The 115343-nt window shown below is 68.5% G+C and carries 95 protein-coding genes, 1 other RNA gene and 3 pseudogenes (2 of these 99 running past the window's edge); 36 read left to right on the top strand and 63 right to left on the bottom strand.

The features are described from left to right. Together PYR72_RS34245 and PYR72_RS34240 are read left to right on the top strand one after the other, a co-directional pair. A protein-coding gene (locus PYR72_RS34245) for a hypothetical protein (RefSeq protein WP_275458881.1) crosses the window boundary here: on the top strand, window positions 1-90 show its final stretch. It extends 144 nt beyond the left edge of the window; only the last 90 of its 234 coding nucleotides appear in the window; its start codon lies beyond the left edge, outside the window; it ends in the stop codon at window positions 88-90. Between the two features lie 684 nt (window positions 91-774). Continuing rightward, window positions 775-2142, top strand: coding sequence for a NucA/NucB deoxyribonuclease domain-containing protein (locus tag PYR72_RS34240; protein ID WP_275458880.1), 1368 nt, complete (start codon window positions 775-777; stop codon window positions 2140-2142). Between the two features lie 52 nt (window positions 2143-2194). Here the strand turns inward: PYR72_RS34240 and PYR72_RS34235 are convergent, their stop codons facing one another. The 3 genes and pseudogenes from PYR72_RS34235 to PYR72_RS34225 all read right to left on the bottom strand — a co-directional run. Next, window positions 2195-2653, bottom strand: a complete 459-nt coding sequence (locus PYR72_RS34235) for a hypothetical protein (protein ID WP_275458879.1) — start codon at window positions 2651-2653, stop codon at window positions 2195-2197. A gap of 288 nt (window positions 2654-2941) precedes the next feature. After that, window positions 2942-3337, bottom strand: a complete 396-nt coding sequence (locus PYR72_RS34230; protein ID WP_275458878.1) for a hypothetical protein — start codon at window positions 3335-3337, stop codon at window positions 2942-2944. A gap of 114 nt (window positions 3338-3451) precedes the next feature. Continuing rightward, window positions 3452-3751 (bottom strand): annotated as a pseudogene (locus PYR72_RS34225) (mobilization protein); the annotation flags it as partial. A 176-nt stretch (window positions 3752-3927) separates the two neighbouring features. Between PYR72_RS34225 and istA the strand changes: the two are divergent. Both istA and istB read left to right on the top strand, forming a co-directional pair. Next, entirely contained in the window at window positions 3928-5466 is a 1539-nt protein-coding gene (gene istA / locus PYR72_RS34220; RefSeq protein WP_275454083.1) for an IS21 family transposase, read from the top strand. Then, window positions 5466-6257: an IS21-like element helper ATPase IstB gene (gene istB, locus PYR72_RS34215; protein ID WP_137311230.1), complete on the top strand. Its 792-nt coding sequence runs from the start codon at window positions 5466-5468 to the stop codon at window positions 6255-6257. The genes istA and istB overlap by 1 nt, the downstream gene beginning before the upstream one ends. Here the strand turns inward: istB and PYR72_RS34210 are convergent. The 8 genes from PYR72_RS34210 to PYR72_RS34175 all read right to left on the bottom strand — a co-directional run bounded on the left by PYR72_RS34210 (window position 6250) and on the right by PYR72_RS34175 (window position 12576). Next, window positions 6250-7800: a mobilization protein gene (locus PYR72_RS34210; protein ID WP_275458877.1), complete on the bottom strand. Its 1551-nt coding sequence runs from the start codon at window positions 7798-7800 to the stop codon at window positions 6250-6252. The genes istB and PYR72_RS34210 overlap by 8 nt on opposite strands. After that, window positions 7800-8258: a plasmid mobilization relaxosome protein MobC gene (mobC, locus tag PYR72_RS34205; protein ID WP_275458876.1), complete on the bottom strand. Its 459-nt coding sequence runs from the start codon at window positions 8256-8258 to the stop codon at window positions 7800-7802. The genes PYR72_RS34210 and mobC overlap by 1 nt, the downstream gene beginning before the upstream one ends. 203 nt (window positions 8259-8461) lie before the next feature. Next, the gene (locus tag PYR72_RS34200; protein WP_275458875.1) at window positions 8462-8686 is read right to left on the bottom strand and encodes a hypothetical protein; all 225 of its coding nucleotides are present in this window, start codon (window positions 8684-8686) and stop codon (window positions 8462-8464) included. 102 nt (window positions 8687-8788) lie between these two features. Continuing rightward, window positions 8789-9856 carry a DUF2637 domain-containing protein gene (locus PYR72_RS34195; RefSeq protein ID WP_275458874.1) on the bottom strand — a complete coding sequence of 356 codons (1068 nt, stop codon included), beginning with the start codon at window positions 9854-9856 and terminating at the stop codon, window positions 8789-8791. Beyond that, window positions 9853-10419, bottom strand: a complete 567-nt coding sequence (locus PYR72_RS34190) for a WhiB family transcriptional regulator (protein WP_275458873.1) — start codon at window positions 10417-10419, stop codon at window positions 9853-9855. The genes PYR72_RS34195 and PYR72_RS34190 overlap by 4 nt, the downstream gene beginning before the upstream one ends. A gap of 117 nt (window positions 10420-10536) precedes the next feature. Continuing rightward, window positions 10537-11244, bottom strand: a complete 708-nt coding sequence (locus PYR72_RS34185) for an ATP-binding protein (RefSeq protein ID WP_275458872.1) — start codon at window positions 11242-11244, stop codon at window positions 10537-10539. Beyond that, window positions 11244-12254 (bottom strand): hypothetical protein, encoded by a 1011-nt coding sequence (locus PYR72_RS34180; protein ID WP_275458871.1) that lies wholly within the window; start codon window positions 12252-12254, stop codon window positions 11244-11246. The genes PYR72_RS34185 and PYR72_RS34180 overlap by 1 nt, the downstream gene beginning before the upstream one ends. A gap of 1 nt (window position 12255) precedes the next feature. Further along, window positions 12256-12576 carry a transcriptional regulator gene (locus tag PYR72_RS34175; RefSeq protein WP_275458870.1) on the bottom strand — a complete coding sequence of 107 codons (321 nt, stop codon included), beginning with the start codon at window positions 12574-12576 and terminating at the stop codon, window positions 12256-12258. Between the two features lie 413 nt (window positions 12577-12989). Here PYR72_RS34175 and PYR72_RS34170 point away from each other — a divergent pair, with 413 nt between their 5' ends. Beyond that, window positions 12990-13889, top strand: coding sequence for a helix-turn-helix transcriptional regulator (locus tag PYR72_RS34170; RefSeq protein WP_275458869.1), 900 nt, complete (start codon window positions 12990-12992; stop codon window positions 13887-13889). Between the two features lie 42 nt (window positions 13890-13931). Here the strand turns inward: PYR72_RS34170 and PYR72_RS34165 are convergent, their stop codons facing one another. The 3 genes from PYR72_RS34165 to PYR72_RS34155 are packed head-to-tail and all read right to left on the bottom strand — an operon-like array spanning window position 13932 to window position 16808. Further along, the gene (locus tag PYR72_RS34165; protein WP_275458868.1) at window positions 13932-15128 is read right to left on the bottom strand and encodes an amidohydrolase family protein; all 1197 of its coding nucleotides are present in this window, start codon (window positions 15126-15128) and stop codon (window positions 13932-13934) included. Between the two features lie 27 nt (window positions 15129-15155). Beyond that, window positions 15156-16271 (bottom strand): MAB_1171c family putative transporter, encoded by a 1116-nt coding sequence (locus PYR72_RS34160; protein WP_275458867.1) that lies wholly within the window; start codon window positions 16269-16271, stop codon window positions 15156-15158. A 3-nt stretch (window positions 16272-16274) separates the two neighbouring features. Continuing rightward, a complete protein-coding gene (locus PYR72_RS34155) occupies window positions 16275-16808 on the bottom strand; it encodes a hypothetical protein (RefSeq protein ID WP_275458866.1) in 534 nt (177 codons plus the stop codon). 798 nt (window positions 16809-17606) lie between these two features. On the opposite strand from PYR72_RS34155, the gene PYR72_RS34150 reads away from it, so the two are divergent. Then, complete coding sequence (locus tag PYR72_RS34150; protein WP_275458865.1) at window positions 17607-18440, top strand: hypothetical protein; 834 nt, start codon at window positions 17607-17609, stop codon at window positions 18438-18440. An 83-nt stretch (window positions 18441-18523) separates the two neighbouring features. On the opposite strand, the gene PYR72_RS34145 is transcribed toward PYR72_RS34150, so the two are convergent. The 4 genes from PYR72_RS34145 to PYR72_RS34130 form a co-directional block, all read right to left on the bottom strand. After that, window positions 18524-19801 carry an MFS transporter gene (locus tag PYR72_RS34145; RefSeq protein WP_275458864.1) on the bottom strand — a complete coding sequence of 426 codons (1278 nt, stop codon included), beginning with the start codon at window positions 19799-19801 and terminating at the stop codon, window positions 18524-18526. Between the two features lie 17 nt (window positions 19802-19818). Next, window positions 19819-20922, bottom strand: coding sequence for a Gfo/Idh/MocA family oxidoreductase (locus PYR72_RS34140; protein ID WP_275458863.1), 1104 nt, complete (start codon window positions 20920-20922; stop codon window positions 19819-19821). Window positions 20923-21045: 123 nt separating this feature from the next. Continuing rightward, a complete protein-coding gene (locus PYR72_RS34135) occupies window positions 21046-22131 on the bottom strand; it encodes a glycosyltransferase (RefSeq protein ID WP_275458862.1) in 1086 nt (361 codons plus the stop codon). 46 nt (window positions 22132-22177) lie between these two features. Beyond that, window positions 22178-23134, bottom strand: a complete 957-nt coding sequence (locus PYR72_RS34130; protein WP_275458861.1) for an SDR family NAD(P)-dependent oxidoreductase — start codon at window positions 23132-23134, stop codon at window positions 22178-22180. Window positions 23135-24643: 1509 nt separating this feature from the next. Between PYR72_RS34130 and PYR72_RS34125 the strand changes: the two genes are divergently transcribed. Then, a complete protein-coding gene (locus PYR72_RS34125; RefSeq protein WP_343245548.1) occupies window positions 24644-25570 on the top strand; it encodes a glycosyltransferase in 927 nt (308 codons plus the stop codon). Between the two features lie 22 nt (window positions 25571-25592). Here PYR72_RS34125 and PYR72_RS34120 read toward each other — a convergent pair whose 3' ends face one another. From PYR72_RS34120 to PYR72_RS34105, 4 genes are all read right to left on the bottom strand, one after another. Next, entirely contained in the window at window positions 25593-26126 is a 534-nt protein-coding gene (locus tag PYR72_RS34120; protein ID WP_275460597.1) for a transposase, read from the bottom strand. After that, entirely contained in the window at window positions 26123-26662 is a 540-nt protein-coding gene (locus tag PYR72_RS34115; protein WP_275458860.1) for a winged helix-turn-helix domain-containing protein, read from the bottom strand. The genes PYR72_RS34120 and PYR72_RS34115 overlap by 4 nt, the downstream gene beginning before the upstream one ends. A gap of 220 nt (window positions 26663-26882) precedes the next feature. Continuing rightward, on the bottom strand, window positions 26883-28259 hold the full coding sequence (locus tag PYR72_RS34110; RefSeq protein WP_275453335.1) for an IS1380 family transposase: 1377 nt from the start codon (window positions 28257-28259) through the stop codon (window positions 26883-26885). Between the two features lie 142 nt (window positions 28260-28401). After that, entirely contained in the window at window positions 28402-29151 is a 750-nt protein-coding gene (locus PYR72_RS34105; protein ID WP_275453271.1) for a transposase, read from the bottom strand. Between the two features lie 143 nt (window positions 29152-29294). On the opposite strand from PYR72_RS34105, the pseudogene PYR72_RS34100 reads away from it, so the two are divergent. After that, a pseudogene (locus PYR72_RS34100) lies at window positions 29295-29671 on the top strand (transposase); the annotation flags it as partial. Window positions 29672-29872: 201 nt separating this feature from the next. On the opposite strand, the gene PYR72_RS34095 reads toward PYR72_RS34100, so the two are convergent. The 15 genes and pseudogenes from PYR72_RS34095 to PYR72_RS34025 all read right to left on the bottom strand — a co-directional run bounded on the left by PYR72_RS34095 (window position 29873) and on the right by PYR72_RS34025 (window position 47561). After that, window positions 29873-31843 (bottom strand): ABC transporter ATP-binding protein, encoded by a 1971-nt coding sequence (locus PYR72_RS34095; RefSeq protein ID WP_275458859.1) that lies wholly within the window; start codon window positions 31841-31843, stop codon window positions 29873-29875. Between the two features lie 201 nt (window positions 31844-32044). Continuing rightward, a complete protein-coding gene (locus tag PYR72_RS34090; RefSeq protein ID WP_275458858.1) occupies window positions 32045-33091 on the bottom strand; it encodes a phosphotransferase in 1047 nt (348 codons plus the stop codon). A gap of 172 nt (window positions 33092-33263) precedes the next feature. Continuing rightward, complete coding sequence (locus PYR72_RS34085; RefSeq protein ID WP_275458857.1) at window positions 33264-34148, bottom strand: aminoglycoside phosphotransferase family protein; 885 nt, start codon at window positions 34146-34148, stop codon at window positions 33264-33266. A gap of 133 nt (window positions 34149-34281) precedes the next feature. After that, entirely contained in the window at window positions 34282-34779 is a 498-nt protein-coding gene (locus tag PYR72_RS34080; protein WP_275458856.1) for a LuxR C-terminal-related transcriptional regulator, read from the bottom strand. Between the two features lie 32 nt (window positions 34780-34811). Next, entirely contained in the window at window positions 34812-36212 is a 1401-nt protein-coding gene (locus tag PYR72_RS34075; protein WP_275458855.1) for a glutamine synthetase family protein, read from the bottom strand. A gap of 134 nt (window positions 36213-36346) precedes the next feature. Further along, a pseudogene (gene ltrA / locus PYR72_RS34070) lies at window positions 36347-38072 on the bottom strand (group II intron reverse transcriptase/maturase). Between the two features lie 675 nt (window positions 38073-38747). Further along, entirely contained in the window at window positions 38748-40277 is a 1530-nt protein-coding gene (locus PYR72_RS34065) for an amino acid permease (RefSeq protein ID WP_275458854.1), read from the bottom strand. 76 nt (window positions 40278-40353) lie between these two features. Then, window positions 40354-41358 carry a hypothetical protein gene (locus PYR72_RS34060; protein ID WP_275458853.1) on the bottom strand — a complete coding sequence of 335 codons (1005 nt, stop codon included), beginning with the start codon at window positions 41356-41358 and terminating at the stop codon, window positions 40354-40356. A 212-nt stretch (window positions 41359-41570) separates the two neighbouring features. After that, window positions 41571-41765 (bottom strand): hypothetical protein, encoded by a 195-nt coding sequence (locus PYR72_RS34055; RefSeq protein WP_275458852.1) that lies wholly within the window; start codon window positions 41763-41765, stop codon window positions 41571-41573. Further along, on the bottom strand, window positions 41765-42205 hold the full coding sequence (locus tag PYR72_RS34050; RefSeq protein WP_275458851.1) for a hypothetical protein: 441 nt from the start codon (window positions 42203-42205) through the stop codon (window positions 41765-41767). The genes PYR72_RS34055 and PYR72_RS34050 overlap by 1 nt, the downstream gene beginning before the upstream one ends. Before the next feature lie 109 nt (window positions 42206-42314). Continuing rightward, window positions 42315-43553 (bottom strand): helix-turn-helix transcriptional regulator, encoded by a 1239-nt coding sequence (locus tag PYR72_RS34045; protein ID WP_275458850.1) that lies wholly within the window; start codon window positions 43551-43553, stop codon window positions 42315-42317. A 413-nt stretch (window positions 43554-43966) separates the two neighbouring features. Continuing rightward, a complete protein-coding gene (locus PYR72_RS34040; protein ID WP_275458849.1) occupies window positions 43967-44431 on the bottom strand; it encodes a GNAT family N-acetyltransferase in 465 nt (154 codons plus the stop codon). A gap of 166 nt (window positions 44432-44597) precedes the next feature. After that, window positions 44598-45065 carry a PPC domain-containing DNA-binding protein gene (locus PYR72_RS34035; protein WP_275458848.1) on the bottom strand — a complete coding sequence of 156 codons (468 nt, stop codon included), beginning with the start codon at window positions 45063-45065 and terminating at the stop codon, window positions 44598-44600. Between the two features lie 33 nt (window positions 45066-45098). Continuing rightward, the gene (locus tag PYR72_RS34030; protein WP_275458847.1) at window positions 45099-46097 is read right to left on the bottom strand and encodes an asparaginase; all 999 of its coding nucleotides are present in this window, start codon (window positions 46095-46097) and stop codon (window positions 45099-45101) included. Window positions 46098-46160: 63 nt separating this feature from the next. Beyond that, entirely contained in the window at window positions 46161-47561 is a 1401-nt protein-coding gene (locus PYR72_RS34025; RefSeq protein ID WP_275458846.1) for a helix-turn-helix transcriptional regulator, read from the bottom strand. 611 nt (window positions 47562-48172) lie between these two features. Between PYR72_RS34025 and PYR72_RS34020 the strand changes: the two genes are divergently transcribed. The 12 genes from PYR72_RS34020 to PYR72_RS33960 all read left to right on the top strand — a co-directional run bounded on the left by PYR72_RS34020 (window position 48173) and on the right by PYR72_RS33960 (window position 59987). Next, window positions 48173-48589, top strand: coding sequence for a hypothetical protein (locus PYR72_RS34020; protein WP_275458845.1), 417 nt, complete (start codon window positions 48173-48175; stop codon window positions 48587-48589). 613 nt (window positions 48590-49202) lie between these two features. After that, complete coding sequence (locus PYR72_RS34010) at window positions 49203-50054, top strand: hypothetical protein (RefSeq protein ID WP_275458843.1); 852 nt, start codon at window positions 49203-49205, stop codon at window positions 50052-50054. After that, window positions 50051-50575, top strand: a complete 525-nt coding sequence (locus PYR72_RS34005) for a GNAT family N-acetyltransferase (RefSeq protein ID WP_343245547.1) — start codon at window positions 50051-50053, stop codon at window positions 50573-50575. The genes PYR72_RS34010 and PYR72_RS34005 overlap by 4 nt, the downstream gene beginning before the upstream one ends. A gap of 599 nt (window positions 50576-51174) precedes the next feature. After that, on the top strand, window positions 51175-52179 hold the full coding sequence (locus PYR72_RS34000; protein ID WP_275458842.1) for an NAD-dependent epimerase/dehydratase family protein: 1005 nt from the start codon (window positions 51175-51177) through the stop codon (window positions 52177-52179). 17 nt (window positions 52180-52196) lie between these two features. After that, the gene (locus PYR72_RS33995; RefSeq protein WP_275458841.1) at window positions 52197-52889 is read left to right on the top strand and encodes a phytanoyl-CoA dioxygenase family protein; all 693 of its coding nucleotides are present in this window, start codon (window positions 52197-52199) and stop codon (window positions 52887-52889) included. Then, window positions 52886-53929, top strand: a complete 1044-nt coding sequence (locus PYR72_RS33990; RefSeq protein WP_275458840.1) for a glycosyltransferase family 2 protein — start codon at window positions 52886-52888, stop codon at window positions 53927-53929. Before PYR72_RS33995 ends, PYR72_RS33990 begins: the two co-directional genes overlap by 4 nt. After that, the gene (locus PYR72_RS33985; protein WP_275458839.1) at window positions 53926-54981 is read left to right on the top strand and encodes a glycosyltransferase; all 1056 of its coding nucleotides are present in this window, start codon (window positions 53926-53928) and stop codon (window positions 54979-54981) included. Before PYR72_RS33990 ends, PYR72_RS33985 begins: the two co-directional genes overlap by 4 nt. A 17-nt stretch (window positions 54982-54998) precedes the next feature. Further along, window positions 54999-56210 carry a polysaccharide pyruvyl transferase family protein gene (locus PYR72_RS33980; protein ID WP_275458838.1) on the top strand — a complete coding sequence of 404 codons (1212 nt, stop codon included), beginning with the start codon at window positions 54999-55001 and terminating at the stop codon, window positions 56208-56210. A gap of 108 nt (window positions 56211-56318) precedes the next feature. Next, complete coding sequence (locus tag PYR72_RS33975; protein WP_275458837.1) at window positions 56319-57341, top strand: NAD-dependent epimerase/dehydratase family protein; 1023 nt, start codon at window positions 56319-56321, stop codon at window positions 57339-57341. Next, on the top strand, window positions 57338-58093 hold the full coding sequence (locus PYR72_RS33970) for an HAD family hydrolase (protein ID WP_275458836.1): 756 nt from the start codon (window positions 57338-57340) through the stop codon (window positions 58091-58093). The genes PYR72_RS33975 and PYR72_RS33970 overlap by 4 nt, the downstream gene beginning before the upstream one ends. Further along, entirely contained in the window at window positions 58090-58989 is a 900-nt protein-coding gene (locus PYR72_RS33965; protein WP_275458835.1) for a glycosyltransferase family 2 protein, read from the top strand. Before PYR72_RS33970 ends, PYR72_RS33965 begins: the two co-directional genes overlap by 4 nt. Further along, complete coding sequence (locus PYR72_RS33960) at window positions 58986-59987, top strand: glycosyltransferase (protein ID WP_275458834.1); 1002 nt, start codon at window positions 58986-58988, stop codon at window positions 59985-59987. Before PYR72_RS33965 ends, PYR72_RS33960 begins: the two co-directional genes overlap by 4 nt. 10 nt (window positions 59988-59997) lie before the next feature. Here PYR72_RS33960 and PYR72_RS33955 read toward each other — a convergent pair whose 3' ends face one another. The 8 genes from PYR72_RS33955 to PYR72_RS33920 form a co-directional block, all read right to left on the bottom strand. After that, window positions 59998-60828, bottom strand: coding sequence for an RNA methyltransferase (locus PYR72_RS33955; RefSeq protein WP_239760576.1), 831 nt, complete (start codon window positions 60826-60828; stop codon window positions 59998-60000). Between the two features lie 296 nt (window positions 60829-61124). After that, window positions 61125-61691: an ATP-binding protein gene (locus tag PYR72_RS33950; protein WP_275458833.1), complete on the bottom strand. Its 567-nt coding sequence runs from the start codon at window positions 61689-61691 to the stop codon at window positions 61125-61127. 395 nt (window positions 61692-62086) lie between these two features. Then, on the bottom strand, window positions 62087-62263 hold the full coding sequence (locus tag PYR72_RS33945) for a hypothetical protein (protein ID WP_275458832.1): 177 nt from the start codon (window positions 62261-62263) through the stop codon (window positions 62087-62089). 119 nt (window positions 62264-62382) lie between these two features. Next, window positions 62383-64536, bottom strand: coding sequence for a UvrD-helicase domain-containing protein (locus tag PYR72_RS33940; protein ID WP_275458831.1), 2154 nt, complete (start codon window positions 64534-64536; stop codon window positions 62383-62385). Further along, complete coding sequence (locus PYR72_RS33935; protein ID WP_275458830.1) at window positions 64536-71144, bottom strand: DEAD/DEAH box helicase; 6609 nt, start codon at window positions 71142-71144, stop codon at window positions 64536-64538. Before PYR72_RS33935 ends, PYR72_RS33940 begins: the two co-directional genes overlap by 1 nt. Before the next feature lie 9 nt (window positions 71145-71153). Then, window positions 71154-76082, bottom strand: a complete 4929-nt coding sequence (locus PYR72_RS33930; RefSeq protein ID WP_275458829.1) for a type II restriction endonuclease subunit M — start codon at window positions 76080-76082, stop codon at window positions 71154-71156. After that, complete coding sequence (locus tag PYR72_RS33925; protein ID WP_275458828.1) at window positions 76079-79018, bottom strand: DEAD/DEAH box helicase; 2940 nt, start codon at window positions 79016-79018, stop codon at window positions 76079-76081. Before PYR72_RS33925 ends, PYR72_RS33930 begins: the two co-directional genes overlap by 4 nt. Window positions 79019-79081: 63 nt before the next feature. Then, window positions 79082-80149 carry a serine/threonine protein kinase gene (locus PYR72_RS33920; RefSeq protein WP_275458827.1) on the bottom strand — a complete coding sequence of 356 codons (1068 nt, stop codon included), beginning with the start codon at window positions 80147-80149 and terminating at the stop codon, window positions 79082-79084. 831 nt (window positions 80150-80980) lie between these two features. Between PYR72_RS33920 and PYR72_RS33915 the strand changes: the two genes are divergently transcribed. Continuing rightward, window positions 80981-81802 (top strand): hypothetical protein, encoded by an 822-nt coding sequence (locus tag PYR72_RS33915; RefSeq protein ID WP_275458826.1) that lies wholly within the window; start codon window positions 80981-80983, stop codon window positions 81800-81802. 249 nt (window positions 81803-82051) lie between these two features. On the opposite strand, the gene rnpB is transcribed toward PYR72_RS33915, so the two are convergent. After that, window positions 82052-82461, bottom strand: an RNA gene (gene rnpB, locus PYR72_RS33910) — RNase P RNA component class A. Between the two features lie 8 nt (window positions 82462-82469). Here rnpB and PYR72_RS33905 point away from each other — a divergent pair. Next, the gene (locus PYR72_RS33905) at window positions 82470-82640 is read left to right on the top strand and encodes a hypothetical protein (protein WP_275458825.1); all 171 of its coding nucleotides are present in this window, start codon (window positions 82470-82472) and stop codon (window positions 82638-82640) included. Between the two features lie 746 nt (window positions 82641-83386). Here the strand turns inward: PYR72_RS33905 and PYR72_RS33900 are convergent. Beyond that, on the bottom strand, window positions 83387-84211 hold the full coding sequence (locus PYR72_RS33900) for an AraC family transcriptional regulator (RefSeq protein WP_275458824.1): 825 nt from the start codon (window positions 84209-84211) through the stop codon (window positions 83387-83389). Window positions 84212-84355: 144 nt separating this feature from the next. Between PYR72_RS33900 and PYR72_RS33895 the strand changes: the two genes are divergently transcribed. Beyond that, window positions 84356-85171, top strand: coding sequence for a MerR family transcriptional regulator (locus PYR72_RS33895; protein WP_275458823.1), 816 nt, complete (start codon window positions 84356-84358; stop codon window positions 85169-85171). Then, window positions 85168-85833: a hypothetical protein gene (locus tag PYR72_RS33890; protein WP_275458822.1), complete on the top strand. Its 666-nt coding sequence runs from the start codon at window positions 85168-85170 to the stop codon at window positions 85831-85833. The genes PYR72_RS33895 and PYR72_RS33890 overlap by 4 nt, the downstream gene beginning before the upstream one ends. On the opposite strand, the gene PYR72_RS33885 is transcribed toward PYR72_RS33890, so the two are convergent. Continuing rightward, window positions 85784-87343: an RNB domain-containing ribonuclease gene (locus tag PYR72_RS33885; RefSeq protein ID WP_275458821.1), complete on the bottom strand. Its 1560-nt coding sequence runs from the start codon at window positions 87341-87343 to the stop codon at window positions 85784-85786. The two genes, PYR72_RS33890 and PYR72_RS33885, sit on opposite strands and share 50 nt — an antisense overlap. Before the next feature lie 175 nt (window positions 87344-87518). Here PYR72_RS33885 and yaaA point away from each other — a divergent pair, with 175 nt between their 5' ends. Further along, window positions 87519-88301, top strand: coding sequence for a peroxide stress protein YaaA (gene yaaA / locus PYR72_RS33880; RefSeq protein WP_275458820.1), 783 nt, complete (start codon window positions 87519-87521; stop codon window positions 88299-88301). 76 nt (window positions 88302-88377) lie between these two features. Continuing rightward, window positions 88378-89112 (top strand): bifunctional 4-hydroxy-2-oxoglutarate aldolase/2-dehydro-3-deoxy-phosphogluconate aldolase, encoded by a 735-nt coding sequence (gene eda / locus PYR72_RS33875; RefSeq protein WP_275458819.1) that lies wholly within the window; start codon window positions 88378-88380, stop codon window positions 89110-89112. On the opposite strand, the gene PYR72_RS33870 is transcribed toward eda, so the two are convergent. Genes PYR72_RS33870 through PYR72_RS33860 form a run of 3 tightly spaced genes read right to left on the bottom strand, consistent with a single transcriptional unit; the run spans window position 89098 to window position 92315 of the window. After that, on the bottom strand, window positions 89098-90666 hold the full coding sequence (locus PYR72_RS33870) for a bifunctional RNase H/acid phosphatase (RefSeq protein WP_275458818.1): 1569 nt from the start codon (window positions 90664-90666) through the stop codon (window positions 89098-89100). The genes eda and PYR72_RS33870 overlap by 15 nt on opposite strands. A 21-nt stretch (window positions 90667-90687) precedes the next feature. Continuing rightward, on the bottom strand, window positions 90688-91431 hold the full coding sequence (locus tag PYR72_RS33865; RefSeq protein ID WP_343245566.1) for a C4-type zinc ribbon domain-containing protein: 744 nt from the start codon (window positions 91429-91431) through the stop codon (window positions 90688-90690). Beyond that, complete coding sequence (locus PYR72_RS33860) at window positions 91428-92315, bottom strand: Nif3-like dinuclear metal center hexameric protein (protein WP_275458816.1); 888 nt, start codon at window positions 92313-92315, stop codon at window positions 91428-91430. Before PYR72_RS33860 ends, PYR72_RS33865 begins: the two co-directional genes overlap by 4 nt. Before the next feature lie 243 nt (window positions 92316-92558). Here PYR72_RS33860 and PYR72_RS33855 point away from each other — a divergent pair, with 243 nt between their 5' ends. Together PYR72_RS33855 and PYR72_RS33850 are read left to right on the top strand one after the other, a co-directional pair. Next, entirely contained in the window at window positions 92559-94244 is a 1686-nt protein-coding gene (locus PYR72_RS33855) for a hypothetical protein (RefSeq protein ID WP_275458815.1), read from the top strand. 131 nt (window positions 94245-94375) lie between these two features. After that, entirely contained in the window at window positions 94376-94540 is a 165-nt protein-coding gene (locus PYR72_RS33850) for a hypothetical protein (RefSeq protein WP_162934606.1), read from the top strand. Between the two features lie 125 nt (window positions 94541-94665). Here the strand turns inward: PYR72_RS33850 and PYR72_RS33845 are convergent, their stop codons facing one another. The 3 genes from PYR72_RS33845 to PYR72_RS33835 are packed head-to-tail and all read right to left on the bottom strand — an operon-like array spanning window position 94666 to window position 97691. Beyond that, window positions 94666-95670, bottom strand: a complete 1005-nt coding sequence (locus PYR72_RS33845) for a 3-oxoacyl-ACP reductase (protein ID WP_275458814.1) — start codon at window positions 95668-95670, stop codon at window positions 94666-94668. Window positions 95671-95705: 35 nt separating this feature from the next. After that, the gene (locus tag PYR72_RS33840; RefSeq protein ID WP_275458813.1) at window positions 95706-96782 is read right to left on the bottom strand and encodes a Zn-dependent alcohol dehydrogenase; all 1077 of its coding nucleotides are present in this window, start codon (window positions 96780-96782) and stop codon (window positions 95706-95708) included. Window positions 96783-96830: 48 nt separating this feature from the next. Then, window positions 96831-97691, bottom strand: a complete 861-nt coding sequence (locus tag PYR72_RS33835) for a MaoC/PaaZ C-terminal domain-containing protein (RefSeq protein WP_275458812.1) — start codon at window positions 97689-97691, stop codon at window positions 96831-96833. A gap of 475 nt (window positions 97692-98166) precedes the next feature. Between PYR72_RS33835 and PYR72_RS33830 the strand changes: the two genes are divergently transcribed. Then, on the top strand, window positions 98167-98799 hold the full coding sequence (locus PYR72_RS33830) for a response regulator transcription factor (RefSeq protein ID WP_275460595.1): 633 nt from the start codon (window positions 98167-98169) through the stop codon (window positions 98797-98799). A 145-nt stretch (window positions 98800-98944) separates the two neighbouring features. On the opposite strand, the gene PYR72_RS33825 is transcribed toward PYR72_RS33830, so the two are convergent. Both PYR72_RS33825 and PYR72_RS33820 read right to left on the bottom strand, forming a co-directional pair. Next, window positions 98945-99892, bottom strand: coding sequence for a hypothetical protein (locus tag PYR72_RS33825; RefSeq protein WP_275458811.1), 948 nt, complete (start codon window positions 99890-99892; stop codon window positions 98945-98947). Continuing rightward, a complete protein-coding gene (locus PYR72_RS33820; protein WP_275458810.1) occupies window positions 99889-100437 on the bottom strand; it encodes a SigE family RNA polymerase sigma factor in 549 nt (182 codons plus the stop codon). The genes PYR72_RS33825 and PYR72_RS33820 overlap by 4 nt, the downstream gene beginning before the upstream one ends. Before the next feature lie 272 nt (window positions 100438-100709). Here PYR72_RS33820 and PYR72_RS33815 point away from each other — a divergent pair, with 272 nt between their 5' ends. Next, window positions 100710-102221 carry an MFS transporter gene (locus tag PYR72_RS33815; RefSeq protein ID WP_275458809.1) on the top strand — a complete coding sequence of 504 codons (1512 nt, stop codon included), beginning with the start codon at window positions 100710-100712 and terminating at the stop codon, window positions 102219-102221. 227 nt (window positions 102222-102448) lie between these two features. Then, a complete protein-coding gene (locus tag PYR72_RS33810) occupies window positions 102449-103123 on the top strand; it encodes a class I SAM-dependent methyltransferase (RefSeq protein ID WP_275458808.1) in 675 nt (224 codons plus the stop codon). Between the two features lie 31 nt (window positions 103124-103154). On the opposite strand, the gene PYR72_RS33805 is transcribed toward PYR72_RS33810, so the two are convergent. Continuing rightward, window positions 103155-105377, bottom strand: coding sequence for a restriction endonuclease (locus PYR72_RS33805; protein ID WP_275458807.1), 2223 nt, complete (start codon window positions 105375-105377; stop codon window positions 103155-103157). 182 nt (window positions 105378-105559) lie between these two features. On the opposite strand from PYR72_RS33805, the gene PYR72_RS33800 reads away from it, so the two are divergent. From PYR72_RS33800 to PYR72_RS33780, 4 genes are all read left to right on the top strand, one after another. Beyond that, window positions 105560-106564, top strand: coding sequence for an N-acetylmuramoyl-L-alanine amidase (locus tag PYR72_RS33800; RefSeq protein ID WP_275458806.1), 1005 nt, complete (start codon window positions 105560-105562; stop codon window positions 106562-106564). Window positions 106565-106946: 382 nt separating this feature from the next. Next, window positions 106947-107783 (top strand): DUF5336 domain-containing protein, encoded by an 837-nt coding sequence (locus PYR72_RS33790; RefSeq protein ID WP_275458805.1) that lies wholly within the window; start codon window positions 106947-106949, stop codon window positions 107781-107783. Between the two features lie 115 nt (window positions 107784-107898). Next, window positions 107899-108909: an LLM class F420-dependent oxidoreductase gene (locus PYR72_RS33785; RefSeq protein ID WP_275458804.1), complete on the top strand. Its 1011-nt coding sequence runs from the start codon at window positions 107899-107901 to the stop codon at window positions 108907-108909. A gap of 45 nt (window positions 108910-108954) precedes the next feature. Next, on the top strand, window positions 108955-109242 hold the full coding sequence (locus PYR72_RS33780; protein ID WP_037725301.1) for a hypothetical protein: 288 nt from the start codon (window positions 108955-108957) through the stop codon (window positions 109240-109242). Window positions 109243-109317: 75 nt separating this feature from the next. Here PYR72_RS33780 and PYR72_RS33775 read toward each other — a convergent pair whose 3' ends face one another. Genes PYR72_RS33775 through PYR72_RS33765 form a run of 3 tightly spaced genes read right to left on the bottom strand, consistent with a single transcriptional unit; the run spans window position 109318 to window position 112621 of the window. Further along, window positions 109318-110397: a prenyltransferase gene (locus tag PYR72_RS33775; RefSeq protein ID WP_275458803.1), complete on the bottom strand. Its 1080-nt coding sequence runs from the start codon at window positions 110395-110397 to the stop codon at window positions 109318-109320. Next, window positions 110394-111161 carry a class I SAM-dependent methyltransferase gene (locus PYR72_RS33770; protein WP_275458802.1) on the bottom strand — a complete coding sequence of 256 codons (768 nt, stop codon included), beginning with the start codon at window positions 111159-111161 and terminating at the stop codon, window positions 110394-110396. The genes PYR72_RS33775 and PYR72_RS33770 overlap by 4 nt, the downstream gene beginning before the upstream one ends. Continuing rightward, window positions 111155-112621: a glycosyltransferase family 4 protein gene (locus PYR72_RS33765; RefSeq protein WP_275458801.1), complete on the bottom strand. Its 1467-nt coding sequence runs from the start codon at window positions 112619-112621 to the stop codon at window positions 111155-111157. The genes PYR72_RS33770 and PYR72_RS33765 overlap by 7 nt, the downstream gene beginning before the upstream one ends. A gap of 243 nt (window positions 112622-112864) precedes the next feature. Here PYR72_RS33765 and PYR72_RS33760 point away from each other — a divergent pair, with 243 nt between their 5' ends. Next, window positions 112865-113503 (top strand): TetR family transcriptional regulator, encoded by a 639-nt coding sequence (locus tag PYR72_RS33760; RefSeq protein ID WP_275458800.1) that lies wholly within the window; start codon window positions 112865-112867, stop codon window positions 113501-113503. 364 nt (window positions 113504-113867) lie between these two features. Here PYR72_RS33760 and PYR72_RS33755 read toward each other — a convergent pair whose 3' ends face one another. The 3 genes in view from PYR72_RS33755 to PYR72_RS33745 are tightly spaced (at most 54 nt apart) and all read right to left on the bottom strand, a layout consistent with a single transcriptional unit that may run on beyond the window. Then, window positions 113868-114734 (bottom strand): tetratricopeptide repeat protein, encoded by an 867-nt coding sequence (locus PYR72_RS33755; protein WP_275458799.1) that lies wholly within the window; start codon window positions 114732-114734, stop codon window positions 113868-113870. A gap of 54 nt (window positions 114735-114788) precedes the next feature. Further along, on the bottom strand, window positions 114789-115022 hold the full coding sequence (locus PYR72_RS33750; RefSeq protein WP_275458798.1) for a ferredoxin: 234 nt from the start codon (window positions 115020-115022) through the stop codon (window positions 114789-114791). Window positions 115023-115028: 6 nt separating this feature from the next. Further along, on the bottom strand, window positions 115029-115343 hold the end of the coding sequence (locus PYR72_RS33745) for an aldehyde dehydrogenase (RefSeq protein WP_275458797.1). The gene runs 1185 nt beyond the window's last position; the window shows 315 of its 1500 coding nt (coding positions 1186-1500); the start codon falls outside the window, past its right edge; it ends in the stop codon at window positions 115029-115031.

The following is a 115343-nucleotide window of genomic DNA, read 5'->3' as shown; positions in this document are numbered from 1 at the left end:
GGCTGGTACGAGGGCCATGTCCAGGGCGAGGACGAGTGCCCCGGCTGCGGCTTCCGGGGCGGGCTGCCCAAGCACGGCAACCGCGGCTGACTACCCGCGTGCCCAGTAGCTCCACCAGCATCTCGGGAGCAACCCGGCATTGAGGGTGCGAAATCACTGCCACCGGTGGGGCGGCTGTCCCAGCAAGAGGCGGCCCAGGCGCGGCGGATGGCGCTACCGATGGTGATGACGACATCCGCGAGGTCGAAGAAGGCGTTGACGGCGCTGGGGCGCAGTTCATGACAACGTCTCAACCGGTTGACGGCGTTCTACCAGGCATGGGCCGCTCCGCGAGGCGGCCTTGGGCGGCCTGGACGAGGGCCTTCTCTCCCTTGTGCGTGATCTGACCCCGTAGTCCGCGTGGTCGTTGGTGTTGCGGATCCGGCCCGAGCCGTTGCCGGGCGAAGGTCGTCCAGCAGGGACGTACAGCGGCGGGTCGTTGCAGTCGGCTCCGGCCAGGACCGGGCACAGCGGGATTCCGTAACCGTCCATCGTACCCGCGCGAGGGTGCCCGCTCCCGAAGATGCGGGCTGCTGCTTGCGGCCCGTGTTCCGTCAGCCACGCCACGGTGCGCAGTTGCCTCAAATCGCCTTGATTAGCGCGTGTGTTCGATGAGAGTGTGGCGCTCCCGGGTGGGCCTGAGCCCCTGGGGACTGTCGTCATCCATTGCTGCGCGCCGGACGAGTCTCCGTGCCGACTGTTCCACGGGGGTGTTGCGGTGTGCGGCCTCATCAGGTGAACGGGGACTATGAAGTGACGTTTCGTCGAACCTTTTCCGTCACTGCGGCGATCGGTGTTCTGGCGGCTGCTGTTCTGCCGGTGGCGTCACCGGCTGCCGCCGCGTCGCACAGCAGAGAAATGCACACGAGTGTCCTGCCGGTGGGAACGCGGCTTCCCTCGCTGTCCGATCTCCAGCGGGCGGGGGGTAGAGACCTGCTCGTCAAGGAGCGTGCAGCGTTCACTGGTTCCGAGCATGCGCCGGAGGTTGTCGGTCCGGCGGCCACGTACGGCCGCGTCAGCAACCAGCGCTCCGCGGTGGCGGATCCACCGGTGACCTATCCCGAGCCCGCCCGCACGATGACGCCACAGGAATGCATCAAGGGATTGGGCACGGACAAGAAGTTCTTCTTCAAGTCGCGTTTCGCCTCCTGCTCCGGCGCGGTGTTCTTCACCGTGTGGTCGCAGAACGGCCGCCCCGTGGGCGAGACTCAGTTCGTCTACCTGTCGGTCGGGACGATAGCGAAGGACAGCCGCGACGTACGCATCACCCAGTACTTCACCAAGATGCAGAAGACCGGTGCCGTGCCGACGTCGGCCATGATGATCAAGCCGTCGGTGAAAATACCCCAGGTGTGGCCGAAGACCGCGAAGGTCACCCAGACCGGTACCGTGCCCGGGGCTCGGAGCTTCGATGTCATCGCCGCTCAGCAGCCCGCAGGATTCACGCGCGTCCTGAAGGCCGCCCCAGGACAGGGGTCCAAGCCCGCCGACGCCGTCGCCTCCGTCTTCGAAGCGTCGGCTGTGATCACCCCGCCTCCCGGCTACACGGCGGCAGGCGAACTGAGCGGAACGCTGTTCTTCCTGCCGCCACGGTGGGACAAAGCCTCGTATCTCCCCAAGTCCGCACAGGGCGGTGCGGTTTTCACCTATCTCGTCCCGCTGGTCTACAGCACCAAGGCAGGCTCTCCGGAGAAGGCGGTCGCCGACCACATAAAGACCGCGTTCACCAAACCGGGCAGCACGAAGCCGACCAAGGCCGGCAAGAAGGTGCCGGGGTCGAGCGCGCAGTCTCCTCTGCACCGGCTCTACCACGACAACGCACGACGCAAGAAGAACCGATCGACCGCGGTGAGCGCGTGCAAGAAGGCGTTCGGCAAGGACTACGCCAAGGGCGGGAAGGAGTGCGACGAGTACCCCTTCGCCACCACCTACGAGGGCTGCGCCCAGAACACGTACGAGCCTTCCGCGCCGAAGAACAACTTCTCAGTCCGGCCCCTGGCGAAGAAGGACAACGGTAACGCCGGCAACCTTCTCGGCCAGTTCATGACGCTCAACCGCATACTCGACGGCGACGACGACGGCTTCTACGTCACCATCAAGTAGCGGAGCGAGTGCCAGACAAGGCCCTGGGGGCGTACGCCCCCAGGGCCGGTTCTCATGCCGACCGGGGCCAGAACTGCACGAGGTAGCGCTCGACGCCCTCGGCGATCCCTTCCTCCTCGATCACGCGAACCACCTCGTCGCGGCCGGAGCAGTAGACCCGCACATGCCAGTCCCGATCGGAAGCCCCCAGTTCGATCACATCCTCGATCGGGCCGTACGCCACCGCCCACACCTGCAGGGTGCCCGTCGCGGACCGCACAGTGGTCTCGGCCTGTCGGTCCCACACGCGACTTGTGTCAACGGGCGGTTCACCGTCCCAGACCTGGGCCGTCATCGCTGGCGTGTGAGTATGACCAGCACTCTCGATATCGACCCGCCCAGGGTGAGCGGTCAAGAACACGCCGTCGTCCATGACGCGACCACCTGGATACGCAACCTGGGCAGACTCCTCGTCCTGGAGGCACATCCCGTGGAAATCCACCTCGGGTTCGAGTTCCTGTTCCTTCACCATCCGGGGCCCGGACATAGCACTCCTATGCATCCGTAGTCAGGCACTCACACCGGCTGATGCCGCGCCTCGTACTGGTCCTTCCGCGTGACAGCGTGCAGTGAACACCGGCTACCGGCGAACCCGGCGCGTACCTGATCGAGCTCTCTACAGACGGGGAGTACAGGTAGCACATGCCGATCCGCTGCGCTGCTGCCCTTTCAGCACGTCCTGTCGGGCTCGCTGGCGGAGGGCCGACAGCATGGTGCGAAGGCAGCGTTCCGCCGTTGATGTGGGGAGCCCAGCGCTGCTCTACTCCAGGTAGGTGCCGGCGAAAGCACCGTCGAAACCGAGTGCGATCAGGCCCTGCTCGACGCTGGGGTAGGTCGTCCCGTCCGGGATGGCGACCATGGCGTCGAAGTCGGCGCGGCTGATCTCCCCTTCGAGCCACTGGTTGCCGCAGCGGCAGCGGACCCAGACATTGCGGCCGTGGTTGATGAGCAGCCAGTCGCGCCGGGCCCGGCAGGCCGAACACAGCACGGGGATGCCGCGCAGGGACAGCTCCGGCGAGTGGCTGAGGCAGCGCGTCGCGCCGGGTCCGCTGGGCGGCTGTGTCTCGTACTGGAGTTGCAGCAGGGGATCACTTCCGGCGGGGGCGGCGGGCAGGACGGGGGCCGTCTCTACGTGGTGGTCGGTCGTTCTGAGCACGAGCGTCGTCTCCCGGTCGAGGGCCTTCTCTTCATCCGTAACAGCCGGTGGAGCGGGTTGTCCAGGTGTTTCGCGCAGTCCGGCAGGACGGTGGCGGGCCTGCCGGACTGCTGGTCAGCGGCGCGGCGGGCGGCTGTGCGGGTCCGGTGCGGCGGGCCCCGGCGAGGCCGGGGGCGCGGTCCGGACGCTGGCCGGGTTGGCGGGAGGCGTGGCGCGACCGGTGCTGGCCTGCGGGCGTGGAGTCGCTTCGCCCGGGTGTGCGGGGAGCTGGGCGAGGCGGCGCAGTCGCCAGACCAGGACGTCGTTCACGTCTTCGGCCGTGTCGAGTTCGCGCATGGCGATGGCCTCCTTCAGGAGGGCTTTCGGGTCGTGGCCTGTCTGCTCGGCCTGAGCCAGGGTGGCGGCCAGGGCGTCGTTCTTCGTGCTCGTGCCGGGTCGGGTGCGGTTCTCGGGCAGGACTGACGGCGGCCATGACAAGCTCCCCATAGGCGGTCATTTACCGCCCCACTGATGGCCACGGGATTCCCCACGTACGGCCAGATATCTCCCCGCTCGCATTGGACGCATCCCGCTCAGCGAGGCTCGGGCGGGTGAAGAACAGCAGGGAGATCATGGAGATCCTTGAGGCGTACGACCTCACGGGCAGTTACCGCGCTGCGGCCGAACTGACCGGCGTCGACCACCACACGGTGGCCCGCTATGTGAAGATGCGGGCCGCCGGCCAGCACCCGGACCAGCGCCGTCACCGGGCCCGCGCGATCGACGACTATCTGCCGAAGATCGAGGAACTGGTGGTCCGCTCGCACGGCAAGATCCGCGCGGACGTGGTGCACAAGAGGATCGTCGCGATGGGCTTCACCGGCGGGGAACGCACCACCCGCCGCACCGTTGCCGAGGCGAAAGCCCAGTTCAGGGCTGGTCGGCGGCGGGTCTATCGACCGTGGGTGACCGAGCCGGGGCTGTGGATTCAGTACGACTTCGGCGACGGACCGACCATCGCCGGCCGCAAGACCATTTTGTGGTGCGCCTGGCTGGCCTGGTCCCGCTTCCGCATCGTGATCCCGATCTGGGACAAGACGCTGCCGACGGTCACCTCGTGTCTGGACGCGACGTTCCGCCGGATCGGCGGGGTGCCGGCCTACGTCCTGACGGACAACGAGAAGACGGTCACCACCGACCACGTTGCCGGGATCGCCGTCCGCAACCCGGAGATCGTCGAGGTCGCCCGGCACTACGGCACGACCATACGCACCTGCCTGCCCGCGGACCCAGAGACGAAGGGCGGTTCCGAGGCGACGGTCCGGATCGCGAAGGCCGACCTGGTGCCGAAGGACGTCAACCTGCGCGACCACTACAAGACCTTCGGCGAGCTGGAGGCGGCCTGCCGCGCGTTCTGCGACGAGGTCAACTCCCGCACCCACCGGGCGACTCGGCGCAAGCCCATCGAGCGGCTCGCCGAGGAACGACAGCGGCTGCACCCACTGCCGAGGAGGCCGTTCACCGCCGCGTTCGGCACCACCCGGCGGGTGAACTGGGAGTCCACTATCTCGGTCGAAGGGGTCCGCTACTCGGTTCCGCACGAACTGATCGACAACCGGGTCTGGGCCCGGTTCCACGGCGACGAGCTGATCGTCACCGCGGTCGGCGAGGACGGCTCGGCCCTCGAGGCCGCCCGCCACCGCCGCGGGCAGCCGGGCACCCCGGTCCTGGACGACGCCCACTACCCGCCGCGGGAGAACAAGGACAACGACCGCACCCCGAAGGCCACTTCGGCTGAGGAGGCTGCCTTCCTCCAGCTCGGTCCCGGGGCCGCGTCCTGGCTGGTTGAAGCCGGGGCCAGCGGGGTCCGCCGCATCAAGGCGAAGATGGCCGAGGCCGTCGCCCTGTCCAAGCTCTACTCGGTGGCCGAGGTCGACCGAGCCCTGGGCACCGCCGCGGTCACCGGCCGGTTCGCGGACAAGGACCTGCTGTCCATCGTCGACTACCAGGCCACCCGCGAGCACACCGAACCCGTCCGCCGCAGCGAGGAACACTCCCTGCAGCCTGGCACCTCCGCCTGGTCCTCTTTCGGCCTGCCCGCCCAGCCCGCCTCCGACGTCTCCGAGCACGACGAAAGCGATCCCGCCTGATGGCCACCCCACTTCGCACCGTTCCCGGCACCAACGGCGACCCGCTCGCCGAGGCCATCGAGCTGACCCGGCGGCTCAAACTCCCGCACCTGCGTCGGGTATTGGCCGACCTGATCCCCACCGCCAAGGCCCAACGCTGGGACCCGGCCGAGGTCGTCCGCGTCCTGCTGGCCGAGGAGGCCGCCGGCCGCGACCGGGCCAACCTCCACACCCGCCGCAAGCGGGCCGGCTTCCCCACCGGCAAGACCTTCGGCGACTGGGACGAGACCAAGTCCGCCATCCCCCGCCCCACCCAGGACGCCCTCAAGTCCCTGGAATGGATCGGCCGGCGGGAGAACTTCTGCATCTGCGGGCCCTCCGGCACCGGCAAGAGCCACTTCACCGAGGCCCTCGGCCAGACCGCCATCGAGGCCGGGCTGACCGTCTCCTGGTTCACCATCGAGGACCTCGGAGCCCTGGTCCGTCGGCACCGCGCGGACGACTCGATCGCCCGAGCCCTCGCGAAGATCATCCGCTCGGACCTGATCATCGTCGACGACATCGGCCTCCTGCCGGTCTCGCCGGACGCTGCCGAAGGCTTCTACCGCCTGGTCGATGCCGCCTACGAACGCCGGTCGGTCGCCGTCAGCAGCAACCTTCACCCCTCCGGATTCGACGAGATCATGCCCAAGACCCTGGCCACCGCGACGGTCGACCGGCTCATGCACCACGCTCACATCGTCGTCACTCAGGGTGACAGTTACCGGCTCACCCAGGCCACCAGCGGACAGGGGGTGAAGCCCTTCAGCTGACCCGACCGACCCGAGGGCGGGGAATTATCTGGCCGCCACCGGGGACATCTCGATGGCCGCCAGCGGGGCGAACTTCTGGCCGCCTACGGGGAGAACGAAATGGCCGTTGACACAGGACGGTGCGGATGGTGGTCTCGTAGGCGCGGCGCTGGGCTTCCGGCAAGGCTCGTCCCTGGTCGCGCAGGGCCTGCATGGGTGCGGCTGCGGCCTGGCGGTAGGCGGCGCGAAGGTGCTCGGCGGCCTGTCGGGAGGCTTCGGCCTGCTGGGCGTGACCGCGTGCGGAGTGCCAGCGTGCTGCGGCCAGCGCCACCAGGACGAGGGTGGAGACGAGCATGGCGGTGGTGCCGCCGTCTTCTCCTCGGCCCAGCGCGCCTCCGGCCTGGATGATGCCCCGGGCCGCCGAGCGGATCGCCCGGGTGTCGGCGCGTTCGGCTCGGACGTGGCTGCGGGTGGCGCGTTCGAAGGAGCGGGCGGCGGCGCCGAGTTCGGCGCGGGTGGCGGCCGGGGAGGTCTGGGCGACGGCGTCCAGGAGTTCGCCGACTCCGACGAGTTGGGCTGCGGCTTCGTCGTCGTCGCTGTCCAGGAGGATCGCGGCGCGCTCGGCGATCCCGGTGGCGGTGCGTCGCCCCCGTGCGGGCGGCGACCAGTCCGAGCGGACGCTGTCGGCTTCCGGCAGCGGGCCCGTCTCGGGGGTTCCGTCGGCAAGGCGGCGCTGGATCCTGGGATAGGAGAGGTCGGGGGCCAGGGTCGAGCCCGCGAACCAGACCGGCTCGCGGTCGCGGTTGCGGTCCCCGGGCAGCGCGACCGTGTAGCCGAGGACGTCACCGGAGGGGGCGTGCCGGAGCTTGACGCGCAGGCCCGCCTCGCGAAGGCGGGTGAAGAACTCGGCCTCGCTGGCAGCTCCGGCGACGGCCTGACGGACGGCTTCGCGCAGCGTCTCGCGCGGTGTCTCGGGTCGGCCGACCCGCTCGGCTTTGAAGCGCTCGGCGCTGGTGGGCGTCTTGGCTCCGGTGCCGTCGCCGGGCCTGAGCCGACGCAGGCCCATCTCCTGTTCGATGCGACGGCATTCGGCCTGGGCCTTCTTGAAGTCGTAGTTCATCCTCGGGCGGCGCAGGTCGCCTCGGACCATGGTGGCGAGGATGTGGATGTGGTCGTCGGCGTGGCGTACCGCGACCCAGCGGCAGCCGTCGGGATCGCCCTTGGGGGCGAGGTTGACGGCGTGGACCAGGCGGCGGGCGACGGTGTTCCACTCGTCGTCGGTCAGGGTCCGGTCTCCGGGGTCGGTACGGACCGAGCAGTGCCAGACGTGCTGGGCCGGGGCCTTGTCGCCGGCCTGTTTGACCCGCAGGTCCAGGGCGGCGGCGAGCCGGGCCAGGGTGACCTTGGGATCGGGGTCGGGGCTCGTGTCGCGACCGGGGTCGGGGGCGAAGCCGTCCCAACTGCCGACGAGGTGGGGGTCGGTGTGCTCGTCGCGCTTGCCGGGGCCGTACAGGTAGACGAGCAAGCCGTGGGTGCGCGAGCCGCGTCGGATCTTGGGGACCATCAGAGGCGCTTCTTCACCAGGGTGTCGGCCGCGTCGTCCACGCGGGTCAGGAGGCGGTTCACGGTCGTCAGGGCGCGGTCGAGTTCGCCGGGGAGGGGCTGTCCTCCGGCGTTGTAGACGAAGGCGATCTGGTTGATGTTGTTGCCGACACGGGAGATGGCGGTGCGCAAGGCGGCCAGCTCGTCGATGACGGTGTCGAGCTGTTCGTTGGTGTGCACGGTGGTCGAACCGCGGGCGACGGCGAGGCCTGCGGCGGCGAGGAAGCGGGCGACGGTGACGGCGCGCTGCTTGGCGGCGGCAGTGATCTCGGTCTTCTCGGTGTCGGACAGGCGGGTGGTCGTCTTGTGGGTGCGCTGGCTCGGGTTGCGGGTGCGGCGGCGTGGCTTGCGGTCGGGGAACGCGGGTTGGCTCAGGCTCTGCTGCTCGCGCGGGGCGCGGTCGTCTGCTTCTCCTTCCACGACTGGCGCCCCCTGGTGCCGGGAGTCCGGCTGGTCACCGTGCGCCCTCGCTCGGGGACCAGCCGGACTTCCCCCGCTCCCCTGGGCGGGGGCAAGTGCGTACGACGGGCCGTAGGACCGTCGTATGCGACAACTTGCTCCGCCTGGAGCCGAGTTGGGGTCACGCCGCGGTCCGGACGTGGTGGCCGCCGTGTCGTTGGCGGTCACCGGCCCGTCTCCGCGTCCTGCTGGTGGATGTCGCGGACGATGTCCTCGATCCAGTCCATGGCCAGGACCGGGTGGTGCAGAGTCCAGGGGTGGCTGTGTCGGCACCGTTGCACGGTCCAGGTGCTGTCGGGACCGGATTCGGCGCGGTGGAGGTGGCCGCGCTGGTGCAGGACGGTCAGCCAGGTGTCCACCTCGGCGGGTGTCGCGGGTTTCGTGCGCATGGCGGTGCTCTCCGGTTCACGGGAGGACGTCGTGGGGCGGGCTGTCCGGGGCGTGTGACCGGCCGAGGTGCCCGGCTCGGTCACCGCCCCATGGGTGTGCGGTCAGTTCCGGGGGGTGGTGACCGACTGGCCGTGCTGCTGACGCAGCTGGACCATCAGGGCGGTCAGCGTGTCGCTGGAGAGCGGGATCTGCTGACCGCGGATCGCCTGGGCGACCACCTTGCGGGTCAGTTTGTCCTCGGCCCTGACCGCTGACCGGGCGATCTCCAGCAGCTCCTCGGTGTCCGGGTCAGGTCGCCGGCCACCGGTTGCCCGGGGAGTGCCGTCGGTGACCGGTGGCGGAGTGACCGGCCGGTCAGTCGCCGACGGGAGGTTGTCCGGGTGGCCGTTGACCGGCTCGGTGACGGTCTGTCGGTCACTGACCGCCGAGGTGATGTCCGGCTGTCCACCCAGGTCAGCAGCCTTGGGCTCCTGGCCACGCTGGCTGCTGACCGGGCTGCCGCTGTCCGCCGGGGCGCTGTCCCCGGCCAGTGTCCGGGCATCCGAGGTCTGCTTGTCCAGGGACGGGCGGCGCCGGTCGGTCAAGGCGGTGGCCGGCTGTCCGCCGCTGACCTGACCGACCGGCGGTTGCTGGCGGCCGGCCCGGTCAGTCCGAGTGACCGCGATGCGCCCGGACTGACCGGGGTGACCGGCCTGAGCGAGGTCATCGCGGTCACTTCGGTCACTGGCCTTGACCGGCCCTCGGGAGATGAGGATGTACAGGTGCACCGCTCCGGCCAGGGCTAGCGGGGCGATGGTGGACAGCACCGCGACCACCGTGTCTCCGAGCCGCAGCCCGGTGGCCGAGGTGTTCTCTTCGTTGAGCCTGACCGCGTGCAGCGCGTTGGCCCAGATGCTGGCGGCGGTGGCCGTGCCGAAGAGGGTCCAGACGTAGAGCCGGGCGCGCAGCGGTGCGTCGCGCAGGACCAGCAGAGCGCGGATGCCGTACGCGATGAACCCGTCGATCACCAGGGGGAAGAGGTAGGTCAGCAGCCCCCGGACGTGGATGGCGACGGCCATCTGCTGCAGGGCGTCGTACGACAGGGCGCATCCCGCACCACCGAGGGCGATGACGACCGCGCGGTCCCACCCGGTGACATGCGCCGTGCTCGGCGCGCTCGCGATGCTCACGCCGCCGTCCCGAAGTCCTCGCGGCCCAGCTGCTTGCCGTCGGTCTCAGGGGGAGGGGTGTTCTGCGTCGTCTGCTCCAGGTCTCGGTTGCGCAGGGCTCGGCGGGTTTCGCGGTACAGCTTCTGGGCGTGCTCCTCGCTGATCTTCAGGAGCCAGGCCAGGCGCTGTTCGGTGAGGCCGTGGCGGTAGGCGGCACGCACGACCGCGCGGCGCTCGGCCTTGGTGAGGTGGACGTCGCGCCCGGCGACGGTGGCGTTGACCCGGCTGTAGTCGAGGCGGCTGGCGATGTTCTCGTGCAGCGGCTCGCGCTCCTCCTCGGTCATCCCGCCCCGTATGCCGTGGGTGTCGCCGCCTTCCAGGGCGGCGTCCAGGCAGGTGCGGCGGACCGGGCACTGGCCACACAGCGACTTCGCTGCGGCGATCTTGGCGGTCTCGTCGGGCTCGGGGAAGAACATGTCGGGGTCCACCGGGTTGTACTCGGTGCTCTGGCAGACGGCCTGGTCCTGCCAGGTGTGGTCACCGAGCGACCGGTGGCGGGCAGGGCTGATCGTCGTGGTGGTCATGCGGGTTGCTCCGATCGCTCTCCGCGCGCAGGGGCGTCGGCGGAGGGGTGCGCTGGGTCGGGAGGTGCATGGGGCGGCGCGCTGGAGGCGCGGCCCGGCGGTACGGCCGGCGGTGGGTCAGGCGGCGGGGTGGTGGCGTCTGCGGTCGACCGGCTCGAACTCGACCCGGGTGGTCATCTGCGCGAGTCGGGAGGTGACCCGGTCGCCGAGGTAGGCCCGGAGGTCCTTGATCGCCAGGTTGGTGGTGATCAGCGTCGGGAGCATGTGGTTGTACCGGCGGTTGATCAGCCGGTACGTCACTTCCTCGACCCACTCGGACGCCTTGGCCGCGCCGAGGTCGTCGATGATCAGCAGCGGGCACCGGCTGACGGCCGCCAGCTCCCGCTCGCTGTCGGCTCCTGGGCGGGGGCGAAGGTCCGCGTACAGGTCGGCGGCGGTGGTCGCGCGCCAGCGCACGCCCACACCGGTCTGCACCAGCCGTCGGACCGCGCCGTACGCCTGGTGGGTCTTGCCCGCGCCGACCACCCCGGCCATCAGCAGACTCGGGCCGGTGGTGACCTGCCGCCGGGCTCCCAGGCTGGGCGCGACGGCCTGCTGGGCGACGTCCCGGACCCAGTCCAGGACCTGCGGATGGTCGGCGACCGCGCCCTGGTAGCGCGGGGGCATCGCGGCCAGCAGGGCATCCAGCGGGCAGAAGGACTCGGGCTCGTCGACCAGAGCGGCGACGGCTGCCGGGTCGATGTTGCGGGCGGCCAGGATCCGGGCCATCCGGTCCAGGGTGCCTGCGCCGCCGAGAGTCTGCGGGTCGCGGGTACGGGTGCGCATCACAGCTCCTCGGCGTAGGCGGCGGCAGCGTCGACCGGGTTGGTCCACGCCTGGTGAGCGGGCACGTTAGGCCGGTTTCCCGGCCGCGCCAAACCGGCCGCTCGTGCGTTCATGGCGTCGTTGACCAGGCTCGGCAGGCGGCTGGGGTGGCCCTGGATCTCCGCGAAGCGCTTCAGTCCGGCGCGGACGTGCTCCGGGGCGATCCCCTCGCCGAGGAGCTTCTTGGCGATGCGGCCGAGGTGTCCGATCACGTCGCTGGGCGGACGCTCGTCGCACGCGGCGACGTACTCGCCGATCAGGTCGTTGACCGAGACGGTGGTGGCGGGCGCTGTGCGCCCCGTAGGGAATGAAGATCCAGGATCCAAGATCCTTGATCCAGGCGCCGAGCCCTCTCCGAGGCTTCGGGGAGGCTTCGGGGAGCCCTCGGCGAATGCCTCCCGACCTGCGGTTTTCCTGTCACCGCGATCAGGGGCGCCGACGAGGCCGACCGCGGGGTCCTGCCGGGCGGCCGGGGCCCCGCTTCGGGGCGTGGGAGGCGTCGAAACGGGTGGATCGAGGGTTCGGGGAGCGTTCGGCGAAGTCTCGGCGAGTCCTCGGGTAGGGGTGGGCGACGCTTCGGGGTGTCGGGTGCAGGTCCCCTTGCAGGGACCGCACCGGGCTGCCGCGTGGTGCTGCGGGCAGGAGGGCAGTCGGGACTGGCTGGCCTTGTCGATCTTCTGGTGCTCGGACCAGGTCACGACATGGAGGTAGCGGCGGCCGTCGCAGCCGGTGTACCGGCAGAGCAGGCCGGCGTTGGCAAGCTGCTGGAGGTCGTCCTCGACGTGGACCGACGTGTGCTCGGCGCGCAGGGGCCAGAGCAGCCCCGCGATGATCGCGGCGTTGTCCCGATGGCGACCGTGGTCGTCGGCCTGGGTGAGGAGGCCGAAGAACGTCCGCTCCGCCTCGACGCTCACCTCGGCGAGCGACTCGGAGAAGAACGCCTCCGGCTTGATGGTCCGGATCCGTGCCATGTCAGCGGCCCCGACCGACGAGGGCGCTGCGGGTGAGGGTCGCGGTGGTGAGGTCGAAGGTGTGAGGGCGGGTCCAGTTCACGTCCGGCCAGACCCGCATGATCCAGCGTGCCGCGACCCTGGCGGTCGTCCGGCTCAGCTCGACCGTTGCCCCACCCGCGTCCTTGGCGACGGTGTGCGGGTGGGGCCACGTCTGCGCGGGGTCGGTGAGGCTGACGCGGATGGTGGCCACCCCGGGGATCATGTCGGCGAGCTGGGCCGCGAGGCGCTGCTGGCGGGCCGTGTCCGGGCATGCCCGGGTTTCGCTCGGCAGGGCGAGCATGTGATACTCCGTTGTTCGTAGGAGTGCGGTGCGGCGGTTCTCGTGCAAAAGCCCCGCTGCCCGCGAGATGTGAATCGGCGCCTTCGGGGTGCCGGCCCGGCGTCCAGGAGTTGGTAGCTCCCGGGCGCCGGGGCAGTTTTCCGGGCTTACCCTGCCCGGTCGATCTGCCCGTCTCGAATACGTGCCTCCTTCTGGCCGTCGCTCCCCAGGCGGGCTGCCCGGCGAGCGACGACGAACATATGCGCAGGTCGCGCCAAGATCCAGTCCTATCCAGAGGCGCCACAGAGAGGCCGAAGGCAAAGATCGAGCAGGGGTGCGGAGGACCCCGTCTTTCGCTAGGCTGAAGCTATTCCGACTCAACGAAAAAGTCAACGCATCGACGTTCCTTCGGTTTGACGAAAAACGAGGTTGAGATGTCTGCTCGCCACTTCGACCGACATCGTGTGCGCACGGTGCGGCGAGCTGCCGAGATCTCGCAGGCCGAGGTGGCTGCGGCCCTCGGCGTGGCCGACTCGACGGTCGCCGGCTGGGAATCCGGGGACGCGGTCCCCGACGCGGAGAAGCTGCCCGCGCTGGCCCGCGTCCTCAACCGAGGGCTGGACGGGCTCTTTCCGCGTACCGGACTGCCTGATCTGACGGACCTGCGGTGCGATGCCAGCTACTACCAGTACGAAACGGCATCTCTGATCGGAACCAAGAGCGCCGGTCCGGTGGCGGGAGCCGAACGCGGGGAGCGGCGACTCAAGGACAAGTACGTCCCGGCCCTGGCGGCGGCGTACCAGGTGAGCGAGGAAGAGCTGCGGCGGGCAGAGGACCGTTCGATCGCCAAGGCCCAGGAGACACAAGCCCGCCAGTCCGCCGAGGATGGTGGCACCGTCCCGGTCTCCTCGGGGCCACCCGGCACGCTGGGCGAGAAGATCACTCTGATCCTGGAGCGCTCGTACCCCGGGCAGCAGGGGCCGCCGACGGACCCGGAGATCGCCGACGCCGTCAATGCTCATGCCGGGTCGAAGGTCATCACCGGGGAGGGCGTCCGGGATCTCCGGACCGGCGTCGCGGAAACGGCTTCGCCTGTCGTTCTTGAGGGCCTGGCCGCCTTCTTCGGCGTGTCCCCGATGTACTTCCAGCCGGACGATGCCGTGGCCCGTCAGGTCTACGAGGGCCTCCGGCTCCTGTCAGCGTCGAGGAGCGGGGCCGTGGGCAGGGTCAGGGGTCGAGGGACGGGCTCCCAGGGATTGCCGGCGAACGTCATGGAATTCGTCAACGACCTGGTCACGGAGCTGGAGCAGAGAGAACCGGAGGCGAACGAGTAGCACCCTGTCCGGGACTCCGAAGAGCCCCGGACGCGTTGTCACCTACGGCTGTGCGGTCGTCTCGCGCGGCTCGTGCCGCCGCCCTGCGGCCACCACCGTCCGGATCGCCTTCAACGCAGCGAGATCTTCAAGGGGATCTCCGTCGACCACCAGCAGGTCCGCCCGGAACCCGGGAGCGATTCGCCCCGTCGTATCACCGAGCCCCAGCGCGTCGGCCGCGTCGGCGGTCGCCATATCGAGGATCTTGCTGTTCGGCAGACCCAGGTGCGCGTAGAACGACAGGGCAGGCACCAGTCCGTCGAACCCCGTGCGCTGGACTCCGGCGTCGGTTCCGGCGATGAGCTTGGCTCCGGCCTCCGCCATCTGCCGCACGAGGTCGAACATGGCAGCCGCCCGCTCCTCGCCGAAGAAGCGGGGGAGCATCTGCCAGTGAGGGCTGACGGCAGGGCAGACGGCGATCCCCCGGTCGATGATCTGCTTCAGGACGTCCTGACGAAGGTCGAAGCCGTCGTTCGTCATCCACGTGCAGTGCTCGATCGTGTCGACACCTGCTGCCACGGCCGCGACGATGCCGTCCGTGCCGTGCGCATGGGCTGCCACCGGCACTCCGGCCTGATGGGCCTCGTCCACCAGGGCCTGGAGTTCCTCCAGGGTGAACTGGCTCTGCCAGCTCTTCGGCCCGTCCTTGGTCAGGCCGCCTCCGGTGACCATCGCCTTGATCACCCCGGCGCCCGCCGAGATGTTGTACCGCACGAGGTCACGGACCTCAGCCACACCGGAAACCTCACCTCCGAGGAAGTGGCAGTGCCCGCCGGGAGGCGTCGCGGGCGTACCCGCGGACACGATCCGCGGGCCCAGCCTGCCACCACGGGCGATCTCCTCGTCCAAGCGCAGGGCAAGGCCGTCACGGTCTCCCAGGTCACGGACCGTCGTCACACCGCTGCGCAGGAGCTGCTCCGCGCGAAGCCGCATGTCACTCAGCAGGGTCTCGTCGCTGGACGCCTGGAGCACGGCCACGGGGTCCGCGCCTCCGTCGAACGCGAGGTGGACGTGGGCGTCGATGAGACCGGGCACGATCGTTCCCGTGGGGAACGCGAGCCGCTCCACATCCGTGCCGACCCGCTCCGCGAGCTGCGAGCGTGGTCCCACCGCCGTGATCGAGTCTCCCTCGACGAGGATGGCGCCGTCGTCCAGGTACTTCCCGGATCCGACAAGAACCCGTCCTGCGGTGATCAGCATCTGGTCTCTCCTTGATCTTCGGTGCGGTCAGGCAGACAAGCGCAGCGCGTCCGACACGGCAATCAGCTGACGAACGTCCGCTTCTCGGTTGTCCTCCTCGGGCACTGCCAGCCGTACCGCCGGACGGGGGACGAGCGTGCCCTTCCCCATCGTGTCCACAGCGCGCCGAAGGCGGTCCGCCAATACGGCCGGAGGGAGAGCGAGCACTTCGATGTCCTCCGACGCGTCGACCAGGTGCGGGCTGACATCGACCAGTCCGTCACGGCACTCCACTATCCGTCGGTGGTAGCGACGGTGCACACCGCGCGCCCGCCACCGGTCCCACAGCCCGGACGAAGCGGGCCGCAGCACGTTCTCGGGGTACGCCTCGGCGAGCAGCTGCCACAGCGGAGCCAGCCGACGGTGGTTACGGCGACGCCGCAGCCAGAGCCGCGCCGAAGTGACCCTCGCGCGGGCCCCCGGGTAGGTGACGCCCACGAAGAAGAGCAGGATGGACACCACGAGCAGGAACGCGACACCTGCCATGAGCGGCTGTGGCACGGTCCCGCCGCTCCACCGGATGGCGACGAAGACCGCTCGGACCGCGCAGGCCACCGCCATCGCACTGAGGCCGACGGCGGCCATCCACAGGCCCGTGGCGTGCGGTCGCCGTGACATTCGGGCATAGCGTCGGGTCCAGCGGCCGGCAGCACCGAGGGCGTACATGAGGTACAGGCCGGCGCCGCCGTAGAAGAAGGCGATCTGGGGAATCGTCATGTCCGCCGTGCTGAAGGAACCGGCGAACACGTCGTGCGGGACCGACAGCGCGGCGACCGTGATCGCCAATGCCACGGCCGTCACGAGGAGGGCTTCCCGTCTGGCGCGGAGCCGACCGGCCTGCCCGTCGGCCGAGTACAGGTAGAAGCACATCAGGAAGTAGACCGTCAGCAGGAGCAGCACGTTCTGTATCAGCTTCGCGGTGCCGTGTCCGGCCACGGTGTCGACTCCCGAGGCGCCGCCGGGCATGGCCAGCGGATACGACAGCGCGGCGCTCAGCAGGCACAACGTGACGGAACGAAGCGGCGCGTCATGAGGCGCTCGGGACCACTGGTACAGCTTCCAGACGACCGCGACCGCGAGGCCCAGGAGGATCACTTCGGTCACGGGTCAGAGCCACCCTCGCCGGTCGCCCAGCGCCGCCTGAACCCGTCGGACCGAGGGGTCCTCAGAGAGCGGGGTGACGTGGTCGAGCACCGACGACCACTCCAGGACGATCGTGGCCGCGAGTTCGACGGCGCACTCTTCCCCGTCGTCGTACGAGCACCGGCGGGCCACACGCCGGATCAGGGCGGGATCAAGCACCGGGATCATCGTGGCCCAGCCTTCGACGAAGTCGTCCGGAGCTTCCTGCTCCTCCTCGACCGGCTCGTCCTCGGCCACGATGATGTGGAACACCTCGTGCAGGATGATGTGGTCCTGATGCAGAGGAGTCGTTTCCTGCTGGTAGAGGACCACGTCCATCTGTGGTGTGTCGACCCACAGCCCCGATGGTCCGGGTTTCTCCAGCGGGAAGGGCCGCAGGACGATCGGGCGTCCACGCCTCTCGCCGAGTGCACGACAGAGTTCCTTCACGTCCAGCGGCGGCTGGATACCGAGGCTCTGGAGCTCGCGCCGTAGTCGGCGGTGCAGGTCTCGCTCCACCGTTCGCTTCTGAGCCGTGCGCCACCGCCCCAACCGCCGGCGGCTCGCTCCGCCCAGCGCGGACAACTTGGGCTGAGCCGCATCGCGGTCACTTCTTCCAGGCCACATCGGTGATCCCTCCGTACCAGCCGCGGATGGCTCCGAGACAGAGCCGAGCGACGGCCGCGCCCGTTTCGACGATGTCCAGTCCCCGCCACACCGACGCAACCGAAGTGATCACGGGCATCGAGAGCAGTTCGTCATGCCGCGAACGCCCCGAACCGTGGACCACACGGGTGCGCACACCCCAGACCCACCTGCTACCGAACGTCGCTGGCGTGAACGATCGATGACAGATCGCAAAGCACCTGCGGCGGGCTTTGGGAACTGCATCGGAGGCTACGCGAAGCCCACATGAGGACCTGGCCGAAAGCGACCCATGGAGCCGCACCAACAACGACCCAACAAATCACACCAAATTGACTCACCTGGCCGTAGATCATGCTTTTGAGCTGGCAATTCACGTACGCGACGCGTCCACGCCAAGCGGACCGGGAAGCATCACCTTCGTTATCAATCCGAGATGTTTTTACCGTTCCCAAATCGCGTAACTAGCCTCATACAGCATCGAAATACCCAGCTCGCACGACAGACAACAGCTGTGGCCATGCCCACTTTCAGCCAGTCGGTGCGTGATTCGCCGCTGGGATCATGAGACGTCAGCCTCTACGACACCACGCTAGGTCAATAGCATAAGCTGTCCTGCCACTTTGCGTTTACACAACAACGTACGAATTCCTCATTAGGGGGCGCAGATAAATGGACGAAATCAATCGGTCCAACCTTACGCGCATTGCAGTGAACCCAGAGGTCCCAGATGAGACACGTCTAGCAATCCGTAACCTGTCACCAGAGGAACTAATGACACTGTCTGTCACCGCGAAGCGGCCTGCCGCCTGTTCCACATTCCTCAAAGAAGCAAAGGGGAATTCTCAAACGTATGTACGGTTTGGGGTGCTGGGCCTACTCGTCGGGATTGCAAGCTGGGTCATTAATTCAATCTCGAGCATTTCCGATGCAGCGACCTCCGTTCTTATTGGTATCTCTTTTGGCCTCGGTGTTGGCACTAATTTGATACTCGCCGTATCCGATCTCCGCAGAACCCTCAGAAGGCTTCGTCCGATTTCGTTGCTGCAGTCTCACCGGGACGACTTCATCCTCCCGGCCCCACTAACATCGGCCGCAGTAAAACTTGTTGGGAATATGCAGCATGCGACGGACTCCATCCGGGGGGAGCTGGGCAGTGCACTAAGTGACACAACCGCTCGAAGCATTTCTAAAAAGGAATGGGAAATTGCGAGCCTGCTTGCTGCGTACAGCGGGGTCGTAACGAAGGGATACTGCCATAACCCGACCATGAGTGGCGAAATTAAAGAAGTCGATGAGGCACTTCAATACATTGCGCACCAAGTCGCGCAACTTGAGCTTTTCGTTGAATATTTGGAGCGCCGTATCGACTCGCACGGAAAGGGCAAAGGCCCCGAAAAGGACTCCATCGCCGATGCCTTCGATAATTTCAACACCAGCTGGGCGCAAGCTGAAGATATTCATCGCTTTCACGCAAAACTCTTGAAGTCTGCCGACTTATGCTGATCCGAAGCAGTAGCTGCTGGCCCGTTGATCTCTGTCCTTCAACTGGGCCGATGACGCCACAGAGATGGCGCCGACACTGTCGACTACAGGGTGTCCGCGCGGCGTAGTCCGCGGATCGGCCGTATGGTCAACAAAGCGATGCACACGACAAGCACCATGGCACCGCTTATCACCAGCATCGTGCGGGTACCGACGAGAGCGGCTGCCGGTCCCGCCAGTGTTTGACCGACAGGCACCATGATGATCGCGCCGGCTGCCTCAAATGCCTTGGTGCGGCCGAGGACGGGCCGAGGGACGTGCGTTTGTACGCTCGTCTCCCACATCACGCTCCAACAGCCCACACCCGCGCCGGAGAGCACGGCTCCCGCAGAAATCACCTCGGCGGGGAGTTGCAGGCCCACAGCCGTAGGAAAGCAGACGAGGCCGAGCATCGCGACGGATCCGACCAGCAGTGGCCGCGTGGGCCGGATTCGCATCGCTATCAAGGCACCCAGCGCGGTACCGCCGCCAAGAGCCGCGTTGATAAAGCCGTATGTCCGCGCGTCGTACGCTGAGATCAGCTCGCTGGATGTAAGAGGAATAAGGGGGCCCCACACCGTCAGCATAAGGACCATCCAGAGAACGATAGTTGCCCACATCCACGGCCGTGCCCGGAACTCCCTCCACCCCTCGACGAGAGCGATGCGATATGCGCTGGTCGTAAAAGTCTCGTGACGCCCCCGCACCGGCAGACGCAGCAGCAGCAGGCAGACCGCGCTGATGATGTAGGTGCACGCCTGGGCGGTGAAAACCAGAGCGGCCGAGGCGACCGCAACTAGTACGCCTGCCACTGCTGGTCCCGCGAGGAGGGCGAGCGACTCGGCTGTGCGTATGGCGCCGTTCGCAGCTTGGACATCTTCCGCCACGGCTGGCACGGTGCGCGCCACGCCCGGCTCAAATAGCCCGGCCGCGATGCCACTGAGAGCCATGACTGCGGCGAGTTGCCATAGCACCAAGTGCCCGCTGAAGAACATAACCGCCACTGCTGCCTGAGTAGCGGTAGTCACGACATTGGCGCTGGTCATCAGCAGCCGGTTATCAAAGCGGTCAGAAAGGACACCGGCGAAGATAATGAATCCGGCGAAGCAGACGAAGTGTGCAGCCAGCATTAGGCCCACCTCACTCGCCCCCATGCCTTGCTGAAGTAATCCTGCAGAGAGCGCGACGGGTAGCATCGCCTCGCCTAACTTGCCGGCGCCCCTAGCCACAAAGAAAAGCAGAAAGTTGCGGGAGCGCAGTCCACGGTCTGTGGAAGGCTCTGAGGGATTGTCGCTGTGACTGGCAGGAACGAGGGGTGAGCGATCTGCGGGCTGTTGGGACATGTGCATCTTCTTAGATGTCAGGAGTTCTCCTTGTTCCCGCCCGGCGCCGAACCATCGGTCATCGTGAAGTCACTATCGAGAACCAGCGGTGCGCTGGCATCCAGGAACTCGCTGGCGTACCGCTGCCCGATCGCCTTCCGCCAGCGATCCTGCACGGTGAGGTTGCCGAGCGTGTCATGCCACGACATCTGAGGTGCCTGCCGGAAAGAGATGTGTGCCGCGACGGCATCCGCCTCGGCAGCATAGACATACGCTGGTGGGGCCTCAATCTCCTGGGGCACTTTGCCAATCTGGTGTAGGACGAAACAGATGGGCTTACCGTCGCCGCCGAACCATGGATCGGGCACGTCGATCCAGCCCTTGCTGCCTGCGATACGGACACGCTTCTCGTCGGCCAGCCGTACGCCGGTCGTGAGATGGGCGGTGATCCCGTCCTCAAAGGTGAGGGTGGAGAGGGCCCACTCGTCGACACCGGTCTCGCCGATATGTCCCGCTGCGGTCAACTCCACAGGTTCGGTGAACGGCTTCCCGGTCGCGGCCCCTGCCAGCAGGCGAGCCATGGAAACGGGATAGCCGCCGACGTCGAGGATACCGCCGCCGGCCTGGTCATTGGCGTAGATCCGGCTGTTCGGGTTGAATGCGGCCGCGAAGGCGGCGGCCGCCTGGATGTGGTGGACCCTCCCGACCACTCCCTCGCAGACGAGCTTGACCAATAGATCAGTCTGCGGAAGGCAGCGATACATGTACGCCTCCATCAAGAAGACGTCATGCCGCCTTGCAGTCTCGATTGCTGCAGCACCCTGTGCCCTGTTGATCGCGAGCGGTTTCTCGCACAGCACGTGCTTGCCCGACTCAGCCGCGCGCATCACCCACCGCGCGTGTTGTGGGTGAGGAGTTGCAATGTAGACGGCGTCGACGCCTTCATCGGCAAGTAGTTCTTCGTAGGAACCATGGTGATGTGGGACGCCGAATCGCTGGGCGAACGCTTGCGCGGAGGCCGCGCTGCGGCTTCCGACGGCGGCGAGCATCCCAGTCCGGGAGAAGGGTAACTGTTGGGCGAACTTGGAAGCGATGTTGCCCGTTCCTATGATGCCCCATCTGAGCCTGGTGCTGTCCTGCACTGATAGAAACCTCACGATGGATTAGTTGACCTGGGTAGGCTCCTTGGCACGCCAGGGCCCGCTCTGCAGTAATTATCTCAGGCACAACTCAGTTAGAAGTAAATGCGGCCTACCTCACACCAATTACCGCCCAAGGAATTTCTCCCATACGTGTATTGCATTCTCCACCTGGAAGATCTGCGCGTGTTCCATGGCTGCGGAACCCATTCGCTCTCTCATCTCTGTATCACGCATGACAAGCCGAAGCGCCTGCCCAAAGCCCTCTATGTCATCAGGCTCGGCAAGGAAACCAGTGATGCCATCTTTGACGATGGATCGCACTCCACCAGAAACATTGAACGCAACGGAAGGGAGCCCGCATAGTGCTGCTTCTGCCAGCACCATCCCGAACCCTTCATGTTCGCTGGACAGAGCGAATATCTCCGCATTTCGATATTCGCTTTCCATTTCGGAAAACTGTTTCCTTCCAGCGAATTCGACGCGCCCTTCCAAACCTCGATCAGCTGCATGCTGTCGAAGGGCAGCTTCTTCGCTGCCGTCACCAACGAAGCGAAGTTTCCAGCCTGCAACCCCTGCGATTGAAAAGCTGTCGATCAATCGATCAAATCGCTTGATCGGCGCAAGGCGACCTGCAGTAAGAACAGTTCGTTCTAGCCTCGGTCTGTGCGATGTGTGCCCCGCCTCAATGTTTACTGGATTGGGAAGCCAAATTGCGTTCCGCACACCACATTCTTGGAAGCGTTGAACATCTTCCTCGCTGGAGAAGCTGAAAGCCTCATACTTAGAGAAGTTTTCGAGCACGTACTTGCGGTCATCCTGCGCTCGTGAACCCTCGTCAGTCGCGTCGCTCACCGAATACTCGTATGAAGGATGAAACTGAGCAAGGAGCCGGAAGTTTCGTGTATCAATATCTTCCATCCAGCGTGCAGACCGGATGCACTCAGTAACAATCCATCCATCTCCGATATCACGCAGAATCCGCTCCAACTCTTCCTGCGCAGTTTCATGAGCAGATCGGTTCACAGTTGGATCGATCGGGGCATTTAGTCCAATCTTGCGCGATCCTCGTTGCTGCGGGGAATCGAATACACCGACCTGCCAGACATCGTGCCCTCGCGCCGATAATCCTGCGGAAAGATTGAAAATCACCTTCTCGATTCCGCCGAGCACGCTAAGCCAATCTCCGACAATAACTACCCGCACCGACATCTCCCCTTCTTATTGCGCGATGTTCCATATCAGCAATTCTGAGGCTTCAGTATGCTTCGCCGCAGGCGTCTTCTTTAGACAGCGGCTCCACCTCTACCCGGATGATATCCGAATCTATCCTGCCTAGAACAGAATCTCCCTCCCCCCAGAGCTGCTCATGAAGCTTCTCGCCGGGCCGAAGGCCGATATATTCGATGGGTACATCGTTTTCAGACTCCTTGATCATACGGCGAGCTAAATCGTCAATTCTGATCGGGGCTCCCATATCCAGAACTAGCGTTTCTCCAGACCTTCCCTGTGAGGCGGCGTAAAGCGCTAGGTCAACTGCTTCCTCGATGGTCATTAGGTACCTTGTCACATCTGGATGAGTGACAGTTACAGGGCCTCCATTGGCAATCTGCTCCGCGAACGTATGCAACACGGAGGCACGGCTCCACATTACATTACCAAATCGGATACTCAGATATCTTTTTTTATTGGATCGCCCGTAATGGGCTGTCATCCTCTCTGCGAGTCGCTTTGTCTTCCCTAGTACCGTGACTGGATTCGCGGCCTTGTCGGTAGAAATGTTAACGAATGTCTGAACTATCTCGCTTGCGCAGACTTCGAGCAAGTTACTTGTGCCAATGACATTAACCCGGAATGCCTCATCCGGATGTTCTTCAAGGATCGGAACCTGCTTCAATGCTGCAGCATGGATTACAGTATCTGGCGCATATTTCTTGATCTTTTGCCTGAGATTTTCCATGTCACATATGTCGGCGACACATGATTGCAGATCTATCTGACGATTCCTTGTAGATCGGGTTATTTCGGTAATTACTTCGTGCAGCCTTGAATCATCCCGATCAAGTGCCACTAAAGCATGCGGATTAAGCTCCATGATTGCCCGGCATATCTCAGATCCGATGGACCCGCCCGCTCCCGTTACTAATACACGTCGTCCATTGATCATCCTCCCGATAGAGGCCGCATTTGCCTGTGAGTTCCTCTTCATGTCCATGTCGCTTCGCGGTCGAAATGTACGCAGAGCCTGAGTCCTCATTGCGTTTCTCCTCGCAATTTTCGCCGCTCCGCCGCCGTTGCAGCGGATCCAGCAGTTTCGCATCGGCCAACAGTGTTGAGACCGTGGTTTTTGCCGTGTTTTTCGATGGCTACTGCGTAGCCATCGGATCAATTGGGTTACTTACCAGCGGATGGTATGAAGCCCATTCTCGAACGGATTAGTCGCCACGTGCAGCGTGGTTCTATACGGCGAAATGGGGTTTCGCCGAACTTTCGCCTCAGCACAGGTCAACCCCTGCATCGGCACGACGAACTGCTCGACTGGGCGCCGGCAGCTGTAGTGCTGTGGTGCGCTACCTAAACCTGAGGATCAGTGGGTGACAAGCTTTCGCATCTCTATCGCGCCAGCCGCTGAGAGTCACCAAACGGTCTGAGGGCCATGATGTGATCGAGAAGCAGGATGGGTCACGCGTGTTCGAGATCACGTTTAATGATCAACAAGGAGTGGAGAGCCTCCACGATAAGAGAAAAACCGCTGGTCCTCAGGGTCAGCCGTTGCGGGCAGTAGGTTACGATGCCGGCCGCTTCGACAGTTTGGCACCAGAAGAGTTGACTGAAAACTACCGCAACCGAGGTGATCATCCAGTCAGATTCTCGGGAGTGTCCCAATAAAACTCTGCAGCGGGTGATGAATTTGACCGACTCGCTGCGGGGTGCATCTGTAGCTAAATTGAACTATAGCGGACACGTTGGATCCTGTAATGAAAGAACCCTCTTTACTCCTCCCCTGCCACTTCGTGACAGTCCCCCCTTGACCATGGTCAGGATCACTCGTTATGTTGAGAATGCAGAAAAAGAGAGTTGGTCGATGCGTATCCTTCCCTCAGGATCGAGTGGCTAGCAGCGGTACGTTCGCAGCCTCCCTCTCTGTTTTTATATGCAGGATTACGGGATTGAGCGCAGCGCGGTGCCTTGGCCTGTTCAAGTCATCTTCGCGATATTATCCTGACTGCGATCACTCAAAGGAAGGGCAGCGTTGATTCTTTATGCCTACCTCTCCCCAGCCAGACCATTTCAGCAAGTCCGGGACATTCACGCCGCGTGAGTCGGTAGAAAATCCGCATGTAACCGCGCTCGCGCAAACATGTGGAGGGGGAGAAGGCGGGCAGTGCAAGATAAAGGCCGCCTGCTACGGGATTGGGGCGATCTTTCCGGTGGTCATTCTCGATGCGGCCAGTCGGTGGTGCCCGCAAGTTGGCGTTGGCCTTCCACGGCAACAGTCGCAAAATGGACACTGCATGCTCGTTCTTCGCTGGACCGGCCCGGATGGCGAGGAAGACGCTGCCTTGACCCTGCTCATGCAAGCCGCAGCCCGCGTTCCACACATGCCAGCTACAGAAGCTGAACTCGTAGCTTACCAAAGGTCATTACCACTCGGCGTTTATGTAATCGCCTTACCTGCCGAATGCATCCTTGGGCCCTGGACCCTTGACGGAGCAGCGAGTTGATGCCTCCTGTCCCGGCTCATGGCATACCCCACGCGTCCGTTCTCGTCTCTGTCTTGGCGTTTCTGCACCGTCTTGAGGCTCTGAGATGTCTATTTCGAGCAGCTAGGCAGCTAGCACTAGGTGATCTCAAAAGGCCCCTGTCCCAAGTCAACCTCCGCGAGGGAGTTCCTGCTGTGCCTACTCTGAATGCCGAAGTCGCCATCATCACACCGACCCGTTTACTTTCTGAGCGCCGACTATTCCTAGTAGAGCTGTATGAGAGCCTTTGCAATCAGGATGTTTCATGGGAGTGGATCTTGTCTCTGGATGGTGTTCACTTATCCGGGCTGCCAGCCGAGCTGAGCGGTGATCCACGAGTCAAGGTAGTCACTATCCCTAGAGAGGTTGGAGCTGGTGCCGCGCGAAATTTCGCATTGAACGAGGTCTCCGCAAAATGGTGTACCACGGCGGACGACGACGATCTGCTTCCCGAAGCGTCGCTATCGGCCCGACTCGCACATGCTTGCACCTACAATCTGGGGTGGACCGCTGGCTGGTCGGCTGACTTACATCCCGATGGATCGACCACCACATGGCGCTGCCCGACTCCGCCGGGGTTCCACGCCCCAGGCGACGTCTGGTGTTATTGGGAATCTCCAGATGCAACCATCCCGATCGGTCCGACCACGCTACTCGCACGCACAAATCTCATTCGCGGCAGCGGTGGTTATGCAGCACTACCACAAGGCGAGGACTATGCCTACCTCGTCGGCATTACGGGCACTGCCCACGGTGCGCTGATTCCTACCGTTGTATACCATTACAGAAAACATCCCGAGCAGATGACGGCTCACCCTAGCTATCCAATATTGGAGTCTCGTGCTAGGCGATTCGCGTACAGTCAGGGTAAGCACCTGGCGGCAAAATATGGTGCACTGCAGGCATAGTACTGAGTTTGAACTCGTGAAGTTACGGCGGGGAAAGGGCCAGGCCGGTCTCTGTGAGGCAGCCGTCGATCAGGTGGGGGCGGTATTGGATCTTCTTGAGGCCGCGCTTGATGACGCGGGTGAGGTGGTCGAGGTTGGCCGCGGCGAGGTTGGCGAGCACGCCGCGGTTGAGCAGGGACCAGATGCCCTCGGCCGGGTTCAGGTCCGGTGCGTAGGAGGGCAGCTGGAACACGGTCAGCCAGTCGGTAGCGTCGATGAACTGCTGCATCTCGGTGCACGGGTGCCGGTTGAGGTTGTCCCAGATCAGGATGAGCGGGGCGCCGAGCTGGGCGTGTGCCAGGACGAGGAAGTCGCGGTAGTCCTGCCAGGTGAAGCTGGCCTGCTCGCCCTTGCGGCGGCGGTAGATGCGTAAGCGGTACAGCAGCCGCGAGCGGTAGCCGGTCCGGTAGCAGACCAGACCAGCCACCGAGACGCGTCCGGCGCCCCGCCCGCCGGGCACCCGGACCGTCGGGGTGTGACCACGCCGGGACCAGGTGCGGGCCTTCGGGGGCCTCATCGTCCGGCCGCACTCGTCCTCGAAGCAGACCCAGGCGTCCAGGTCCGCCGCCCTCTTTCCACCTGCGGCCACACCTCCTTCTTCCACACTTCAACGGCCCCGTCGTCCCGCTCGATCGCCCTGTGGGTGGGGATCTGGCACGACCAGCCGTTGCGTCGCAGCAGTTTCCACACTCCTGGCACGGTGTAGCCGATGTGGAACATCCGCCCGATCAGCGTCTTGATCCTCGTCAGCGTCCACCGCTGGTCGGCGAAGCCGTGCGCCAGTGGACCCCGCTCCAGGGCCGCCTCCAGCCGGGCGAACTGCGCCGGACTCAGCAGCGGCCGCGAGGCCGGCCCCTTCGAGCGCAGTCCGGCGACGCCCCGACGGTCGTAGGCTCGCCGCCACCGGTTCACCGACATCCGCGTCACCCGCAGTTCCCGTGCAACCTGCACGTCCGTGCGGCCCTCCTCGAACAACTCCGCGGCTGCCATGCGCACCCGCTCACGCCGCTCCCGGTCCGCAGCAGTCAGACCGCCACCTTGTGCGTACCGCATGAGACCGGCATAGCGGCACCGACGGCCAACGTCACCACCCCGTGGAACACCACGAGTTAACCTCGATCTTTCGTGACGGTCCGCTGACGTAGTCGGTGGACCGTTCCGCTTTCTGGGGCTCATGGCGGGCAGGCCGAGGGCCCGAGTTTCGTCTCGGGTGGACGCCGGGTTCCACTGCTCCGGTGGACTGGTTCCCTCGTAGGGGCGGGAAGGTTGCTGGTCAGCCGGGGTTCGACAAGAGTGCAAGGTGTTCGAGTGCGGTGGTGACCTCACCGGTCCAGGGCCAGTGGCGGGCGAGGCGGAGAACGCGGCGCCGGCCGGTGGTGACGAGTTGCCCGGCTGCGGAGAACAGGCGGAATCGCAGACGGCGGGGTTCCCAGAGGCGGGTCTGGCCTGTCAGGGCGAGCATGGGCATCCAGGCCAGCAGGTCGAGGGCGAGCTGGACGATCTCCAGCCACACCTTGTTCTGCGCGGTGTCGTGCAGGGGCAGGTTGCGCATGCCGGTCGCGCGGGCGGCCCGGATCCGGTCTTCGGCCCGGGCCCGCAGGCGGTGACGGAGCTCAAGCTGGGCGATCGGGCGGTCGGCGGTGTTGGTGGCAAAGCACGTGACCCGCATGCCATCCGCGTCGGTGATCCTCAACTGGGCTCCGGGATGCGGCCGTTCCTTGCGGACGATCAGCCGCATGCCCTTCGGCCAGCCCTCAAGGATGTCGCCGGTGAGTTCGGCGACCCATGCTCCGTCGCGGACCTCGCCGTCGGTCTCGATGGCCGGAGTCCAGGCCGATGCCGGGATCTTCAGAACGTGCTGGTGGATGGTTTCGTTGATCACCATGCCAACGGAGTAGGACAGCCAGCGCCCGCGTTGGGCGAGCCAGGCCACGAACTCGTGGGTGCCGCCCGCGGAGTCGCAGCGGATGAGGGTCTGCCGTCCGCGCCGGTACTTCTTGGGCAGTTGAGCGAGGGCGAGGCGAGTGGTGGTGATGTGGTCGGCGGCGGTGTTCGAGCCCGCGTTCCCAGGACGAAGGAGAGCGGCGACGGGTTCGCCGGTCCCGCCCGGCCCGTGGTCGACGAAGGCCATCAGCGGGTGGTGGCCGTAGGTCTTCTTCCAGGTCGGGGCGGCATCCTGCTTGTCGGAGTGGGAGACGACCAGGACTCCGTCCAGGTCCACGATCACCTGCCCACCGGTGTCCGGTGCCCGGCTGCCGGCCAACGACCAGGCGCGGGCCCGGACTTCGTGCCGGGCGGTGCGGATGGCGTTCAGCGCCTTCTCGTCCGCGGTGGCGAGGGTGTCGATCAGGCGGGAGACCGTGGGGTCGGAGGCGACCGGTCCGAACACGGCCGGCTCGGCCCGCAGCATCGCGATGTCGGCGAGGCAGTCGCCGCCGAGCGCGACCGCCAGCGCAAGGTCTACGAGTATCTTGCCCGGGTCGTGGACGGCCCGCGGTTTCCGCCAGGGGGCGAGTGCTGCGGATATGGCCTGGTCGAGGCCGGTCTTGCGGACGGTTTCGACCAGCAGCACTGAACCGGCCTGCGAGACCACGGCCCGGCCGTCGTCCCGGACAAGGACATGGGGATAGGACCCGATAGGCTGCTTCACCTGGAAAGTGCCTCCGACAGGGGCGGGAACAAGGACCTCAGCAATCCTCATTCTCGCTGGTCAGAGGCACTTTCTGCTTGCCTGATCACCTGCCGGACAGCCCGCTTCGTGAAAGCGCGAGGTTAAAGATCAGTGAGCGTTTTCAGCGTTGACTCTCCAGGGTGAGGACAGCTTTGGCCATGACGGTCATGCGGTTGGGGCTGATCCGGGACCTGCGGAAGATCTGCCAGGACTTCAGCCGTGCCATGCCGCGTTCGACTGGTGCTCTGGCCGCGGCCAGAGCCCGGTTGACGGTGCGCTGGGTGAGGGAGAGCTCACCACCCGGTGGCCGTTTGAGTCCGGTGGTGACCCAGGGGCCGGCGCCTTGGTAGGCGCGGTCGGCGAGGATCGGGACGCCCTGGCGTTCGCAGATCCGGATGATGCGGTGGGTGCGTGCTGCGGTCAGGTCGTGGGTGCGGCCCGGCAGCGCGGGCGAGATCCACATGACCTCACCGGCGGGGTCGGTGACGACCTGGACGTTCACGCCGTGCCGGCGGTGCTTGGCCGAATAGTCGGCTCGGCTGTCGCCGACGCGGTCGCACTCGGCGAGGGTCCCGTCCAGCAGGACGAACTCCGGATCGTGCTCGCGCAGAGTCTTGAGCAGGCCCGGGGCCCGTTCGGCGAGCAGGCCGGTCACGCCGGTGACATATGCGTGGGCCGTGCCGACGGATATCCCGAAGCCGGACGCGAGCCGGGTAAGGGTGTCGTGGCGGCGTAGGTACACCAGAGCGACGAGCGCCCGCTGGTGCGGCGGGAGTTTGCACCGTCGGTCACCCTCACGGGTGACGATGAGCATCGTGACCCACTCGACGAGGGCATGCGGGAGGTCGAGTGCGGCAGGATAGGAAACCAACAGGGCTCCTGTGCCGATGGGTTGAGACTTCGAACACCTCCCCCAACGGCACGGGGGCTTTGTGCGTTGCGGCCCTCACCTCGACCTCACCGGCGTCACCCGATCAGTGGCCACGCTGAAAATGCTCAGTAATGCAGGGGCGTGATGAACTGGCCGGATGAGGTCTGGTGCCGCCGGTGCTGGTGGCCGACGCCGGCTACGGACAGAACGCCGACTTCCGCGACGGACTGGAACATCGCAGCATCGCTACGTGGTGGCGATCCGCTCGGACGTGACCGTCCACCCCCAGGATGCGGAGCCCACGGCCCCCACCTGGTCCGGCAACGGCCGCAAACCCCAGCCCCGCTACCGCGACAGGCCGACCCCGGTGGCCGCGCTGGCGGCCGGCCACGGACGGCAGGCGCTCAACGAGGTGACCTGGCGGGAAGGCTCCCGCGGACCCATGCGCTCACACTTCCTGGCACTGCGGGTACGGCCGGCCGGCATCAAATCCCGCCGCCTGGCCCAGGCCGCCGCCACGGCACTTCACGTACCGAGGCATCCTCGTACCGGATCGATGCCGCTGGAACCCAGCGTGTACGGCGGGCACTGCCCGCACTCCGTACTGTCATACTCTGGACGGTACGGAGCCCTGGCGTGTGCCTTCCCGATAGTCCGCAAGAGACCGAGAACGACGGCTACAGGCTGTAGCGATTGCGCATCAAGCGCTGGATTTGCGCATTCATTGCGCATTCTCAGCCGACATTGCGCACCGACTCGCGGAACTTACAGGGGCGGGTACGCGCCCTGTGCGCTCGTTCTGCAGATCCCACAGTTCACGGAACAAGCCGTCCTGTTGAGCCAGCAGCTCCTCCGGGGTGCCGTGCTGGATGACCCGGCCCTTGTCCAAAACGACGATGCGGTCGGCGATGGTCACATTGGTGAGCCTGTGCGTGACCAGGACGACGGCCCGGTCGGCGGCGAGCCGGCGCAGCCCGGTGAAGATGCGGTGCTCGGCCCTTGGGTCGAGGGCAGCGGTCGGTTCGTCTAGGACGAGCAGTCCGGCCGGCCGATGGAAGGCGCGGGCGAGCGCGATCCTCTGCCACTGTCCGCCGGACAGTTCCTGCCCACCCCACCATTCCTTGGCCAGCAGGGTGTTCAGCCCGCTGCGCAGCCCGTCGATGACCTCGTCGGCGCCTGCGGCATGCGCCGCCGCGAGCACTGCGGTGTCCCCTTCCTCGGTGGCCTGACCGAGGGTGATGTTTTCCCGAGCTGACAGAGGCCAGCACGCGTAGGACTGCGGAACGACGGCGACACGCTCCCAGGTGGCATGCGCGTCCAGGTCCCTGGTGTCGACTCCGTCCCAGGACACGGCTCCTTCATCGGGCAGGTACAGAGCCGAAAGGATCTTGCTGAGGGTAGTCTTGCCGGAGCCGTTCTCGCCCACCAGCGCGACGACTTCGCCGCGCCGGACCTCCAGGGAGACGTCGTCGAGGGCGGGACGGTCGGCGCTCGGGTACTGGAAGGTGATGTTCTCGGCGCGTACGACGGTGGGGGCGGTCGGCGCTTGAGAGCCGCGGTCGATGCGATGCCCGCCGGCTTCGTCGATGAAGTCCGCCCAGTCGTCCAAGTACATTCCGGTGCGGAAGAGTTGGGCCCCGTAGCCGACGATCCCGTCCAGTCCCGCGCTGACGCGGCCCAGTGCGAGGAAGGCGGTGCCGACGGCGGCGACCGAGATCTGCCCGGCGAACACCAGCAGCGCCAGGGCCACCCACACCACCGCGTGGGCGAGTCCTCCCGCGACCCCGCCCAGCAGGGAGATCCTGGCCGAGCGCCAGGTGGCCTGGTCGGTGGTCCTGTCGATCCGCGCCCCGGCCGTGCGGTACTTGTCGAGCAGGAACGGCGCCATGGTGCCGGAGCGGACCTGGTCGGCGGTCTGCTTGTCGACCATGTACCAGCGCAGCATGCCTAGCAGCCGCCGGTCCTTCGTCGTGGCGAGCGAGGCGATGTAGCTGATGCGCGCCGCCCGCACGCTGGCCACGCCCTTCGGCAAGGCCGCCAGGAGGAGCAGAGGCAGAAGGATCGGGTGCACGGCGGTCAGGACAAACGCCGAGGCGATCAGCGACGCCGATGCGGCAAGGATGTACTGGGCTTCGGTGAGGAGGTCCCTGGAGACCTCCACTCCCCTGTCGGCCGCATCCCAGCGGTCGTTGTATCCGGGGTTGTCGTACGCGGCGAGTTCCGCCTTGGTCGCCGCGTCGAGGAGCTCGAGTTCGGCCTCCCGGGCGATACGCGGGGCCAGCCGGGCCGACAGCGCGGTGGAGGCGATGCCCAGCAGGGCGCGCAGACCGATGGCCCCCGACAGGACAGCAAGGGAAGGTACGGCGGAGCGGAGCTGGTCGCCGCTGATGTCCTGCGAGGCGATCAGCGGCTTGATCACCCCGGTGGTGGCCATCAGCCCGAACGCTTCCAGCACCCCCGAGAGGAGCTGCACGACCAGCAGGGCGATGACCGCGGCGCGGTCGACCTGCCAGCCCAGTGCGAGGGACCGGCGGATCAGTTGGGGCAGTCGCCGGGCCATCGCACGGGTCGTGATCGCGTTGGCGGCCTCGATACGGCGGTCGCCGGGGATGACGAACTTCAGTTCCTCATCCGAGACCTCCGCCTCGCCGGTCGGCGCGGTTGTCGCGGTGGGCTTCGGGATGGTTGTCATCGGCTCCAGCCCTCCGCCGACACGCGGTGCCCGGCCAGGGAGGTCGTACGGAATCCCACCGGATCACGCTGTTCGCGGATGAGTACGAGGTGCGGACCGATCACGGTTTGATACGCCAAGACGTCCCCCTGTGTGCCGTTCGTGGTTGAGGCTGTCGCTCGTCAGTCGTTTCGTTCAGCGCGGTCGGAAGGTGCTGGATGGTCACGACGTGCCTCCGCTCGCCTCAAGGCCGTTGAGCTCGTCTTCGAGGCCCTCAAGGTCACTGAGCAGGCGGCGGATGGCGATCTGCCGCTCGCGCCAGTGCCGTTGAAGATCCGCCTCCGCCTCCCCCGGCAGGTCGTACTCGGCGGTGGTGGCTCCGTAGAAGCTGAACAGCATGTACAGCAGCGCGATCCGGGCGCATGCCCGCACCTCCCGCGTCGGGAGGCTGGGGTGCTCCGAGCGGTAGGCCCTGGCCATCGCCAGGGCGCAAGCGGCCCAATCAGTGCTGGTGGCGACGGTGCGCGGGTCGAACGCCGCCCGCCCCAACTCCCAGGCCGGCATCGCGCTGGCGCAGCGGAAGTCGATGACGCCGGTGACTACGTCGGCGAGGGTGATCAGGTTGGTGCGGCTGAGATCCGCATGCAGCGCCTGTTCCGCCAGGGTCTCGGGCAGACGTTCCCGCAGCAGGTGGACGTGGGCCCGCAGGTCCTCACGCCGCTGGTCGAGGTCGACGCGTAGCTGGTCGAGACGGTCGTGACCTTGGCTCGTGGCTCTGGCCAGCACAACGTCGCATTTCGCTACGGCGTCCTCGACAGGCTCGGTCCGCCAGCGGGTCTGCTGCACGCGCTTCGGCAGCGGATACGCGGCTAGCGCACGGTGCATGCGTCCCATGACGACGCCGATGTGCTCGGCGAGGGGGACCGTCATCGCCGAGGGGTTCACCCGTCCGGGAGCCTCGTCGACCACGGCCCACGCACTGCCTCCCGCGATGGTGACCAGATTGTCGTTGGCGTCGGGCCACACCCGCGGAACGGGGAGCTTCGCGGCCCGGCAGTATTCCGACATGTCCCACGCGTTGCGCGCCTCGTCCAGGTCGGCCATCGACGGGTACTGCTTGACGTACAGCCGTAGCCCGTCGTCCGTCAGGACTCGCCGGTTGATGGTGTCCGTGCCCATGTGCACCGGTTCGACGATGTCGGCGACCAGCCCGTACCGGTCTTCCAGCACGTCAGCGGTCAACGTCTCGCCCCAGGCTGCTTCGTCCATACAGATCACCGACCTTCGCGTGCGGAGGGACGGCATGCCGTGGGGTGGGTGAAGGCGTTGTCCTCCGTGAGGGCTCCCCTGTCGACAATGGGGGTGTTGGTGACGGTCAGTTCGAAGGCATCGCGACGAACGCCGAACCGGTGCGGAGCCGCAGAGGTTCGAGCGAAGACGTTCACGTACGCCACCCGCCCCACACCCTCTTGCCGGTCTCCAGGCGCAGGTTCTCCAGCATGATGTGCGCCTCGTCGACCAGGCCGACGTCGCGGTGCTTGATCCCCCAGTTCAGCGAGTCCAGAGCATCCAGTGCCCCGTACGCCCGGCATGCGACAAGTTCCTCCGTGGTGAGGGGTCGGCCGTATCCGTGGTGGAAGGCGGCGTTGAGGTCGGGGCGGTGGCACAGGATCCGGTAGCGCAGCCGGCTGAGGTCCCGGTAGGCGGCGGACCGAAGCTCGGCCCGCTCGAAGTCGATGACCCGCAGCCGCTGCTCGGTCTCGTCCCACATCCAGTTCTTGGGCATGTAGTCGCCGTGCTGGGAGACCTGGGGCAGGCTCGGAGGAGCTTCCTCGGCGAGCGTGCGCACCATCGCGAGGTCGTGCTCCGGCGCGTACGCCGCCGTACGGTCCAGCAGTTGGGCGACCGCCTCGCCCCACGCCTCCTCCGTCGCTGTCGGCGTCGGCTCGTCGGCTGCCGCGGTGTGGAACCGGGCGAGCAGTTCGCCGGCCTGCTCGTAGGCCGCCCGTTCCTGTTCGGCCGGCAGGCGCAGCGTGTCGAGACCTCGTCCGGGCACGGCGGTGATCAGGACGGTGCGCGTCTGCGTGTCTGCGGCGACCAGCTCGGGTGCACGGCCGGCGTCCATGGCCACGGTCCACTTCTGGTACGCGGTCACCTCACGGTGGTGGAGCTTCGGGCCCGCGTGGACCTTCCCGAACCACCTCTCGCCGTCAGGCCCGTTGATTTCCCAGACGGAAGGCCGGATGTCGCCGGGCCTGGGGTGCTCGGTGACCACCGTGTACGTGTCGGTCACCGACTCCACCAGGTGGTGGAGTGCGCTGGGCATGTCGGTCACGGTGCGCCCTTCCGCTCGCCGAGCCCTCCGACCTCGCCACAATGGGTGATGGACCGGATGCGCTCAGTGTCCTGTTGTGGGTGGGTAGCTTGCCAGGGGGCACTGACAGTGCGGTCTGAGCTGGTCATCTGGGGGTGGGAACGCGGAGGACGGTCCCGGAGGCCATCTCGGTCAGGGACTCGTCGAGCACTTCCCAGCGCCAGCCGAGCGTCACGAGGTGCGGGTCGTTCTCGGCTTTCACGCGCTCCCGCAGGGCCCTGACCCGGGCCAGCGCGCTGTCACGGCTGATGCGGGCCCGGTCCGCGAACTCCTGTGACGTCGTACCGATTGCGACCATCCGCCATGTCTCGATCTCCGTTTCCGAGAATGCCTCCGAGGAGGCGGCCGTCTCGGGACGCTGGAGTTGCCCGGTGACGAAGCAGGCGTGGACGACGGCGGCCCGGCCTCTCACACCGAGCTTCTGTCCGCAGTGCTTCAGCTGCACGTTGATCGTGCCAACGGTGATGGACAGCTCGGAGGCGATCGCGTGGGTGCTCTCGCCCTCCGCGACCTTCTGGGCGATCCGAAGCTGTGCGGGTGTCAGCGGAAGCGTCGCGGGCGGGCGGGTCGGGCGGGCACTCACGGTTGCGCGGCCTTTCTGTGGGGCGGGGCGTGTCAGGCGCGAGCCAGCCATCGCTGCCGCTCGGTGTCGGTGACGAGGCACTCGTCGTGGGCGAGTTCCAGGCGGGCGAGATGGGCGTAGTGCTCGATCACCCCGGCGCCGAAGGCTTCCCGCGCGAAGACGCTGTTCTGGAAGGCGGTCAGAGCCGGTCCGAGGGTGGGCGGCACAGGGATTCCGCCTGCCCGGTAGGCGTTGCCGGTCGCTTCGGGAGCAAGGGCGAGCTTCCGCTCGAGACCGTGGTCAATGGCCGCCAGCACCGCCGACAGCGCCAGGTACGGGTTGGCGTCCGCGCCCGGCACACGGATCTCCAGGTGCAGCCCTTCACCGCGGCCGACGACGCGGACCGCGCAGGTGCGGTTGTCGCGGCCCCAGGTGAACGTGGTCGGCGCGAACGAGCCGGTCGTGAACCGCTTGTAGGAGTTGACGTTGGGCGCGTAGAACGGGCCCAACTCGGGCAGGCCGGCGAGCAGACCCGCGATGGCGTGCTGACCGATCTGGGACAGTCCGTACTCGCTGCCGGGCTCGTTGAGTTGGCTGATGGCCTTCGACCACAGCGAGACGTGCAGGTGCAGGCCGTTGGCTCGGTCGGTTTCCGGGGCCGCCATGAACGTGGGTGCCAGACCGGCGCGCAGACCCAGGGTGCGCACGGCGTGCTTGAAGAGTGGGTGCCGGTCGCAGGCGGTGAGCGCGCCACCGTACGGGAAGGTCACCTCGACCTGGCCAGGACCGGCCTCGGTCTTGATCGCTTCAACGGGCATCCCCGCGCCGGCGAGCGCCCGCTGAAGACGGCGCAGGAACCGGTCGGATACGGGGTCGTGATCGAGGGCGTAGTCCAGGTTCCCTGTCGTCAACGGCCGCAGGCCCTGGTAGTTGGCCTGTTCCGCGTCCTCGTACGTGCCCCTGTAGAGGACGAACTCGGTCTCGATCCCCGCCTTGGGGTGCAGGCCGTGCCGCGACAGCCGGGTCAGCTGCTGGTGGAGGATCTGGCGGGGCGCGATGTCGATCGGCGTTCCGTCGTGGTGGACGGCATCGCCGAGTACGACAACGGTGCGCGGCAGCCACGGCACGACGCTCAGAGTCGACAGGGCCGGTTGAACGGACAGGTCCTGGTAGCCGGTCTCCCACGAGGTCAGGGCGAAACCGTCCGCCGGGCTCATGTCGATGTCGGTGGCCAGGACGTAGGCGCACACCTCGGCACCGTGATGCGCGACGCGCTTGAGGAAGTGGTCCGCGTCGTAACGCTTCCCCTTCAGCCTCCCCTGCAGATCGGGGACGGCGAGCAGCACCGTGTCGATGGCGCCCGCCTTGACGAGGTTCCGCAGGTCGGACAGGGAGAATGCCTTCTCGGAGCGCCCGCCCTGCTCGGGGACGGACGCGGCAGCCAAGCGTGCCACGGTGCCGTTGCCGCTCGTGGTTCTCGTCAGTCGGGTAGCCGGAGCGCGTTTCCGCGCCCCGGCCCCCTCAGAACCGGACGTGCGGCTGTTCACCGCATCCGGCTCAAGCGGGCCCTGATGGCTACGTGAACTGGTCATGCTTGCGTGGCCTTCCTGTTATCGCCTGCGTGATGCTGGCGGTGGCATTCGGCGTGTACGAGGCGGAGGTTGGTTCTTTCATCCGAGCCGCCGTCCCGCCGATACATGAAGTGGTGCTTGTGCAGTGGCTTCATGGATGCCGAGAACCATGCAGCCCATTCACGCGGGCTGTCTGGTTCGTATTCGGCACCGGAGATCAAGGGCTGTTTACACAGCGGGCAGATCCCCTTCTGGCGGGCAGCCAGCGTGATCGACGTGCGGTCGATCGTTGCCGGGATATTCTTCTTTCGGCGGCTGGCCCAGTAGTCGGTCAGCGTCGGGTCGTCGACGGAGTTTCCTCCCTTGACGAGCACGTGCCGTTCGATCCGGGTCCAGTTGAACTTGTAGAGATAGGCACCAGAAACGCGGCTGCCAAATACCCAGTTGTCCATCCTGGTTGAATTGAACCGCCCGAAGTACCTCGCAACAGTCCAGTACCTGGGCTTCCTCGGGTGGCTGTGTTTCGCCCACTTGTAAGTGAGCAGCCACACATAGTCGTCCAAGGCGCTGAATATATCCTTGGACACCACCGTCCGGTAGTAGGTGGCCCATCCGCGGATGATCGGCCTGAGCTTGCGGATAACCGCGTCCGCGTTTGCTCCTCTCAGGGCAAGCATCTCATCTCGGAGCCTCTTCCGGATCCTCTTGACGGCATCCTTGCTCGGTTTGATGAGCAGTTTCCCGCTGTAGGAGCGCACGTTGAACCCGAGAAAGTCAAACCCTTCTTCGAGATGAACGACCTGAGTCTTCTCCTCATTGAAGAACAGCCCTCTCGGCTCCAGCCAGTTCGTCAATCTCTCTTTGGCTTGGTGTGCTTCCGCCTCGCTGTGACAGAGCACAACGAAGTCATCTGCGTACCGAACAAGCACCGGTGCGTCTCTGCGGCTCCAGGGCGTGGCGCCTTCGAGACAACCGACAGCCGTACTCATCCCGTGGAGGGCGATGTTGAGAAGCAGAGGGCTGATGACCCCACCTTGCGGGGTTCCCTCGCTTGTAGGCGAGAAGCGACCGCTGTCCATGACGCCGGCCCTTGAGCCAGCCACGAACCATGTCCTTTGCAGGAAAGGTTCCGATGACCGACAGCAGGTGGTCATGGTTGATGCGGTCGAAGGCCGCTGACAGGTCGGCGTCGAGGGCCCATCGCCTGCGCCCTCCGCTTTTTGCCACCAGATAGATCGTTTGGATGGCGTCCTGACAGCCCCGGCCGGGACGGAAGCCGTAACTCCGCGCCTCGAACCGGGCTTCCCACTCTGGTTCCAGAGCATTCTTCACCCGGGCCTGATGAGCCCGGTCCCGAATGACCGGGATTCCAATCGGGCGCTGCTTCCCGTTGCTCTTCGGGATGTACACCCGCCGGACTGGATGAGCCTTCACGCTGCTGGCGCCGGCAAGTAACTCCGATACCAACATTCCTCGCTCCTGCGGAGTGAGGGCAGTATGTCGGTCCACCCCGGGCGTCCGGCGGCCTGGGCTCAATTGGGTCACGCGCTTCACACTTACGAATGTGTTGGCGCGTGATCTCAGCATGAGCTTCTGCAAGTTACGGACCCTTTTCAGGTCCCCGTTCCGCGTAGCCGCGAAGATCCTCTGGCGCAGTCGTCGTACCGATGCTTCCGCTGGAGCCCAATCGATGTTGTTCCAGACGTTCGCATGGTCCACAGGTCCGTTCGCGTCGGTAGACATCGTGGCCTCAATTGTGCTCATCTCCGCCTCCCCTTAGCGTCTAACTTGCCCTGTGGTTCCGATTCTTGTGACAGGTCATCTTGCGGGCCTACCTGATCCGCGTGGGCTCCCTTTCGGGCCGGGATCGTTTCCCGTATCCGGCGAGTTATGCGAGGAGTTGAGGGGGCTCCCTGATTTCCTCTGGGCTTTCGCCCTACCGGCATTCGCTTCTCGGATCATCCTGTCCCGCTGGGGAGTTGAGCCATCGTTACCTCCGGCCTACCGGACGACGTCCGGACCCAAACGGGGTTTCCACGTTCCACTCCTTGAGATACGGCTGGGGTGGGCGCCCTCTTAATCCCGGGATCTGCGGTGTCCGCTTCCCTGTATCTGAGCTCAGGGGTCGCTTTGCGCTTTCCAGCGCCAGATCCTAAAGGTCGCCGATTCCGCCATCTGCGACCGCGAGGTAACGAGACATCATCAAGGGTTCACTTGCGTTCGCCCGTCCAGCCTTCCCCTGACCTGTGGCGTCCCGATGGCCGGGACCCCCTTGGGCTTTCCGCTCGGCTTCGCACCCCACCGTTACCGGTGACGCACGCGAACGTGGGGACGGACCTGGACACTGGTCCGGGATGATGCGCTGCGTTGCCTTTCCTCGCGCATCACCCACTCAGCGGGAGCGACTTCGTGTCGCACTCAGACGACCTCGTCTTCGTACGTGGCCGCCGAGCGGTCGAAGTTCTGGGCCGGCACTTCGTACGAGCTGCCCTGCTTCCGCCACCACGCCCAGGCCAGCGCGAGGACGACGAGCAGAGCGATCGGCGCGTAGTTGAAGGTCTCCACGGACACCAGGCCGCCGTCGGCGGGGCGCGTCTGCGGCAGACAGAACAGCACCGTCACGAACACCACCCAGAGAACGGCGATCGTGCCGACGGCCACGCCCCAGCTGCCGAGGTTCCAGGGGCCGGGCCGGAAGCGATCCCGGTTCTTGATGCGCAGGTAGATCGGGATCGCGTAGGCCGGGGTGATACCGACCACGTTGATACTGGTGATCGCCGCATACGCGACCGGGCTGTACAGGCTCGGCAGGGCCAGCACGGCTGCGCACACGACTGCCAGCAGCACGGCCATGCGCGGAGTGCCAGTACGGCGGTCGACCTGCCGCCACAGGTGCGAGCCCGGCAGCGCCCCGTCACGCGAGAACGCGAACACCATCCGACTGGCCGCGGCGGTCTCGGCGTTGCCACAGCACAACTGCGCGATGATCACCACCAGAAGCAGCGCCTTCGCCCCCGCCACACCCAGGGCATCCAGGAAAATCTGCGCCGGCGGCACCCCCGTCGCCGTGCCAAGGGTGCCCGCGTAGTCCTGGATCGCGAACGTGAGCCCAGCCAGCAGGACGAACCCGGCCAGCCACGACCAGCCGATCGCGTGGATGATCCCGCGAGATGCGGACACCTGGGCGTCAGTGGTCTCCTCCGACAGGTGCGCGGAGGCGTCGTAACCACAGAACGTGTACTGGGCCAGCAACAGACCGAGCACCGCCGCGTAGAGGGGGCTCCAGCCGGTGTTGTTGACGAACTCGCCGAACACGAAGTCCGAGGACTGGTGGTGGGAGGGGACGATCGCCAGAGCGCCGACGATCACCGTGACGCCGCCGAGGTGCCACCAGACGCTGATGCTGTTGAGGATGCTGACCAGCCGGACCCCGAACAGGTTCAGGGCGAGGTGTAGGGCGAGGATGCACAGGAAGATCACCATGATCTTGCCCGGCGTCGGCACGAATCCCCACTGCAGGTTGAACAGGGCGCCCGTGAACAGCGCGGCCCCGTAGTCGATGCCGGCGATCGCGCCGAGCAGGCCCAGCAGGTTCAGCCAGCCCGTGTACCAGCCCCACTTCCGCCCGCCGAGCTGCTCTGCCTGGTAGTACAGGGCCCCGGAGGTCGGATAGGCGGAGGTCACCTCGGCGAGGGCGGCGCCGATGAACATCACCATCGCCCCGACGACGAGCCAGCCCCACAGCATCACCGACGGGCCGCCGGTGTTCAGGCCGAAGCCGTACAGGGTCATACAGCCGGACAGGACGCTGATGACGCTGAAGGAGATCGCGAAGTTCCCGAACGGCCCCATGCGCCGGGTCAGCACGGGCTCGTAGCCGAGCTCCCGCAGGTATGCGTCATCGGGCTTCCGGGACAACGCGCGGTGGTTCGGACTCAAGCGAGACACAGGTCAGCCTCCAAGTTCAGAGAGAAACAAATGGGCAGGTTCATGCCAATGCGGCTTCATGGGAAACGGAATCCGGTTACGGGTGCGGCCCGGCGCGCGGCCCACGGGTACGGGCGTAGGAAAGGGACTCGGCGCGCGCTCGAAGGAGCAGCGCCTCACCCGGGTCTGGCCCTACGGCCCCTTCATGCACCGACGCCCACGGCTCGCGGGCCGCGTACGGGCCCATCGCCTCGAACACCTCGGCGGCTTCCAGATACTGGTGGCCGGCCCACAACGCGTAGGCAAGAAGGCTCAGGTCAGCCACTGAGCGCTGCTCGCCGTGCGTCTTGTGGAACCAGTCGTGGAAGGCGGTCAGCGTGTAGTCGAGCGTCGACTCCTGCGCCCACTGCCGCCGCCACAGCGGATCGGCGCGCGATCGCCGTCGCTGCTCGATCTGCGCGTACGCGGGGAGAAGCAGCAGAGACGATCCGACAGGCCGTTGCGAGGCGACGGACCGACCGAAGTCGAAGACCGCGGCCAGAGAGGCGCCCGGCGGGCCATCCAGGGAGAGCATGAACTGCAGCACCCGGTGGTAGGCCTCACGGTTGTACGGATCACGCCGGTTGACCTCGTACAACAGCCCCCACGGACCGCTGGGCAGCATCGGCTCGCCGGGGTTCACCCGGTGTTCCTGGCGCTGCTGCCGCGTGTCGATCTGCGCCAGAGCCAGGAGGCACACCCACGGCACGGGATCATGCGGCGCGCGACGAGCCGCCAGCAGCGCATCACGCCGAGCCCTGAACTCGAACTCCAGCGTCTGTGGATGCCGTTGTTTGTGCGCGCGCAACGCCCGCTCGACAGCCACGCGGGCACCCATCAACTGCGCGTCATAGCTGCCAGGCTCTTCGCCGAGCCACACGCCCACCACGTCCGACCGGGCGGCTGCCACCGCCAGCAGCTGGGTGCGTGACGTTCGCAGTGCCCAATGCGTGGCCGTACCCAGCAGCAGTTGCCGCGCCGTTCTCCAGCGGCCGGCCTGCAACTCAACCAGGGCCACGCCCAGGTCGTCGTCGTGGCCGGCGGGGTGATACACGAGGCGCATCAGAGTCCCTGCCCACGAACAGAGCGGTGGCGGAACGCGAGATCGAGGCTGCCCGTCGAATGTGTTCGAACCGTGCGAGGTGGCGTCGTGCTCTCTGGGTTGGACGTCGATGTCATCGAAGGCCTCAGGCAGGTTGGGGGGAATGGGTCCGCGCAGGGGGTGGCGTGCACCCACGCCTGGAGGCGGAAGGAGGGGTGACCGAGCCGGGCAGCCTAGAAACGAATCTGGCCGATCATGTCCGCGATGCTGGTCATGAATCGGTTGATGCTCGGGGCCATGGAGGTGCTCGCCAGGAAGAACCCGAAGAGCACGCAGACGATCGCGGGTCCGGGCTTCACCGACTTCCCGCGAATCAGAACGACCACGAGGATGCCGAGCACCAGGACGAGAGAGATGCTCAGAGCCATCAGAGGGCCGCTTCCTCCGCGGACCCCCGTCGCTCCCTACGAGCCTGGCTCAGCGCGCGGCGCAGAGCATCGGCCCGGGTCAGCGATCGCGGGGCTTGGGGGAAGACGTGCCAGTGCATCCCGGGAGGCGTCGTGCTCTCGGCGGACGGCACGACGACGTGGCACTTCTGCCCCAGCGCAACGGTCCCCGGCTCCTCCCAGCGGGCCGCGGTGCCCACCGGAACCAGGAAGTACAGCCGGGGCTCCGGACCCTCGTGATCCAGGATCACCGGGCCGACCGGCTCGCTACCCTCGCCGAGGATCTCGATCGCGCGCCGGCCCACGGCCTCCACGGCGCGTACGGCATCCCACCACTCGCCGGCCGAGCACAGCTCCGGCTCCTCGCCGATGGGCATCCAGCGCGGCGGGACCGCGCGAGCTGCGGGATTGTCGTCGGACATGGAAAAGGCCTCCTCACCACTGGGTGTGAGGAGACCATTCCATTCAGCAAGCTATTGTGCGCGGACAGACTGTCCGTGGGGTTCGCTCACCAAAGCCCTTGACACAAGCTCAGGTTGTGCTAAGTCCCGTCCAACTGCCGAACGCAGACAGCTCGTTGGAAGGATGGGAGTCCATCCTGAGCAGCGCCGCAGTCGTCTCACGGACGGACGGGTGGAACCGCGTGTGGTTCGGCGCGACCTTCCGCGCACGCTTGAGATCCGCGAAGGCACCGGGCCGATCGCCCACGGCGAGCTTCGCGGAGGCCACGTCGATGAAGTGGTGGCTCGACCGTTCGCCGACGGTCGTACTGGGCGGCGCCCACTCGCCGCCGGAAACCGGAGACCACTCGGTGAGGCGGGCGAGGGCCTGCTCGGTGTCACCCATGTCGATCATCGCGTGCACCTCGTGGATGCGGATGTTCGTCGGGCCGAACGACATCTCGTAGGCCAGGGAGTCTCGGTTGCCTGCCATGCCCGCGACCTGCTCCGCCTCCCGGAGGTAGTCGTCAGCGCGATCGGAGTTGTTCTCACGGGCTTCGAGAACGGCCAGCTTCAACAGCAGCGCGCCGTCGACGGCAAGCGCGTCCTGCGTGAAGGAGCGTTCCGGCTGGAACCGCTCCAGCTCGGTTCGCAGCGCGAGGAGCTTGCGACGTGCCGGCGAGTACGCGCCCTGGCGGAGCATCGCTCCCGCGACGAGGTATCCGGCCGTGAACTGCATCAGGGGGTCGCCGGAGCGGTCGGCGGCCCAACGGACGCGTTCCAGCGCCGTGTTCGACAGGTCGTGATGACCCATCTTGTGGGCCAGGGAGTTCACGGCACGATAGGCGCGCGCCAGGTGCCAGAACGCCTTGCTCTGGTCGCCGTTGCCGCCGCCAAGGGCTACGTGCGTCAACTCGGTGATGATCGGCGGCAGCAGGGGGCCCATCGGCGCGTAGCGGGCGTCACGGCGCAGGGCCGCCACCTGGTCGACTTCCGAGGCGAGCACGGGAAGCGCACGGGGTGCGATCTCCAGGTCGTCAGGGCTGTCGTAGCAGAGCAGGAGGCGGCGAAGTTCAGGGATGACGGCGTGGACGCCGTCTTCGGCTTCCGGCTCACCGTAGTAGGGCTGGCCGGTCAGGACCTCGGGGCCGAAGCGCAGCGCCTTCGCGAGTGCCAGCACCAGCGACGGTGAAGCCTTCCGCGCACCGGACTCCAACTTCTGCACGTAGCTCGGGGAGACTGCGACCTTCTGTGCCAGTTGAGCGGCAGACAGCTTCCGTGTCCTGCGTGCTGTACGGAGACGATCTCCCAGCGTCAGGTTTTCACTCATCGGTGGATCTGTCCCTTCGCGATGGAGCACTCGCCTCAGGGTACGGAAAACGCCCTAACGCGCGCCCCTAGTCACCAAGTGTTAACGGAGCTGACAGCGGGGCGGCTAAGGAGGAAGCCCCTTGGTATCGCGTCCGAGACACCCAACACGGTTTAGAAAACTTCGCAAAAACGGCAAGGTGGGGTGAAATGGTCCAGATTTGAGGGTCATTGCGTCTCGGTCGTCAAGAGCTTGGGGAACAACTACTTACGGACAGATTGTCCGCGCTTCTCTTCGACTGCCGCGATCGACAAGCCGCATCCGTTACGGATAGTGCTCACGTACTTCGCGTGACGGGACTACTGAATGTGTTGCCTCATGTCTTTGGCCGACCGTCCTCTGAACCCTGGACGCCAGGGACAACATCGCGTGAATCAGGTGACGGCCCGGCGATAGATCTGCCGGGAACCGCCTTCCGGCCCTGGACCGACAGCCTCGGCAGGGGTGAAGCCGAGTCGCTCGTAGAAGACACGCGCGCCGCTGACGAAAGCGCCGGGGTGTTCTGCGCCGAAAGTGACGACCTCAATGGTGCCCGAACCCTGCACCCACCTACGCATCGCGTCCGACATCAGTGCACGACCGACACCCTTCTCTCGTGCCTGCTCCGAGACGACAAGCCAGTGAACTCTGTAGGTCGATGCCTTCGCTCCGAACAGCAGCCCGCCGAGGAGATCCGGCCCCGAGGAAACAGCGACGAGCGCCGTGGACCGACGCATGCGCTTGCGCACAGCGTCATGGAAGCCGACTTCCTCGACCATCGGATCGAACCAATGCTCAACCTGGGCCGCCAGGCCAAGGAAGCCAGGGAAGTCTTCATCTCCCGCGAGTCTGACGATCATCCGAGCAGTCTGACAGGAACGAGGCGAACGGTGCATGATGCGGCACCAGATGCTGGCAGGTCACGCCCTTCTACGGCAGCCGACTCCGCACCGAGCTCGACCTCGGCGAGTCCATGCGTGTGCTCGCCGTCGTCCGTGATCACGACCTTGTCTATCCACGAGGGCATCACTCCGGAGCGCCGAAAGTGAGTAGTGGCACGTCGTACAGTTCAGGGTTTCGAGGCCGGGTCATGGACGGTGAGATCACTTCAACGACGAGGAGCTCGCTGAGGAACTGGACCTTGGCGCTCAGGAGGTGACTGGTACGGCCGTCGGCCGACTGTGCCTTCAGCCCGGCGGAGACGTGGATGTGCGGCAGGATGCCTCCCGTCTCCGGATCGTGGGCGATTGTCCCAGCACCGAAGGCTTCGACGTTGGTGACGTACGTCTTGGCCCAGACCGGGGCGTCCGGGTCTTCGAGTTTCTCGCAGGCGCCGACGATCTCGGCTTCGGCGAACGCACCGATGAACGAGGGAATGTAGCCCTGCCGCACTCCTTGGTCACGGCAGAACGCGGAGAGCGCGTCGAAGAAGTCCTCGCCGTGGTCGAAGGTGACGCCGAACGTCCGGCCGGTGGTCAGTTCATGGGCACGCATGCGGGTCCTCTCGGGCGTGGCTGACGTGCGGAATCAGCGCGCGAAAACGGCGAACTTCTCAGCGATGCTCTCGCGGGCCACGTCCTGGGCAAGCAAGGCCTGGAGCAGGAGGCGGGCCTGGTACGGGCCGAGGTCGCCGGCCGGGATGAGCCCCCGGCTGATCAAGTCCTTCTCCGACCCCGGGAATCCGTATGTTCCGGTCAGGACCGGGCCGTTGCCGATGCGCGAGGCGAGGACCACGGGAATGCGTACGGCGAGCCGTTCGAGACTCTCGACGAGTCGCTGTGGGACGTGTCCCACGCCGAAGGCGGCGACGACGAGCCCGTCGCACTGGCCGGACCAGGCTTCGAGCAGCGTGCCGTCGTCACCGAGGCTGACCGTGTAAAGGCCCACGCGTGTGTCACGGACGGCCGCTGCCAGGGGAACGAATCGTTCGGGCAGCGGGGAGGCCAGCCGTACCCGGTCCTCCGCGATCCGGCCGACGGGTCCGGCGCCGGGTGACGCGAAGGCGGCAGGGCTGGTGGTGTGGGCCTTGCGGACATGCCGTGCCGCGTGGATCTCGTCATTCAGGACGACCAGCACCCCGGCTCCGCGCAGCTGCGGGTCGGCTGCCGCGACAACGGCCGCGTACAGGTTGGCCGGTCCGTCAGGGCCGGCCATGGTGGGGTTGCGCATGGCGCCGGTAACGACGACCGGCTGGTTGTGACCGTGGCGGAGGTCGAGGAAGAACGCCGTCTCCTCAATGGTGTCGGTGCCCTGTGTGATCACGATCCCGTCGACGTCGCCGCCGTCGAGGACCTTGTCGATCTCGGTACCGAGCTCCGTGAGGTCGTCGAAGGTGAGCGAGGCACCGGGCACCCGGCGAAAGTCGTGCACACGTAGGTCAATGCCGTGACCATCCAGGCCGGGGACAGCCGCCAGAAGGTCATGGGCGGAGAGAGCCGGCACGACTCCCCCGGTCGCGGGGTCTGTGGTCATGGCGATGGTGCCGCCGAGAGAGTAGACAGCCACCGTTCGTTTCACGCCTGCCATCGCCCCAACTTCCGATCCACGCAGCCTGGTTGGATCTCGTCCTCGGAGATCTTTCCGTGCAGGCTATCGGGTCGCTCCCACAGGGTCACCGGCCTCGGACCGCAACTCGGCCGCCACGTACGCGCAGGCCCGGTCCAAGGCATCAAGGCTGAGATGGCGGCTTCGTGGCCGGGCGAGGCCGGTGGTTCCCACAGCGACAAGCTGCCCGCAGCGGTGAGTCAACCACTCCCGGTCAAGGCCGAGATAGTCCGAAGTCGCCGCCAGGCGCTCCCCGGAGGTCGATCCCATGGTGACGCTATGTGCTCGGGCGTGGCCCGTGATGCCCGCGAAGGCCCGCAGGGAACGGGCCCCGGAAGTCAGAGCGGTCTGGGGCGCGGATTCAGCGCGTACCCAGGTCGCTATGGCAGCCCGGTGACCAGGAACGAGCGCGAAGCCCTCCGTCTGCTGGAGGTCCGCCTCGTCGGTCACCCAGGTCGTGATGCCGTACGACTCCATCAGCGCGATCGCGAGGAACAGCAACACGCGCTCGTACATGGGCGAGGCGGCGACCTCTTGGTGGGGAACGCAGAAAGCTCGCCCGACACCGTCGTGTGCTCGTGCGGGAGCCATCAGCTCAAGGTAGCGGTGCTTGTGCTCGAAGAGCAGCCAGGTCGCGGCTTCCTCCCCTCGCTGTTCGCGGGTCCAGAAGACCGGATCGCCGGCCAGCTCGTCGCGCTGGTCGAGGATGAACCGGGCGCATGCCCGCGAGCCGACGAGCATCTGGGAACCGTCGGTGAGGCCGTCGAGAGTGACCGACTGACGGCCTCCCGACAAGTCCTGTGACGGAAGGTCCAGTTCTCCGTAAAGCGCAGCGTCGTCGCCAAGGATGGCGGAGTCGAACCCTGCCGCAGCCCAGAGGATCCCCAAGGTGAAGTCGTCGAACTCGTAGGCCATGGGAATGGCGAAGTGGCTTCCGGCTTCGTCACGGACGCCCCCGCGCGCGTCCGTGACGAAGTACCGCTGTGTCCCGTCTCCGCTGTGGTGCACGGCGAGCAGGGCCCTGAGCGGCATCCGACTCCATGCCTCGGCCTCCCCGCTCGACGCGAGAAGCAGAGCGTCGCCCTGTAAGGAGGCAACTGGCCCTGTCAGCGTGGGAAGCGCCGTAGGCGGCAGGTTCCGCCCGGCGGGCAGCAGGAGTTGCCCGTGTCCGTCAGGAAGCGTGAGGTGGTTGCCCAGGCTGTCCGCCATCGGCGACGGCCGGTCGACGTCGGGTAACGGTCCCAGGAGGCCGTCAGGCACCCCAAGGGCCTCGCTCCACTGTGCGAGCTGGCGACGGTCACGGATCTTCTTCCGGCCGCGCTCCAGCCGGCTCACTTCGGCTTGGTCGATGTTGACGAGCCGGGCGACCGCTGCCTGTGAGAGGCCGGTGTGTTGCCGGAAGAGCCGCACGACCACCCCGAGATCCCAGGCACGGATCGCTGCCACGACTGCGGGTTCCGCCCAGAACTCACGTCCGACTCGGGGTACTGCACCGCCCCTCTGGCAGGGCCCACACCGCGGTCCTACGTTGAATCGGCTGAGCGTCGCACGGCACGTCGAACAGTGCCGCTCCACCCCGCGAGCCATCCCGGTCTCACCCCTAGGTGATCAGGCGTATCCCCCAGCTGCCGAACTTTTCACAGGACTACTTTGCCGCGTCGGCCGATCACCCAAACACCGCAGCGGAAGCTCGGTAGCAAGGTGGCCGATCCCTTGAAAGCCCATCTTCGGGTTCCTGAACGGGCCCTCAACTGCACGCCGAATGCGCGCAGTTGGTTCGCCGCTCATAGCACAGCATGCTGATCCGTCAACTCTCCTCGCTCCGGAAACCTGCGGACAACCTGTCCGCTCACGATGTGTGCGAACTGGAAGGGTCTCCACCACGAGATGCCGGTCATCCGAGAGCCCCAGACCTGACCGGTCGGCGCAGCCGCGCGGGGCCCGTCGAGTTTCCGCGACCAACTGCCCGGCGGGCGCCAACCGGCCTCGGGAGTCAGTCCCGAGGGATTCCCGGTACTCGTTCCAAGATCGCTTCCGCCAGATGAGAGGAGTTCAGCGTGACCGCTGTCCAGACCCCCGAGAGGACCGAGCTGGGCAAGTTCTTCCAGGTCTCGGTCCGGCAGTTCGACGCTGGCCAGGTCGCCCCCGAGATGTTCTCGGCCGCCATCGACGCCGAGTGGCACCAGCTCCTGGACAAGCCCGAGTACGCGGAGTTCTGCGCGCAGAGCGCCGGCCGGCTGATCAACCACGTGGAGAACACCGGCTACGGCCGGATCTCCTGGGTCGACGCCTACGTGGAGACGTTCGGCCCGCTGCCCGAGGTGTGGTTCACCGGCGCGGACGGGCTGCTCGACCAGCGAGCCATGGCGCGCTACCGCGAGACCGGCGAGGTGTGGGCGGAGTGGGACTGCAGCCCCATCCCGGGCGACGGCGGCGACGTCGCACCGAAGATCTCGGCACTCGCGGCCGGATGACGACCGGCCCTCTGACCGGAGCGTCCTGGTCCCGTGCCAGGGCGCTCCGCCTGGTCGAGGCACGTACCACGGCTCCGCGGACCGTGGATATCACGGGCTACATCGACCGTGTGTCCGCGCACTGCCCCTACCTCGTGCCTTCCCTTCGACACGGTCTGACGGCCTGGACGGTGTACGAGATCGCAAGCAGCGATCCCGAGTCCGTGGAAGCTGGTCTGTTCCATGCGGGAGTGCAGGCCGCGGAGTGGGTTCGTCCACTCGCGTCTCGCCCGAGAGGCGCTCTCGTCTGTGAGAACGTCGTCATCCTGGGGGACGTCCAAGGAGTCGAACACCGTGAGTTGATGGCGTGGCCGCACTGGGCACTGAAGAACCTGTACGGCCCTGTGGGTGTCATGTTCGGGAAGTTCCAGGGAGGCGAGCAGCGGCTCGACAGATCAAGCCGCCCGATCCCGCCTCCCCCGTGTTCGTTCCTCCCTGTTCGCCCCGCCGTGAGAGCCCGCGACCCTCAGTTCCTGAAGGACACCCCTGATCTCGCGGATGCCCTCTCGGTCGCGGTAGACGATGGGAGCGATGTCCTTGAGCGAATCCCACACGATTGGCAGGCGGTAAAGGCATGGTCGCGTTCCCTCCCTGTCCCCCCGAAGCCCTCGCAGCCGCAGAAGCCGCCTGCGGCGGCACTGTCGACCTGAAGGAGCTGACCAACCGGCGTGGCTCCGCGGTCTGGAAGGCCGCCGGCCCCGAGGGCACGGTCGCGGTGAAAATCGGATACGACGACGGTGTGGCCGCCACTCTGCGAGAGGCAACCACCCTGGTGGCCATGGGCGTTGCCGAATACGAGGCGGTCTCCGGTTCGTACGACGGCGGCTCGTGGCTCGTCACACCCTGGTTCACCGGCCCCTCCACCTGGGCGGTCTTCACCCCCGCTCGCGAGGGCGCTGGCGGACGTGAGGCCGCTCTCCGAGGTGGCGCTGACCTGTGCCGGTCGGTCGCCGACCTGCACGCCTCTGGATGGATCCACGCCGACCTCCAGCCTTCCCACGGCATCCACACCCCGGCGGGCGTCCGCCTGATCGACTTCGCCTGGTCCTGGCGTGAGGGCGAGGAGCCGGTCAGCGGCTTCAGCGGTGGCATCGTGCATCTCATGGCGCCGGAACTCGCTGCCGCCGTCGCACGCGGAGACGGTCCGGTGACACCGACGCGCGCCAGCGACACGTACGCCCTCGCTGGTGTCCTGTGGACGTGCGCCTCGGGAGGCTGGCCGCTCGACTACAGGGCCGCGGGTATCGACCGGAAGGCCGCGGGCCCCGACGGGGTTCGAGACGCGATCGCCACTGGCCGTCTGCCGTTCGCACCGGCAGTGTGGCCCGAGCTCCAGGACGCCCTCCGGCCCGCGCTGGCTGCCGTACCCGAGGACAGGCCCACGGCCGGTGAGCTGGCGGAGCTTCTGCTCAAGGTCGAGCCGTGATCTCGCTCCGCGAGGTGACCCTGACCGACGCACCAGCGGTCCGCCGCATCTACAGCGCCGCTTCCGTGAGGTACCTGCCGCGAGCGCCCCTGACCGCTGAGAGCGCTGCCGCTTGGGTGACCGATCGCATCGCCGAGAGTCGTGCGACGCCGCGGATGCTGTACTGCTTCGGCATCGATCACGCTGACGACCTGGTCGGCGTGATCAAGCTGCGCCGCGCCCGTACCTCGGCGGCGCTCAGCTACATCCTTCGAGACGACGCATGGGGTCACGGGTACGCCACCACGGCGGTGGCGCTCGTGCTCGACTTCGCCTCCGCCACGCTCGGCCTGGCCTCCGTTGACGCCAAGCACCACCCCGACAACCACGCTTCCGGGTGGGTGCTGATCAAGTCCGGATTCACCCGCACCGGCCGCTCCGCGGAGGCCATCACGTACATGAGGAACCTCGCCCCGGGGGCCAGGAGCACGGTCCGCACGCGCGAACGGTTGTCGGACGGGGCGACGGCAGCACGCTCATAAACACTCATAAGCAGGAGGGCTGTTCACCGTCATTGTGGAGTGCGGGCCGACCGCGCGTGCTCCGCATCTCGCGGTGGCTCCCCATGGAGGTGAAGCCGTGCGTAGGCAAGGGACCACGTCTGGCAAGGGCCGGATGATGACCTTGACACTCAACACCAGGCAGTCCACACGGACGCCTCGGCTCCGGTGCTCTCTGGCGGCCGAACCGGTCGCTGCCGGCGTGGCACGCCGCATCGTCCACCGCTGCTTCAGCGGCTGGCCGGGACCGGATGCCGTCAAGGACGACGGCCTGGTCACAGGCCGAACTCGTCGCCGACGCCGATAGAACCACGGGGGACTCCGGCGCGACGGGGTGAAGCCTGGTAGGCCGATGACGATGTCGTCGTCGAAGTGATTGACCAGGCTGTCGCCGACCCCCGCTGAGGGACACCGGCGAAATCTCCGAGGCCGACCGAAGCCTGCTCCTGGTCGCGCTCACCGGGCACTGCGGCTGCACGCCGGCCCTGCCGAACGCCGCTGAGCTCGTCGCACTTCTCGCCACACGTGCTGTGTGGCACAGCCATGCCAACTTTCGTTCACATTGTGAGGAATGAGGCGCTATGAGTATCTCTTTACGGAGGCACGGCCCGGATTCGAACCGGGCCCCCTTCCGCCGCGTGGTCGTCACCGGCGGCTGTGGGTTCGTCGGTTCACACCTGTGCGATCTGCTGCTCGACAGCGGTGTCGAGGTGGTGTGCGTGGACAACCTCCTTACGGGCACGGAGGACAACGTCGTACACCGTCAGCTGGACGACCGGTTCGAGTTGATGGTCCACGACGTCACCGACCCGATCCCGATACCCGGGGAAGTCGATCTCGTACTCCATCTCGCCTCGCCGGCCTCTCCGCAGGACTACCTGCGTCTGCCGGTCCAGACGCTTCAGGCCGGTTCCCTGGGAACCTTCAGCGCCCTGGAGTTGGCCAGAGAGAAGAAGGCCCGCTTCGTGCTCGCCTCCACCTCCGAGGTGTACGGCGACCCTCTGGAGCACCCTCAGCGGGAGTCCTACTGGGGCAACGTGAACCCGGTGGGGCCACGCAGCGTGTACGACGAGGCCAAGAGGTTCGCGGAGGCGGCGACCACCGCCTACCGCACCGAGCACGGTGTCGACACCGCGATCGTGCGGATCTTCAACACGTTCGGGCCGCGGATGCGCGCGGAGGACGGGCGGGCGGTACCGACCTTCATCCGCCAGGCGCTGGTGGGCGAGCCACTGACCGTCACCGGCGACGGCTCGCAGACGCGGTCCCTTTGCTACGTCGGCGACACGGTCCGGGGCATCCTCGCCGTCGCCGGGGGCAGCCACCCCGGCCCCGTCAACCTGGGCAATCCCACCGAGACCACGGTCTTGGAACTCGCACACCTGGTGCGTGAACTGACTGGCTCCGCCGCGCCTGTCGAGTTCGTCGACCGCCCGGTCGACGACCCGGAGCGCCGCAGACCCGACATCGCCCTCGCCTGGGAGCAGTTCGGCTGGAAGCCGGAGGCCGATCCCCGCAAGGGTCTGAGCACCACCATCGACTGGTTCGCCGCGCAGCTCAACGACACCGCAGTGAGGGAACGATGACGCGACACGCACCACGAATGACGGAATCCGCCGAGGCCCTGTCGCACAGGCAGCAGCTCGGCGACGGGTTCCTCGAGGACTTCCGCGCGGACGGCTACGCGGTCTTATCCCAGAAGATCGCGGGAGAGTCCCTCGAAGCCCTCCGCACGGAGGCTGATGCCCTGATCCGGCGCTTCACCCAGGACGGGTTCCGATCGGACGACTACTGGCACTTCACACCCGCAGGCACAGACGCGCCCGTTCTCTACCGCATCCACAACCTGGAGAACCAGGGCTCCCCGGCGGCAACACGCCTCTACGCCGACGACAGCCCTCTGCACCCGATGGCCGGTGCCATCCTCGGCGGGCCCGTGCGCGCCACCGCCTGCGCCATGATCGTCAAACTGCCGGGAGTGGCCGCCCCGGTGCCCTGGCATCGCGACAGGACCGATGTTGCTCCGCACACCGTGTGCAACCTGAGCGTCTTCCTCGACGACTCCGACGTGGGCAACGGATGCCTTGAGTTCGTGCCGGGCTCCCACCTGACGGCCGACGCAGAAGAGGCCGAGGCGCTCCGGGCGCGGGGCCCGGTCCGCGCTCTCCCGCTCTCGGCCGGTGACGTCGCCGTACACGACGTACGCATCGCCCACGCCTCGCGCCGCAACACCTCTCCGAGGATCCGCCGCAGCATCGTCATCGAGTTCGCCCCCACCGACCGGGAGCTGCCGTGACCATCCCCAACCCCACGGCTGAGAGTCCCAGGGTGCGGGTGGCCACCATCACGGTGGGCACCAACGAGGTCCGCTGGCTGGAGCCTTGCTTCGCCACGCTCCTGGACAGCGACGTCCCCGGGATCGACCTGACGGTCTGGTACGTCGACAACGACTCCCACGACGGCAGCACGGCCTTCGTCCAGGGCCGTTTTCCCGAGGCGCGAGTCATCCAGAACGAGAGCAACGTCGGCTTCGCCCGCGCCAACAACATCGGGATGCGCGCGGCCCTCGCCGAGGGCGCCGACTACGTCTTCCTCGTCAACCCGGACACCAAGACCCCGAAGTCGCTGGTGCGCGACCTGGCCGAGTTCATGGAGACCTGGACCGGCTACGGCGTGGTCGGCCCCATGCAGTACGAGTACGACGAGTCGGGCAGCACCGCTCTGGGTGCGTACAACGACTGGTCGAAGTCCGCTCTGCGCTGGGGCGAGCAGCACGCCTTCGCCGGCGACTGGCCGAACCACCCCTCGCCGGCCAGCCCACCCGAAGGCCGAGCCCCGAACACCCTGGAGCACGCGTACGTCCAGGGCTCCGCCTTCTTCGTACGTGCCGCGCTGCTGCGCACCGTCGGCCTCCTCGACGAGGTCTTCCACACGTACTACGAGGAGACCGACCTGTGCCGCCGCGCCCGCTGGGCCGGATGGCGCGTCGCGCTCCTGCTCGACGTCGGCATACAGCACTTCGGCGGTGGAGGAACCGCGGGCAGCAGCTACCGGCGCGTCCAGATGCGCCGCAACCGCTACTACTACCTCCTCACCGACATCGACTGGCGCCCGCTGCCGATGCTGCGACTGGCGTCCCGGTGGCTGAGGGACGATCTGCGCGGACGTGGCGTGGGCGGGGTGACCACCTGGTGGCGTGGGACAGGGGAGACCGCGAAAGCCGTGTGCTGGCTCGTGCGCCGCGCACCTCTGATCCGGGCCCGGCGACGTGCCCACCGCCGGCTCGGCTCGCCGACGGGCAGCCACGCTCAACCGCAGGCAAGGGGTGTGCGATGACCAGACCCCGGATTCTGTTCGCCGGCGTCTTCCACTGGAACGCGGGCTCCAGCCACATGATCGCCGAGTACGCCCGGGTCGCCTCGGCATCCGGATGCGAGGTCGGCGTCTCAAGCCAACTGTCGCGCCTGGACGGCACGGTGAACGGTCACCTGCCGCTCGTGGACGACATCAGCTGGGCCACCCACCTGGTCCTCGTCTTCGAGAGCAGGCAGTTCCTCTCGACCCGGCAGCGCGAACTCTGCGAGGCCGTGCCGAGGCAGCGGCGCATCATCGTCGATCCCGACGGTCACTGGGGCCCATACGTCACCGCCGGCGCGGACGACAACGCGGGTGCGGACACCACCGAGTCCTGGCACAAGCTGTATGCCGACCTCAGCGATCTGATCCTGCAGCCGCGCTTGAACGAATGCCTTCCCGACGGGGCCGAGTTCTTCAGCTACTTCGGAATGCCGGACATCCACCGGCTCGCCAGCGACCTCCCGCGCCCGGGGGCACTGCCGTACGAGCTGCAGTACGTCGGCGCGAACTGGTGGCGCTGGAGCGAGATGACCAGCCTCATCCGGGCCGCAGCCGCCGCCCAGCCGCCGATCCGACGCATCCGCGTGTGCGGACGCTGGTGGGCCGGCGCCCCGCACCCCGACCACCCGACCGCCACCGCCAACGTGTCCGGCTGGATGCGGGATCACGGTGTCGAGGTGGCGCCACCCGTTCCGTTCGGTCACGTGGTCTCCACCATGTCCCAGGCGGCGATCACGCCGGTGCTGGCTCGTCCGCTGCTCGCGCGGATGGAGCTGCTGACCCCCCGCATGTTCGAAACCCTCGCCTCGGGCAGCATCCCCGCGCTCTGGCCGGACCTGGGCTACCTGTCCGCACTCTACGGCGACGACGTGGAGCTGTTCCTGCTCGGCGACGATCCGGCCGACAGCCTCGCCCGGATGATCCGTGAGCCGATCTGGTACCGCGAGCGGCTGGCGACCATCCAGCGCCGAGTACACGAACGCTTCAACTACCGCACGGTTCTGGCCAAACTCATCCGGTTCACCCGATGATCCCTGAGAGGTCTGCTGTGTCCAACGTCCTGATCACCGGCATCACCAGCTGTGAGAGTCGCGGCGTCGAGGCCCTGGCCCGCTCCGTCATCGAGCAGCTGAACACCGAAGGCCCCGGGGGAGGCGACAACGTCACCGTCCTCACCCAGACCCCGGTGCTCGACGCGGAATCCCTCGCCCCCACCGGCGCCCGTTGCGTGGCCGACCCGTTCGTCGTCTCCCGGTCCTGGCAGCAGATGCGCCCCCAGGAGAGCCCCGCCGAACTGGCCGAACGCCGCGAACAGCTCCTCGCCCAAACCGATCTGGTCATCGCCACCGGGGGCGACCTGCACACCTCGGACTACGGGGTCTCCACGCCGTACCTCCGTGCCCTCACCGCGGCGCAACAGCGGGACATCCCGACGGCCATGATCGGCCAGTCCGTCGGCCCCTTTGACGACCCGGCCGATGCCGAGGCGTGGCTCGCGGTCGCCGCCCGGTGCGCTCTCCTCACCGTCCGGGAGAGCGTCTCCCTCGACTACGTCGTGGGCAAGCTCGGCCTTCCCGAACACCGTGTGCGACTGTCTTCCGACCCCGCCTTCCTTCTGCCAGCCGCTACCGGCGAGCGAATAGCGGCCGTGCTCGGGCCTCTGGGGCTCGCCCCCGAAGACCCCTATCTCTGCCTCGCCCCCAGCCAGGGCATCACCCGCTTCAGCACCCTGGAGGAGTCCCAGCACGCGGCAGCACTGACGCGACTGGCCACCTCCCTCGTCCGCACCCGGAAGATGCCGGTCGTCCTCGTGCCGCACTGCCACGACTCCCGCCCGCACAACGACGACCGGATCCTCGCCGCCCGTATCGCCGAAGCCGCCGGCCTGCCCGAGGTCATGGCGCTGCCGGGCGCGCTGACGGCATCCGACTACAAGGGCGTGCTGTCACAGGCCGAGCTCGTGATCTCCGAGCGCCTGCATGCCGCGATCGGCGCACTGTCCGGCGGCGCCCCCGCGATCGCGATCGGCCACTCACACAAGTTCAACGGGGTGCTCGCCGAAACCTACGGCGGCACGGTCGACGTTGTCCGCATCCACGCGGACGTCCGCGCTTTCGCCCAGGACACCACCGTCATCGACCGGCTCGTCAACGACACCGACGCGACCGCGCTGCGCACCACCCTGCGTCAGCGGCTCCCGCTGATCACGGACCGCGCCCGCAGCGACTTCGCTCAGATCAACAGGCTCCTCGGAGCCTGAACCACCAGTCGCACAGGCGGTCCGCCTGCCCGCACCGCATCGCGCACGACCCGCTGCGGCCCAGTCCAGGGCCGCGGCGGGACCCACTCACGCCAAGGGAGACACGCCATGTCCACACATCTGGTGACCGGCGGCGCCGGCTTCATCGGGTCCCACCTTGCCGCGTCCTTGATCGAGCGCGGCGACGACGTCGTCGTCCTGGACAACCTCGACGGCGGCAAGACCGAGAACGTGCCCGACGGCGCGACCCTCGTCGTCGGCTCGGTCGCCGACCAGGCCACGGTCGCCGAACTCTTCGCCTCGTACCGCTTCGACGGTGTCTACCACCTGGCCGCCTTCGCCGCCGAAGGCATCAGCCACGCCGTCAAGCACCACAACTACTCCGTCAACCTGCTCGGCAGCATCAACCTGATCAACGCCTCGCTGGCCGCCAAGGTCAGGTTCTTCGGCTTCGCCTCGTCGGTCGCCGTGTACGGCCACGGACACGTCCCCATGCGCGAGGACGAACGGCCCGTCCCCGCCGACAGCTACGGCAACGCGAAACTCGCCGTGGAGCGCGAACTCGCCGTCACCATGCAGATGCAGGGCCTGCCGTACTTCGCCCTGCGCATGCACAACGTCTACGGCGAGCGGCAGAACATGGGCGACCCGTACCGCAACGCCGTCGCCATCTTCCTCAACCAGATCATGCGCGGCGAGCCGATCAGCGTGTACGGAGACGGCAGCCAGATCCGCGCCTTCACCTACGCCCCGGACATCGTCGGCACCATCCTCGCCGCAGCCGACCAGCCGGCCGCCTGGGGCCAGGTCTTCAACGTCGGCTCGTCGCATACCAGCACCGTGCTGGACATGGCGCACGCAGTGCGCACCGCCATGGGCGTACCCGACCACCCGATCAAGCACCTGGCGGCCCGCGACGAGGTCCACGCCGCGTACACCGACAACAGCCTCGCCCGTAAAACGTTCGGTGACTGGGCCGACACCCCACTCGCCGAAGGTCTGCGGCGCACCGCGGCCTGGGCCCGTGAACACGGCCCCGTGGAACCCGCAACCTCCCTCAGCATCGAGAACGACACCGCGGACAAGCCCGAGTGGTTCACCTGGGCCGCCGGACGGGCGGCGACGTCATGACGCGTCGCACCCTGGCCGTCGACGTCGGCGGCGTCCTCTACTACGACGAGCCCTTCGACCTCGCCTGGCTCCAAGGCGTCTGGGAGCTCGCGCGCGAGGACGATCCCACCCTCACCATGGACGCCTTCCTCCAGGCCGTGCGCGGCTTCTACCAGGACCGCGCGCCCGGATCACCCCCGCCCAGCCTGTTCCCGCCCAACGGCACGAAGAGTTGGCAGGGTGTCCGCGAGCGCTGGACCTCGCTGGTCCAGCCCGTTCCCGGAGCCGTCGACGCCCTCAGCCACCTCGCCGAGGAGTACGAGGTGTGCATCGTCGCCAACCAGCCCCCGGAATGCCTCGCCGCCCTGCACGTTCTCGGAATCGAGCAGCAACTCCAACTCGTCGCGCTCGACTCCCTCGTCGGCTACGCCAAACCCGACCCCCGCCTCTTCAAGTGGGCCATGGACCGGCTGAGCTGGAAGTCGGAACACACCGTGGTCGTCGGCGACCGGCCCGACCACGACGCCGCTCCGGCACTCGCTCTCGGCTGCTCGGCAGCGATCGTCCACGTCGACAGCGGCTGGAGCGCGCCTGCTGGGGTTGCTCCCGAGATCGTGACCGCATACCGGGAGCTGAAGATCCAACGCGTCCACACAACCGAGGGAAGCACGAGGCACTGGGCCATCGGCTCCCTCGGAGACCTGGCCGATGTGCTGCGGACCATCAGCCACGAAGAGCACAGCCCAAGCCCCCGCCAGGAGGTGCGCCCATGACCCTCGGCGCCGACTTACCTCTCACCATCGTCATCTGCAGCAACCGCCCCGACAGCCTGCCGGAAGCCGTCGCCCGCACGGCCGCGACCACGGGCCCCAGGGACTGCATCCTCGTCATCGCGGACATGCCCGCCCAGCACCTGCCCGCGCTGCCCACAGACGCCTCGCCGCCTCCGTCCCGCATCCGCGTCATCTGCAACGAGGGGAACCAGGGGCTCGCGCGCAGCCGCAACAAGGCCATGAAGGAGGCCACGACGCAGCACGTCGTCTTCCTCGACGACGACATCGTCCCCACCGCCGAGGCACTGACCCGGATACGCGAGGCCCTGACCGCCGGCGCACACGTCACCGGTACGAGGATCACCGCCCACCTTCAAGGGCACCGCCGCCCGTGGTTCCTCACCTCGGGACAACTGCACTACCTCGGCTCCCACGCGCCGGCCCAGCCGGCGTCGATCTGGGGCGGCAGTTTCGCCATCGACGTCGAGCACGCCCGCTTGCTGGGAGTCGCCTTCGACGAGCGCCTCGGCCGGATCGGCGGCTCCCTCATCTCCGCCGAGGACACCACCTTCGTACGGGAGATGACCGCGCGCTGTGCCACCGCGACGATCCTGCACGACGCCGAGGTGCGACACCTGATCCCCGCCCACCGGCTGACCCTGTCCTACCTGCTGCGCCGCGCCTTCTGGCAGGGCCGCAGCGAAGCACGGCGTAACGACGCGCGGCGAGGCATCGCCAAGGAATGGAACCGCAACCGCTCGGGAGACGGCGCCCGTCCGGTGCGGGCCGCCCTCGCCCTGCTCTACACCGCCAGCGTTCTTCTCGGAGTGTGCCGGGAGGCCGTCCCACGGAGCCGGACCAGCGCCGCCGACGCCGAAACCAGGAGCGACCGATGAAGGTAGCCATGGTCATCCCGCCGTACCGCTACGGCGCCGACCCCAGTCAGTGGATCACTGTGCCGCCCCAGGGCTACGGCGGCATCCAGTGGGTCGTCGCCACGCTCATGGACGGACTGCTGGAGGCCGGGTGCGAGATCCTCCTCCTCGGAGCTCCAGGAAGCCCGGTCCAGGACGGCATCACGGTCTCCGACGCAGTGGAGACGGCCGAGATCCACGCCGCCGTCGAAGCCTTCGGCCCGGACATCGTCCACGACCACTCGAACACCGCCGCACTGCCGGCCGACACCCCCAGGCCAACGGTGAGCACACATCACCTCAACGGCGTGCCGGAGCTCCAGACCAACGGCATCTACCTCTCCCGCGCACAACGCACTGCCGCAGGGTCCGTCTCCGCCCCGGTGATCCGGCTACCGGTCAACCCCGCACGCTGTCAGTTCCAGGAGGCGAAGGACGACTATCTCCTCTTCCTCGGCCGGGTCTCCGCGCACAAGGGCGTGCGCGAGGCAGCGGCGTTCGCGCACGCCGCCGGCGTGCCGCTGACGGTCGCCGGACCGGCATGGGAGAAGGACTACCTGGACGCGGTGCTGGCCGACTTCCCGCACACCATCCGCTATGTGGGCGAGGTCGGCGGCAGCGCCCGTACCCGACTGATCGCACGCGCCCGAGCGCAGCTCGTGCTGTCCCAGCCGTGGGGAGGACCGTTCGGCGGACGATGGATCGAGCCCGGCGCCACCGTGGTCTCGGAGGCCGCCGCCAGCGGCACCCCGGTGATCGCCACGGACAACGGATGCCTGCCAGAGATCGTCCCCGGCGTCGGTACGGTGCTGCCGACCGGGCGGGAGATCACACCCGGCGACGCGAAGGCGGTGCTGGCCTCCCTTCCCACGGCCCAGGCCGTGCGCGAAACAGCGGTGGACCGATGGGGCCACCACACCATCGCCCGCCAGTACCTGGCGGTCTACAAGAGAGCGGTCAGCGGCGAGGTCTGGACGTGACCTCGGAAGGTCACGCCGTGCGCTGCTTCGCCAGACGCTGACGGCGCGCTTCGTAGAGAACGACGGAGGCGGCGTTCGACGCGTTCAGGGAGCTGGCCGAGCCTGTCATCGGAATGCTGATCACGTGGTCGCAGCTCTCTCGCCAGGCCGCGCTGAGGCCCGCGGTCTCGTTGCCGATGAGCAGCAGGACCGGTTGGGTCAGATCGAATTCCGAGACCTCGGCATCGCCGTCCTCGTCCGTGCCGACGACGGCGACCGGCCGCCCCTGAGCGCGCTCCTTCTCCAGCCACTCCATGACCTCGTGGTGCGACTGGCTCCGCACCACGGGCACGGCGAAGAACGATCCCGTGGAGGCACGGACCGACTTGGGGTCGTACGGGTCCGCGGCGTGCCCCGTCACGATGAGCCCGCTCGCGCCGAAGGCATCGGCTGACCGCACGATGCTTCCGATGTTGCCGGGCTGCGTCGGCCGGTCGAAGACCAGACCGAGGAAGTCGTCGCGAACCTTGATCCGCGACAGGCTGTCCGGCGCCATCTCGACCACCGCCAGGACCTCCGCAGCCCCGTCGGCCTTCTCGCTGAGCTCGGCGAGCAACTGCGGCGCCATCGCGACGCGCTCGGCGCCGACACCGCGCAGTAGATCCTCGGCCCATCGGGAGAGCGGGCGGCTGGCGTCGTAGAGCAGGGACCGAACGGTCCAGCCGTGCTCCACGGCCATCGTGATCGGCCGCACGCCCTGAACGAGGAACTCCTTGGCACGCCCTCGCTTGGTGCGGTTGTTGAGCAGCGTCTGCAGCTGCTGGAAACGGGCATTGCGGGTCGTGATCCGCTGCACTGCCACCCGTCCTCCAAGCCAAAGATGATCATTGCGAACCCAGTCGTCCCAGGAGGAACACACACCGGGCACCCAGCAGGTTACACGGGCTGGATCGTGACCGTACGTGTCCGCCCGTTAGGCAGCTGCTTCGGCCTCGGGCGGCAGCGCACACGAGATCGCCTTCTTGGTAACGGCTACGGCCTCGCCAGGTATGGACAGCTGATTTCCACCCACTCCGCCACTTGGTGACGGCGAGGCGCGCTCAGCCTGCATCAGGATCGGAGCGGGCCGCAGCGGGCCGGCCGTTTCAGATCACAGCGTCAGGCAACGTGATGCCGCTTCTCAACACTTGCTGTGCCGAACGACGACCGCGAGTCGGCTGACGAGCTGCTGCGGGCATGACGCTCAGTCCGTCGCACGACAGCGTCACTCGTGTGCAGCGAAGGCGGCCTATCCGTACTGCCACTCCTCGCGCTCTCGGCCGAAGGCTCCGGTGCGATCTCAAACCATGTCGTCTTGCCCGTCGCTTCCGGTCGCGTCCCCCAGGCGTCAGCCAAGGCGTTCACAAGCAGCAGGCCCCGACCACTCTCATCGTCCGGCCCAGCTTCAACGACACTCGGCAAACAGGGCTCAGCATCCGTGACTTCGACACGGAGCCGCTCATCAGTCCGCGTCACAGCGACGTCGCACGGAGACTCCGAGTGCAGGACTGCGTTGGCGATCACCTCGCTCGCCAGCAGCTCGACGTTCGCCAGCGTCTGATCCGACAGGTGAAGGCCCAAGGCCTGGGACAATGCGACGACTTGGCGGCGTGCCACGGGAACAGCGTCGACAGCCACCGCAACCGTGAATCCGTACTTCGTACGTTCGGGATCGCGACGCGCCATGACGACAACCTCACCTTGGTAGCGGCCTTAGTAAACAGAAGCCTTCCAGCCGTCGAGAGTTGTGTGAGGACAGTCTGTCCGTAGCCTGCCATGCAAGATGCCTTGACGCTTCGGCGAATTGTGATACCGCACCCGCCTCCATCGAGTGGCTAGGCAATACCCGTCGAGTGAACCGTACCCCGTCACACCTCTTATCAGACCGCTTCCTTGGCGATCGCTAATCGCTCGGCCCCCGATGCTCCCAAGGCCTCTTGAGACGACTGCGGAGATGGTCGTCACCGTCGCCGACGCCCAATTAGCGGGTCGAGGAAACACAGACGGAAGGGGAAGCGCAATGGGCGCGCCCCCTTCCAGAGCCTTCCGCCGGGGCGCCCGGCGATTCAGCGCCCTTGGGTCTAGGAATTCTGTCGTGTCCCCGGCGTGAACCCCGGTTCGGTCAGCAGTGAGATTTCATGCCCTCCATCACCCGACACCAGCGAGTCGCTCTCCCAGTGCAACTCAACGTCGCCCAGGCCCTTGTTCCGGATGAGCCAGTCGTAGTTCCTCAGCGCGGTGATCGTCTCGTCGGTCATAAGACCGAGGCTACTGAACTGGGCATTCATCCGCTGGCGTTCACCTGGAACGGGCCCCGGCACCGCTGGAAGAGGTCGACCCCGATCGGGTGATCTCGAGACCACCCACCGGGTCGCTCTCACGCGGCACCAGAAGACTTCAGGAACTGACTGACCTCCCCGGACCAAGTGATCGACAGCTGCTCGCGGGCTCGGGTCGCGGAGACGAAGAGCAGTGACTGCTCGCGGCGCAGGTCTGCGGCGTACTGAAGTCGGTCTTCGGCCTCCGGCGTGAGTGCGGTGGGCAACGGCATGTGCTGGGCGCCGGCTCCGACGATGGCGACGACTCGGTATTCGAGTCCCTTGATCCGGTGCATGGTCATGACCTGCACGCCCTCGTCGGGATCGGGGACACGGGAGTCCTCGACCTTCACGGCGTCGAGTTTGACGTCGCGCAGGGCTTGGAGGGCCGCGTCTGCCAGCGCGTGGGTCCGGGCCACGACCGCGATCTCGTGGAGCTTGATGCGCTCCCGTTGCCACCCGTCGACGCGCTGCGCCAGCGCGGTCATCTCCTCGGCCGCGGTGCGGTAGCCCTGAGTCTCGGGGCTGGCCCCCGACAGAACGGAGCGGTAGCCGCGCAGATTCTCCCTGTTCCCGTCGAGGTCGTCGAACTCGACCTTCCCGAGCAGGTTCAGGGAAGCCACGAGGATCTGCCGGGTGGTCCGATAGTTGAGGGTCAGCCGCTTGGAACGACCGCGGATGTTGATGCCGTGGGCGCTGAGGGACGTACGGTTGTCGTAGATCCTCTGGTGCGCGTCACCGACGATGAACAGATCGTCGTTGTCTTCGGGGACCAGGGCACGCAGCAACTTCCAGTGAGCGGCATGCAGATCCTGTGCCTCGTCCACGACAATGTGCCGGTACGGCCGCTCCTCGTCGGACCAGCCGGAGGCGATCCGGGCCGCCTGGGCGGCGAGCTGGATGACTCCCGCAGCCTTCTCGCGGTCGAGTCTGCGCTCGAACTCCTCGATGAGGGACCAGACTTGGGCGCGCTCAGGACGGTTGAGGCGTCGGCCACGGCCCGCGCGCTTGGCGACGAAGTACTCATCGCGGCTGCGGATGTCCTGGGCGAGGACGACCTGCTTCCACTCGGCGTCGAGGAAGCGACCGTCGAAGTGGTGTCCGGGCTGTTCCTGAGCGAGTTCGATCCAGCGGTTCAGTATCTCGCTGTCCTTGAGCCTGCTCGGCGCCTCCGGTCCGAAGGTCTCCTTCACGGTGCCGTAGGCGACCTTGTCGATGTTGCGGACGTCGACCTTGGCCAGCAGCTGGGCGCCGCCGAGCTCCTTGAGCTGGGACTTGAGCAGGTTGGCGAGGTTGGTGGTGAAGGTGGTCAGCAAGATGGCCTGGCCGGGCGGCAGGCGATCGGCGAGGGCCTTGACGCGGTGCAGGGCCACCACGGTTTTCCCGGTGCCGGGGCCTCCGGTGACGCGTGCGGGGCCCCTGTACGGGGTCTTCCGCTCGGCCAGGGCGCGCTGAGCGGGGTGGAGGAAGATCCGCCAGGCGGAGAGCGGTTCGGTCAGGATGCGTCCGAACTCGGCGATATCGCCCGTGACCACGAAGGCTTCCTTGGTGGCGGGACGCTCGATGGCAGCTTCGTAATCCTCAGTGTCGATCTCGTCCTCGGTGGCCGCGAGGGAGCTGACCTGCGCCCAGACGTCCTCGACGGACATGCCGTCGGCAAGGCACAGGATGACGTCGCGGGCCAGTTTCGGGAGTGTCTCGACGATTCCCAGGACGGCATCCTCGCTGTGGATCTCGCGGAGCGCCGGGACGATGGAGGAGTGGACGCCGAGGCGTTCGAAGTCGGCGTCCGAGACGCCAGCGAAGAGCGATGGCTTCTTCGTGTCCGCCGTGCCGGCCGCGTTCTTCGGCTGCCCGCTCAACGTGCCGTACAGGCTGCCCAGGTTGATCAGTTCGATGCCGCCGGTGACCTTGTTGATGTCGAAGAGGATGTTCGCGGCGAAGTCGTAAGCATCGTCGTGCGGCAGGACGGCGACCAGGTAGTAGACGCGGTCGGCGTAGTGCATGAGCACGGCGCGGTAGTTGTCGGTGACGCGAGCGGTGCGGACCCTCTTGTCCTTGGCGCCCTTCGGGGGCTTGAGATTGAGGCCGTTGGAGTCCGGGTCGCGCTGCATCTTCATGATGAACTGCAGCACCAGCGGTTGGACGGAGCCGTCCAGCGCGTCATAGGACTTTCCGAAGACGTCCGCCATGATCACCTTGGCGCCGGACATCAGTTCCCCTCCAACTTCTTGATGAGTTCAGGCACGTTCACCGTGTCGGCCTGGGCCACGTACCAGCCCTCACGCTCGAATGCGGCGTCTCGTTCCTCGTCGGCGTCGATGAAGATCGCCACCTTCTCGTCTTCCCAGGCCAGTTCGGCCAGCAACGCCTGGTCTCCGTACTCGAAGCCGACCTCGGGCACGTCGATGCGGCCCCCGCGGGCTTCCTCGACGAGTGCGAGCAGTACGTCCTCGACCTTGCTCGAAGCCCATTCGAGGGCCTCGCCCCACCTGGGCGGTAGCGGTTGCGGGGCCCCGCCCTCCGTGGGCAGCGCGCTGGTCAGCAGGGCCACGGTGTGCGGATCCACCTGATCGCTGGTGGAGACCGCGACCTGGTGGAAAGAGCAGGGCAGTTCGTCGCTGGCGCTGAACTGGAGGAACTGCAGGAGGTTGGACCAGCGCAGCCAGTCCGCCCAGCGGTTCCTGTGGTCCTCATCCGCGACGGCGTCCGTGCGGTCGTCGAGCACGGCCAGAACGGACCAGGCCCGCATGCCCGGCTGCCCGGTTCGCGGCTCGGGTCGGCGGTCCAGCAGGCCGGTGATCCGCGCCTGCCCAGGGGTGCGGGCGTCGAAGGCGACCGCCTCGGTGGCCTGAGGTGCTGCGGGCAGGGCTGCGCCGCGCAGAATGTCGGGGAGGGCTCGTCCGATCTCCTCGCGATCCACGGGCTGCGGACGTGCCATCGCTCCGAAGCCGCCGAGCAGGCCGGCTGCCCGCCGCGCCCATTTGGCCCGGTCGGGGTCGGCGAGGAACTCCAGCAGGGTCTCCACCGGATTGCGCAGGACGGGGTCGAGGGTGTCGTCGGGCCGGGCCTCGCAGACCAGGCTCTGGTGTATCTGCCGGGCGAGCCCCAACGCCCCCTCCGAGTGCAGGAATGGCGCGGATGTGCGGACCTTCTGTCCCTGAACCGCACATCCGACCGCCGTTGCCCATGCTTTGACGTCGTCCCAGGTCAGCTGCCAGACCAGGATGCCTTCGGCTCTCAGGGCCGCCCGCTTGGCCGCGTCGTCGGCGATGCGGTTGACACGTTCGCTGGCGTGGAAGGCGAAACCGTCGAGGAAGACAGCGACGCGCTCGGTGGGGCCGTCGGTGCGTTCCAGGAGGAAGTCGGGTTCACTGGGCACGGCGGTGCTAATCCGCACGTGGTCCTGCATGCGCCAGCGCGTCGAGGTGCTGTCGCAGGTGAAGCGCAGTTCGTGCTCGATGCCGCGCTGGCCGGCCTTGGCGGTGACCGATCCGTCCTCCTCTTCGCGGCGGCCCCAGGTCACCAGTGTGCGAACGAACCGGTCCTCCAACTCGCTCTCGACGAGCTGATCGATGCGGACACCGGAGAGCGTGTCGACCTTCTCGACGTCCCAGTCCTTGAGGATCTCGTCCAGGAGTTCCTTCGCGATGCGCAGCGAGACGTGCGGAAGCTCGCTGCTGGTGACGTGGGGCAGCAGACAGCGGTGGCAGGGGGTGCGCTGGTCCTCCTTTTGGCAGGGGCACTCCCGAAGGGCCGTTTGAGCGAGACTCAAGACGCGGTGCAGCACCTCGGCGTCCGCGAGGTGTTCGAGGTATCCGGTGCCGCCCGGCATGGAGTCGTGCAGGACAAGGAAGCGCCTGCGCAGTTCCTGGCTGTCGCCGGGCATGCTGTCGGTGACCACGCGGATGTGGTCGGGGGCTCCACCGAAGTGCTTGGTGATGCCCAGGAGCAGGGCAGCCTTGAAGGAGACGAGGCGCTCGGCGAGATCCATCGTGGAGACGGGCAGCAGGATGCGCAGGGCCTGTGTGGTGAGCTCATGAGCCAGGAGCAGCTTCTCCGTCGGCTCGTGGATCACGCCGTCGTCGCGGTGGGAGCACCAGTAGGCGTGGCGGGTGCCGACGCGTTGAGCCGAGGGGTCCCATGCCTGCGGGTGCACGCCGCGGACCGCCCCGCACTCCAGGCAGGTGTCGAAACCGGGAGCCTGGATCTCGTCGCCGCGGATCACATGGGTCGAGCCGGGAGCGGACGACGCCCCCAGGTTGATGGTGCGAATGGTGGCCACCCGAGCGAACTCGACCCCGAAGGGCGGAACCTTCTCCTCCTCCTTCTTGCTGATGCGGCGCCAGGCCCGCAGCCCCTGCGGCTGGTCCTTGTCGATGTCGACCAAGGCGATCACATCGAACTGCCTCCGCTCCCTCTCGTCCCTCTCGTCGGTCAGACGCGCGTCCTCGCGCCGCTCACGTGCCACCACCCGCTCGGGCACCAGCACCTTGTGGACGGCTCCCGGGTCCGCGATCTGCGGGGCTTTGCACCGTGGGCAGGCGGTGATGTCGAGACCGGTCTCCTCGGTGGCCACGAATCCGCACTCGGGGCAGAACCTCCACAGGGCGTACGGGTCCTCGCCGCCGCCGACGCCGGTGCCGAGGTCCACGCCGTTGACGATGAACTTGTAGCCGTCGGTGTGGAAGATGTTGCCGGGCGCCAGTTCGGTCAGCGCGAGGCGTGAGCCGCGCCCGTAGTCGGTAGCGCTCTCGTCGAACTCACCGTCGCTGTTGCGCCACCACAAGGTGGCGTCCAGCACGGTCGCGTCGTCGTGGAGGGTGTAGTTGGGCAGGAGGCCCAGCCGCACCAGGGCGTTGATCGAGTTCTCCGAGACGAGGTCGTCCCGGCGTTTGCGGACGGTGCGCTGTTCGGCGAAGAGCTGACGCCGCTGCTTGTCTCGTTCCGGGTCTCCCGAGACGGACGCCAGGGCGTCGAAGGTCCTGCCGATCTGCCGCATCCTCGCGCGTAGCGCCGCTACTCGCTTGTTCCATGCGCTCGCCGCGGCCCCGACTGTCTCCTCCAGCTCCTGTTCAGCGAATGCCTGCACGCCCTGACGGGCTTCCTCGCTCATCGCGGGGAAGAGTTTGATGAACGCGGAGGACAACTGGGCGTGGCGGGAGGTCGCGACGTCGAGGAAGCGGCGGAGCCATCCGTCCTCGGCCAGCCCCGGCCCGAAGAGCTCGCCGATACGCGGTGGCATGGGGCGCTCGGGAATCGCCGTGCCTTCCCACAGGGTGCGATCGGCGGCGCGGTCGAAGAGGAAGGCCAGGTACTGGCGGCGCAGGATCTCGGAGGCGTCCAGGTAACAGTCCGGCGGAATGATCCGGCCGGCCAGCATGTGCTCCGGAGCGTGCAGGTAGTAGTGATTACGGTTGCCTCGCGGGACGAAGGTCACTGCCAGGGAGTTGCCCGTACTGCGTCCCGCTCGGCCGATCCGCTGCGCGTAGTTGGCAGGCCCGGGCGGCATCGAGGCCAGCACCACGGCCGACAGGTCGCCGATGTCGATGCCGAGTTCGAGAGTGGGCGTGCAGGTGAGCACGTTCGGGTCGAACGCCGAGGTCCGGTTCTTGAAGGCGGCCTCGACCTGCTCGCGCCGTTCTCGGCTCAGCGCGCCTGTGTGTTCGGCGGTCAGCACATCGCCTGGCCGGTCGACGGTGTACAAGTGCCGGTAGTAGTCGTCCGTGTAGTCGCGGTCGTCCTCGACGAAACGGCCCGAGCAGCGGAACCGCAGGCACGCGGTGCCCAGCCATTGCTCACGCCGTCCGGGCGGCACGGTCTGCCGCCAGGTGCAGGTGTTGCAGCGCACACCGCAGGCGTTGGCGCCGTTCTCGTCGGGTGAGGCGTCGTCGTCGATGCGGTAGACGAGGACGTTGCGGGGCTTGAGGCCGTAGACGAGCGCACCGCCCTCGGCGTGATAGGTGGCGAGTATGTCGTGCTGGGCAAGCAGCTTCATGGCCAGCTCAGTCACCGCGCGCGCCTCGCGCCGGTCGCAGCCGAGTGTGCGGTGGCCCCAGTCCGCGAACCAGGTGTTGTCCCGGGTGAGGGAGTCGAAGCCGGTGGTGCGGATGCCGCCGGACATAGGGAACGCTGGTGCGGCGAGGCCGCGTGGGAAGGCCGGCATGCCAGTGGGCCGACCGCCCCAGATCGGCCAGCGCCGCGCTCCGGCCTGGCGGATGTACTCCTGCAGCCAGGGGTGGAACAGCGCTCCGCGCAATCGCAGCCGTTCGGCCAGGCCCCGCAGGAAGACCTCGTACGCCGTGTCTTCGGTCGGCAAGGAGATTTGTCCGGGGAGACGCTGATGCCGGTCCCTCAGCTCCGCACACAGCTGCGGCAGTTCCTTGAGCTCGACCTCGACAGCCGCCGTACGGGTCAACTCCAAGGTGCGGCCCAGACGGGAGCGCAGGCCGAACTCCAGCAGGGTCTGGAAGACGAGGCGGCTGTGGAGCATCTCCGCGCCGGCGTCGTTGAAGCCGTTCGACTCATCCAGCAGGGTCTGGATGTCGGGGTTCTCTCGCAGGTCGGGGGGAACGATCGAGGCGAGTTCCTCGCGCTTTCCACCACCGGCGGCCATGACAACGGCCTCTGCCGCATCGGCCGCGAGATGATGCACCGCGATCGGCTGTCCAGGAGTGAGGTGCTTGGCGAGGAGACCTCGAAGGGTGAAGCCGAAGCTGCGATTGGCGATGAACGCGGCCCTGTGGGTGGCATCCTGCACCGCGTCCGTGAACACCAACAGCTTCCGCTCGCTCTTCGCGAGTCCTCGCTCCGAGAACATCTGCGTGGTCGCCACTGATGCGAGGGTGGCCGTGCCGGCGCCGAGGAAACGCATGCCGTCGCCCAGCCCGCATGAGGGGCACTCGTCATCGCTGTCGGCGGGCAGCGGCCCCTGCGGGGTGACGACCGCGACGGTGTCCCGCGCCGGGTTGGTCGACAACCGTTCGTTCTCCGCGTGCAGGTGCAGCACCGGGTACTCGTCCGGCCGGGCCCGCAGCATCCAGCGCACGGGCCGCCTCTTCTGCGCGGCGGCCTTGTAGATCTCCAGCGTGTTCGTCTTGAGCTGCTGCCACTCCAGTTCGGTGGACAGCGCGGCCCAGCCCGACCGCCCGCAGTGACGGCAGTAGACCGCCGGAAGGTGACGCCGGTACGGCGGCCCCACGGGGCGACGCGACGCGTCCTCCCGATCGCCGATTTCACCGGCGCTGTCGACCTCCGTCGGCTGGTAGATGGCGAGGTTGGCCGGGTTCGGGCGTGAGTCACCCGTCGGGCCGTCGTCGTCGTACCAGCGGAAGTGCGGCTCGGCGGTCGCCGCCCGAATGACGCGCCGCACCTCGCGCACCCACAGCTGCGCCTCAACGCGCAGGAATGGACCGGGCTTTCCCGTGACGGGATGCGGAGTGCGAGCGTGCGAGATTAGCGCGAGGATCCGCGCGAAGGCGAGTTCCAGAACGCCCGGGTCGCTTCGGGCCGCTTCGTCCCACACTGGACCGCCCCCGCGCTGCGCGAACTCCCGAGCAATCTCCGGCACGGTCACCGGTGTGTTGCCGGCAACGTCGAGAATCGCCTTGACCAGGATGTGGTGCTTCAGCTTGTCCCCGACCTGCAGAGGATCGGTGATCGGCTCGCCGAGCATGAGCCGCGCGAGCTCCACGAGAGCGGAATCATCGTCCAGCGGATCAGGCAACGCGGCCAAGGCGTCGGGAGCCGGGCTGGGAAGCAGGAAGTCCGGTTCATCCACCACTTCCTTGGGCAGCAGCCGGTCCTCACCGACGAGCGCGGCATCCGGGAAGGGTGTGCCGAAGACCTTCTCCGCGAACTCCAGCAGCAGTTCACGGTCCGACCGCTCGGGTCCCTCCGCGACCGGCCCGTCGGGCACGCTCCCGCCCAGCGTCGCCGACGTCGCCACCGGCGTGATGTCACCGAGCGGACGCCCCTCACGCGCCGCCCCGGTCGCCGCCCCGAGGCGGCGCAGCAGCATGGCCACGTCGGTGCCCTGGGCACCGTCGTAGGTATGGAACTCATCGAGGACGACGTACGCCAAGGAATCGGACTGCCACAGCGGAACATCCGGAATCCGCTGCAGCAGCAGGTCCAGCATCTTGTAGTTCGTGAGCAGGATGTCCGGTGGGTCGGCCCGGATTGCGTCGCGGTCGGTGATCAGCTTCTTGACCGTCGGGTCCCCGGCCAGGGACGTCGATCCGGTGTCACGGCCGTACGAGCCGGGCTTGTCCTCGTCTTCATCCGAGGCCGATCGGGCCCCGGAGGCACCGCCGATGTAGATGCCGGCCGTGACATCCTTCAGGTCTTCCTCGGTGGTGAGGAAGTCGTCGATACGACGTGCCTGGTCGTCGGCCAGGGCGTTCATCGGGTACAGCAGCAGGGCTTTCACGCCCCGCTGTCCTGCGGCCCGAGCCCGCGCGCAGTGGTCCAGGATCGGCACCAGGAACGACTCGGTCTTACCCGACCCGGTACCCGTGGTGACGATGGTGGGCTCCGGGTGCCTCCCTCCCTTCGACGACAGCCGTTGCCAGGCAGCAGCCTGGTGGGTGTAGGGCGTGAACTCGTCCGGGTGCCAGTCGAGTGCCGCCTTCCAGCCCTTCTTGGCCTCGCGGAACGGCGTCCGGACACGTAGATAAGGCCCACGGAACAGCCGGCTCTCCGGGCGCTCCAGGAATGCGTCAAGCTCCTCGCGCACGTCGTCGTCAGCGAGGGCGAAGCTCGTCGTCAGGTAAGTGGCCAGGGCTCGACGCAGGTCCTCGGCAACCAGAGAGGGCAGCATGACGACGACTTACCTGCTTTCTACCAAGACGTCGGAAGGAGCCTGTTCGGCTTCGGCCCCGCCGAGGAGGTTTCCGTGATCCCCGTGCTCGGAGGCATACGCGGCGTAGTCGCCGTACTCGCCAGCCAGCAGCCGGGCCATGAAGTCCGCGTGGGCCCGCGTCATCTCAGCCTCGCGGTCCGGCTTCACCCAGCCCTCGGGCATCTCGGGGGTCGGATCGCCGACGCGGGCGGCCTTCACCCACGCCTTGACGAAGGTGGCCTCCTCGGGAGTCTGCCGGATACCGACGTTGTGGGTCGCCGCACCAATCTTGTGCCCGTCCGCGGCGAAGAACATCTCCCACTCGTATTTGCGCAGCACCGCGAACTGCGACCGGTACATGGCACAGAGCTGCTCAGCGGTCAGGCCAAGCATCACTGCCACGATCGCGTCGATCTCGACTAGCGCCATGCGACGGTCGTACTCGGTGCGCAGCGGCGTCGCCATGGACCACTCGGGTGCTACGGCCTGGAGCTTCGGGCGGGGCGATTCCGGGTCCGTCCAGCGGTCCGAGAGCCAGGCAGGCTCGAACAGCTCCCACAGGGGGGCGTAATCGCGGGTCAAACAGTTGAGGCGGAGCGTGCGGAGGAGGAGAGGGGTGGTCAGGGGGTGTTTGAGAGGCAAAGGGAAGCTCCGGGCCAGCTCGATGTTGACCTTTGAAGCCCCAGAGACCTTGACGAGGTAGTCAAATGGCAGCGACGCCCACAGGCCCGCGATGATCCCCGTGCCTCTGTCGGTGCCGCATGCGAGCGTGTGGACGGTGTGCACATGCGTCGGCCCAGGGGGAACGAGGGCGGCGTTCAGAGAGCGCTCGGTATTCGAAGTAACCATGTTGCGCCATGCGAGCCGGAAGTACGCCGAAGACGGAACTCCGTCCCAGGATCGAACCTCCGTGGCAAATTCGCCCGGCGGACAAGCACGCGCATAATTGGTCCTGGGGATTACCGCTTCAGGTAGCTCTACGAGATCCCACGCGGAATAGTCTTTGTTCGACTTACAACCAGGGTTTGGCTGCTTCGCGAACGGTGTCGCAACCGAAAAATGGGGACCTTGCAGAATCACCTCGTCCCACGACTCCGGGACTTCCGTTCTCCACGTGATGACCCCCTCCTGCTTGGCTCCCTTTTCGTCAAGCTCCCGAGACCACCAGTGCTTACGCGGCCCAAGACGCTCCGGGAACCCGGCGAAGACCCTCAGCGCCGCGTTGTCGGCAGAGTTCACGGGACGCAGAACACGGGCCTCGACAGCGGGAGTTCCCGGAGCATCAATCAGCGCGCCCCAGTCGGTCAAGACGCTCTCGTCAACCTCCACGATACGACCGCGATGCGGACGCATATCCCAACCGCCCTCCGGGAACTGGATTCCCGGCAGATCCCCCTTGCCCGCGTGAGAGAAGGACCCGTCAACTGCCGAGGGATGAACCGCTCGCGCGATCTGCACAAACCTGACTTCACGCGGGGCGCCGTAGACGCTGACGCCGAAGTTCTTGTTGTTATCAACATCTTCGAACAGGAGAATGTTATTCCCGTATTGGAAGTGGCGACGCAGTCGGGCATAGGTCTCGGCTCGGAATTTTCCTCCCTTCGGGACAGAGAAGTGATTCTCCTCGTGGATCAGAGCAGCAGATCCTCGCGGATGCAAGTTCCTCCACGCACGTTCAATGAAGTTCACGTATAGGTTCGTCTGCAGCCCGGAGAGTACGGGATGTTCAATTGACGAACCGAGTTGTTCGTCGGCCCCAGCCCACGAAGCTACATCCGACAGGTAGTTCCTTCGAGTCGCACCGCTCGCTAGAACCGCTTCTCTACGCGCTTCCTTCTTTTCCTCTGACACTTGCTTCTCAAGACCGAACCAGGCGTCGTACTCCGCCAGGGCCAGATCGTCATCCCATTCGAACCTGAGCCAAGGCGGGTTCCCGACCTGCAGCTCGAACCCGCCCCTCTCGAAGACATGGGCGAACTCCAGCTCCCAGTGGAAGAACCCTTCCCGCCGAGCAATCGCGTCGACCTCGCTGAGCCAAGGGAAACGAAGCGCCACAGTGGGCATGTCTGCACACTGACTCATGACACGGTCGAAGTCGTCATCCAGTGCAAGCTGCTCGAAGTCTCCGATGTCGGCGAACAGGCCAAGCTTGTCCTCCAAACCGGCAGCGACCCCTCGCTTACGTGCAGCGTCCTTCGACACCGCTTTCGCTTTCGCCTTCGCCGGAGGCACCCCGAGAACGGCCTCACAGAACTCCAGCCACTCCTCGAAGGTCGGCGGTTCCGGGGTATTCGGCTGTCCCACTGGCCAGAACCAGAGCGCACACCAGGCGTCCATCACCAACTTCAGCCGTCCACGCGGGGCGCCCGGCTGTTGAAGAGCCTGCTCGACCTGCTCGCGTGAGACCGCGCCCGAAGATCGGGGCAGAGGCCGTTCCTCATCGACTTCCCAGACGTCGATGTCCCGGCGGACCTCAGCCTCCGATACAACGAGCCGGCGCTTGGTCAGCTCCCACAGCCTCTCGGCGCGCGTCGCGAGTGCCAGCAACCGCTTCGCCTGCGTCGCAGACGGAGTGGACGCCACCTTCTTGCGCCACTCCACAAGCCTGTCCCGCTCCTCCCGCACAAGCTCCTTCGCCTGCTTGGCATCCGCGACCGCACCCCAGCCTTTCGCTGGAAGCAGGAAGTGGTGGATCTCCTCGCCGGCGCGAATGGCATTGTCCTCGGCGCCCTCCCGGAGAGGCCGGTCGGTCGGCACCGTGGTAAGCCATGCCTTCCGTTTCAACGCCTCCTTCCCGTACACCGCACGTCGGGCGCCGATGAGGGAGTTCCCGCGCCTCAGGTGCAGACCGAACCACGGAGCCTTCAGGCCCTCGTGCATCGCGTTGAGCCAGAGCGACACCTCGGCTAGCTCAACGGCTGTCTGGTTGAGGTCCACGCCGTAGGCGTTGTGGAGAGCCAGGTACGCCTTGACCTTCTGCAGCTCTGCCTCGTACTGGTCCGGCGGCAGCTGCACGTCCTGGTCGCGTTCGGCGGACAGCTCGGCCATGCGGCGCTTGAGGTACTCGGCCGCGAGCTGGTTGATGGCTTCGTTGAGGAAGGCCCCCGAGCCGAGGGCCGGCTCGCACACGGTCAGGTCGAGGATGTCCCTAGCAGCGGTGGTCTTGCCGTCCTGGTCGAGGAGTTCGGCCAGGGCATGCTTGACCGTACTGCGGGTCAGCACCTCGGGGGTGTAGTACGAGGCGGAGCGCTGACGCTCGCGCCCCGAGAGGCGGTAAACGAACGAGCCCTTCTTATGCTCGACGCGCCGCCACGCGCCCGTGATCGAGTCGCGGCGTTTGACAAAGACCTCGTCGTCGTAGTTGTCGGCTTCGCTCTGGGGGACAACCCAGGTGCCGGCCAGTGCGTCCGCGTCGGGCTTGGCTACCTCGTACAGGTCCTCGGCAGCGAAGAAGCCGGTGTACGACATAAGCCCCTCATACACCGCGCCGAGCTGGTTGATGCCGAGCTGGGCGTAGGAGATGAATCCCTTGCCGTTCTTGCCACGGCTGAGCATGAGCAGGTTCAGCACCTGCCAGAGCACCTTGTTGCGCAGCCGGGTGTCGACCTTTTCCCCGTCGATGCGCACCGTGCCGATCAGCGGGGTGGCGTCGGCCTTGAACAGGTCGCTGCGCAGCGACTCGAAGCGGATGCCGTCCGCGTCGAGCTTTTCGCGGTCGCCCTTCTCACGGCCCTCCAAAGTGCGGTGGCCTTGGTCGACGAGGTGGAATAGCAGATCCAGCGATTCGTAGAAGTGGAACCTGTCCAGGGATTCCTCAGGGAGGTCGTAGGAGACGAGCTCACCGAGCCGGGCGAGGCCGTAGCCGTCCTGATATGCCTCGTCCTTGGTGGGAAGGATGGCCAGTTCCGGACGGGCTTCGGCGTAGAGGAGGAACAGGATCCGGTAGAGGTAACGCAGCGACTCGCGGGTGAGGCGGGTGGCCAGTTCGGTGCTGTCGCCGAGTTCTGTGGGGTCCGCGGGGTGGGCGTGGATACGGCTCAGGATTTCCTTGGCGATCAGTTCGACGGACTCACGAAGGCCCTCGCGCAGTTCCTTGGACACGCCGACCGCGTGCTTGCGGCCCTTGTCGACCAGGTCGTCGAGGAACCCGGCCGCACCGCCCTGTGTCAGCAGGGACTCTGCGCCGAACAGGGCAGACACGGCTTCGAGTTCGCCACCGTCGCCGGCCAGGTTACGGTCGAGCGCGGCGTCGATACTGACGCCGAGGAACCGGCCCTCGTGCCATGCGGTGCGGTCGGCGAGCAGCACGGCACCGCCGGCGAGCAGCAGTACGAACCGCGGCGTGTAGGCGTCGTTGCAGCTGAAGAGAAAGGTGACGGCGTCCGCCGCGCTGGTGATTTGTTGCTTGCCGTCCAGCGAGACAGGGTTGAGGAGTTCGGATCCGTCGTCCTCTACATCGGAGACGACAAGGTCGGCGTTGGTGTTCCAGGTGACGTCCAGGGCAACGAGTTCAACGCCCCCAGGCCCCTTCACGGCGAGGGCGACCGGCACTTCGCGAACCTTGTCGGCGTGCATGACCTCGAAAACGCCGCGCTGGATCCTGGCATGGGTGTCGTCATCGCGCTGTGACTGCTCGCCGTCGGGGCGAGTGTAGGCGAGGGCGGCGAGCAGGGCGTCGTTGAGCCCGCGCAGGTCGGATCCGTCGAAGTCGCCCTTCTCGGTGATGCTGACCTTGGCCTTGAAGTAGTCGCGGCCCAGGTTCCTCATGCCCGCGCGTGAGGTGGGCAGTCCTGCCCGGTCAGCCGCTGTCCAACGCTTGCGCAGGTCGACGAGGTCCTTGGAGAAGACCTCGGCAAGGTAGTGGGCGGAGATGTACTCATTACGGTTGACGATCGCTTCGAATGCCACGAGGGTCACGCGCCCTTCTTCTCGCCGATCCCGGTGGCCGGGACGAGGACCCCGATCACCCGGACCATGGCCTCGCCCTGCGTGGCCAGCTCCATGAGCAGTTGCTCGACCTCTATGGCGGTGTTCTCCACGCGCTGTTCCGCATCCTCGCGTCGGACGCCCAGGGTGAGCTGTTCGAAGGCCGTTTCGCTCGCCTTGCGCCAGGCATGCAGGCGCTTTTCGTACTCCACCAGCCTCTCGATGAGGGGTTCTTCCTGGATGGCACGCAGCTTGTCCAGGTGCCGACGAGTGGCCTCGACCGCGTCCGGCACCAGAGCACGCAGAGCACCGAGGTCCCCGGTGAAGGGACGGTTGAGCATGCCCGGCTCCACCCCGGCTCGGTTCAACACCTTGACCAGGTCGTCGTCGAATTCGACAGCTCCGCGCTCCAGCCCGCTCACGCACGACCAGGCAAGGACCGTCGGGTGGCCCTTGGCGTTCGAGTACATGCCCTGCATCAGGAACTTGAGGCCTTCGACATCGGCCGTGATGACGGGTGCAGTGTTCCGGGTGAGCCGGACCAGGACCTTGTCGGTGAGCCACTCCACCAGCGGATGCTGGTCGGTCACGTAGCTGACGTCAGGCCACCCAGATGTCTCGCGCCGCGTCTGCTTGTTGATCGCGCCCTTGGGGCGCTCACCGCTCAGTTCCCGGGCACGATCCAGACGCTGCTGGGCGAACACCGGGTCGAAGGTGACCCGCAGTTCGTCAAGCACTCCGCGTTCGTCCAGATAGGTCTGCGGGAGGACGAGGAGCCTCCGCTGCAGTTCAAGGTCGGGGGCGAAGGAGAGCATCTCGGGATGGTCCTCGCCCCATTGCTTGCCGATCTTCGCCTGGGGGTTGTTGTCGTACACCTCGTCCAGTGCCTCCTCCACGAAGGCACGGGTTGAGGCGAACAGCTGGGGGACACGGTAGTGCTCTCCCGATCCGTCGACCGTGTGGTGGGCCATGAAGAGGTTGAAGGGGTCGACGGGCTGTGCCGGGACGATCGTGTCGAATGACTTCCCGTCCGCGAGCCCGGTCTTGATCGCGGTCTCTTCCGCGTCCTCGTCACGCAGGCCGAGGATGGAGGCGGCCTCGCCCAGAGTGCGGTGGACCTCGTCCTCGCGCTCTAGCAGGCGGCGGGAGACCAGCCGGTCAGCAGACGGGACATCCGGGTCCTCGTCCTGGCGAACCAGCAGCAGGGCGCGGACCTCCGGGGGCGTCTGCTGTCCGTAGCGGTCGATACGACCGTTGCGCTGCTCGATGGTGATCAGCGACCAGGGCAGGTCGTAGTGGATCATCTGGTGGCACTGGCGGTGCAGGTTGACGCCCTCGGAGGCGATGTCGCCCGTGAGCAGGACCCGCAGTTCGCTGTCGGCCAGGCTGAACTCCTTGACGGTGCGCTGCTGTTCTTCGTCAGGCAGCCCGCCGTGAAGCTGTCGGATCGCGCCAAGCCGGTTGTCCGTGCCTGTCTCGAAGCCGAGCGCACCCGGCAGGGCCTCGTGGAGCATCTTCAAGGTTTTCCGGCGCTCGGAGAAGATGACGACGCGTTTGCCGGCCCCCGGGCCTACCCCTATGGCTTTCAACTCGTCCACCAGGCGGCGGAATTTGGCCGCCTCCTGCACCGTGGCCTCGGCAGCCAGCTCACCAAGCCGTACGAGTGCCGCCCGCTCGGGGACACGTCGTTCCTTGTTCTCCGGGTTTTCCTCGGCGTCCTTGTCGATGACCTTGATCCGGTTCGCGGCGGTCTCAGCCAGCGCCTCGTGCGAGGACAGAAACGCTTTCAGAAGCGTGTACGGGAACAGACGGGCTCCCTTGCCGCTCACCGGAGCCGAGCGTCCCTCCCCAGGGCTGATCCAGACGTCGTACAGCTCCTCGAAGATCCTCTGCTCAGCGTCGCTCGCGGGGCAGTCGAAGGCCACGGGCTTCTTGCGGGTGGCCCACTTGTGGCCGATCTCCGCGGACACGTCCGAGGACATCTTGTGCCTGCGGACGTACAGGTGGTCGAGCTGAGTCTCGTCGTAGTCGCTGGTGTCGGGGATGGCGGTCGGGTCCAGCAGGCTCAGCAGTTCACCGAACGACTCCCGTTCACCGTTGTGCGGCGTAGCGCTCGCCAGGATCAAAGCGTCGGTCCGCGGGGCGAGCAGCCCCGCGAGCCGGTTGTTCTTCGTACCCCTGTTGATCAGCTTGTGGGACTCGTCGATGACGACGGCATCCCAGTCGACCTGCATGAGGTGGCTGCGCCAGCGGTCGGAGCGCAGAGTGTCGATGGAGATGATCGCGCGCTTGTAGTACGAGAAGGGGTTCCGGCCGGCCGGAATGTTCCGTCGGATGCGTTCGATGCCACTGGAGTCGAGCCGTACGAGAGGGATGGCGAAGCGCGTCCACAGCTCATGCTGGAACTGCTCCAAAATGGCCTTGGGCGTCACCACGAGGACGCGCTCGCCCCGGCCCCGCCGGATGAGCTCCGAGAGCAGAAGACCGACTTCCAGCGTCTTGCCCAGGCCGACCGCGTCGGCGATGAGCAGCCTCGGCCGCAGGCCGCGGAGTGCCGCCCTGGCCGGTTCGCGCTGATAGGCAAGGTCATCGACGAGGTGAGTGCCGACGGTGGCGAGCCTCTGCTCGGACAGCGGCAGCGGGGTCTTACGGATCAGAGCGTCGATGAACAGACGGGAGCGCCGGCACTCCGGAGAGGTGTCGACGACGAGGTCGGTGTCCTCGGGGCGCAGGGGGGTGACCTGGTCCAGCGACGGGTGAGCGAAGAAGACGGCCCGCTGGTCTCGCACGAGCGGCGAGATCCCGCGGACATCCAGACGTGTGCCGTCCTGCGTCGTCTCTGACGTCTCGACGACCAGCCAGTCCTCGTCCCGCGCGCGGACCTGCATGCCCGCGGCGAACTTGGCGGTGCCTGCGTCACTGGTCACCAGGCTCTCTCCTTCACTCACTACTGAACTGCCTCATCGTGCTCACGTGCGGGGTCGACGGTGTCAACCACCGAAGTCGGACCGGCGGTCGCGGATCTTCCCGCGCCAGCGGTCAGCCCACGGCTCTCCCCCGCCGCTGGACGCCGCTGCAACCGCCGGCTCCGGGGGCAGCACCGGAGCTTCCGGTTCCTCCATAACCGCCTCGGGAGCCTGCTCCACCACAGGCGGCGGCGCGGGAGGCGTCCCATCAGCCACCTGCAACACATCCGTGAGGAACGCGTCGGGCAGAGGCGGATACATGCCCCCATTCACCGGTACTGCCTGCTCCAAGAGCCGGTCCATGGCCGCCTCCATCACGGTGTGGGCCGTGGGCCGGTCCTCAGGAGAGTAGGCCAGGCCACTGACAACGAGGTCCCGCAGACTCTCGGGTAAGCCCGAAAGGTCCGGTTGGACATTCTGCAGTGTCCGCTGAGCCGACAGGTGAGCATAAAAGGGAGGGTGCCCCGTCGCCGCATGCACCAGAGTCGCGGCCAGGCTGAACACGTCCGCAGCCTCACTCGCCTTCCGCGAGTCCATGGCCTGTTCGGGAGCCATGTACGCGAGCGTGCCGAGCGCCGCATCGCCAGAGGTGAGCCCGGTCGCGCCGCCGACATGACTGACCCCGAAATCGATCACACGCGTGCCCTGCGTGGTGACCAGCACATTGCTCGGTTTGAGATCACGATGCAGCAGCCGGACGGAGTGAATGTGGATGAGGGCCTCGGAGAGGCTCGCGGCCAGCCACCATGCACCGAGCTCACTCACCGGCCCGTGCTGATTCAGCAGCGCTTCGAGCGATGGCGCATGGATGTACTCGGTCGCAATCCATGGCCGTTCGGCACCCGGATCAGCGGCCACAAGTGCGGCGGTGTGGAATCCCCCGACACGCTGGATCGCCTCCAGCTCCTGAGCGAATCGTTGACGGAAGTATGGATCGTCGGCCAATGCCGGCTTCACGACCTTGATTGCCACCGGCCGGGGACTGCGGTAGCCGAGGTATACGACGCCCATGGCCCCCTGACCGAGCCGCCCCGCCAAGCGGAAGCCAGCGATCTCATGGGGGTCACTGTCTCTCAGCGGCTCGAACACCATCGCCCCCGTTCCGCGTCCGAGCGTGCAGAGACGAGGCACACGGGACGCGAAGTACACACGTCAACAAAGGTGAGGTTATCAGCGGTGCGGGCTGGTGTTCGTGCCCTGTCATGATCTCGACCATGACCCTTCGGCCAAGATCCTGCGCGGCGTCGCTCGGTCCACTGAGCGCCACGCCGCAGCAGGAGATGCGTGACGTCAGGGATCCCCTCGTCTCGTTCTGGTGATCAGCCTGACTTCGCGACGAGAGACGTTTTCCGATCGGGCTACAAGAGGCGGGCAGTGTAGCGCCGAATAGCCACTCTTGGGACAAATGCCCGCCGAACAGAGCACGGGTGCCCGGGCTGAGCAAGGCTGAGCCACCACGAGGGCCAAGCAGCAGAGGGTGCGGAACTGATCGTCATGCACCATCCCTGGCCACGGCCTCCGAACCCAACCTTTCTGCGACAAGGAGAATGAACGTGAGCATGGCCGTATCGACGACCACGGACAGCAGCAGCATCAAGAATGTCGCCACCCTGGCCTCCCAACTCGCCGACGCCTCCTCGATGTCCCCGAGTGCCACCGCCCGCGAGGACGTCGGCGTGCAACTGTGCACCGTCCACCAGGACTGGTGCATCGAGACTGGCGTCCACGACACACACGTCGGAGCCAGGCAGGTCGTCATGGGCAACGACGGCAGCGAGCTCCTGGACGCGCGCCTGCTTCACTTCTCCGGTTCGGACCCGGTTATCGGTCTGGGCGAGACGGACACGGACGCGGCTGAGGCTCGGGCGAAGGCGACGAAGCTGCGCAAGTTCGCCGACCGCCTCGAGAACCTCGCAAAACAAGATGGATGCCTTCACCAGCGGCGAGCAGCCAGACAATCCCGAAGTGACCTCCTGTCCCGACGGCGTCTCCTTCTGCACGGGAGACCCGGCGGACCACGAGGACCCGAACGAGCGCATTCACCACGGCCCGTTCACCGCCATGGGCGCGCAGTGCCCCTACGCCGGTCGGCACGGGGACGGCATCATGGCGTTCCATCTGTCCCAGGTCAACGACGGAAGGCCCGGGCTGGACTTCGTGGCCGGCGGCGACTGGCCGACGCTCGACCTCGGAGAGGTTGACGAGCTGATCAGCGACCTGAGCGCGCACCTGGCGAAGCTCCGGGCAGCACGGACGCAGATCGCCAGCCTGGCATCCGGGCGGACCAGCGAGACAGCCACAGCACCCAGCCGGACTTGGACGTACGACGACGTTCACGGCACCCGGCGCACCATCACCTGCCCGTCCTGGTGCACGACGGACCACACCGACGACATGGACGGCACACGCCACCCGGCTGACGTCCACCACAAGCGGTACGGCGCTGAGGCCTATGCCGAATACACGGACGGTTACGAGGACTATGCGTCCTGGCAGCTGCTCTGCGCATGCCTCGCCATAAGTCCGGACTCGACAATCAGCTCGGCCTACCGAGTCCCCCACGTTGCGGTCGAAGTGGCCGCCGACACGTACACCCGCCCGATGGATCCGGAGCAGCTGGCCGAGTTCATCGAGACGGTGGCGGGCCAGCTGGAAGAGCTTCGCGCGTTGCAGCCCCGACTCACCGCAGCCCGCGCCGAATGGGCTGCGCGGACGGACACGACAACCAACGCTGAGCCCGCGTAGTCCCGCCGAGTCAAGACCATGCCCACGCAGCGGCAGCTCCCAGCGCCAGGCTCCGGCCGCCGCCGCGAACGCCCAGCTCAGACCTCCTCCCCTACCTCTCCGCTCCAGGGACTTTTCAGGGACTTTCAGCGCTGTCCGAGGGACTTCCGAGGGACTTTCCGCCGCCTAACGCGGCAAGCCCCTGAAAGACCGGAAAGGGCCTCCGCCGCAGATCAGAGACCCTTTCCCAGGCAAAGCCGCAGGTGGCGGCAGACGAGTCGGGCTGTACGCCGGGTTCTGTCACCGGTCGACCTCGCGGTCGGCCGGGAGACGGCCATCCATCTAGGGCCGGCGTTGCCGCCGGCCTCGTGCGGTCTACCCGCGGACTCGGGCGGGCTGCCCTCGGACGTCCGCGCAGGGCCGCTTCTTACGGCGGCCCCTCTTGACCTTGCTCCGGGTGGGGTTTACCTAGCTGCCCAGGTCACCCTGGGCACTGGTGGTCTCTTACACCACCGTTTCACCCTTACCGAGGACCGAGGTCCCCGGCGGTTTGTTTTCTGTGGCACTGTCCCGCGGGTCACCCCGGGTGGCCGTTAGCCACCACCCTGCCCTGTGGAGCCCGGACGTTCCTCGGGAAGTTCCCCGTCAGGGGGACTCCACGCGGCCGTCCGCCCGGCTCGTCTGCCGTGTGGACCATGCTACCCGGCGGCCGCCACCCCTCGACGCCGGTGACGCCGACGACGCCGTCGCCAGGAACGAGCCCGCCAGGATCAGGGCGAAGGAGGACAGGATCGCGGGGGTCAGGCGTTCGTCCAGGAAGACCGCTCCCGCCGCCACCGCCACCGCCGGGTTGACGTAGGTGAAGACCGTCGCCCGCGTCGGGCCCACCTCCCGGATCAGTTCCAGGAAGGCGACGAAGGCCAACGCCGTGCAGATCACTCCCAGGGCCGCCAGGGAGATCAGGGCCGGAGGAGAGGGGAGTGTCGAGGGGGCGGTCAGGGTCGCCGCGGGGGCGTAGACGATCGCCGACAGGAGGAGGACCGGGGCTATCAGCTGGAGGGTGGGGACCTTGCTGAGGTGGCGGGCCATGATCAGGGGGGCCGTCGCGTAGCCGACGACCGTGATCAGGACCTCGGTGAGGGAGAGGACGTTTCCGCCGGTCAGGTGCGGGATCGTGAGGACCCCTACGCCCCCGAGGCCGAGGGCGAGGCCGATCGTCCGGCGGGCGCCCAGGCGTTCCGTGTCGCCGAAGAAGCGGGCCAGCAGGACGCTCACGATGGGGACGCCCGCGATCAGGAGGCCGGCGGTGGAGCTGGAGAGGTGGCGTTCGGCGTCGGTCAAGGTCCACCAGGGGCCGATGACCTCGATCACGGCGAAGGCCAGCATCGGGCGCCAGTGCCGCAGCACGACGCCCGGCAGTCCTCCCTGACGGATCGCGAAGGGGAGCAGGAGGGCCGCGCCCAGGGCGCAGCGTACGAAGACGACCATGGACGGCGACACCTCGTCCACCGCCACCTTGATCATCAGGTAGGGAATGCCCCAGAGGACGCCCATCAGGGAGAACAGAACCCAGCCGCGTGCAGTCATGGGACGATTTTCGTCCGGTCAGCGGTGTACGTCTTGAACGCTGTTGCGGTACGCCGCGGGCGTCACTCCCAGCACCCTGCTGAACCAGCGTGTCATGTGGGCCTGGTCCGCGAAGCCCACCTGCCCGGCCACCTCCGCCGGGCGCCCGCCCGTCTCCAGCAGCGCACGCGCCCGGCTCACCCGGTATTGCGCGAGCCAGGCGTACGGGGGCATGCCCATGGTCGTACGGAAGGCGCGCAGGAGCTGATAGCGGGAGAGGCCCAGGTCGGCGGCGAGGTCGGCGAGGGAGGGGGGAGCCGCCAGCTCGTCGGCGAGACGGTCCCGCGCGGTCAGGGCGATGCCGCTGGCGCCGGGGATCGTGTCGGAGGTGGGGCGGGACGTGGAGTGCCGGCGGGCCAGCGCCGTGAGCAGCCAGGGGAGGCGGGACTCGGTTTCCAGGGGGTCGGGGCCCGTGCTCAGCTCGGTGTGGGCGGTGCGCAGGGCGGCCGCGAGTTCGGGGTCGTGGAGGAGGGGGTCGCGGAAGTGCGGGGTGCCGCCGAGGATGCCGTCGGTGAGGAGGTCGGCGGCCGGGTAGAGGCCGCGGTAGGCGTACGTGCCGAAGGCCGACTCGCCGGTGTGGACCTCGCCCGGGGCCAGGACGACGATGGAGCCCTCCCCCACCGTGAGGGCGCCGCCCCGGTAGTCGATGCACGAGGCGCCCTGGACGCAGATGCCGATGCTGAATTCCTCGTGCGTGTGCGGGGCGTAGCGATGGCGGTCGAAACGGGCGGTGAGGAGGTCGAGGGGACGGTCGGGATGCCCGAGGGTCGCCCGGGTCCACCGTGTCTCGCCGTGTGCGCTCACTCTGATCTCCCCCTTCGCCCGTCTCCAGGCTACGACGCCCGGCGGGCTCGGAGGAGGTCCGGTCCGAGGTCCGCGGACCGCGCGGTCGGCCACTCCGTCCGCACGCCTTGACCTTGCCGCAGCGTCAACGTTTCTACTGGTCGCATGCGGATCGGAGAGCTGGCCGCGACCGTCGGTGTCACACCGCGGGCCGTGCGGCACTACCACCATCTCGGGCTCCTGCCGGAGCCGGAGCGGCGGGCGAACGGGTATCGGGACTACACCTTGCGGCACGCGGTCGTCCTGGCGCGGATCCGGCGGCTGACCGAGCTGGGGCTCGGGCTGGCCGAGGTGCGGGACGTGCTCGCGGACGATGCCGGGCGTGAGCTCGTCGAGGTGCTCGGCGAGCTGGACGAGGATCTGGCCCGGCAGGAGACGGAGATCCGCGAGCGGCGCGAGCGGCTGCGCGACCTGATCGAGGGCGCGCGCGCCGGGCGGCTGTCGGCCGAGGGACCCGTGTCGCCCGAACTGGCCTCGCTGTTCGGGAGGTTCGGGCCCGTGCCGGAGTCTCCGATGGCCGCCAAGGACCGGGAGGTCTTCGCGCTGCTGGAGACCACGGCGACGCCGGAGGCGCGTGCCGCGATGCTTGCCGCGCTGGAGAGCATGATGGCCGCACCCGGCGCGGTGGAGCGGGTGCGTGAGGCGTACGCGCTGCTCGACGCGCTCGCCGACGCCGAGCCCGACGACCCCCGCGTGGCGGAGGCCGCCCGCGTGCTCGCCGGTCTCGTGCCCCCGGACATGGTCCCGCCGGACACGGACCTGGACATCGACGGCAGTGACGGTCGTGGTGGCGGTGGCGGTGGCGGTGGTCGCGGTGGTGGCGGCAGCAGCTTTCTGCGCGCCTTCTACGCCGACTTCTCCCCTGCCCAGGCGGAGGCCATCCGCCGCACGCTTCGGACACTGAGGGAGGACCGCCCATGAGGAAGTCCGGTACAGCGACCGGTCTAGCGACAGGTTTCAGGAGCGCCCATCGGGTCGCCCGCTCGCTCGTCCGTCATGAACTCCTGCTGCTGGTCAGTCTGTTGCGCTGGGTGGCACGGCAGCCGCACGGGGTCGGGGATGGTGGACGGGCGTTCGGGTACGCGCGCGGGCAGGGGGCCATGATGTTCGGCTTCGGCTTCGTGTGTGTCGTCGAGACCGTGGCCATGGCCGTACTGCTGCGCGATTTTCCGCTCGTGCACGGGGCCTTCCTCGTCCTCGACCTCTACACGATCCTCATCGTCGTCGGTCTCCACGCCGCTTCCGTGACCCGCCCCCACGTCCTCACCGGCACGACCCTGCGCCTGCGCCGCTTCGCCACCGTGGATCTGCGCGTCCCGCTCGACGCCGTCGCTTCGGTACGGCGTGAGCTGCGCACGACGCACGAGAAGCGGGACGGTGAGCTGACCATGGCGATGAGTTCGCAGACCACCGTCACGGTCGAACTGACCTCACCCGTCACCTACTCGACCTTCCTCGGACGCCCCAGGGAGGTGCGCCTGGTGCGCTTCCACGCCGACGAGTCCGATCAACTCGTACGTCTGGTACGGGAGTTCATGCCGGAACGAAACGCACCTTCGCCGCTCCCGGTGCGGCCTGCGTGAGCCGTACCCGCAGCCGCTCCCCCAGCGGCAGCCGGTCGCCGGGAGTGCCCACGACTCGGCCGATGACGGCCGGGGTCTCCAACTGCACGGTCCCGGAGGCGGGTTGATCCTCCTCGACGTCCACCACGCACCCCTCGAAGACCTCCCCCACCCGGTCCTTCAGCAGCGCCGCCTCGACGATGTCGACGCATGCGCGCTCCACGCGTCCGGCCCGTCGGGTGCCCGCGGTCATCTCGTCGGGGAGGGTGTCGAAGGCCGACAGGACCCAGTCGGGCACCGGGGTGCCGGCCGCCGCCGCGAGGCAGATCTCCGAGGCGTAGCGGTCCACGAGGCGGCGAAGCGGGGCCGTGCAGTGGGCGTAGGGGGCGGCGACGGCGGAGTGCGTGGTGATGTCGGGGAGACGGCCGTCGCGGAAGGGCGTGTAGTGCGCGCCCCGGAGCAGGGTCGTGCACTCCAGGAGGAAGGCGGCGTGGCGCGGGTCGTGCGGGTCGAGGGAGCGGACGAGTCGCGCGTACGAGACGTGGTGGGGCCAGTCGATGTGCAGTGCCTTGGCGGTACGGCGGAGGCGGCCGACCGCGCCGTCCGGTGCGGCGGGGAGCGTGCGCAGGACGCCGGTGCCGTGGGCGAGCATCAGTTCGGCGGCGGCCATGCCCGTGAGGAGGGAGATCTGGGCGTTCCAGCCCTCTGCGGGGAGGGGGGTGCGGTAGGTCAGCTCGTAGCGTGCGTCTCCGTTGCCACCGTTGCCACTGTCGCCGCCGTTGCCGCCACCGCCGTTGGCTCTGTCGCCGCCGTCAGGGCTGTCGCCGGCTTCCGGGGCGGGGTGCTCGGTGATCTCCTGCTCGGGGACGGTGAGGGAGATGCCGCCGCGTTCGACCTCCAGACGCTCGCGCAGCCGCCCGATCTCCTTCAGCAGAGCGAGGGGTTCCTCGGCCGTGCCTCCGTCGATCTTCCGCTGTACGTCGGCGTAGTTCAGCTTGGCGCGGCTGCGTACGAGGGCCCGGCGGACGTCGACGGTCTCGGTGCGGCCGTCCGCGTCGAGGTCCAGCGTCCACAGGACCGCCGGGCAGGTGTGCCCCGGGAGCAGGCTGGCCGCGTTCTCGGAGAGACGGGCGGGGTGGAGGGGGACCTTGCCGTCGGGGAAGTAGAGGGTCGTCACCCGGCGGTGGGCCTCGGCGTCGAGGGCGCCGCCGGGGGTGACGAAGGCGGCGACGTCCGCGATGGCGTAGCGGACGCGGTAGCCGCCGTGGCGTCCATGGCCGTCGTCGGGCGGCCGCCGCGACAGATGCATGGCCTGGTCGAGGTCGGTGGAGGCGGGCGGGTCGATGGTGAAGAGGGGGAGGTCCGTGGCGTCGTACGACGGCAGGCGCGGTGACGTCGCGGCCTGCTCGGCCTCGGCGAGGACCTGGGGCGGGAAGGCGTCGGGCACGCCGAGTTCCCCGCGCAGCGCGCGCAGGGCCGCCCGGAGCGGGGCCTCGGCGGCGCCCGTGACGCGGAGGTGGCGGCGGGGCATGGGTCGAGCGTAGGGCCGGGCGGGCGGGAGGGCACCCCCTGGCCGGCACCCCCTGGCCTTGCGGAGGGCCGCCCTCCCACCGCGTACGCTGGCGCGGAGCCCGAACCCCGGAAGCCCCCGAGACGCCCGAGAGCGCTCCGGGAGCCCCGGGAACCCCCGAGAACAAGGAGCCCCCGTGCTCGTCCTGCTGCCCCCGTCCGAAGGCAAGGCCCCCTCCGCGGGTGGCGCTCCCCTGAAGCTGGAGGGGCTGTCGCTGCCGGCGCTCACCGGGGCGCGGGAGGCGGTGATCGGTGAGCTGGTGGAGTTGTGCGCCGGTGACGAGGACAAGGCCCGTGAGGTGCTCGGGCTGAGCGAGGGGCTGCGCGGGGAGGTCGCCAAGAACGCGGAGCTGCTGACGGCGGGGACACGGCCGGCCGGGCAGGTCTACACGGGGGTGCTGTACGACGCCCTCGACCTCGCCACCCTGGAGACGGCCGCGAAGCAGCGGGCGGCGCGTTCGCTGCTGGTGTTCTCGGGGCTGTGGGGCGCCGTCCGTGTGACGGACCGTATCCCCTCCTACCGTTGCTCGATGGGCGTGAAGCTGCCCGGCCTCGGCGCGCTCGGCACGCACTGGCGTACGCCGATGGCGTCCGCGCTCCCCGAGGCCGCCGGCGGCGGCCTCGTCCTCGATCTGCGGTCCTCGGCGTACACGGCCGCGTGGAAGCCGAAGGGCGAGGTGGCCGGGCGGACCGCGAGCGTACGGGTGCTGCACGCGCCCACCCGGAAGGTCGTCAGCCACTTCAACAAGGCGACCAAGGGCCGCATCGTACGGAGCCTGCTGTCGGCCGGGATCGCGCCCAAGGGCCCGGCGGAGCTGGTGGAGGCGCTGCGTGACCTGGGGTACGTGGTGGAGGTGGAGCCGCCGGTGGGGGCGGGGAAGGCGTGGACGTTGGACGTGCTGGTGGACGAGGTTCACTGAGGCCCCGCCGACTTGCTGCATTGCAGCATGCGCAACGGCCGTTGTGCATGCTGTCCCACCCGGGCAGGATGACGGCATGTCCACATCGCCCCCGTCGTCGTCACCCGCGTCGGCTTCCTCATGCACGTCGGCTTCCTCACGCGCGTCGGCTTCTTCGCGCGCGTCGGCTTCTTCGCGCGTCTCCGTCCTCGGCCTGGCGCCCGTCCTGCCCGTGGTCGTCGTCGACGATCCCGCCGACGCCGTGCCGCTCGCTCGGGCGCTGGTCGCGGGTGGGTTGCCGGCCATCGAGGTGACCCTGCGGACGCCGGGTGCGCTGGACGCCGTACGGGCCGTCTCGGCGCAGGTTCCGGGGGCGGTGGTGGGCGTGGGGACCGTCATCACGCCCGAGCAGGTGACCGAGGCCGTGGCGGCGGGCGGGCGTTTCCTGGTCAGCCCGGGGTGGACGGACATGCTGCTGCGGGCGATGCGGGCGTCCGGGGTGCCCTTCCTGCCGGGGGTGTCGACCGCGTCGGAGGTCGTGGCGCTCCTGGAACGCGGGGTGCGGGAGATGAAGTTCTTCCCGGCCGAGGCGGCGGGCGGTACGACGTATCTGAGGTCGCTCGCCGGGCCGCTGCCGCAGGCGCGCTTCTGTCCCACCGGCGGGGTCGGGCCGGACAACGCCCCGGAGTATCTCGCGCTCCCCAACGTCGGCTGTGTGGGCGGAACCTGGATGCTGCCGCCCGATGCCGTGGCCGCGCGGGACTGGGCGCGGATCGAGAGGCTGGCGCGGGAGGCGGCGGGTCTCGGGGGCCGTCGTTCAGCGCAGGTGTGAGGTGTCGTTGAGGAGGCGGAGGGTGGCGTTGCCGTCGGCGTAGTAGGCCAGGGCCGACAGGGAGGCCGCCGAGAGTTCCATGCGGAAGAGGGACTCCGGGGGCGCGCCGAGCGCCAGCCGGACGAGGGTCTTGATCGGCGTGACGTGGCTGACGAGCAGGACGGTCCGGCCGCGGTGGGCCGCGACCAGTGCGTCGCGGGTGGCGGCGACACGGTGCGCGACGGCCTCGAAGCTCTCGCCGCCGCCGGTGGGTTCGGCGTCCGGGGAGGCCAGCCAGGCATTCATGTCGTCCGGGTACCGCTCCCGCACCTCACCGAAGCTCAGCCCCTCCCATGCGCCGAAGTCCGTCTCCCGCAGCCCGTCCTCGACGGTCACGCCGAGGCCGAGCCGGGCGGCGACGATGCCCGCCGTTTCGCGGCAGCGGGCCAGCGGTGACGACACGACCTCCTGGATCGTGCCGCGCGCGGCGAGCGCCGCGGCGACCCGCTCGGCCTGGTACCGGCCGACCTCGGAGAGCGACGGATCCGAACCACCGCTCCCCGAGAACCGCTTCTGCGGGGTGAGCGGCGTCTCACCGTGACGCAGCAGCACGAAGGTGGCCGGGGTCCCGAGGTCGGGGGCGACGGAGGCGACGTTCTTGGCGGCACGGAGATCGGCGGCGGCGGAGGTGGCGTCGACGGTGGTGGTGGTTCGAGGGCCGTCGGCGGTGGTGGTGGTTCGAGGGCCGTCGGCGGTGGTGGTCGTTCGGGGGCCGTCGGCGGTGCTGGTCGTTCGAGGGCCGCCGGCGGTGCTGGTCGTTCGGGGGCCGCGGGCTGTGCTTCGGGAGCCGTCGCCGCCGGCGCCTCGGGTGCGGGCCCCGGCGGACCAGCTGCCGTCGGCCGCGGTCGGCGGCGTGCCGGCAGGCTCCTGGGGTGCCGGAGCGGCCGGGCCGGTGGAGCCGGCTCCCGTGTCCCGTCCGTCGCCGGTGCCGGGCCTGACCCCGGGCGCGGGATTCCCCCTGGATCCCGCCAGCGCGGCCCTCGCCAGCGCCGCGCCCGCCGTCGCGTCGCCGGGCGGGCCGGACGGCTCGGGTGCGGCGGCCGCGGCGGACCGGGACGCGCGTGTGTCCAGGTCCGCGGTGGACGCGGCGGGCGACCACTGCTCGCCCCGCTTGCCCGCGTCCATCGCCTCGTTGGCCAGCCGGTCGGCGTGCTTGTTCTGGTCGCGCGGCATCCACTCGTAGGTCACGCGGCCGGGCGGGAAGACCCGTGCGGCCTCGGCGGCGAGCGGCTTCATGTCGGGGTGCTTGATCTTCCAGCGGCCCGACAACTGCTCGACGACCAGCTTGGAGTCCATCCGGACCCGGACGGACGCCTCCGGGTCCAGCTCGTACGCCGCCTTCAGGCCCGCGATGAGCCCGCGGTACTCGGCGACGTTGTTGGTGGCGACGCCGATGTACTCGGCGGCCTCCACCAGCGTCTCGCCCGTGACCGCGTCGAGGACGACGGAGCCGTAGCCCGCGGGCCCCGGGTTGCCCCGGGAACCGCCGTCGGCCTCGACGATGAACTCCCGCACGCCGACAGCCCCTTGCCGCCTCTAGAGGCCGGACTCGGCGGTCCGCACCAGGATGCGGCCGCAGTTCTCGCAGCGGACGACCGTGTCGGACGTGGCCTTGCGGACGTCGTTGAAGTCGGTGATCGACAGCTCCTGGCGGCAGCCCTGGCAGGTGCGCTGGTACAGCTTGGCCGCGCCGATGCCGCCCTGCTGGTCGCGCAGCTTGTCGTAGAGCTTGAGCAGGTCCGCGGGGACGGCCGCCGCGATGACCTCGCGCTCCTTCGTCACCGTCGCCACCTCGCCGTCGATCTCCTCGAACGCGGCGTCCCGGCGCGCGGTGGCGTCGTCGATCTTGCCCTGCACGGCACCGACCCGCTCGGTCAGCTCGGCGACCCGCTCCTGCGTGGACTCCCGGCGCTCCATGACCTCCAGGACGATGTCCTCCAGGTCGCCCTGCCGCTTGGCGAGGGAGGCGATCTCGCGCTGGAGGTTCTCCAGGTCCTTCGGGGAGGAGACGGCACCCGAGTCCAGACGCTGCTGGTCGCGGACCGCACGCTGCCGCACCTGGTCCACGTCCTGCTCGGCCTTGGTCTGCTCGCGGGCGGTGTCGCTCTCCTCGGTCTGCGCGGCCACGAGCAGGTCGCGCAGCTGGGTGTGGTCCTTCGTCAGCGACTCGATCTCGGCGTGCTCGGGCAGCGACCTCCGCCGGTGCGCGAGCTGCTGCAGACGTACGTCCAGGCCCTGGACGTCGAGGAGTCGGATCTGGTCGGCGGGCTCGGCGTTCAGTTGGGGGCTCCCAGGGGGTCAGAAGAAGTGGGCGACGGGTGGGCGGACGCCGCGTGGGCGGTCCAGGGGTCGGTGACCGTCCCGGAGACGTGGACGCGCAGGCCCCACCCCTCCCGGTCGGAGATCTCGTCGAGCTGGGCGGCCGCCAGCTCGCACCAAGGCCACTCGGTGGCCCAGTGCGCCGCGTCGAGCAGCGCGAGAGGCATGTGGGCACCTTCCGTGCCGCGTGCGACGGCCTCGGAGGCGGGGTGGTGGCGCAGGTCGGCGGTGAGGAAGGCGTCGACACCGGCCGCGCGGACGTCGTCGAAGAGGCTGTCGCCGGAGCCGCCGCTGACGGCCACGGTGCGGACGACCGCCTCGGGGTCGCCGGCGACACGGATGCCCTGGGCGGTGGCCGGCAGCCGCTCGGCGGCCCGCGCGGCCAGCTCCCGGACCGTCAGCGGGTGGTCCAGCTCGCAGACCCGGCCGAGACCACGCCGTCCGGCGGGGTCGGCGGGGTCCGGTACGAGGGGGCGTACGACCCTGAGGTCGAGCGCGCCGGCGAGCGCGTCGCTGACGCCGGGGTCGGCGGTGTCGGCGTTGGTGTGGGCGACGTGCAGCGCGATGTCGTGCTTGATGAGGGTGTGCACGACCCGGCCCTTGAAGGTCGAGGCCGCCACCGTCGTCGTACCGCGCAGATAGAGCGGGTGGTGGGTGACCAGCAGGTCGGCGCCCAGCTTCACCGCTTCCTCGACGATCTCCCGGACCGGATCGACGGCGAACAGGACCCGGGTGACCTCCTGGTCGGGGTCTCCGCAGACCGTGCCGACCGCGTCCCACCCCTCGGCCCTCTCGGGCGGCCAGAGGGCGTCGAGCGCGGCGATGACTTCAGACAGACGGGGCACGGACCACAGGCTACCTGCACCGCTCCCGTCCCAGACCGGCCGCGGGTCGGTCGACCTGCCGCCCCTCGGCCGCCACTCCCGCCCCCGGGATGGCGGCCTCCCCCTCGCACCCGTCCCGCAGCACATGAATCGGCGTTCCCTCAGGCGAATCGCGGGACGAGCACCCTTATGTGTGAAGGGGGTGCGGGTTGTCCCACGTCTGTGCGTGCGAAAACTACCTTCGTCGCCGGAGGTGATCGAACCATGACGGCCTGTGCTTCCCCACCACCCTCGACGGGCCACGGGAACGAGTCGGGACAGGGGGACGAGGAGAGGGACGCGGACGCGAGCGGCGACAGAGCCGACGAGAGATTCGGCGAGAGATTCGGAGGAGCCGGAGAAAGAGCCGAGCCGAGAGCCGAGGCGAGAGCCGGAGAGGGATTCGGGAGCGGGGCGGTCGCCGCCGACGCGGGGGCCGCGGCGCCGGCGGGACGGGCAGGCGTGCACACGGGGCCGCCCGGCGTGCACACAGGACAGCCCGGCACGCACACCCTGCCGACGGGCGTGCACGCAGGACAGCCCGGCACGCACGCGGGACGGGCCGCTGCCGGGCCCGGCTGTGTGATCACCGCGGACGGGTCGTACGCGGCGCGCCTCGCGCTCGACGGCGAGTCCTGGTTCCCCGAGCGCTGGACCCTCGACGGCCCCGAACCGTACGCCGTGCCGCTGCCCGGCAACCAGCCCGAGGAGCCCGGCACGGAAGTGCTCCCGCTGGCCGACGGCCGGGTCCTCATCCACCGGCTGGCCGCCGACCGGCACCTGTTCTCGCTCCTCTACCCGACCGGCCCCGGCACCGGGGAACTCCCGCTCGGCGCGGTCGAATGCGCCGACCCGGCGGCCGAGATGCGGCTGCTGCCACCCGCGCCGTGCGGGCAGCGGGCGTACGCCCTCGCCCTGGGCCGCGGCGCCACGACCGTGTGGCTGGTGGCGGGCGGGGCCTTCGGGCCGGAGGTGGTGGCCCAGGTGCCGGGGCGGTGTTCGGGCGGGGTCTGGCTGGACGGCACGGGCCGGCTGCTCGCCCTGGACCAGGAGCGGGACGGCCGGACCAAGTCGGTGGCCGTCGATCTGGAACAGGGCGGCGCGATCTCACCGCTGCTGCAGATCGCGGACGGCAGCGACGACCGGGTCCTGCTCGCCGACCCCGACAGCGGGCTGCTCCTGATCCGTTCGGACGCGCCCTCCCCCGGGCACGACCGGCTCGGCTGGGGCGTGCTCGGCAGTACGCTCCCGGTCCGTTTCCCGGAGTGCCTGCGGGTGCCCGACGGCCACAGCGTCACCCCGTTCGCCATCCAGCCGGGGCAGATCCTGACCCCCGAGAGCTGTGCGGTGGCGCTGCGTCTGGACGGCCCCCGGGGCAGCTGGGTCGGCGTCTGGCGTCCGGCGGCACGGCGGATCCTCCATCTGCCCGCCCCCGAGGGCTGGTTGACGGGCGCCGGGCTGTGGAGCCGGGAGGGCGTGCTGCATCTGCCGTACGCGACCGGGCTGGTGAGGTGCGGGGTGGCCCGGACGGGGGTGGCCTGGGACCCGGACGAGGCGGAGGGTCCGGAGCAGTCGCCCGCGGGTTCGCCGGACGTGTCCCGGGAGCGGGACGGGGAGCCCGGCCGCGCGGAGGCCGCGGGGCCGGGGGACGCGGGACCGGGTGGCGCGGGCTTGTCACCCCGGTCCGGAACGTCGGGTGCGGGGGTGGCCGATGCGGGCGTGGCAGGCTCGGGCGTGGCAGGCGCGGGCGGGGCAGGCGCGGGCGGGGCAGGCGCGGGCGGGGCAGGTGCGGGCGGGGCAGGTGCGGGCGGGGCAGGTGCGGAGCCGGCCGGGCCCGTCGTCGCTCGGCCCGTGCCCTTGCAACAGGCGCCGCTGGAGGGGCGCGTGCCCGAGGAGGTGACCGTCGGGTGAAGACGGAGTGCGGGGCGTGGGTGAGGTGGACGCGGCGCGGCGACACGCCTGCCGGGTGCTTTCGAGACGGTCGGTCCGGCCCGTTAAAATCACCCGCCGGTAAGAAGATCATTCGACGGGGAACACTTCCAATGAGCGACGTGCACACGATCCAGCCGCCCACGGCCGACTCCCACGAGGCGGACGGCCACGGAAAGCACCGGGGTCAGATCGCGGCCCAGGAGGCCGAGAGGACGAGCCCTCGCGGGCGCCACCGCAAGCCGGCGGAACACACGGAGCCGACGACGTCCGCCTGACCGGCGACAGGCTTCCGTTCCGGTCACCTCCGGAGAAACGTCCATGCGACGCCGGAGCGGACCATCACGGCACCGGGCCCCGCTCGTCCTCGACGAGCGGGGCCTTCGCGTTCCGGGAACGGCCGTTACCCTTCCGCCGCTCCACGACCGTGCCTCAGCCCCAGCACCTCCGCCGCCGCGAACGTCTCCCCGTCCGGCCGGCCGGCGTAGTGCGGCGTCAGCAGGCCGTCCAGTTCGTCGTAGGTGAAGGCGTCCTGTTTGGTGTCGAACTGGGCCCGCACGCGCGGCCGTTCGACGACGGCGACCATGCCGCCGTGCACGACGAGGAGCTGGCCGTTGATGCGCGCAGCGGCGGGTGAGGCCAGATAGCCGACGAGCGGGGCGACATGCTCGGGGGCGAGCGGGTCGAGGCCGGTGCCGTCGCCGTCCGTGGTGGCCCCCGGGAGGTTCGCGAAGACGTCCTCGGTCATCCGGGTCCGGGCGCGCGGGCAGATGACGTTCGCGGTGACGCCGTACTTGGCGAGCGCGAGGGCCGTGGAGGTGGTCAGGCCGACGATGCCGCCCTTCGCGGCGGCGTAGTTGGGCTGCCCGGCGGAGCCGGCGAGGAACGCCTCGGAGGAGGTGTTCACGACCCGCCCGTAGACCCGTCCCCCGCCCCCGCCTCCGCCGCCGTCGCTCCTGCCTTCGCCCGACTTCGCGCGGGCACGCCAGTGGGCGGAGGCGAACCGGATCGTGTTGAAGTGGCCCTTGAGATGCACCCGCACGACCGAGTCCCACTCGTCCTCGGACATGGAGAAGACCATGCGGTCGCGCAGGATGCCCGCGTTGTTGACGAGGATGTCCAGCTTGCCGAACCGGGCGACCGCCAACGCGACCAGTTCCCTGGCCTGTTCGTGGTCGGACACGTCGCCGATGTGCGCCACCGCCCGGCCGCCCGCCGCCCGGATCGACGCCGCGACCTCCTCGGCGGGCCCCGTGGACACCTCACCGGAACCGTCCCGCCCCGGCCGGCCGTAGTCGTTGACGACCACGGCCGCGCCCAGCCGGGCCAGTTCCAGCGCCTCGGCCCGGCCGAGCCCGCGCCCCGCGCCGGTCACGATGGCGGACAGTCCTTCGAGCGGCGAAGTCATCCGGGCATCTCTCCTCTCTCGCACGCGCGCGGTGGTCAGATCTCGATGCAGGTGCGCAGCGCCACACCGGTCCGCATCTGGTCGAGCGCCTCGTTGATGTCGGCGAGGGGCACCCGGTGGGTGATCAGGCCCGCGAGGTCGATGCGGCCGGCCCGCCACAGGGCGATGGTCCGCTCGTAGGAGCGCAGGACGTCCCCGCCGCCGTACATGGACGGCAGGATCCGCTTCTCGTCGAAGAACAGCTCGAACATGCTGAGCTGCAGGAAGTCGTCCAGAGCGCCCGCGCCGACCACGACGAGGGTGCCGCCGCGCCGGGTGGCCTCGTACGCCGTGCGGGCGGTCGCCGAGCGGCCGACGACCTCGAAGACGTAGTCGAAGCCCTCGCCGGCGGTGAGGGACTGCTTGGTGTCGGCCAGTTCCTCCGGCGAGATCGCCTTGGTGGCGCCGAACCTGAGCGCCGCCTCGCGCCGCGAGACCACCGGGTCGACGGCGACGATCTCGGCGGCGCCCTTGAGCCGGGCACCCTGGATCGCCGAGATGCCGACGCCTCCGCAGCCGATGACCGCGACCGACGAACCGGCCTCCACATCGGCGGTGTTGAGGGCCGCGCCGAGACCGGTGGTGACGCCGCAGCCGATGAGGGCGGCGATGTCGAAGGGCACGTCGTCCGGGATCGGCACCGCGCAGCCCGCGTCGACGACGACCTCCTCGGCGAAGGTGCCGGTGCCCGCGAAGCCGAAGACGTCCCCGGCGGGCCGTTTGAAGTTGGGCGTGCCCGCGTTGAGGAATCCGGCGAGGCAGAGCTGCGTCTGGCCGCGCTTGCAGGCGGGACACGTGCCGCAGGCCGGAAGCCAGCACACGACGACCCGGTCACCGGGCTTCAGGTGGGCGACGCCCTCGCCGACCTCGACGATCTCGCCGGCGCCCTCGTGTCCCGGCACGAACGGTCCGGGCTGCGGCAGCACCCCGGCCATCGCGGACAGGTCGGAGTGGCACAGCCCCGTGGCCCGCACCCGGATCCTCACCCGCCCCGGTCCAAAGCCCGTCGCCTCGACGTCGTCGAGCACGTCGAGCTTGTCCTGACCGATCTCGTGCAGTACGGCTGCGCGCATGGTGCGGCTCCCCTCAGAAGTACCTGACCTGCGTCTGTACCGATGGGCTCATTCGTGTGCGACCAGCGTGTCCGCCAGCACCGGCGCGTCGTCCCGCTCGGCGGCGCTCACCGCCACCCGCACCGAGCGGTCGTCCGGCCGCCACATCCGGATGCGGAGGGTTTCGCCCGGGAAGACGACGCCCGCGAAGCGCGTCCCGTAGGAGCGGACGCGGCCGACGTCGCCGCCGAGCACCGTGTCCACCACGGCCTTCAGCGTGATCCCGTAGGTGCACAGCCCGTGCAGGATCGGCCGGTCGAACCCGGCCCGTCCGGCGAACTCCGGGTCGGCGTGCAACGGGTTCCAGTCGCCCGAGAGACGGTAGAGCAGCGCCTGGTCCTCGCGGACGGTCCGCTCGACCTCCTTGTCGGGCGCGGTCGTGGGCGGTTCCTGCCGGGCGGACGGCCCGCGCTCACCGCCCCAGCCGCCCTCGCCCCGTACGAAGATCTGCGCCTCGTTCACCCACAACGGGCCGTCTTCGTCGGCGACTTCGGTCCGCATGACCAGGACGGCGGCCTTGCCCTTGTCGTACACCGCCGCCACCCGGGAGGTCGCGGTGGCCCGCCCCTGGACCGGGATGGGCCGGTGCACCTCGACGCGCTGGCCTCCGTGCAGGACCTTGGCGAGGTCGACGTCGACGCCGGGTGCGTTCAGGCCGCCGATGACGTCCGGTGAGCCCGCGCCCGCGACGGTCGCGAAGCTCGGCAGGACGTGCAGCCGGGACTCCAGCGTGTAGCGCAGCTCGTCGGGGTCGGTCGCCGGGACACCGGCGCCGATACCGAGGTGGTAGAGCAGGACGTCCTTGCGGCTCCACGCGATCTCGGCGGAACGGGGCTCGGCCGCGAGCGCCTTGGCTGCGTCGATGGGCATGGGGCTCCTGTGTGCGGTGGGTGGCGGACGGGGGACCGGCGGCGCGTGGGCCGGCGTGAGGCCGGGCCGGGGACGCCGGCCCGCGCTGAGAAACCTCGGCACGACCGTCCGCACCAGCGGTCGCACCGAGGTCGCCACGGCCGGCCCGGAACCCGCCCACCTAGAACGCGTTCCAGTCCGGCGACCCTCTGTATAGCCGAGCCACGTGCACTTGTGAAGACTCCTGACACTACGTCAGATACCTCTCACCGCGCCCGGGACATGTGTCCTGCCGAACTCCGTACACACGCATCTGCCGGGCCTCGACCGGGCGCGGAGAGGGCGGCGTCGGGCGCGGAGAGGGCAGCGTCGGGTGCGGAGAAGGCGGCGTCGGGCGCGGAGAGGGTGCGGCGCCTGTAGGTGGCGCCCCCGCGCGGCCCGCTTCACTCAGCCGTCCGAATCGTCGCCTCCGTCCTATTCTTGGGTCGTGAACGAGATGCCCCGGGATCACCGGACCGCGAAGTCCCTCAGGGTTCTGCTCGCCGAGGACCAGGGGATGATGCGGGGCGCGCTGGCGCTGCTGCTGGGCATGGAGCCGGACATCCAGGTCGTGGCGCAGGTCGGGAAGGGGGACGCGGTCGTGGACGCGGCGCTGATCCACCGGCCGCATGTCGCGCTGCTGGACATCGAACTTCCCGGGATGAGCGGCCTGGACGCCGCGGCCGAGCTGCGCGACCAGGTGCCCGACTGCCGGGTGCTGATCCTCACCACCTTCGGCCGGCCCGGATATCTGCGCCGGGCCATGGACGCGGGTGCCGCCGGGTTCCTGGTCAAGGACGGGCCCGTGGAGGAGCTGGCCCAGGCGATCCGCCGGGTGCTGACCGGCGAGACCGTCGTCGATCCGGCCCTCGCCGCAGCCGCGCTGAGCGCCGGGCCCGACCCGCTCACCGACCGCGAACGCGAGACCCTGAACGCCTCCGCCGACGGCGCCACGGTCGCCGACATCGCCGCCCGGCTCCATCTCTCCGAGTCCACCGTGCGCAACCACCTCTCCTCCGCCATCGGCAAGACCGGCACCCGCAACCGCACGGAGGCGATGCGGGAGGCCCGGCAGCAGGGGTGGCTGTAGCCGTCCCGGTCACCCGCCGGACAGCGCGACGGCCCTGCGCCACCTCGCTCGCCCCCCCTGCCCCCTCGTCCGCGTCACGCGTCCCGTCGTCACCCCGTCACCCCGTCACCCCGTCACCCCGTCACCGCGTCACCGCGTCATCGCGTCATCGCGTCACCTCCGCCGACCGGAATCCCACCCCTTCCGGTGCCAGCGCCACGAACCAGCTCGCCTTGGCGCCCTTCACCTCGACGATGCGGGGCTCACCCGGGTCCGCCTTGCCGTCACCGTCACCCTGGCGCCGGATGTCGACGAAGGTGCCGTCGGTCCAGGCGACCCTCACCTCCTGGGCGGTGGGGGCGACCTGGCCGACCGCGAGACGCTCGGGGTCGTCCTCGGACGGGTTCTCGATGCCGAAGGGAGTCGAGATGACCTGCAGGTCCTTGCCCGAGGGCGTGTCCGACTCGCCGTCGATCATCGCGCCCTTCTCCTTCCCGCCCAGTGTCAGACGCACGAAGTGCCAGCTCTTGCCGACCAGGTCGGAGGCGTCCTCCACACCGGTGGGCGAGTCCCCGAACAGCCCCATCGCGGCGCGCTGCCGCTCGGCCGCCTTCTCGGTCTTCGGTGCCGCCCAGACCTCGATGGCCACGCGCCAGGCCCTGCCCCCGTCGCGCCCCCGGGCCAGGGTGGTCCGCGACGGTTCCGTCGTGGTCCGGGTGTCGGGCGTCGCCCGCTCCGTGGGCACCGGCGCCGCCGGGATCACGTGCGCCCGGCCGTCCCCCGACACCGTGGCCAGGGCCAGCGTCCCCGTGGTGCCCCCGATCACCACCGCCGCGGCGGCCGCGACGGCCCAGCGGCGCGTCCTGCGGCGCCGGCCACCTCGGAGAACCGCCTGGTAGGGGGCTATGCCGACCGTGACGTCGTCGGCGGCGTCCGCCAGCAGCAGGGCGATGTCTCTCTCCAGCGGGGTGCTGTGTGTCAGGTCGTGGCGTGTGAGGTCGCCGTACGCGCTGTCGTCGTGCTTCATCTGCCGGTTCGCCTTCCCGTCCCTGTCGCCTCTGTCGCCCCTGCCGGCCGTGCCGCCCGCACCGCCCGTGTCCCCCGTGTGCCTCATGTCCGGCCTCCCTGCGTCACCATCTCGGCCAGTCCCGGTATGGCGCGGAGCTTCGCGATCCCCTTCGCCGCGTTGCTCTTCACCGCGCCCACGGAACAGCCCATCGCCTCCGCCGTCCGGATCTCGCTCAGGTCCTCCCAGTACCGCAGGACCACGGCTTCGCGCTGGCGCGGCGGCAGCTGCGCGAGGGCCTTCAGCAGGGCACCCCGGTCGTCGGCCTGGGCGATGCGGTCACCGCTGTCGGGCTGCTCCGGCACCAGGTCCGTGTCGCTTCGGGGCGCCAGGAACTCCTTGAGCCGTCTGCGGTGCTTGCGCGCGTGCGCGTTGATCATCATGCGCCGGACGTAGGTGTCCGGGTCCTCCCTGGAGCCGACCCGCCGCCAGGCCACGTACACCTGCTCCAGCGTCGTCTGGACCAGGTCCTCCGCCGCGTGCTGCTCCCCGGTGAGCAGAAACGCCGTACGCATCAGTCGTGGCCAGCGGCCGACGAGGAAGCTCTGGAACTCCTCGTCCCGAGCGGCCCTCGCCTGCTTTCGATCCCCCATCGAGCACCTCCTAGATGCTTTGAACAGTCCATGAGGGCGCCGATGCGTTGCCTCGTTCCGCGAGAAGTTTTCGAGCCCTGTTCCGATGGGCCCGGGCGGACCCGAGGCGGACCCCGGGCGGACCCCGGGCGGACCTCGGGCGTCCCTGACGTGCCGTCACTTCTCCATGAGCGGGTCAAGTTTTCGTTAGTCACTCAAAACAACGGAATAGTTGCCCGGGCACACGAGGTTCAGCTGGCACACACCTTGACCCGGCCAGGAGGCCCCGCCCCATGACGCACCACACACCGCCGACGGCCGATCGCCCCGCCGCAGAGGGCGCGGGCCCGACCCGAGCCCCCGGAGCGATCGTCCCGGTCCTGGCCTTCGCGGGAATCGTCGTCGCGGTGATGCAGACCCTGCTGGTCCCGGTGATCAAGGACCTCCCGCAGCTGCTGGACACCTCCCCCAGCAACGCGACCTGGGTACTGACCTCCACCCTGCTCTCCGGTGCCGTGGCCACTCCGATCATGGGCCGCCTCGGTGACCTGTTCGGCAAGCGCCGCATGCTGCTCGCCAGCCTCGGCGTCATGGTGGCCGGTGCGCTGATCAGCGGTTTCACCAGCGCGCTCCTCCCGATGATCGTCGGCCGTACCCTCCAGGGCTTCGCCATGGGCGCGATCCCGCTGGGCATCGGCCTGATGCGCGACGAACTGCCCCGCGAACGCCTCGGCTCCGCCATGGCCCTGATGAGCTCCTCCATCGGCGTCGGCGGCGGACTCGCCCTGCCCCTCGCCGCCGCGGTCGCCCAGAACGCCGACTGGCACCTCCTCTTCTTCGGCGCCGCCGGCCTCGGTGTCCTGTCCATCGTGCTGACCCTCGTCGCCGTACCGGAGACGAAGACGCGCGCGCCGGGCAGCTTCGACCACCTCGGCGCGGTCGGCCTCTCCGCCGGCCTCGTCCTGTTCCTGCTGCCGATCACCAAGGGCAGCGACTGGGGCTGGACCTCCACGACCACGCTCGGCCTGTTCGCCGCGTCGGCCGTCGTGCTGCTCCTCTGGGGGGTCTGGGAGCTGCGGGTCCCCGCCCCGCTGGTGGATCTGCGCACCACCGCCCGCCGCGAGGTCCTGCTCACCAACCTCGCCTCGATCATGGTCGGCGTCTCCTTCTACGTCGTCTCCCTCGTCCTGCCGCAGCTCCTCCAGCTGCCCTCCGCCACCGGCTACGGCCTCGGGCAGTCGATGATCGTCGCGGGTCTGTGCGTGGCTCCGCTCGGCCTGACGATGATGTTCACCGCGCCGGTCTACGCCCGGATCTCCGCCAAGTACGGGCCCCGGACCACCCTCATCCTCGGCCTGCTGATCATCGCCGTCGGCTACGGCGCCGGCCTCGGGCTCATGAGCGCCGCCTGGCAGACCGTGGTCGTGTCGGTGGTGCTGGGCGCGGGCATCGGTCTCGCCTACTCCTCGCTGCCCGCGCTGATCATCGGTGCCGTGGACCCGTCCGAGACGGGTGCGGCGACCGGGCTCAACACGCTCATGCGGTCCATCGGCACGTCGGTGTCGAGCGCCGTCGTGGGCATGGTGCTGGCCAACACCGCGGACCACGTCGGCGGGGTCGCGATCCCGACCATGCACGGGTTCCGGGTGTCCTTCCTCATCGCCACGGCCGCGGTCGCCGTCGGCCTCGTGCTGGCCCTGCTCCTGCCGAACCGGCGCCCCGCGCTGACGCTGCGTGCGAGCAGTGAGGGTGAGGGTGAGGCCGGCGTGGTCTCCAGGGAGGGCGCGGCCGCCGTCGCCCGCTAGGGCGCGCCCTCGACGCCCTCTCGCGCCGCGTCGCGTGGGGTGAGTGGGCAGGCGCACGTCCGGTGGGGCTTCTCGCGCAGTTCCCCGCGCCCCTGAAGGGCAAGGGCTGCGCCCACTGCCCTTCCCACCGGCCAAGGGCGCCGGCACCCCGATCCCCGGTCCCTCCCGTCGATCACCGCATGGCAGCATGGGGCGCCCCCAGTGACGTACGACCACCCGGAGGACCCATGTCCGCGGCACCGCACCCCACGCCCAGGCCGGCGCCCGCGCCGGAGGTGTTCGGCGCGTTCGAGGCGGCGAAGGGGTTCATGCCGGCCGGTGAGGGGCTGGCCCTGTACGCCGCGGCGGTGGAGGCGGGGCGGCTGGGGCTGCCGTTGCTGGAGGTGGGGACGTACTGCGGCCGGTCGACGATCCTGCTGGCCGACGCCGCCCGTGCGGCGGGGGTGCCGGCGATCACCGTCGACCATCACCGGGGCAGCGAGGAGCAGCAGCCGGGCTGGGAGTACCACGACGAGTCCACCGTCGACCCCGAGGTGGGCCGCATGGACACGCTCCCCGCCTTCCGCCGCACCCTGCACCGGGCGGGTCTGGAGGAGCACGTCGTCGCGGTGGTCGGCCGTTCCCCGCAGGTCGCCGCCTTCTGGGGGACCCCCCTCGGCCTCGTCTTCGTCGACGGCGGCCACACCGACGAGCACGCCACCGCCGACTACGAGGGCTGGGCCCCGCACATCGCCCCGGGCGGCCTCCTCGTCATCCACGACGTCTTCCCGGAGCCCGAGGACGAGTTCACCGGCCAGGCCCCCTACCGCGTCTACCTCCGCGCCCTGGCCTCCGGCGCCTTCACGGAGGTCTCCGCGACGGACTCCCTGCGGGTGCTGCGGCGCACCGGGGCCGGGATCTGACCCGCAGCACCCGCACCGACCGGCCGGCGGGCTAGGCCACCTCTATGCCGTGGTCCTGGACCAGTTCCTCCAGGCCGCCCCGGTACCCCTTGCCGCCGACGACGAAGTCCCAGTCGCCGCCCGCGCGGCGGCGGAAGGACCCGAGGGTGAGGGCCGTCTCGCCGGCGCGGCCGTCGGAGACGTCGAGGCGGCCCTGTTCGGCCCGGGAGGGGTCCAGGAGGCGGATGCCGGCGTCGGTGAAGCCGGAGAGGTCGGCGTCGGGGTTCGCCGCGGGGTCGATCGCCGCGACCAGGACCAGCCGGTCGGCGCGCGCCGGCAGCGCGTCGAAGGCGACCAGGATCGCGGCCTTGTCGGGTGCGGTCGGCGGGACGGCGCGGACGGTGCCGTCGGGGGTGCGGAGGTTGTTGTAGAACACGAAGTGGTCGTCGCTGAGGACCCGGTTGCCGTGGCAGACGAGCGCGCAGACGTCCAGGGCGACGCCGCCGGTCCAGTACATGCCGAGCACACTGTGGTCGTCGGGGGCCGGGCCCGGGTCCACCCCGTGCGCGCCGTCCGAGGAGCCCGGGGAACCCGGGGAGCCCGTGGCGTCCGGGGCGTCCGCCGGGGTGCGCTGGGCGGGCATCACCACGGTGGGGGCTGGCATCACCCCGGTGGGGGCGGGCATCACCATGGTGGGAGCGGTCGACGAAGCCGGCGCGGGCGCGGGGCGCTCGCCGGTGCCCAGGCGCCCCCGTAGCCCGTGCCGGTGCAGCAGGTCGACGAGTTCCGGGCCCGAGACCAGTTCCAGCGGCTTGCCGTTGGCGAAGGTGTGGGAGCCGGGCCCGAACCGGGACGTCGTCACCAGGACGCCCTTGTTGGCGCCGGCGTCCTGGACCGTGCCGTAGAGGTCACGGACGGCGGTCGGCGGAACGGTGTTGCGGTAGCGCTTGACCTGTACGACGATCTTGCCGCCCCGGATGGGTGTGGGGTCGAGGGCGTCGACGTCCACCCCGCCGTCGCCCGAGCGCTCGGTCGTGACCGCCTGCATGCCCATGGCCCGGAACAACTCGGCGACCAGTGCCTCGAAGGCGAGGGGGTCCATCTCCAGCAGGTCGGGCTCGTCCTCGCCGCCGTGGGTGACGACGCCGTTGCCCACGTCGTCGGGGCGGCGCTCGGGGCGGACGGGGGTGCGCTGGTCGGGGCGGGCGGAGAGCCGGCCGCGGAGCCCGTCCGTCAGGCAGTCCACGGCGCTGACCTGTTCCAGGTGCAGTTCCGTGAAGACCGGCCGGGACACGGTGACGGTCGCCAGGACGATCTGGGTGCGACGGCCGGTCGCCGGGTCGTGGTCGTCCACGAACCCGTTCAGGACGACCGACTCCAGGGCGCCGAACTCGTCGGCGGCGAAGAGGTCGTGGAGCACCAGCAGGACGCACTGCGCGAGGACGTCACGGTAGAGGGCGCGCCGCTGGGTGACCGGGCGGGGGCGCTCCTTGTCCTGGTCGACGCTCGGCATGTAGACGACGCTCTTGGCCTCGGGGACGACGTCGTACCTGGGCAGCTCCCAGTCCAGGACCAGCTGCCGGGCCGCCGCGTCGTAGGCGGCGGAGATCCCCCGGGGGAAGCCGTCGGGCCAGGCGGGTGAGGCGTAGAGGGCGGCGGAGAAGTAGTCGACGGCGGCCTCCGGGTCGCCGTCGCGCAGGGCCGTCGCCATCTGCGCGAGCCCGGCGTTGTGCCGCCGGATCTCCGCCCGCTGTCCTTCCGCCCACTGCTCGTACTGCCGCTGGTACTGGGCCAGTTGACGCTGGCGCTGCTGCTCGGCCGCCTGCGCCGCGTGCCAGTCGTGCTCGTACCGGGCGCGCGCCTCGGCCTGGGCCTGGGCCCGGCGCTGGGCGGTCCAGCCGCCCTGGGCCTGGTAGTGGTTGGGGTCCGGCATGGGCACCGGCTGGGCGAGCGGGCCGGGGGAGAACGGCTCCAGCCGCTCGGTGCGGGTGAGGGACGCGGCCCGGAACGCCGGGGCCCGGCAGCCCGCGACCAGCAGCCCCTCCAGCGCCTGGACCTGCGTGTCCAGTTCCTCGGTACGCCGCCGCGCCTCCGCCTCGCGCTGCTGCCGGTACGCCGCCTGCTGCTCCCGCTGGCTGCGCGCCACCTCGCGCTGGTACGCGCGCTGCTGCCGCTCGTACTCGCGCTGCTGCCGGGCCCGTTCCTCCGACTGACGCTGCTGCTGGCGTTGTGCCTCGGCCCAGATGCCGGCCAACCCGTTGGAGCGACGACTCATGTGCTGCAGGCCCTCCCACCGGGGCCCACCGACCGCGCGCCGGGACCCCGCCCCCATCACCGGACGTGACGGTCCGGCTTTCAGACGTAACCGCCCGACTTTATCCCGTGACGGCGCCCGCGCCTACCGCTGGTCGGCGACTCGGCTCCGCCTCCGGCCGCCCGCCCCGTAAGGTGGCGGACGTGTCGTATGTAGGTCCGGACTTCGATCCGCCCCCGTCCCGCCGTTCCGCGCTGCGCCGTCCGCTGACCGTGGCGGTGGCCGCGGTCGTGGTGGGGGCGGTGGCCGGGTGGGGGGTCTGGCAGGCCGTCGGGGACTCCGGGGACGGGGACGGCGGCACGGGCGGCGGGACGGGGCCGCAGACCAGGTCGGCGAGGACCCCGGCCGTGTCCCCCGAGCCGTCCGGCGCACCGACCGCCTCCGGCGACGGCAAGGACACCGCGGGCGGCACCAGCGGTGGGGACGGCAAGCAGGCGAGCCCCTCCGGTTCCGCCTCCGGGCCCGCCGCCACCGGTCCCCTCAAGGGCAAGGTCGTCGTCATCGACCCCGGTCACAACCCCGGCAACTTCCAGCACACGGCCGAGATCAACCGCAAGGTGAACATCGGGACGAACGCCAAGGAGTGCGACACGACGGGGACCACCACCAACGACGGTTACCCGGAAGCCCGGTTCACGCTGGACGTCTCCCGGCGGCTGCGGACGCTCCTCGAACAGCAGGGCGCCACGGTGAAGTTCACGCAGGACGACGACCGGGCCTGGGGTCCGTGCATCGACGAGCGGGCGCGGATCGGCAACGAGGCGAAGGCGGACGCGGTGGTGTCGATCCACGCCGACGGCTCCGGCGCGGGCAACCGCGGCTTCCACGTGATCCTGCCGGGCTCGGTCCACGAGGGCGCGGCCGACACCCGGCCGATCGTCGCCCCCTCCCGCGACCTCGGCGAACGCATCGCGGGCTTCTTCGTGCGCGCCACCGGCAGCGCCCCCTCCAATTACGTCGGCGACGGCACCGGCATCGTCACCCGCACCGACCTCGGCGGCCTCAACCTCTCCACCGTGCCCAAGGTGTTCATCGAGTGCGGCAACATGCGTGACGCCAAGGACGCGGCCCGACTCACCAGCGGGCCCTGGCGGCAGAAAGCGGCCCGGGGAATCTCGGACGGCATCGCAAGCTTCCTCGAAAATTGAACAACGCTCCCCTATGGGGAACTCCGGCCGCTAACCCGGTGCGCCACGGAATGACGTGCGAGCGGTCTCAATCTGTCAACGGTTCACGCTGCGTTCGTCTTACGCGCCGCGATGCGCGATATCCATGTCCCGGCACCGTTGACCAGCGGTGCGTGGCGGCAGAAAGCGGAGCGGGGGGACTCTGAGGAAATCGTGAGTTTCCTGCGAGGGTAGCGGGCGGGTCGTGATCACCGGGATGATCCCGGAGGACACCCAAGTCGGTCGGACGATAAGGTCGTCCCTACGATGAGGGGCCACCCCCGCGCTTCCCACCACGGCCTGACGGCGACATGGTGACGGCGACGCCTCCACCGATGACGAGACGACTGACGAAGGACCTGAAGTGAATATCCGCTCCCTCACCAGAGGCGACGGCGTCGTGATCGGAGCAGCGGTATTGCTGTTCATCGCGTCGTTCCTCGACAACTACTCCATCGACGGGGCTCCTGACAGTTTCGACTACCCGAACCTCTGGGAGAGCGGCCCGGTGCTGCTCAGCGTCGTCCTGGCGGGGCTTTTCGGCGCCGCGTCCATCGTCATCGCCCGGGGCCTGCCCCAGCCGCCGAAGATCGTCGGCATCGAACTCGGTCACTTCGGCATCGCCTTCACGATCTTCGCCGCGTGGAGCGCGCTGGGCAACATCTTCGACCCGTCCGGTGGCGGCGACAACTTCGACGGCGCGCGCGGCACCGACGCCGGCGTCGGCCTCATCCTCGCCCTCATCGCCACGCTGGTCATGGCCGGCGCCGCCATCGCCACCCCCCTCGTCCCCGCCCTCAAGGTGGCCCTGGTCGGCGCCCCGCGTCCGGCCGCGCCGCAGCCGTACGGGGCCCAGCCGCCCGGGGGTTACGGGTACCCGGGCGCCGGTGCGCCGGGGCCGTTCGGGGCGGGGCAGCCGGGTCAGCCGGGTCCCGGTCAGCCGGGGGCGCCGTTCGGCGGTGCTCCGCAGCAGCAGGCCGCGGCCCCGCAGCCGCCGGCCGGTGACTTCTCTCCGTTCTGGTTCGCGGTGCCGGTGGCCCGTCCGCTGTTCGCCGAGGACGGTTCCCAGTCGACGATCGCCGAACTCGCGCCGGGCACCTGGTACCTGGCGGTCGAGCAGCGCGGCGCCAACCTGGTGGCCCAGACGCAGGACGGCCGTCGTGGCGTGCTGCAGGACACCAGCGGTATCCAGCGCGGCTGACCGGCACGAAACCCGCAGTCGTACGGCAGCGGCCCCTCGCTCTTCCGAGCGGGGGGCCGTTGTCGTACAGTCGCCTCCCGCCCGAACAGCTGACACATCGTCAGGAGGCAGGCAGATGCGGCTCGGTCTGGCACTCGGCTACTGGGGACGCGGCCCCTCCGCGGACCACGTCCCGCTCGCCCGGGAGGCGGAGCGGCTCGGCTACGACTCGGTGTGGACCGCCGAGTCCTGGGGCTCGGACGCCTTCACCCCGCTCACCTGGATCGCCGCGCACACCTCGCGGATCAAACTGGGCACGGCCGTCGCACAGATGGCCGCCCGGTCGCCCACCACCACCGCGATGCAGGCCCTGACCCTGGACCATCTCTCCGGCGGGCGGGCCCTGCTCGGACTCGGGCTGTCCGGGCCGCAGGTCGTCGAGGGCTGGTACGGGCGGCCGTTCCCGAGGTCGCCGCTGACCGCGACCAGGGAGTACGTCGACATCGTCCGCCAAGTCCTCAGGCGCGAGGGGCCCGTCGCGCTCGACGGGCGTTTCCACCCGCTCCCCTACGACGGGCCGGACGGCTCCGGCATCGGCAAGGCGCTCAAGTCCATCACGCATCCGCTGCGCGCGGACCTGCCCGTCCTGCTCGGCGCCGAGGGGCCGAAGAACATCGCGCAGACGACCCGGATCGCGGACGGCTGGCTGCCGTTGTACTGGTCGCCGTTCCGGACCGACGTCTACGAGGCGTCGCTGACCGAGGCGCCGGACGGCTTCCTCGTCGCGCCCATGGTCCGGGCGAAGGTCTGCGAGGACGTCGCCGAGGGACTGCTGCCGGTGAAGGCCATGCTGGGTTTCTACATCGGCGGGATGGGGCACGCCAGGCGCAACTTCCACGCCGACCTCATGGCCCGCATGGGGTACGAGGAGGAGGCCCGGCACATCCAGCGCCTCTTCCTGGACGGACGGCGCGAGGAGGCGGTCCTCGCCGTGCCGGACGCCTTCGCCGACGAGATCTCCCTGGTCGGGCCGCGGACACGGATCGCGGAGCGGCTGGAGTCGTGGCGCAAGGGGCCGGTGACGGATCTACTGGTGCTGGCCCCCGACCCGCACACGCTGCGGGTGCTGGCGGAACTCAACTCGTAGGACGGGCGCGGGTTTCAGGACACGTATCCGGGCAACCCGTTGAGCATGTCTCGATATGGCGGTTCCAACCAGGCGGGCCGGGTCATAGCGATCGTGGCCGACGTCATGGCCTTCATCCTGGGCCTGTGGATCCTGATGTATCTCCTGGGCGCGAACGGCGCGAACGACTTCGTGCAGTTCATCCATGACGCGGCCCGCTGGCTCGCCGGCTGGTCGCACGACCTGTTCACCTTCGACGAGCAGTGGGCTCGGGTGGTGGCGGGCTACGGTCTGGCGGCCGTCGTCTACCTGTTCGTGGGGCACGCCATCGCCAACCGGATGCACCGCCACTGAGTGCGGTCGCCTCCGGTGGGAGCGGGTCGCGCGGTGCCCCGCATCGCTGAGGAGCGGGGCCCGCGTCCCCTCACCTCAGCAGCACTCCGAGTCGTCGAAGTCGTCCAGCCCGCGCGGCAGGCGCTCCCCGCCGAAGACCGCGCAGGTCGCCTCGTCGCCGCCCAGCGCGGCCACGGCCAGCAGTACGGATCCGGCGGTCCAGGAGGTCAGTTCCTCGGGCCAGACGGCCCGGTCCTCGAAGACGTAACCGGTCCAGTACAGGCCCGAGGCGGGGTCACGCAGGTGCTGGATGGACTGGAGGATGTCCAGGGCGCGGTCGGACTCGCCCATCGCCCAGAGGGCCAGGGCGAGTTCGGCCGACTCGCCGCCGGTCACCCACGGGTTGGGGACCACGCAGCGGACGCCGAGTCCGGGCACGACGAAGCGCTCCCAGCCCTCCTCCACCCGGGCCTTGGCCTCGCTGCCGGTCAGCGCGCCGCCGAGGACGGGGTAGTACCAGTCCATCGAGTAGCGGTCCTTGTCGAGGAACCGCTCGGGGTGGCGGCGTATCGCGTGCCGGAGCGCGCCGACCGCCAGCTCCCAGTCGGGCTGCGGTTCCTCGCGCTGTTCGGCGATGGCGAGCGCGCAGCGCAGGGCGTGGTGGATGGACGAACTGCCGGTCAGCAGGGCGTCGTTCACCGGTGTGCCGTCGTCCTCGCGCTTCCAGCCGATCTGGCCGCCGGGCTGCTGGAGCCGCAGGACGTACTCGATCGCCGCGTAGACGGCGGGCCACATCCGGTCGAGGAAGGTGTCGTCGCCGGTGGCCAGGTAGTGGTGCCAGACGCCGACGGCTATGTAGGCGACGAAGTTGGTCTCGCGGCCCCGGTCGGTGACGTCGTCGGGGTCCCCGTCGGCGTAGGCGGCGTACCAGGAGCCGTCGGGGTTCTGGTGCCGGCTCAGCCAGGCGTAGGCGCGTTCGGCGGCCTCGTGCTCGCCGGCCGCGTCCAGGGCCATGGCCGCCTCGGTGTGGTCCCACGGGTCGAGGTGGTGTCCCCGGAACCACGGGATGGCACCGTCCGCGCGCTGCACCGCGAGGATGCCCCGCACGGTGGCGGCGGCCTCCTCCGCGGTGAGGACCCCGGGCAGGACCAGGTGTTCTGTCCGGGGCGTCGTCACTTGGCGGCCGCCTCGGAGACGCCGCCGGCGTCCCGGTCGGCCAGCGGTGGCAGGTGCGGCTTGGTGGCGTAGGCCACGAAGCTCTTGCCGATCACCGGGTTGAGCGCCTCCTCGGCGACCCGGGTGAGCAGCGGCTTCTTCATGATGTCCCAGACCAGCAGCTTGTGGTACGCCCGCACGGGCAGCGCCTTGTCGTTGTCGACGCCGAACGCGCACTTCAGCCACCAGTACGGCGAGTGCAGGGCGTGCGCGTGGTGGGTGCCGTACGGCTGGAGGCCCGCCTCGCGGATCTTGGCCAGCAGTTCGTCCGCCTTGTAGATGCGGATGTGGCCGCCCTCGACCTCGTGGTAGGCGTCGGAGAGTGCCCAGCAGACCTTCTCGGGGCCGTAGCGCGGCACGGTGATGGCTATGCGGCCGCCGGGCCGCAGCACCCGGACCATCTCGGCGAGGACGCCCTTGTCGTCGGGGATGTGCTCCATCACCTCGGAGATGATGACGACGTCGAAGGACTCGTCGGGGAAGGGCAGTGCGAGGGCGTCGCCCTCCATGGCCGTCGCGGTGGCACCCTCGGGGGCCTCGCCGGCCTCCTTCATCGCCGCGAACCACTTGGCGACCTCGCGGATCTCCTCGGCGTTCTGGTCGAGGGCCACGACCTGGGCGCCGCGCCGGTAGCACTCGAAGGCGTGCCGGCCCGCTCCACAGCCGAGATCCAGGACCCGGTCCCCCGGGGCGAGCGGGAACCGGGAGAAATCGACGGTCAGCACGTGGCCCTGCTTTCGCGGTTGGCGCTTTCGCGGTTGGTCTCGACTGTGCCGGCGGCGGCCGGGGCGCCCTCGTGGGTCTCCCCGTCCTCGGCGGCATGGGCGGCATGGGCGGCATCGAGGGTTCCGGGGGCCGCGGAGACTTCGGCGCGGGCCACGGCCTCGCGGTAGTGGGCCACCGTGCCCTCGGCGGCGCGGGCCCAGGTGAAGCGCCGCAGTACCCGTTCGCGGCCGGCGCGGCCGAGCCGCCGCCGGAGTTCCGGGTCGCCGAGGAGCCGGGTCAGGGCGGTGGCCAGGGCGCCCGCGTCGCCCGGGGGCACCGCGAGGCAGGTCTCGCCGTCGGGTCCGGCGACCTCCGGTATGGCTCCGCCGGTGGTGGCGACCAGCGGCGTGGCGGTGGCCATGGCCTCGGCGGCGGGCAGGGAGAACCCCTCGTACAGCGAGGGCACGCAGGCTGCCTCGGCCGAGCGGACCAGGTCGACGAGTTCGGCGTCCGAGATGCCCTTGACGAACTCGACGGCGCCTTCGAGGCCGTAGCGCTCGACGGCCTGGGCGACCGGGCCCTCGGTGGGCCGCTTGCCGACGACGACGAGGTGGGCGGCGGGGTGCTCGGCGCGCACCTTGGCGAGCGCCTCGACGAGGAAGACGAGGCCCTTGAGCGGCACGTCCGCGCTGGAGGTGGTGACGATCCGGCCCGGGATCCGGGCCACGGCCGGGTCCGGCGAGAAGAGGTCGGTGTCGGCGCCTATGTGCACGACGTGCATACGGTCGTCGCGGACGCCGAGGTGGTCGACTATCTCCTGGCGGGAGGTGCCGGAGACGGTGAGCACGGACGGCAGCCGCCGTGCGACCCGCTTCTGCATGCGCGTGAAGGCGTACCAGCGGCGCACGGACATCCGCCGCTGCCATCCCTCGGCCGCGTCCAGCTCCAACTGCCGGTCCACGGTGATGGGGTGGTGGATGGTGGTGACCAGGGGTGCGCCGACATCGCCCAGCAGCCCGTACCCGAGGGTCTGGTTGTCGTGGACGACGTCGAACTCCCCGCGCCGGGCCCGCAGATGGCGGCGGGCGCGCAGGGAGAACGTCAGGGGCTCGGGGAAGCCGCCGGTCCACATCGTCGCCACTTCGAGGGCGTCCACCCAGTCGCGGTACTCGTCCCGCTTCGGGGTGCGGAAGGGGTCGGGCTGGCGGTAGAGGTCGAGGCTCGGCAGCTCGGTGAGGGAGACCCCGCCCGGACCGTCGGCGGGTACGGCGTCCGCGTCGAGCACCGGGTACGGCTGGGAGCCGATCACCTCGACCCGGTGGCCGAGGCGGGCCAGCTCGCGCGAGAGGTGCCGTACGTAGACGCCCTGTCCCCCGCAGAACGGGTTCCCCTTATAGGTGAGGAGGGCGATGGTGAGCGGTCGCTCGCCGTCCGCGGCGAGGTCACGTCGGGACCCCGCCTGACTGGCCTCCGCGGTCACTCCTGGCCCCCTTCTCACTGCGATTTCCCGTGAGATTACGACGAGACGGTAATCTAGAACAAGTTTCAGAGTTGATCGTTCAAGAGGCTCTGAATCTACCGGCTGGTAGGACGGCTGTGAGAGGTGGATCAGGTGATTCACGCCACGGCACACGCCCTGGCATGCTAGTTGATCGCATACCTCACCGACCGTCACGACCCCCACGACTGTCACAACCCTCACGACTGTCACGGAACGAGACCCATGCCTGCGGAAGTCAAGGTGGAAGCCGGCGCCGGGCGACCGGACTCACCGCCCCTCACGGAGCGGCAGGAGGCCCGCCGGCGCCGCATCCTGCACGCGAGCGCCCAGCTGGCGAGCCGGGGCGGTTTCGACGCCGTGCAGATGCGGGAGGTCGCCGAGTCCTCGCAGGTCGCGCTCGGCACGCTCTACCGCTACTTCCCGTCCAAGATCCATCTGCTGGTCGCCACGATGCAGGACCAGTTGGAGCACATGCACGGCACGCTCCGCAAGAAGCCCCCGAGCGGCGCGACGGCGGCCGAGCGCGTCGCCGAGACCCTGATGCGGGCCTTCCGCGCGCTGCAGCGCGAGCCCCATCTCGCCGACGCCATGGTCCGCGCGCTGACCTTCGCCGACCGCAGCGTCAGCCCCGAGGTCGACCAGGTCTCCCACCAGACGACCGCGATCATCCTCGACGCCATGGGGCTGGAGAACCCGGGGCCGGAGCAGTTGTCGGCGGTGCGGGTCATCGAGCACACCTGGCACTCGGCCCTCATCACCTGGCTGTCCGGCCGCGCCTCGATCGCCCAGGTGAAGATCGACATCGAGACGGTGTGCCGTCTGATCGACCTGACGGCCCCGGACCGGCGGACGCAGTCCTGAAGCAGGCCGGAAGGCCGCGGGAGGACGACACTACGGCCAGTCGGCTGGTCGGCAGCCACCGCGCGGGAACGCAGGAAAAAAGACCTACGAGACGGGTTCCTGACCCGGTACCGCTCATCCGGCGTCAGGTGCTGGGGTCACCGTCAGGCCCTGTCGTGCTGCCTTCCGGCCTCTCAGCCCGACCGTCGACGTCGGCACCGGCGGATCTGCTGCCTCACGCCGCTGTCGGCTACTTCGGTCGGCTCCCTCACTCGTCTCGTAGGCCGATTTCCACCATAGAACGCCCCACGGGGAAGACAACCCCCTGAAGGGAACTTTTTCGACTTTTCCGACATTCAGGCATTCCGGGCGGTCGAGTCTCCCTCTAGGCCACGGCCTCCAGCCCGCTCCAGCTGCGCCCGATCGCCGTCTCCCCCGCCCACCGGTCGAGCAGGCGGCGGGCCTCGTCCTCCGGGGCCGCGAGCAAGACACGCTGGGCGCCGGCACGGGTCCCCCGGGGCTCCTTGTGGAGGGTGCCCTCGCTGCAGCAGGCGCAGTACGTCGTCAGGGTGGCGGCCGGCTCGGCGGCGAAGCCGTGGTCGGCGAAGAGGGCGACGAGGGTGTCCAGGTCGTCCGGTTCACCGGCCGCGACCGTCACCTGGAACGTGGGCAGGTCGGACGGCTCGAAGAGGAGCAGTTCGTCGAAGACCGGGAAGGCCGAGCCGTCGACGACACGTTCGCCGTTGGGCTCGCCGTCGTGGAGAACGATCTCGCCGTGGCGGCGGCCGCCGGTCACGGGGACGTTCAGCACGCGTCCGCGCGTCGGGCACAGCCGCTCGATCCACACCACCTCGCGCGAGCCCTCGGTGTCCAGGCGGACGCAGGCCTGCCCGAAGCGGCCGTGGATCTCGCCCTCGCCGTCGGGCAGGGTGATGCCGAATCCGGCCCAGGCGTCGCGGGCGACGGCCCAGTCGCGGCGGACCGTGGCCGCGATGCCCAGGTTCCAGAAGGCGGGGTCGCCCTCGCCGCGCGGTGCGCGGGCGGCGGCCTGGACACCGAGTTCGTACGCCTTGTCCCAGTCGCGCAGGAACTTGTGGCCGAGGGCGGCGTCGTACCACCACGCCGCGCTCGGCTTCTCGTCCGGGAAATGGGCGAGCACCTGTTCGTAGAGGTCGGCGGCGCGCCGCCATTCCTCCGCGTCCCATGCCTCCCGCGCCTGCCTGATCAGTTCCCCGGCCTCGGACTTCCGCACGCTTTCCCGCCCCGACTTCTCGATCGTTCCGTACCGACCGCCGAGCGTAGGCCGCTACTCCTCCGGCGGGAACACCGGCTCCCCACTGCCCGGCAGGGCGATCGCGATCGCCTCCACCGGGCAGCCCTCGGCCGCCTTCAGGATGCGTTCGTTGGCGTCGGTCTCGGGGGCGACGGGGTGGGACTGCATGGCGGAGTCGAGGCGGAAGGCGTCCGGGGCCAGGTGCGTGCACTGGGCGGAGCCGATGCAGACGGCCCGGTCGACCTCCACGGTCCAGCGGTCACCCATCGCCGGTCACTCCGCCTCGTCGACGGTGAGGGTGACCGTGCTGGTGCCGGGCGGCTCGTACCCGGCCGGGAGGTGGATCATCTTGTGCTCCAGGTACTCGCCGTAGCCCTCGGGGCCGAACTCCCGCCCCAGACCGGAGTTCTTGTAGCCGCCGAAGGGGCCGAGCATGTCGAGGCTGAACGTGTTGACGGAGTACGTCCCGGTGCGGACCCGGCGGGCGATGTCGATGCCGCGCTCGTCGTCGGCGGTCCAGACGCTGCCGCTGAGGCCGTAGTCGGAGTCGTTGGCGATACGGACGGCGTCGTCCTCGTCGCCGTACGG

It is taken from the genome of Streptomyces sp. VNUA24, assembly GCF_029167005.1.
GTDB lineage: Bacteria > Actinomycetota > Actinomycetes > Streptomycetales > Streptomycetaceae > Streptomyces > Streptomyces scabiei.
Note: the sequence above shows the minus strand (reverse complement) of the source record. Positions and strands in the feature narration are given on the sequence as shown.

Coding starts and splice junctions, on each gene's coding strand:
- PYR72_RS34235 (WP_275458879.1), bottom strand. CDS start 2,653: ATGGTGAAGGAACAGGAACTCGAACCCGAGGTGGATTTCCACGGGATG.
- istB (WP_137311230.1), top strand. CDS start 5,466: ATGGCCACCCCACTTCGCACCGTTCCCGGCACCAACGGCGACCCGCTC.
- PYR72_RS34210 (WP_275458877.1), bottom strand. CDS start 7,800: ATGGTCCCCAAGATCCGACGCGGCTCGCGCACCCACGGCTTGCTCGTC.
- PYR72_RS34200 (WP_275458875.1), bottom strand. CDS start 8,686: ATGCGCACGAAACCCGCGACACCCGCCGAGGTGGACACCTGGCTGACC.
- PYR72_RS34190 (WP_275458873.1), bottom strand. CDS start 10,419: ATGACCACCACGACGATCAGCCCTGCCCGCCACCGGTCGCTCGGTGAC.
- PYR72_RS34185 (WP_275458872.1), bottom strand. CDS start 11,244: ATGCGCACCCGTACCCGCGACCCGCAGACTCTCGGCGGCGCAGGCACC.
- PYR72_RS34180 (WP_275458871.1), bottom strand. CDS start 12,254: ATGGCACGGATCCGGACCATCAAGCCGGAGGCGTTCTTCTCCGAGTCG.
- PYR72_RS34175 (WP_275458870.1), bottom strand. CDS start 12,576: ATGCTCGCCCTGCCGAGCGAAACCCGGGCATGCCCGGACACGGCCCGC.
- PYR72_RS34170 (WP_275458869.1), top strand. CDS start 12,990: ATGTCTGCTCGCCACTTCGACCGACATCGTGTGCGCACGGTGCGGCGA.
- PYR72_RS34165 (WP_275458868.1), bottom strand. CDS start 15,128: ATGCTGATCACCGCAGGACGGGTTCTTGTCGGATCCGGGAAGTACCTG.
- PYR72_RS34150 (WP_275458865.1), top strand. CDS start 17,607: ATGGACGAAATCAATCGGTCCAACCTTACGCGCATTGCAGTGAACCCA.
- PYR72_RS34145 (WP_275458864.1), bottom strand. CDS start 19,801: ATGTCCCAACAGCCCGCAGATCGCTCACCCCTCGTTCCTGCCAGTCAC.
- PYR72_RS34135 (WP_275458862.1), bottom strand. CDS start 22,131: ATGTCGGTGCGGGTAGTTATTGTCGGAGATTGGCTTAGCGTGCTCGGC.
- PYR72_RS34130 (WP_275458861.1), bottom strand. CDS start 23,134: ATGGACATGAAGAGGAACTCACAGGCAAATGCGGCCTCTATCGGGAGG.
- PYR72_RS34125 (WP_343245548.1), top strand. CDS start 24,644: ATGCCTCCTGTCCCGGCTCATGGCATACCCCACGCGTCCGTTCTCGTC.
- PYR72_RS34120 (WP_275460597.1), bottom strand. CDS start 26,126: ATGAGGCCCCCGAAGGCCCGCACCTGGTCCCGGCGTGGTCACACCCCG.
- PYR72_RS34115 (WP_275458860.1), bottom strand. CDS start 26,662: ATGCGGTACGCACAAGGTGGCGGTCTGACTGCTGCGGACCGGGAGCGG.
- PYR72_RS34095 (WP_275458859.1), bottom strand. CDS start 31,843: ATGACAACCATCCCGAAGCCCACCGCGACAACCGCGCCGACCGGCGAG.
- PYR72_RS34090 (WP_275458858.1), bottom strand. CDS start 33,091: ATGGACGAAGCAGCCTGGGGCGAGACGTTGACCGCTGACGTGCTGGAA.
- PYR72_RS34085 (WP_275458857.1), bottom strand. CDS start 34,148: ATGCCCAGCGCACTCCACCACCTGGTGGAGTCGGTGACCGACACGTAC.
- PYR72_RS34060 (WP_275458853.1), bottom strand. CDS start 41,358: ATGCGCCTCGTGTATCACCCCGCCGGCCACGACGACGACCTGGGCGTG.
- PYR72_RS34055 (WP_275458852.1), bottom strand. CDS start 41,765: ATGGCTCTGAGCATCTCTCTCGTCCTGGTGCTCGGCATCCTCGTGGTC.
- PYR72_RS34050 (WP_275458851.1), bottom strand. CDS start 42,205: ATGTCCGACGACAATCCCGCAGCTCGCGCGGTCCCGCCGCGCTGGATG.
- PYR72_RS34045 (WP_275458850.1), bottom strand. CDS start 43,553: ATGAGTGAAAACCTGACGCTGGGAGATCGTCTCCGTACAGCACGCAGG.
- PYR72_RS34040 (WP_275458849.1), bottom strand. CDS start 44,431: ATGATCGTCAGACTCGCGGGAGATGAAGACTTCCCTGGCTTCCTTGGC.
- PYR72_RS34035 (WP_275458848.1), bottom strand. CDS start 45,065: ATGCGTGCCCATGAACTGACCACCGGCCGGACGTTCGGCGTCACCTTC.
- PYR72_RS34030 (WP_275458847.1), bottom strand. CDS start 46,097: ATGGCAGGCGTGAAACGAACGGTGGCTGTCTACTCTCTCGGCGGCACC.
- PYR72_RS34010 (WP_275458843.1), top strand. CDS start 49,203: ATGGTCGCGTTCCCTCCCTGTCCCCCCGAAGCCCTCGCAGCCGCAGAA.
- PYR72_RS34000 (WP_275458842.1), top strand. CDS start 51,175: ATGAGTATCTCTTTACGGAGGCACGGCCCGGATTCGAACCGGGCCCCC.
- PYR72_RS33995 (WP_275458841.1), top strand. CDS start 52,197: ATGACGGAATCCGCCGAGGCCCTGTCGCACAGGCAGCAGCTCGGCGAC.
- PYR72_RS33985 (WP_275458839.1), top strand. CDS start 53,926: ATGACCAGACCCCGGATTCTGTTCGCCGGCGTCTTCCACTGGAACGCG.
- PYR72_RS33975 (WP_275458837.1), top strand. CDS start 56,319: ATGTCCACACATCTGGTGACCGGCGGCGCCGGCTTCATCGGGTCCCAC.
- PYR72_RS33970 (WP_275458836.1), top strand. CDS start 57,338: ATGACGCGTCGCACCCTGGCCGTCGACGTCGGCGGCGTCCTCTACTAC.
- PYR72_RS33965 (WP_275458835.1), top strand. CDS start 58,090: ATGACCCTCGGCGCCGACTTACCTCTCACCATCGTCATCTGCAGCAAC.
- PYR72_RS33960 (WP_275458834.1), top strand. CDS start 58,986: ATGAAGGTAGCCATGGTCATCCCGCCGTACCGCTACGGCGCCGACCCC.
- PYR72_RS33950 (WP_275458833.1), bottom strand. CDS start 61,691: ATGGCGCGTCGCGATCCCGAACGTACGAAGTACGGATTCACGGTTGCG.
- PYR72_RS33945 (WP_275458832.1), bottom strand. CDS start 62,263: ATGACCGACGAGACGATCACCGCGCTGAGGAACTACGACTGGCTCATC.
- PYR72_RS33940 (WP_275458831.1), bottom strand. CDS start 64,536: ATGTCCGGCGCCAAGGTGATCATGGCGGACGTCTTCGGAAAGTCCTAT.
- PYR72_RS33935 (WP_275458830.1), bottom strand. CDS start 71,144: ATGCTGCCCTCTCTGGTTGCCGAGGACCTGCGTCGAGCCCTGGCCACT.
- PYR72_RS33920 (WP_275458827.1), bottom strand. CDS start 80,149: ATGGTGTTCGAGCCGCTGAGAGACAGTGACCCCCATGAGATCGCTGGC.
- PYR72_RS33915 (WP_275458826.1), top strand. CDS start 80,981: ATGGATGCCTTCACCAGCGGCGAGCAGCCAGACAATCCCGAAGTGACC.
- PYR72_RS33895 (WP_275458823.1), top strand. CDS start 84,356: ATGCGGATCGGAGAGCTGGCCGCGACCGTCGGTGTCACACCGCGGGCC.
- PYR72_RS33890 (WP_275458822.1), top strand. CDS start 85,168: ATGAGGAAGTCCGGTACAGCGACCGGTCTAGCGACAGGTTTCAGGAGC.
- PYR72_RS33885 (WP_275458821.1), bottom strand. CDS start 87,343: ATGCCCCGCCGCCACCTCCGCGTCACGGGCGCCGCCGAGGCCCCGCTC.
- eda (WP_275458819.1), top strand. CDS start 88,378: ATGTCCACATCGCCCCCGTCGTCGTCACCCGCGTCGGCTTCCTCATGC.
- PYR72_RS33855 (WP_275458815.1), top strand. CDS start 92,559: ATGACGGCCTGTGCTTCCCCACCACCCTCGACGGGCCACGGGAACGAG.
- PYR72_RS33850 (WP_162934606.1), top strand. CDS start 94,376: ATGAGCGACGTGCACACGATCCAGCCGCCCACGGCCGACTCCCACGAG.
- PYR72_RS33845 (WP_275458814.1), bottom strand. CDS start 95,670: ATGACTTCGCCGCTCGAAGGACTGTCCGCCATCGTGACCGGCGCGGGG.
- PYR72_RS33840 (WP_275458813.1), bottom strand. CDS start 96,782: ATGCGCGCAGCCGTACTGCACGAGATCGGTCAGGACAAGCTCGACGTG.
- PYR72_RS33835 (WP_275458812.1), bottom strand. CDS start 97,691: ATGCCCATCGACGCAGCCAAGGCGCTCGCGGCCGAGCCCCGTTCCGCC.
- PYR72_RS33830 (WP_275460595.1), top strand. CDS start 98,167: ATGCCCCGGGATCACCGGACCGCGAAGTCCCTCAGGGTTCTGCTCGCC.
- PYR72_RS33825 (WP_275458811.1), bottom strand. CDS start 99,892: ATGAGGCACACGGGGGACACGGGCGGTGCGGGCGGCACGGCCGGCAGG.
- PYR72_RS33820 (WP_275458810.1), bottom strand. CDS start 100,437: ATGGGGGATCGAAAGCAGGCGAGGGCCGCTCGGGACGAGGAGTTCCAG.
- PYR72_RS33815 (WP_275458809.1), top strand. CDS start 100,710: ATGACGCACCACACACCGCCGACGGCCGATCGCCCCGCCGCAGAGGGC.
- PYR72_RS33810 (WP_275458808.1), top strand. CDS start 102,449: ATGTCCGCGGCACCGCACCCCACGCCCAGGCCGGCGCCCGCGCCGGAG.
- PYR72_RS33805 (WP_275458807.1), bottom strand. CDS start 105,377: ATGAGTCGTCGCTCCAACGGGTTGGCCGGCATCTGGGCCGAGGCACAA.
- PYR72_RS33785 (WP_275458804.1), top strand. CDS start 107,899: ATGCGGCTCGGTCTGGCACTCGGCTACTGGGGACGCGGCCCCTCCGCG.
- PYR72_RS33780 (WP_037725301.1), top strand. CDS start 108,955: ATGTCTCGATATGGCGGTTCCAACCAGGCGGGCCGGGTCATAGCGATC.
- PYR72_RS33760 (WP_275458800.1), top strand. CDS start 112,865: ATGCCTGCGGAAGTCAAGGTGGAAGCCGGCGCCGGGCGACCGGACTCA.
- PYR72_RS33750 (WP_275458798.1), bottom strand. CDS start 115,022: ATGGGTGACCGCTGGACCGTGGAGGTCGACCGGGCCGTCTGCATCGGC.